At 38.0% G+C, this 115343-nt stretch carries 94 protein-coding genes and 5 pseudogenes (2 of these 99 running past the window's edge); 46 read left to right on the forward strand and 53 right to left on the reverse strand.

What is annotated here, in order from left to right:
* On the forward strand, nt 1–32 hold the final stretch of the coding sequence (locus ACFN7Z_RS08215) for a CopG family ribbon-helix-helix protein (RefSeq protein ID WP_010326746.1). The gene continues 424 nt to the left of window position 1, outside the view; the window shows 32 of its 456 coding nt (coding positions 425–456); its start codon lies beyond the left edge, outside the window; its stop codon occupies nt 30–32.
* 75 nt (nt 33–107) lie between these two features.
* Nucleotides 108–1130, forward strand: coding sequence for an ABC transporter substrate-binding protein (locus ACFN7Z_RS08220; RefSeq protein ID WP_010326745.1), 1023 nt, complete (start codon nt 108–110; stop codon nt 1128–1130).
* Nucleotides 1131–1242: 112 nt separating this feature from the next.
* Here the strand turns inward: ACFN7Z_RS08220 and ACFN7Z_RS08225 are convergent, their stop codons facing one another.
* The 5 genes from ACFN7Z_RS08225 to ACFN7Z_RS08245 all read right to left on the reverse strand — a co-directional run bounded on the left by ACFN7Z_RS08225 (nt 1243) and on the right by ACFN7Z_RS08245 (nt 5394).
* Nucleotides 1243–1572, reverse strand: a complete 330-nt coding sequence (locus ACFN7Z_RS08225) for a multidrug efflux SMR transporter (protein WP_010326744.1) — start codon at nt 1570–1572, stop codon at nt 1243–1245.
* A 17-nt stretch (nt 1573–1589) separates the two neighbouring features.
* The gene (locus tag ACFN7Z_RS08230) at nt 1590–2474 is read right to left on the reverse strand and encodes a hypothetical protein (protein ID WP_010326743.1); all 885 of its coding nucleotides are present in this window, start codon (nt 2472–2474) and stop codon (nt 1590–1592) included.
* On the reverse strand, nt 2471–3481 hold the full coding sequence (locus ACFN7Z_RS08235) for an isopenicillin N synthase family oxygenase (protein WP_010326742.1): 1011 nt from the start codon (nt 3479–3481) through the stop codon (nt 2471–2473). The genes ACFN7Z_RS08230 and ACFN7Z_RS08235 overlap by 4 nt, the downstream gene beginning before the upstream one ends.
* Before the next feature lie 72 nt (nt 3482–3553).
* A complete protein-coding gene (locus ACFN7Z_RS08240) occupies nt 3554–4450 on the reverse strand; it encodes an ABC transporter ATP-binding protein (RefSeq protein ID WP_010326741.1) in 897 nt (298 codons plus the stop codon).
* Nucleotides 4450–5394, reverse strand: a complete 945-nt coding sequence (locus ACFN7Z_RS08245; protein ID WP_010326740.1) for an ABC transporter permease — start codon at nt 5392–5394, stop codon at nt 4450–4452. The genes ACFN7Z_RS08240 and ACFN7Z_RS08245 overlap by 1 nt, the downstream gene beginning before the upstream one ends.
* 185 nt (nt 5395–5579) lie before the next feature.
* On the opposite strand from ACFN7Z_RS08245, the gene ACFN7Z_RS08250 reads away from it, so the two are divergent.
* From ACFN7Z_RS08250 to ACFN7Z_RS08285, 8 genes are all read left to right on the forward strand, one after another.
* Nucleotides 5580–5948 (forward strand): hypothetical protein, encoded by a 369-nt coding sequence (locus ACFN7Z_RS08250; protein ID WP_004693046.1) that lies wholly within the window; start codon nt 5580–5582, stop codon nt 5946–5948.
* A 3-nt stretch (nt 5949–5951) separates the two neighbouring features.
* The gene (locus ACFN7Z_RS08255) at nt 5952–6377 is read left to right on the forward strand and encodes a hypothetical protein (RefSeq protein WP_010326739.1); all 426 of its coding nucleotides are present in this window, start codon (nt 5952–5954) and stop codon (nt 6375–6377) included.
* 127 nt (nt 6378–6504) lie between these two features.
* On the forward strand, nt 6505–6756 hold the full coding sequence (locus ACFN7Z_RS08260) for a hypothetical protein (protein WP_010326738.1): 252 nt from the start codon (nt 6505–6507) through the stop codon (nt 6754–6756).
* Between the two features lie 33 nt (nt 6757–6789).
* Nucleotides 6790–7515 carry a hypothetical protein gene (locus ACFN7Z_RS08265; RefSeq protein ID WP_010326737.1) on the forward strand — a complete coding sequence of 242 codons (726 nt, stop codon included), beginning with the start codon at nt 6790–6792 and terminating at the stop codon, nt 7513–7515.
* Nucleotides 7516–7986: 471 nt separating this feature from the next.
* Nucleotides 7987–8403: a YeeE/YedE family protein gene (locus ACFN7Z_RS08270; protein ID WP_010326736.1), complete on the forward strand. Its 417-nt coding sequence runs from the start codon at nt 7987–7989 to the stop codon at nt 8401–8403.
* 1 nt (nt 8404) lies between these two features.
* A complete protein-coding gene (locus tag ACFN7Z_RS08275) occupies nt 8405–8827 on the forward strand; it encodes a DUF6691 family protein (RefSeq protein WP_010326735.1) in 423 nt (140 codons plus the stop codon).
* Nucleotides 8824–9693, forward strand: coding sequence for an MBL fold metallo-hydrolase (locus tag ACFN7Z_RS08280; RefSeq protein ID WP_029575026.1), 870 nt, complete (start codon nt 8824–8826; stop codon nt 9691–9693). Before ACFN7Z_RS08275 ends, ACFN7Z_RS08280 begins: the two co-directional genes overlap by 4 nt.
* A 234-nt stretch (nt 9694–9927) precedes the next feature.
* Nucleotides 9928–10701 (forward strand): alpha/beta fold hydrolase, encoded by a 774-nt coding sequence (locus tag ACFN7Z_RS08285; RefSeq protein WP_010326733.1) that lies wholly within the window; start codon nt 9928–9930, stop codon nt 10699–10701.
* On the opposite strand, the gene ACFN7Z_RS08290 is transcribed toward ACFN7Z_RS08285, so the two are convergent.
* The 6 genes from ACFN7Z_RS08290 to tssH are packed head-to-tail and all read right to left on the reverse strand — an operon-like array spanning nt 10702 to nt 18296.
* Nucleotides 10702–11670, reverse strand: coding sequence for a M15 family metallopeptidase (locus ACFN7Z_RS08290; protein ID WP_094148609.1), 969 nt, complete (start codon nt 11668–11670; stop codon nt 10702–10704).
* Nucleotides 11667–12266 (reverse strand): hypothetical protein, encoded by a 600-nt coding sequence (locus ACFN7Z_RS08295; RefSeq protein ID WP_130235031.1) that lies wholly within the window; start codon nt 12264–12266, stop codon nt 11667–11669. The genes ACFN7Z_RS08290 and ACFN7Z_RS08295 overlap by 4 nt, the downstream gene beginning before the upstream one ends.
* 11 nt (nt 12267–12277) lie before the next feature.
* A complete protein-coding gene (gene icmH, locus ACFN7Z_RS08300) occupies nt 12278–13075 on the reverse strand; it encodes a type IVB secretion system protein IcmH/DotU (RefSeq protein WP_005399426.1) in 798 nt (265 codons plus the stop codon).
* 11 nt (nt 13076–13086) lie between these two features.
* Nucleotides 13087–14451, reverse strand: a complete 1365-nt coding sequence (gene tssK, locus ACFN7Z_RS08305) for a type VI secretion system baseplate subunit TssK (protein ID WP_094148607.1) — start codon at nt 14449–14451, stop codon at nt 13087–13089.
* Between the two features lie 5 nt (nt 14452–14456).
* Nucleotides 14457–15587, reverse strand: a complete 1131-nt coding sequence (tssA, locus tag ACFN7Z_RS08310; protein ID WP_094148606.1) for a type VI secretion system protein TssA — start codon at nt 15585–15587, stop codon at nt 14457–14459.
* Between the two features lie 21 nt (nt 15588–15608).
* Nucleotides 15609–18296 (reverse strand): type VI secretion system ATPase TssH, encoded by a 2688-nt coding sequence (tssH, locus tag ACFN7Z_RS08315; protein WP_372239164.1) that lies wholly within the window; start codon nt 18294–18296, stop codon nt 15609–15611.
* A 359-nt stretch (nt 18297–18655) separates the two neighbouring features.
* Here tssH and ACFN7Z_RS08320 point away from each other — a divergent pair, with 359 nt between their 5' ends.
* From ACFN7Z_RS08320 to ACFN7Z_RS08395, 16 genes and pseudogenes are all read left to right on the forward strand, one after another.
* Nucleotides 18656–19306 carry a hypothetical protein gene (locus ACFN7Z_RS08320; RefSeq protein ID WP_094148605.1) on the forward strand — a complete coding sequence of 217 codons (651 nt, stop codon included), beginning with the start codon at nt 18656–18658 and terminating at the stop codon, nt 19304–19306.
* A 40-nt stretch (nt 19307–19346) separates the two neighbouring features.
* A complete protein-coding gene (tssB, locus tag ACFN7Z_RS08325) occupies nt 19347–19850 on the forward strand; it encodes a type VI secretion system contractile sheath small subunit (RefSeq protein ID WP_004979583.1) in 504 nt (167 codons plus the stop codon).
* Complete coding sequence (tssC, locus tag ACFN7Z_RS08330; RefSeq protein WP_004693079.1) at nt 19843–21324, forward strand: type VI secretion system contractile sheath large subunit; 1482 nt, start codon at nt 19843–19845, stop codon at nt 21322–21324. Before tssB ends, tssC begins: the two co-directional genes overlap by 8 nt.
* A 46-nt stretch (nt 21325–21370) precedes the next feature.
* A complete protein-coding gene (locus tag ACFN7Z_RS08335; RefSeq protein ID WP_004693082.1) occupies nt 21371–21874 on the forward strand; it encodes a type VI secretion system tube protein Hcp in 504 nt (167 codons plus the stop codon).
* A 66-nt stretch (nt 21875–21940) separates the two neighbouring features.
* Nucleotides 21941–22417: a type VI secretion system baseplate subunit TssE gene (tssE, locus tag ACFN7Z_RS08340; protein ID WP_010326723.1), complete on the forward strand. Its 477-nt coding sequence runs from the start codon at nt 21941–21943 to the stop codon at nt 22415–22417.
* 12 nt (nt 22418–22429) lie between these two features.
* Nucleotides 22430–24238, forward strand: a complete 1809-nt coding sequence (gene tssF, locus ACFN7Z_RS08345; RefSeq protein WP_010326722.1) for a type VI secretion system baseplate subunit TssF — start codon at nt 22430–22432, stop codon at nt 24236–24238.
* A complete protein-coding gene (gene tssG / locus ACFN7Z_RS08350) occupies nt 24202–25200 on the forward strand; it encodes a type VI secretion system baseplate subunit TssG (RefSeq protein ID WP_094148604.1) in 999 nt (332 codons plus the stop codon). Before tssF ends, tssG begins: the two co-directional genes overlap by 37 nt.
* Nucleotides 25193–26620, forward strand: coding sequence for a hypothetical protein (locus tag ACFN7Z_RS08355; protein WP_094148603.1), 1428 nt, complete (start codon nt 25193–25195; stop codon nt 26618–26620). Before tssG ends, ACFN7Z_RS08355 begins: the two co-directional genes overlap by 8 nt.
* A 90-nt stretch (nt 26621–26710) precedes the next feature.
* Nucleotides 26711–30469: a type VI secretion system membrane subunit TssM gene (tssM, locus tag ACFN7Z_RS08360; protein WP_171293180.1), complete on the forward strand. Its 3759-nt coding sequence runs from the start codon at nt 26711–26713 to the stop codon at nt 30467–30469.
* A gap of 36 nt (nt 30470–30505) precedes the next feature.
* Nucleotides 30506–31462: a type VI secretion system-associated protein TagF gene (tagF, locus tag ACFN7Z_RS08365; protein WP_010326718.1), complete on the forward strand. Its 957-nt coding sequence runs from the start codon at nt 30506–30508 to the stop codon at nt 31460–31462.
* Nucleotides 31463–31468: 6 nt separating this feature from the next.
* Nucleotides 31469–32233 carry an OmpA family protein gene (locus ACFN7Z_RS08370; protein ID WP_010326717.1) on the forward strand — a complete coding sequence of 255 codons (765 nt, stop codon included), beginning with the start codon at nt 31469–31471 and terminating at the stop codon, nt 32231–32233.
* A 213-nt stretch (nt 32234–32446) separates the two neighbouring features.
* Nucleotides 32447–33784: a site-specific integrase gene (locus ACFN7Z_RS08375; RefSeq protein WP_395442664.1), complete on the forward strand. Its 1338-nt coding sequence runs from the start codon at nt 32447–32449 to the stop codon at nt 33782–33784.
* Between the two features lie 3 nt (nt 33785–33787).
* On the forward strand, nt 33788–35371 hold the full coding sequence (locus ACFN7Z_RS08380) for a site-specific integrase (RefSeq protein WP_058951981.1): 1584 nt from the start codon (nt 33788–33790) through the stop codon (nt 35369–35371).
* Nucleotides 35361–37694 carry a hypothetical protein gene (locus ACFN7Z_RS08385; protein ID WP_131230373.1) on the forward strand — a complete coding sequence of 778 codons (2334 nt, stop codon included), beginning with the start codon at nt 35361–35363 and terminating at the stop codon, nt 37692–37694. The genes ACFN7Z_RS08380 and ACFN7Z_RS08385 overlap by 11 nt, the downstream gene beginning before the upstream one ends.
* A 1-nt stretch (nt 37695) precedes the next feature.
* Nucleotides 37696–38133 (forward strand): hypothetical protein, encoded by a 438-nt coding sequence (locus tag ACFN7Z_RS08390; protein ID WP_004692100.1) that lies wholly within the window; start codon nt 37696–37698, stop codon nt 38131–38133.
* Nucleotides 38134–38403: 270 nt separating this feature from the next.
* A pseudogene (locus ACFN7Z_RS08395) lies at nt 38404–39336 on the forward strand (IS5 family transposase).
* A gap of 71 nt (nt 39337–39407) precedes the next feature.
* Here ACFN7Z_RS08395 and ACFN7Z_RS08400 read toward each other — a convergent pair.
* Nucleotides 39408–39914, reverse strand: coding sequence for a hypothetical protein (locus ACFN7Z_RS08400; protein ID WP_004692097.1), 507 nt, complete (start codon nt 39912–39914; stop codon nt 39408–39410).
* 247 nt (nt 39915–40161) lie between these two features.
* Between ACFN7Z_RS08400 and ACFN7Z_RS08405 the strand changes: the two genes are divergently transcribed.
* From ACFN7Z_RS08405 to ACFN7Z_RS08425, 5 genes and pseudogenes are all read left to right on the forward strand, one after another.
* The gene (locus ACFN7Z_RS08405) at nt 40162–40482 is read left to right on the forward strand and encodes a helix-turn-helix domain-containing protein (protein ID WP_004692095.1); all 321 of its coding nucleotides are present in this window, start codon (nt 40162–40164) and stop codon (nt 40480–40482) included.
* Nucleotides 40483–40585: 103 nt separating this feature from the next.
* Nucleotides 40586–41140, forward strand: a pseudogene (locus ACFN7Z_RS08410) (SOS response-associated peptidase family protein); the annotation flags it as partial.
* A gap of 111 nt (nt 41141–41251) precedes the next feature.
* Nucleotides 41252–41878, forward strand: coding sequence for a LexA family transcriptional regulator (locus ACFN7Z_RS08415; protein WP_039889600.1), 627 nt, complete (start codon nt 41252–41254; stop codon nt 41876–41878).
* A 14-nt stretch (nt 41879–41892) separates the two neighbouring features.
* Nucleotides 41893–43188, forward strand: coding sequence for a Y-family DNA polymerase (locus ACFN7Z_RS08420; protein WP_058951983.1), 1296 nt, complete (start codon nt 41893–41895; stop codon nt 43186–43188).
* 4 nt (nt 43189–43192) lie between these two features.
* A complete protein-coding gene (locus ACFN7Z_RS08425; protein WP_058951984.1) occupies nt 43193–43411 on the forward strand; it encodes a hypothetical protein in 219 nt (72 codons plus the stop codon).
* A 269-nt stretch (nt 43412–43680) separates the two neighbouring features.
* Here ACFN7Z_RS08425 and ACFN7Z_RS08430 read toward each other — a convergent pair.
* Nucleotides 43681–43822 (reverse strand): annotated as a pseudogene (locus tag ACFN7Z_RS08430) (transposase); the annotation flags it as partial.
* A gap of 270 nt (nt 43823–44092) precedes the next feature.
* Nucleotides 44093–44758, reverse strand: coding sequence for a hypothetical protein (locus tag ACFN7Z_RS08435; RefSeq protein ID WP_005399445.1), 666 nt, complete (start codon nt 44756–44758; stop codon nt 44093–44095).
* Nucleotides 44759–44925: 167 nt separating this feature from the next.
* On the opposite strand from ACFN7Z_RS08435, the gene ACFN7Z_RS08440 reads away from it, so the two are divergent.
* Nucleotides 44926–45204: a type I restriction-modification system subunit M N-terminal domain-containing protein gene (locus ACFN7Z_RS08440; protein ID WP_171333650.1), complete on the forward strand. Its 279-nt coding sequence runs from the start codon at nt 44926–44928 to the stop codon at nt 45202–45204.
* Here ACFN7Z_RS08440 and ACFN7Z_RS08445 read toward each other — a convergent pair.
* Nucleotides 45172–46104 carry an IS5-like element ISAba12 family transposase gene (locus tag ACFN7Z_RS08445; RefSeq protein ID WP_131230371.1) on the reverse strand — a complete coding sequence of 311 codons (933 nt, stop codon included), beginning with the start codon at nt 46102–46104 and terminating at the stop codon, nt 45172–45174. The two genes, ACFN7Z_RS08440 and ACFN7Z_RS08445, sit on opposite strands and share 33 nt — an antisense overlap.
* A 219-nt stretch (nt 46105–46323) precedes the next feature.
* On the opposite strand from ACFN7Z_RS08445, the gene ACFN7Z_RS08450 reads away from it, so the two are divergent.
* Both ACFN7Z_RS08450 and chrA read left to right on the forward strand, forming a co-directional pair.
* Entirely contained in the window at nt 46324–47244 is a 921-nt protein-coding gene (locus ACFN7Z_RS08450; protein WP_005399446.1) for a chromate resistance protein ChrB domain-containing protein, read from the forward strand.
* Between the two features lie 2 nt (nt 47245–47246).
* Complete coding sequence (chrA, locus tag ACFN7Z_RS08455; protein WP_005399447.1) at nt 47247–48605, forward strand: chromate efflux transporter; 1359 nt, start codon at nt 47247–47249, stop codon at nt 48603–48605.
* Between the two features lie 42 nt (nt 48606–48647).
* Here the strand turns inward: chrA and ACFN7Z_RS08460 are convergent, their stop codons facing one another.
* A complete protein-coding gene (locus tag ACFN7Z_RS08460; RefSeq protein WP_058951986.1) occupies nt 48648–50528 on the reverse strand; it encodes a potassium transporter Kup in 1881 nt (626 codons plus the stop codon).
* A gap of 454 nt (nt 50529–50982) precedes the next feature.
* On the reverse strand, nt 50983–51924 hold the full coding sequence (dmeF, locus tag ACFN7Z_RS08465; RefSeq protein WP_039889603.1) for a CDF family Co(II)/Ni(II) efflux transporter DmeF: 942 nt from the start codon (nt 51922–51924) through the stop codon (nt 50983–50985).
* Between the two features lie 57 nt (nt 51925–51981).
* On the opposite strand from dmeF, the gene ACFN7Z_RS08470 reads away from it, so the two are divergent.
* On the forward strand, nt 51982–52248 hold the full coding sequence (locus ACFN7Z_RS08470) for a metal/formaldehyde-sensitive transcriptional repressor (RefSeq protein ID WP_005399450.1): 267 nt from the start codon (nt 51982–51984) through the stop codon (nt 52246–52248).
* Nucleotides 52249–52301: 53 nt separating this feature from the next.
* On the opposite strand, the gene ACFN7Z_RS08475 is transcribed toward ACFN7Z_RS08470, so the two are convergent.
* From ACFN7Z_RS08475 to ACFN7Z_RS08520, 10 genes are all read right to left on the reverse strand, one after another.
* On the reverse strand, nt 52302–52427 hold the full coding sequence (locus tag ACFN7Z_RS08475) for a YHYH domain-containing protein (RefSeq protein ID WP_101598941.1): 126 nt from the start codon (nt 52425–52427) through the stop codon (nt 52302–52304).
* Between the two features lie 78 nt (nt 52428–52505).
* Complete coding sequence (locus ACFN7Z_RS08480; protein ID WP_005399451.1) at nt 52506–52934, reverse strand: YqaA family protein; 429 nt, start codon at nt 52932–52934, stop codon at nt 52506–52508.
* The gene (locus tag ACFN7Z_RS08485; protein ID WP_005399452.1) at nt 52935–54242 is read right to left on the reverse strand and encodes an MFS transporter; all 1308 of its coding nucleotides are present in this window, start codon (nt 54240–54242) and stop codon (nt 52935–52937) included.
* 84 nt (nt 54243–54326) lie between these two features.
* The gene (locus ACFN7Z_RS08490; RefSeq protein ID WP_005399453.1) at nt 54327–54977 is read right to left on the reverse strand and encodes a hypothetical protein; all 651 of its coding nucleotides are present in this window, start codon (nt 54975–54977) and stop codon (nt 54327–54329) included.
* An 11-nt stretch (nt 54978–54988) separates the two neighbouring features.
* The gene (locus ACFN7Z_RS08495) at nt 54989–55702 is read right to left on the reverse strand and encodes a HupE/UreJ family protein (protein WP_039889605.1); all 714 of its coding nucleotides are present in this window, start codon (nt 55700–55702) and stop codon (nt 54989–54991) included.
* A gap of 5 nt (nt 55703–55707) precedes the next feature.
* On the reverse strand, nt 55708–56079 hold the full coding sequence (locus ACFN7Z_RS08500; RefSeq protein WP_005399455.1) for a hypothetical protein: 372 nt from the start codon (nt 56077–56079) through the stop codon (nt 55708–55710).
* An 11-nt stretch (nt 56080–56090) separates the two neighbouring features.
* Nucleotides 56091–59222, reverse strand: a complete 3132-nt coding sequence (locus ACFN7Z_RS08505) for an efflux RND transporter permease subunit (RefSeq protein WP_005399456.1) — start codon at nt 59220–59222, stop codon at nt 56091–56093.
* Between the two features lie 12 nt (nt 59223–59234).
* Nucleotides 59235–60713, reverse strand: coding sequence for an efflux RND transporter periplasmic adaptor subunit (locus tag ACFN7Z_RS08510; RefSeq protein WP_058952519.1), 1479 nt, complete (start codon nt 60711–60713; stop codon nt 59235–59237).
* 12 nt (nt 60714–60725) lie between these two features.
* Nucleotides 60726–61925, reverse strand: a complete 1200-nt coding sequence (locus tag ACFN7Z_RS08515; RefSeq protein ID WP_005399458.1) for a TolC family protein — start codon at nt 61923–61925, stop codon at nt 60726–60728.
* A 47-nt stretch (nt 61926–61972) separates the two neighbouring features.
* Complete coding sequence (locus ACFN7Z_RS08520; protein WP_039889607.1) at nt 61973–62422, reverse strand: hypothetical protein; 450 nt, start codon at nt 62420–62422, stop codon at nt 61973–61975.
* Between the two features lie 329 nt (nt 62423–62751).
* Between ACFN7Z_RS08520 and ACFN7Z_RS08525 the strand changes: the two genes are divergently transcribed.
* A complete protein-coding gene (locus ACFN7Z_RS08525) occupies nt 62752–64275 on the forward strand; it encodes a TerC family protein (RefSeq protein WP_039889608.1) in 1524 nt (507 codons plus the stop codon).
* 336 nt (nt 64276–64611) lie between these two features.
* On the opposite strand, the gene ACFN7Z_RS08530 is transcribed toward ACFN7Z_RS08525, so the two are convergent.
* The 7 genes from ACFN7Z_RS08530 to ACFN7Z_RS08560 all read right to left on the reverse strand — a co-directional run bounded on the left by ACFN7Z_RS08530 (nt 64612) and on the right by ACFN7Z_RS08560 (nt 77310).
* Nucleotides 64612–67278: an excinuclease ABC subunit UvrA gene (locus tag ACFN7Z_RS08530; RefSeq protein WP_004979617.1), complete on the reverse strand. Its 2667-nt coding sequence runs from the start codon at nt 67276–67278 to the stop codon at nt 64612–64614.
* Nucleotides 67279–67320: 42 nt separating this feature from the next.
* Nucleotides 67321–67479, reverse strand: a complete 159-nt coding sequence (locus ACFN7Z_RS08535) for a hypothetical protein (RefSeq protein ID WP_004979619.1) — start codon at nt 67477–67479, stop codon at nt 67321–67323.
* 93 nt (nt 67480–67572) lie between these two features.
* Entirely contained in the window at nt 67573–68550 is a 978-nt protein-coding gene (locus ACFN7Z_RS08540) for an MDR family oxidoreductase (protein ID WP_004647831.1), read from the reverse strand.
* Nucleotides 68551–68633: 83 nt separating this feature from the next.
* A complete protein-coding gene (locus ACFN7Z_RS08545) occupies nt 68634–69278 on the reverse strand; it encodes a TetR/AcrR family transcriptional regulator (protein WP_058951987.1) in 645 nt (214 codons plus the stop codon).
* A gap of 489 nt (nt 69279–69767) precedes the next feature.
* On the reverse strand, nt 69768–71192 hold the full coding sequence (locus ACFN7Z_RS08550; RefSeq protein WP_058951988.1) for a hypothetical protein: 1425 nt from the start codon (nt 71190–71192) through the stop codon (nt 69768–69770).
* Complete coding sequence (locus ACFN7Z_RS08555) at nt 71189–76330, reverse strand: AAA domain-containing protein (protein ID WP_395442665.1); 5142 nt, start codon at nt 76328–76330, stop codon at nt 71189–71191. The genes ACFN7Z_RS08550 and ACFN7Z_RS08555 overlap by 4 nt, the downstream gene beginning before the upstream one ends.
* Nucleotides 76331–77091: 761 nt before the next feature.
* Nucleotides 77092–77310: a hypothetical protein gene (locus ACFN7Z_RS08560; RefSeq protein WP_010326714.1), complete on the reverse strand. Its 219-nt coding sequence runs from the start codon at nt 77308–77310 to the stop codon at nt 77092–77094.
* A gap of 102 nt (nt 77311–77412) precedes the next feature.
* Between ACFN7Z_RS08560 and ACFN7Z_RS08565 the strand changes: the two genes are divergently transcribed.
* Both ACFN7Z_RS08565 and ACFN7Z_RS08570 read left to right on the forward strand, forming a co-directional pair.
* Entirely contained in the window at nt 77413–77604 is a 192-nt protein-coding gene (locus ACFN7Z_RS08565; RefSeq protein WP_004979651.1) for a hypothetical protein, read from the forward strand.
* Between the two features lie 228 nt (nt 77605–77832).
* Nucleotides 77833–78432: pseudogene (locus ACFN7Z_RS08570) on the forward strand (site-specific integrase); the annotation flags it as partial.
* Here the strand turns inward: ACFN7Z_RS08570 and ACFN7Z_RS08575 are convergent.
* Complete coding sequence (locus tag ACFN7Z_RS08575; protein ID WP_129556769.1) at nt 78355–78678, reverse strand: condensation domain-containing protein; 324 nt, start codon at nt 78676–78678, stop codon at nt 78355–78357. The pseudogene ACFN7Z_RS08570 and the gene ACFN7Z_RS08575 sit on opposite strands and share 78 nt — an antisense overlap.
* Before the next feature lie 105 nt (nt 78679–78783).
* The gene (locus ACFN7Z_RS08580) at nt 78784–79290 is read right to left on the reverse strand and encodes a GNAT family N-acetyltransferase (RefSeq protein WP_004692085.1); all 507 of its coding nucleotides are present in this window, start codon (nt 79288–79290) and stop codon (nt 78784–78786) included.
* Between the two features lie 373 nt (nt 79291–79663).
* On the opposite strand from ACFN7Z_RS08580, the pseudogene ACFN7Z_RS08585 reads away from it, so the two are divergent.
* Nucleotides 79664–79819 (forward strand): annotated as a pseudogene (locus tag ACFN7Z_RS08585) (VF530 family DNA-binding protein); the annotation flags it as partial.
* Nucleotides 79820–80150: 331 nt separating this feature from the next.
* On the opposite strand, the gene ACFN7Z_RS08590 reads toward ACFN7Z_RS08585, so the two are convergent.
* The 6 genes from ACFN7Z_RS08590 to ACFN7Z_RS08615 are packed head-to-tail and all read right to left on the reverse strand — an operon-like array spanning nt 80151 to nt 86974.
* Nucleotides 80151–81209, reverse strand: coding sequence for a 2,3-butanediol dehydrogenase (locus tag ACFN7Z_RS08590; RefSeq protein ID WP_010326712.1), 1059 nt, complete (start codon nt 81207–81209; stop codon nt 80151–80153).
* Nucleotides 81210–81230: 21 nt separating this feature from the next.
* Nucleotides 81231–82016 carry an acetoin reductase gene (locus tag ACFN7Z_RS08595; RefSeq protein ID WP_010326711.1) on the reverse strand — a complete coding sequence of 262 codons (786 nt, stop codon included), beginning with the start codon at nt 82014–82016 and terminating at the stop codon, nt 81231–81233.
* Between the two features lie 11 nt (nt 82017–82027).
* The gene (gene lpdA, locus ACFN7Z_RS08600; protein ID WP_010326710.1) at nt 82028–83428 is read right to left on the reverse strand and encodes a dihydrolipoyl dehydrogenase; all 1401 of its coding nucleotides are present in this window, start codon (nt 83426–83428) and stop codon (nt 82028–82030) included.
* 11 nt (nt 83429–83439) lie between these two features.
* On the reverse strand, nt 83440–84975 hold the full coding sequence (locus ACFN7Z_RS08605) for a 2-oxo acid dehydrogenase subunit E2 (RefSeq protein ID WP_029575024.1): 1536 nt from the start codon (nt 84973–84975) through the stop codon (nt 83440–83442).
* A 1-nt stretch (nt 84976) separates the two neighbouring features.
* A complete protein-coding gene (locus ACFN7Z_RS08610) occupies nt 84977–85996 on the reverse strand; it encodes an alpha-ketoacid dehydrogenase subunit beta (protein ID WP_004979604.1) in 1020 nt (339 codons plus the stop codon).
* 15 nt (nt 85997–86011) lie between these two features.
* Nucleotides 86012–86974 (reverse strand): thiamine pyrophosphate-dependent dehydrogenase E1 component subunit alpha, encoded by a 963-nt coding sequence (locus ACFN7Z_RS08615; protein ID WP_010326708.1) that lies wholly within the window; start codon nt 86972–86974, stop codon nt 86012–86014.
* 342 nt (nt 86975–87316) lie between these two features.
* Here ACFN7Z_RS08615 and lipA point away from each other — a divergent pair, with 342 nt between their 5' ends.
* The 4 genes from lipA (at nt 87317) to adeS (ending at nt 92156) form a co-directional block, all read left to right on the forward strand.
* The gene (gene lipA, locus ACFN7Z_RS08620; RefSeq protein ID WP_010326707.1) at nt 87317–88291 is read left to right on the forward strand and encodes a lipoyl synthase; all 975 of its coding nucleotides are present in this window, start codon (nt 87317–87319) and stop codon (nt 88289–88291) included.
* 233 nt (nt 88292–88524) lie between these two features.
* On the forward strand, nt 88525–89616 hold the full coding sequence (locus ACFN7Z_RS08625; protein ID WP_010326706.1) for a transcriptional regulator: 1092 nt from the start codon (nt 88525–88527) through the stop codon (nt 89614–89616).
* Nucleotides 89617–90331: 715 nt separating this feature from the next.
* Complete coding sequence (gene adeR, locus ACFN7Z_RS08630) at nt 90332–91060, forward strand: efflux system response regulator transcription factor AdeR (protein ID WP_010326703.1); 729 nt, start codon at nt 90332–90334, stop codon at nt 91058–91060.
* Nucleotides 91050–92156, forward strand: a complete 1107-nt coding sequence (gene adeS, locus ACFN7Z_RS08635) for a two-component sensor histidine kinase AdeS (RefSeq protein ID WP_010326702.1) — start codon at nt 91050–91052, stop codon at nt 92154–92156. The genes adeR and adeS overlap by 11 nt, the downstream gene beginning before the upstream one ends.
* 40 nt (nt 92157–92196) lie before the next feature.
* On the opposite strand, the gene ACFN7Z_RS08640 is transcribed toward adeS, so the two are convergent.
* The 4 genes from ACFN7Z_RS08640 to ACFN7Z_RS08655 all read right to left on the reverse strand — a co-directional run bounded on the left by ACFN7Z_RS08640 (nt 92197) and on the right by ACFN7Z_RS08655 (nt 98765).
* Nucleotides 92197–92739, reverse strand: coding sequence for a GNAT family N-acetyltransferase (locus ACFN7Z_RS08640; protein WP_010326701.1), 543 nt, complete (start codon nt 92737–92739; stop codon nt 92197–92199).
* 77 nt (nt 92740–92816) lie between these two features.
* Entirely contained in the window at nt 92817–95918 is a 3102-nt protein-coding gene (locus ACFN7Z_RS08645) for a multidrug efflux RND transporter permease subunit (RefSeq protein ID WP_010326700.1), read from the reverse strand.
* Nucleotides 95918–97081, reverse strand: coding sequence for an efflux RND transporter periplasmic adaptor subunit (locus ACFN7Z_RS08650; protein WP_171056720.1), 1164 nt, complete (start codon nt 97079–97081; stop codon nt 95918–95920). Before ACFN7Z_RS08650 ends, ACFN7Z_RS08645 begins: the two co-directional genes overlap by 1 nt.
* A 745-nt stretch (nt 97082–97826) precedes the next feature.
* The gene (locus tag ACFN7Z_RS08655) at nt 97827–98765 is read right to left on the reverse strand and encodes a LysR family transcriptional regulator (protein WP_010326697.1); all 939 of its coding nucleotides are present in this window, start codon (nt 98763–98765) and stop codon (nt 97827–97829) included.
* A 203-nt stretch (nt 98766–98968) separates the two neighbouring features.
* On the opposite strand from ACFN7Z_RS08655, the gene ACFN7Z_RS08660 reads away from it, so the two are divergent.
* Nucleotides 98969–102439, forward strand: coding sequence for an indolepyruvate ferredoxin oxidoreductase family protein (locus tag ACFN7Z_RS08660; protein WP_010326696.1), 3471 nt, complete (start codon nt 98969–98971; stop codon nt 102437–102439).
* A 179-nt stretch (nt 102440–102618) separates the two neighbouring features.
* Here the strand turns inward: ACFN7Z_RS08660 and ACFN7Z_RS08665 are convergent, their stop codons facing one another.
* Nucleotides 102619–103104, reverse strand: a complete 486-nt coding sequence (locus ACFN7Z_RS08665; RefSeq protein WP_010326695.1) for a hypothetical protein — start codon at nt 103102–103104, stop codon at nt 102619–102621.
* 210 nt (nt 103105–103314) lie between these two features.
* Here ACFN7Z_RS08665 and ACFN7Z_RS08670 point away from each other — a divergent pair, with 210 nt between their 5' ends.
* Entirely contained in the window at nt 103315–104013 is a 699-nt protein-coding gene (locus ACFN7Z_RS08670; RefSeq protein WP_010326694.1) for a DUF1826 domain-containing protein, read from the forward strand.
* A gap of 118 nt (nt 104014–104131) precedes the next feature.
* On the opposite strand, the gene ACFN7Z_RS08675 is transcribed toward ACFN7Z_RS08670, so the two are convergent.
* From ACFN7Z_RS08675 to ACFN7Z_RS08685, 3 genes are all read right to left on the reverse strand, one after another.
* The gene (locus ACFN7Z_RS08675; protein WP_010326693.1) at nt 104132–105190 is read right to left on the reverse strand and encodes an asparaginase; all 1059 of its coding nucleotides are present in this window, start codon (nt 105188–105190) and stop codon (nt 104132–104134) included.
* A gap of 334 nt (nt 105191–105524) precedes the next feature.
* On the reverse strand, nt 105525–106232 hold the full coding sequence (locus ACFN7Z_RS08680; protein WP_010326692.1) for an SDR family oxidoreductase: 708 nt from the start codon (nt 106230–106232) through the stop codon (nt 105525–105527).
* Nucleotides 106233–106509: 277 nt separating this feature from the next.
* Nucleotides 106510–108666, reverse strand: coding sequence for a TonB-dependent siderophore receptor (locus ACFN7Z_RS08685; RefSeq protein ID WP_010326691.1), 2157 nt, complete (start codon nt 108664–108666; stop codon nt 106510–106512).
* A gap of 402 nt (nt 108667–109068) precedes the next feature.
* Between ACFN7Z_RS08685 and ACFN7Z_RS08690 the strand changes: the two genes are divergently transcribed.
* Nucleotides 109069–111162, forward strand: a complete 2094-nt coding sequence (locus ACFN7Z_RS08690; RefSeq protein WP_010326690.1) for a TonB-dependent siderophore receptor — start codon at nt 109069–109071, stop codon at nt 111160–111162.
* 114 nt (nt 111163–111276) lie between these two features.
* Here the strand turns inward: ACFN7Z_RS08690 and ACFN7Z_RS08695 are convergent, their stop codons facing one another.
* The 3 genes from ACFN7Z_RS08695 to ACFN7Z_RS08705 form a co-directional block, all read right to left on the reverse strand.
* Nucleotides 111277–111390 carry a hypothetical protein gene (locus ACFN7Z_RS08695; protein ID WP_010326689.1) on the reverse strand — a complete coding sequence of 38 codons (114 nt, stop codon included), beginning with the start codon at nt 111388–111390 and terminating at the stop codon, nt 111277–111279.
* A 205-nt stretch (nt 111391–111595) separates the two neighbouring features.
* A complete protein-coding gene (locus ACFN7Z_RS08700; protein ID WP_029575020.1) occupies nt 111596–114742 on the reverse strand; it encodes an efflux RND transporter permease subunit in 3147 nt (1048 codons plus the stop codon).
* A protein-coding gene (locus tag ACFN7Z_RS08705) for an efflux RND transporter periplasmic adaptor subunit (protein ID WP_010326687.1) crosses the window boundary here: on the reverse strand, nt 114732–115343 show its 3' end. The gene runs 615 nt beyond the window's last position; the window shows 612 of its 1227 coding nt (coding positions 616–1227); its start codon lies off the right edge, out of view; the stop codon is at nt 114732–114734. Before ACFN7Z_RS08705 ends, ACFN7Z_RS08700 begins: the two co-directional genes overlap by 11 nt.

Consider the following 115343-nt stretch of genomic DNA (forward strand, 5'->3'; position numbering starts at 1 on the left):
AAAATGAAAAACAGAGCGCGTTGAAATCGTGACCATGTTCACCGCCCTCAATGACTCACTCTATACATAGCAAGTTTAAACATTTACAGCATCGGGAAAATTGCATCATGATTAAAAAAGCGTTCTTATCAGTCTCTATTGTTTCGACTATTTTATTGGCAGGTTGTGATAACACCGCCAAAATTCCTGAAACAAAAAACAGTGCATCTGAGAGCACAGCCACCAAAAACATCACGATTGGCTACAGTGATTGGCCGGGTTTTGTTGCATGGCAAGTGGCAATTGAAAAAGGTTGGCTCAAAGAAGCAGGGTTGAATGTTGAGTTTAAATGGTTTGATTATTCATCATCGCTTTCTGCTTTTGCAGCCAATCAGCTAGATGCAGTACTGGTGACCAATGGAGATAATCTAGTCACAGCCTCTGGGGGCACTCAAGGTGTCATGATTATGGCGACAGACTATTCCGCAGGTAATGACGTGATTATCGCAAAAGATGGAATTAACAGCATTGCCGATTTAAAAGGCAAAAGTATTGCCACTGAAAAAGGCTTAGTTGACCATTTATTGCTAAGTACAGCACTAACAGATGCAAAAATTAAGACCAGTGACATTAAATTGGTCAATTCTATGACCAATGAACTTCCACAAGTTTTTGCAAGTCCAGACATTGCTGCAATTGCGGTCTGGCAACCTGTAGCCAATCAAGCGTTGAAGTCTGTTGCAGGGTCTAAAATTATTTATAGTTCTAAAGATAAGCCAGGTTTAATTTATGACACGCTGACTGTAAATATGAGCCATCTTTCTGCCAATAAAGAAGATTGGAAAAAGATGATCCAAGTGTGGGATAAAACAGTCAAATATATTAATGACCCTGCAACACATGAAGACGCCGTGAAAATTATGTCTAACCGTGTTGGCGTCGATCCGAAACAATATGAACAATTTATTGGCGGGACGCATTTACTCGATTTGACAGCCAATAAAACCGTCTTTAAAAAAGGTTCAGGTTTTGACTCGATTTATGGCTCAAGCTACCATGTAAACAAATTCAACGTTGAAAATGGTATTTATAAAACAGAAATGGATGTTGATGGTGCAATTTATCCAGCTTTGGTTGAAGAGTTAAAGTAAGATTTCGTAGAAACTAAAAGCCCAAGTTAACTTGGGCTTTTTTTGTATGAGTGTGTTTAAAAAGCAAAGAAAGATCTAATTTTAAATAAAGAGTAGATTTTAAGGCATGTATTTATAAATGCGTACTTTTAGAAAACACATGAATAATCACGATGCCGATAATCATAAAACTTAAACCAACAACCGCCGCAAAGTCGAGCTGCTGTTTAAAGTAAATCCAACCGACTGTAGAAATAAGAATAATGCCCGCACCTGACCACAGTGCGTAAGCTAGCCCCATAGGGATCGATTTAAACGTTAGACCTAAGAAAAACAGTGCAATTGCATAACCGATAATGGTTAAAACGACAGGTAAAGGTGCAGTGAAACCATTGGTTGCTTTTAATGCAGAAGTCGCGAGGACTTCTGCAATCACGGCGATCAATAAATAGAGAAAAGCCATAACTTATTAAAGCTCCCTTACGCAACCACAGTTGCATGATGCATGAGGTGATGTTGTTCTTGTTTCAGCCAATCCTGACTGTCCGCCGTGGTAGATGTTACATTTTGAAAAGCGTATTCAGGTTCATACACATCCACGACAAACACCAACTGATATGCTTCGCCATCGATCAATTTACGCTGTATGAGGGTTTTAGTATCAAAGACTTCAAAACCGTCTAGAATGAGTTGCTGTTGAGTCATTTGGGTGCAGCTTGAATATTGAATGAGTTGATCCTGAGTTGAAACTGATACTTCATAGCTTTCAATTTGATTTAAGTCAGAAGGACTTTGCTCCACATAAGAAAGAACCCCTAACGCGTCTATATTCTGTTGAATATGGGGTAAACGTGACTGTGCATATGCCATATGCTCACCGCAGATGATGAGACCGCCATCGAGTGAAATTTCTTGCTGCGTGGCAACATGTACGGCTTTGACTAAGCGTAGTCCTAAAAATAAACCTATACTGGCTTGTTGACGCCAGTCTTCAACATAGGCATTACTTGGTGAAAACTCCAAAATACAATTGCCAATGCTATGTAGGGTTGCAGGCTCAGGCCACTGGGTATGGTTCTGATAATTGCTACTTAGCACCCATGACAATGATGCAGTTTGTGCATCCCAATGCGTATAACCGACCCATGCTTGACGCTCTACGATAGGTGTATCTGTTACTGATTTGAGACGTAGGTCAATGGTGAAGCTCTTGGACTGAAACCAATACACAATCGTATTTTCATCAGTCAAACCATTGTAAAAGCTAATACTCTTACGCCGAAATGCGCCCATTAAATAGGTTGGTACATTGCCTGAAGCAGCTGTGATAGGTTTTAGTTGACTTAGAGTTTCGAATAAATTCATGGGGTGTACTCCATGTTTGACTCAGTCAGACCAAAAGAATAAAGCGGAACGGCATTCTTTAAGACCAACTCACCACTGGCTACACGTTGTTTTAAATAATGAAAGGTTTGAGCCGTTTGATTAAACAAATGTTCTCCACCTGCCAGTGGCGCATATTTAGGTGGCTCATTTGTATTAATCGGTTGGATGACATAGTCATAGTCACAAGAAAAAAATAAAGGGAAGGAGTAGCGTTCTTGTTGGACTTTTTTGACCCGATGTTTGGTGGCTAAATATTTGCCATTGGACAAGATTTCCATCATGTCACCAATGTTCATCACCAACGTATTTTCAAGCAGAGGAATATCAATCCATTCGCCTTGCTTAGTAAGGACTTGTAAACCGGGGGCTGTGGGGAGTAATAAAGTAAAGCACTCATAGTCGGTATGCGCTCCGATGCCTTCTGCATCTGTCGCTTGAGGGTTATATGGATAGTGAATGAGGCGTAACTGGCTGGGTGCATGTTGAATATGTGCATCAAAAAAGTCTTCTTTTTGCTCTAAAGCCAGCGCAAAACAGCGAAACAGCTGATGACCAATTGCTTTTAAGTGCTGATAGTACTGCGAGACATGACGTTTAAATGCGGGATCATCTGGCCATTGTGTTGGGCCAAGTAAGGGATAATTTAATGCAGACCCTTGATAGTCATAATTCACATCATAAGATTCTTTTAAATCGTAGCTGTTACTCGAAAACTGTTCTTCACCTATAGGCACATAGCCACTATGATTCAGCGATTTGCCAATATAATTTTGCATTTTGAGTGCGTCATCTTGGGCAAAATAGCGCTTCGCGATGTCACATAACTGTGCAAATAATGCAGGTTTAAATTGATCACCTTTGAGGTAGAGAAAACCAACTTCTTTGCAGGCCTGATCAAGCGCTTGAGCAACTTGCATATGGTCATCTAGATTTGGGCTATTTAAAAGGCTGATATCCACCAGTGGAAGGACATATTTATCTTGCATAGTAAAATCCTCGTGTTGGCCGTCCAACAGTGCATAAAACCTAAGGGTCGTCCCTCAGGCTAGATCAATGAATTATTTATGCGTACTAATTTGGGTCATACGTGGAATTTTGGGTAAATCTTCCAGTGCTGGATCGAGTTCTTCTTCTTGTGCATGTACTAGGAAATCGACTCGCTCTCGAAGTAGCTTAAAGGCAGGGCTGGACATCAGTTCAGTGTTTCGTGGACGGGGTAAATCCACTTCAATAATTTCTTTAATTTCCCCAGGATTGGCTTTCAGCGCTACGATACGATCAGCCAGTAAAATAGCCTCATCCATATCATGGGTTACAAAAATGATGGTGATATCAATGTTTTGCCATAGGTCCATTAGGTGTTTTTGCATTTTCTGACGGGTATGCGGGTCAAGCGCACCGAAAGGTTCGTCCATCAGTAAAATTTTCGGTTCATTGACTAAAGCACGGGCAATCGCAACACGTTGCTTCATCCCGCCAGACAGTTGATGCGGATATTGGTTTTCATACTTCTCTAAGCCAATAATATTGATCCATTCTCGTGCAGCCGCTTCGGCTGAGGCATGACTTGCACCTTTCATCAGTGGACCAAACATCACATTTTCTTTAACCGATTTCCAAGGAAATAAGGTATAGCCTTGAAACACCATGCCTCGCTCTGGGCTAGGGCCTGAAATGGGCTGTCCATCTACTAGTAATTCGCCACTGCTATATGGGTCTAGACCCGCAACAACACGACTAAAGGTCGATTTTCCACAACCAGACGGGCCAATCACACAAATAAACTCTCGCTTATGAATTTTCAAATTGAGTTGATTTAAAATCGTGCGTGAGTTTTTACCATGCTGAAAAACTTGACTAAGTTGTTTGGCCTCTAAAATGACAGGACGTTGATAAATGTGATCAAAATACTGACGAGCATTGAATTCTGGCGTTCTTATATCTGTAGTTATCATTATTTTGCTCCCGCTTTCCATTTAAACAGATGTTGTCCGAGTTTCATTAAAATCACATCACAGACCAAGCCAATCACCCCAATAATTAAAATCGCAGCATAGACATTGTCAAAGTTCTGGTAGCGTGCTTGCTGGGTAATAAACCAAGTGATCCCTGTGGTGGTGCCAATCAACTCAGAGACAATCAAGTAGGTCCATGCCCAGCCCAGCAAAACACGTAAATCACGGTAAATATCGGGTAACGCCGCTGGAATGACCACGTGAAACAGACTTTTTACTTTATTCGTCCCTAGGGTATAACCCGCTTCAATCAGCCCGCGGTCCACCATACGCGTAGTATTGGCAATAATCAGAATTTGCTGAAACAGCGTCCCAATCACGATGATGGCAATTTTTGGTGCATCATTAATGCCTAATATTGCAACAGCCAGTGCACCAAAGGCAGGCGCAGGTAAGTAGCGAAAGAACTCAACAAAGGGTTCAGTGAGCTGGGAAATTTTGTTGGAAAAACCACATAAAATCCCCAATGGAATACCAACGAGTGATGCAATAAAGAAAGCACTAAATACAATCTTGATACTGTGCCAAAGACTTTGATGAAACCATGGTGCATCGGCTTGAGTGGGTGGTGTCGTAAATGCCGTCACTAAGGCTGTCGCAACTTGGTGGGGTGCTGGTAAATAAATAGGATTGACCAAATTACCTTGCGGCGGTTCAGTGCCTGTATTGACGGCATTTTGCGCTTCTGCATAGAACACACTTTTGTCTACACGGCTACCGATTTGTAAAAAAGAGACACTGCCAGAGTTGGTGATTTGTACTTGAGGATGCCAAATAAATGGTAAATAACTCACAGCACACCAAATGAGGATTGGTATTAGAAATGATCCAAAGCCCAGCAATATTTTGCTTTGAGGACTGAGTTCTCGTGCGACATAACCCATAGTTGCTTAGCCCCGATATTACTTTTTTTATAAAACGTAATACTGTTAAGCAAAATGAATGCCAAATTTGTAGTGCTATTGAGTGTTCACCTATGTGCTAATTGTTTAAATAAAAACAGCCTTTGACCTAAATATGTTTTAAAATGCGCTATCGATAGATTGACGCTCAAAAGGGGCAGCATCGCATGGCACAAAAGTCACAACAATCTGCATTGAATGAATTAATTGCGGAACAAAAACTACTGTGTGAAGAATTTGACTCGGCTTATGTTGAAGTAAAAGGTGATGATGTCGTTGCTGTTGCTGTGCATACTTTGAATCAAGAACCCATTGTCGGTTTACGTAAAAAGCCAGAAACTGAAGAGAATGTCGCTTGGTTTATTTATGGTGGTGAATTGGGTGAAGGACAAGACTTTTTTACAACCATGACTGTACGTGAGTTACAAGATATCTTGCCTGACGTACTTCCATACTTGGCTTTAAGTGAAGGTTATCGTTTTATGATTGATGGCGATGACTATGAAGACGTATGGAAAGAAGGCGATGAGTCTTAATACATGAAAAAACAAACATGGACGTTGCTTAGCCTTTCATTATTTTTATCATCGTTTCTATCAACCCTGAGTTATGCAGAAATAACGAAGCTGACTCAGGCACAGTATGATCAGAAGATGGCTGAATATACAGCAACTGTGAATTCAACCAAAACCGTTTTAGATGCAAAAGATAATCCAGCGACAGCAACAGAAATGAAAACCGCATTTTGTCAGCGTATGGATGCATATCATCAAATTGCTGCGCTATCTAAAGCCAATATTGAGTTAAGTACCGCTTCAGTGATGCTGATGGTGGCCAACCGTTATCTTGAGCAGCAAGAAAAAAGCCTGACCGATGCAGGGATGAATGAAAGTGCCTTCTGTCCAACGGCTAAAGCTTTACAAGTTGAAGATACGAAACGATTAAAAAGTAAAGTAACCGAATAAGACAGCATGAAATTAGTGTGGATATTAAGATCTAATTTATTGTTTCAGGATGCTGTATAAATAGACAATGTCCTCGATTGTGTTAAGATAAATAAAAATCAACCATCGTTTGAGTAGGAGTTGGTGTATGGCAGCTTATACCGACATTAAAGTAGGCAAATATGAGGATGATATGATTCCTAAACTTGCCATTCATGCTTTTCATGATGCTTTTCAAAAAGCAACCACTCGTTCGTCTGTAGTTTATGCAAAAGCTGAACAATTGGTTGAACGCGATATTCATGGCAATGAAACTGTTTTACAAGACTTAAGTCATGCTTATGTCGATGTAGGCGTTTTACCGAAACTGACACGTAAAAAGAAACACGCAACCGTATAGATTGATATGCCACCTCGACAACCTAGAATAAGAATGTTTGCAGGGCCGAATGGTTCTGGTAAAAGCACTGTTAAAGATTACCTCTTGCCCCAACATATTGGGGCATATTTAAATGCAGATGAACTGGAACAAAACTTAAGACAGAGTCAACGCATTGATTTATTGCATTATCATCCTTCCTTAAAAGCTTTAGAGTTGGTCACTTTTCTAAAAAGTAAGAAGCGTCCTCAAGCGGGACAGTTCGTGGCCTTACTTGCGCATGAACCAATTGTGCTAGATGAATGGAAGATCGAGTTTAAAACCGAAGAAATTGATTCTTATCTCTGTGCACGCATTATTGACTATATCCGGCTTGAGTTTCTGCGCTTAAAAGTCAGTTTTACTTTTGAGACGGTCATGTCACATATCTCTAAAGTTGAGTTTCTCCGAGAAGCGAAACGTCAGGGTTATAAAACCTATCTATATTATGTCTCAACAGTAGATCCACAAATCAATATTGCCCGAGTCAAGTATCGCGTCAGTGTGGGTGGTCATCCTGTTCCTGAGCAGAAAATTATTGAACGTTACTACCGTAGTATGGATCTGCTCATGCAAGCCATAGAGTGCTGTGATCGAGCCTACTTGTTTGATAACTCTTCTGACGGTATACAAGCGTCTTTTCTTGCAGAAATAGAAGCAGCTGAAACCTTAAAAATGAATGCCGCCGTGTCTAAGCTCCCAATATGGTTTGCAGAACGGGTATTATCAGAATTTCAATAAACTGCTCAGAAAAAGAGCAGATTATTTTATCCTTTTTCATGTGTCTGCCCGCATAAAAAAATATTCAAAAGTCGTAAATGTGTTTCATAAACTGAGAATAATACTCATGATGTAGAGATGTGCCCTAATTCTATTCAGTTTCTTTAAATGAAAACTATCATGAAATAAAGCGAGAGAAGTTAAGTATTTCTAATCTAAAAAAGGGCTGAATACAAAATCCCTCGGGGATATATTCAAGCTTTTTACGTTATTGTGAAGAATAACTATGTAAAAAAATGCTTTAAGGTGTTATCTAAAAGACTAAAAGCTTCGAGAACGGACGGGTAGTGCCATTCAAATATCTAAAGCTAGATGAAAGACCCCGTAGACAGTGACCATAGACATGCATAGCATCCATAGATACAAAGGACGCTTGATTATTTTTTAATTAAATATATTATTAAAACATATATTGTTTTAAGGCGCTTACCAATGCATGATTTTGCGTGGTCTTTTATAGGTGGAATATTACTCGGCATCTCCGCCGTTGGATATTTATATACCAATGGACGAATTGCAGGAATCAGTGGTCTGGTCTCTCAAGTTTTAAACTTAAAAGGGATCATAAATACGCCTGCACTGTGGTTTTTATTGGGCCTGTTCATTGTTCCGTTTATATATGCCGCTTTTGTTCAGCCAGAAATCTATATTGAAGCTACACCTTTCATGTTAATTATTGCGGGCGTATTGGTAGGTTTTGGAACTCGCTTAGGCTCTGGTTGTACCAGCGGGCATGGTATTTGTGGTATCAGTCGTTTATCCAAACGTTCAATCATCGCTACAATGAGTTTTATGTTCGCAGGCTTTATTACTGTGTATGTTGTCCGTCATATGTTTGGAGCAATCTAAAATGAAAAATGTTTGGGCATTCATTTGGGGTGGATTATTTTCAATTGGTCTCATGCTTTCAGGAATGTCGAATCCTGCGAAAGTGATTGGCTTTTTAGATATTTTTGGGCACTGGGATGCCAGTCTAGCTTTTGTGATGATGGGGGCGATTGCGATTGCATTTATTCCTTTTCAAAAAGCTGTACGTCAGCCACATCCACAAACCTTTTATGGTGAAGCCATACAACTTCCTAAAAATACGAAAATCGACAGAAAACTGATCTTCGGAAGTCTGCTATTTGGTATAGGCTGGGGAATTGCGGGAATTTGTCCTGCGCCGAGCTTTACTTTGATTGGACTGGGTTATTATCAAGCGATCTATTTTATAATTGCGATGTTCGTTGGTGTACTGCTACATCGTAAAGTAATGGAGAAAATGCCATGATGCAAATTGCTCAAGTAAAAGCATTTTTTGATACAGCGAGCAACACGTTTAGTTATGTGGTGAGTGATCCCGACACTCAGTGTTGCGCCGTGATTGATAGTGTATTGGACTATGATGCAGCATCGGCAACGACCAAAACAGAGCAGGCCGATTTAATCATTGCTTATATTCAGGAAAATAGCCTAAGCGTAGACTGGATTTTAGAAACACATGTGCATGCAGATCATTTAAGTGCTGCACAGTATTTAAAGCAAAAACTAGGTGGAAAAATTGCGATTAGTCATAAGATTGAGATCGTACAACAAACTTTTGGTGAGATTTATCACTTAGATATTAAGAGTTTAAATGCCAAGCAGTCATTTGATTATCTTTTTGCAGATCATGAGATATTTTTGATAGGCAACATAAAAGCATATAATATTCCGACACCAGGGCATACACCTGCGTGTCTCAGTTATGTCATTGGTGATGCTGTTTTTGTCGGGGACACGTTGTTTATGCCTGACTATGGGACGGCACGTTGTGATTTTCCAAAGGGGAGTGCGGCGGCTTTATTTGATTCAGTGAAGACTTTGTACACATTGCCAGATCAAACGCGGATGTTCTTATGCCATGACTACTTACCCGAAAGTCGTGATCAATACCAATATGAGACATCGGTTTATTCGCAAAAGCATAAAAACATTCATATCAATACTACAACGGGAAAAGTTGATTTTGTCGAGATGCGAAACCGCCGTGATGCAACGTTAAGCATGCCAAAATTGATATTACCAGCAATTCAAATCAATATGTTTGCAGGCAAGTTCCCTCAACCAGAAGACAATGGTATTCCTTACTTAAAAATTCCGCTGAATTATTTTTAAAATACAAAATTAGTAAGACTTAAGGCATTCGGCATCTTTTCATTTGCTTAGAATCTGATTCAAGAATCTAATCTGATATTAAACAGACATGTACATCATGCTTTTAAATTTAGCCTAAGCTAAAATCTCCCACTCAAAATAGCCTAAGCAAAATTGAGCTTAATATAAAAAGTCATTTGATTTATTTCCATTAAAAATTCAATATCTATAGTAATCAAATAAAGTAAGTTTCATATGATCCTAAATCATCAATTTCATCAAAATGAGCAGCCGCGTGCAAAAACATTGGTCTTTGTTCATGGTTTATTTGGCAGTTTAAGTAATTTAGGAATGTTGGCTCGGGAGTTTTATTCAAGCCACCATGTATTACAGGTAGATGTACGTAATCATGGCTTATCGTCACATTCCAATGTGATGAATTATGAGGTCATGGCAGCTGATCTAATTGAAACTTTAGATGAACTCAACATCGAACACTTTTCTTTGATCGGGCATTCGATGGGTGGAAAGCTGGTGATGAAAGTGACCGAACTCGCAGGAGATCGACTAGATCAACTGGTGGTGTTGGATATTACGCCTATTGCTTATAAAGAAAATCATCATGAGCAAATTTTTAAAGCGCTCATTGCAGTACAAAAAGCAGATATTGAAACACGTCAACAAGCCATAGAAATCATGCGTGAATATCTCAAAGAAGAAATGGTGATTCAGTTTCTCTTGAAATCTTTTAGCAAAGGGAAGTGGTTGTTTAATGTAGATGCACTGTATCAGAACTATGCCCAAATTCTGTCATGGGAAAATATAGAAACATGGCATAAGTCTGCATTGTTTATACGTGGTGGAAACTCACCTTATGTAGCAAAGCCAGAATATATAGAAGCTATCCAATCGCAGTTTTCTCAAGCCCAGATTCAGACGGTGGCAGATGCTGGACACTGGTTACATGCAGAGAAAACTGCGCAAGTTTTGCAAATCATCACTCAATATTTGAGTCAGCCTTCAACCTGATTAACTCAAATTCGCAGCTGAAAGTTGTCCTTCAGAGGTCAGCTTTTCAGCCATTTCCGCAGTTTTCTTTAAATTCGGCATTCGAAATTCGGTATGGCCATAGTCTTGGATCGACTTCCAACGTCCGCCCCAAGTTAAACCTACAGATTCTGCAACTTCACCATAGAGCTGATAGCCACGCATTGCCCATGGGTCTCGTTCAGAAATAACGACTTTTCCATCCCGCTTAAATGCGACATCCGCCGCCAATCCAAATTGGTGGTAACTCTGATAACCACGCGCCAAAGTCGTATTTTTATTGCTGGCTAAAGAATTCTGACGCTGCGGGCTACGATAGCCTTCCAGTAAAACCAGTTCATATCCATGCTGCTCACGCATTATTTTAAATACCATCAGTAGACGTTGTTTATAGCGTGGGTTCATTTTGTGCCACTTACGGTCAGCCGTTGCTAAATTGTCATGTGAATGAGTTGAATGTACATCCTGAATACTTGGATCGTAACTCAAAGCACTGGCTTGAATAGAATTATTATTAAGATCCGCTTGCTCAAGCATACTTGCTTCAACTATGGCCGCAGCAACTAAGGATTCTTCGATCTCTGGTGGCGGAGACAAAATTTGTCCATCAAGTAGGGCATAAATTTGTGGATCCGATTGTCTTAAATAATCCGCTTCGATTTTAGTGGGTGTGACGGGGCTGGTAAAAGCAAACATTAAGATGCTGGCAAATAGAAGTAGGCCCGCAACCAATATCCACCACTGTTGAATATGCCAATGTGATTGCAATTGCTCAGGCGCAGCAGCATGATTTATATGCTGTGCAAAATGACGAGCGGATTGAAATCTTTGTTTTCCTTGAGGAATTAACCCGACAAAAAAGCCAGCTAATTTTGCTCTAAGTTCATAGGACAGTGCTAAACCGAGCCCTAGTGCCAGGATTAGAAAAATCGAAAAAATAGCATAAATCATAGTCTGATAGTAGCTGGCATTGGGGCTTCGACGGCACGAGTTGTAATCTTGGTTTGTACACTGCCTGTGGGAGATTCTTCGGATTTTTCCACAGGCTGTTCTGATTTAGTCACTTTGCCGTGATTTTTATCTTTCGGTGTAGCCGAACTTTGCGTTGACGAGTTTTGTTTCTTATTTTCTTTTGGTAAGGGCTGCGGACTAGCACTCTTCATCGATGGTGCAGTAACTGTTTCAGCTGGACGAAGAAAAGCTCTGCTTAATTCATCTTCTTTGGGTTGAGGAAAATCAGCAGGCGGCTCAGTTACATTTGAAGGTTGAACACTTTTAGAAGGGATGACTTTAGTCGCTTCAAAAATAGCTTCGGGTTCCCGCGTCGGGGCTTCATTATCGACTGAGGGTTCAGTGACATCGACGCTAGAATTTTGGCTAACGTGTATTGAATCATTTTTTTGTTGTGTAAAAAAGTAAGTAAAACCAAGAGTGGCCATCAATAAGACACCACCCAAAAAACCACCAAATGCATAGAGCATAGGTGAAATATTTTTCTTTTTTGTAGACGTCAAAATTTTGACTGAAGTCCGTTTTTCATGAGCCATGGAGTTAGTTCTTAGGGTAAATGAATAGTAATATGTGCCTGTTCTGTTGGCGTAGAAATGACATTTTCATATGTGGCCAAAGAATTCGTACTTTGCTTTGATAACATATAGCGCAAGCCTGCAAAGGATAAGAGCGCGAATAGGATTAGAAAAAGTAAAATCCAGTAAAAAGGAAGCTCACGGTGAATCATGTGTTTAATTTGATCGGGGAGCGATGCAAAAGGAGAAAAGGCAGCCTTTTTTCCTTTCAAATAGTCAATTTCATCGCCCACACGTGCGACCAAATGGTTTAAATTTTCTATAGATTCAATGCGATATCTACCATGAAAACCCAGGAGCATGCAGTAATGATAAACTTCAAGTGCGGCTAATCGACTATTTCCTTTACGGCGTAACTCTTCTAAAATTTCAAAAAAACGATAACCCGCAAGTTGCGAGCCAAATAAACTAAGCTGTAAGGGACTGATTAACCAACTATTTTGTAGCTCGAAAAATTGTGCATCTTGCTGAGTCACAATGGTTTCATCTAATAATGCACAGTAAGCATATTTAGCATCTTGAATGTCATCTGATGAAAATTGTAATTTTCGAGCTTGGTTTTCAAAACGGTTGAGTAGGACAAGAATTTTTTCACGAAATTCAGTCGAACTACTCGGTATATATTTGTTTTTTAATAAAAATACAATATAAAAACCATCATGGAGTAAGTCAACCAAGTTGGTTGTACTGGTGACTTTGGCGGTCATGGGCTGAGTAATTGAACCAGTTCCAATTTGTCCATCATCAAAAAGTGAAGGGGCATTATTCATGATTCATTTCCTTAGCCATTCATCACAGCAATCAATTCAACAGCAATATCTTGGAAACCCGCTGGAATATAAATACAAATCGACTCGGCATCCAACATGCGTTGGTATAAGTCATTATTCGGTTCAATTTCAAAGTAACTCACACCAGATCGCACTGGAATAGCAGTTGGAACCTGCATTAAATGATGCAAAGGAACTGCAGGGAGTGCAGCGATGACACGTTGTTCCACATCTACGGTATTGCCCACTTTAAAGCGCAATGGAACCAATTGAATCAGTTCGTGGCTTTGCATCATGCTGCTTGAAACAGCCAAGTAAAGTCTTGAATCTCGGGTGATTTTATCTGACTCTAAACTGCCTAACCAATAGGATGGTCGTGTTTCTTTGAGTTGGATACTGATGTAGCGGTTTGAAATAATCGTATCTAATAACTCACGTAGAATGAAATCGAGCTGACTAAAACTTTCTTGTAAATTATGATGTTGGTAGCGAGGTAAATGATCAACCTCATGAGCCGTTGAAAAAGTCAGCAATGAGCCAGTCAAACGTAATAATTCAAAGAATAGCCGCTCTGGATGGATATGCGGGTATTGCAATAAATGATTCAACGTCGCGTGTGCTGTGTTGAGTGCATTAACCAGCCAAAATGACACAATGTCGCCAGAGCGAAATTCAATCAGTTTTTGCTCGTTTTCTCGATTATTACTTTGAATGGTTTTAATTTTCGCTTTGATAACATTTAAACTGCGTTTCAAACTCGAGATAAGATTTTCAGAAGATTCAATATGCAAGATAGGCGGAATAAAATGACGATCAAATTCAAATTGACCTGAGCTTTGACGTTTAATTTTTGCTAAAGCTAAATACAAAAAACCATCCAGCTCTTGATTCGGTTCTACGTTCGCCTCTAACAAGCGAAACTCTGCACGGCGGCGCAATAAGGTGATATCTGCTGCAATTGCATCTGTAAATAAATCGTGGGTTGAGGTCAGATAAGAGTGGTAGCGACCGAACTGCGCACTATTTTCAGCGCTCACATTTTTCTTATTGGCTTGTACAATCGGCAAAGCCAAATAAACCAAGATTTCGCCACGTAAATTCAGTTCATCTAATAACACTGGCTCTGGCAGTAAATCACGTGTCGGCGCTTGATAGATTTCACCATCTTGCCAAATCATACTAATACTTTCGAGTGCCAAGATATGTGTGTGTAACTGTGCCTCATCAAATTGAATATTTTGAATGCCATAGGCAAATGGAATCGTGGAACGAATGGTATGATTCAGACGTTGTTCATGATACGCATCTTGTAATTGAAAATGTTGAGGGCGTAAAAATAGACCTTCACCCCAAAGTATTTTTTCTGCTTTAAACATTTAGATTACCAATCGTTTGATTCATTTGCTTGTTGTACGCCCAGTAGTTCTTGGACGTTATGCAGTGGATTTTCGTTTTTAATGACTTGATTTAACCATTCATGTAGTGGCATCTGACTCCACTTGATGGTTTTTTGTAACATATAACTTACTGGACTATGCGGTTCATTAGCTTGGAAATAGTCAGAAATTTCTTGTAATACCCGCATGGCTTGTTCACGGTTTGCTAAGTGATTTTGCGGTTGAACCTGAAAGCCTTTGGATGGATGGACGATGTTCATGTCAATCTCTTGTTCTTTGTGCTGAGTAAATGAAAGTGTCTGTGTTGTTATCGTTGTGGCAGCAGAAGACTCAGACGTATGTGTCGCCATTACAGGTTGGGTAAAAACATCGGTTTTATAGAGCTTTTTTAAACTGGTGTGGATGTTTTCAAGCTGAGTATCAATAGCAGCAAAGCTTGGTGCATCTAAGCCCATTAAGGTATCTAACACACTTTTCAAAATTGACCATTCAGCCAGAATCGCCGAAAAATGTTGATAGTTCTGATATTGAAATGATTTTGATGTGTTGAACAAGCTCAGCTCAAACTGTTCCAAAATTTGAGAGCTATTGGCATCCTCCGTATAACTTTCTACTTGTTTCAACAAATGATTTTTTTGTCTCAGTAAGGCTTCATAATCGCTGAGTGAAAATGCAGGAACATTCACGATAGCGACTTGTTTAATCAGTGGAATCAAATGATTAATGGAACCTTGCAACAAACCTAGACGTTGATCTAAATCTTCTTCTTCAATTTCAGGATGAAGTTGTGTCCAATACTCATTTAGCGTTCGATGCATAAGCTCTAAGGCTTTTGCGGTGCCTTCGAATCCGTATAAATTTGACCACGCTTCAAGTAACCAGCCCATTAAGCGTAAATCTTTTGATTTTCCCGTGAGCAGCTCGATAGATTTTTGTTCAACGAAATGCCAGTCTGCTTGCTTAGGTTCAGCGACCCAGTCGCCTTGATCGAGTAGTGGATCATCCTGAGTTTTTGCAATTTTGATAGCGTGGAATTCATTGGAAAAAGACAAGTCTTGTCCACATGGTTGATCGCTTGAGATAGGAGACAATAAAGACTCGATTTCTAAGCTCATAATTTTACACTCTATATTCTATTAAACTTGATTCGCTTTATTTTTAGCAGGATGTCGTTTCTTTTTAGCCGTGGTCTTTTCGACAGGGTCTAAAACATACGTAATTTCATCATCTTTGACATCAATCTGAATGACTTTAGGCAAATTGTCTACTGCCAAAGCCATCAATATTTCTGTGGCTAAAGCAGGCAATATACTGGCATTCAAAATGTGATCAACATTTCGTGCACCGCTATCGACTTCCGTGCAGCGACTTAATAACAGTTCTACCAATTCCTCTGAATATTGAACTTTGGTTTGGTACTGCTTCTCAAGGCGAGAGGTTATTTTCTTGATTTTATGATGGATAATTTGAATCAGTAAATCATCATGCAGTGGGAAATAGGGAACGATACGCATGCGCCCTAAAAAAGCAGGTTTAAATTGTTTATATAAACTTGGTTTTAACTGCTCTGCTAAGCTTTCCGCGGTTGGCCATGTATCAATCGGTTGATTCAAACACGCCTGCATAATGGTATTCGAACCTACATTCGAGGTCAAAATAATGGTGGTATTCTTAAAGTCGATGACTCGACCTTCGCCATCTTCAAGCGTACCTTTGTCAAAAACTTGATAAAAGAGTTCTTGAACATCGTTGTGTGCTTTTTCAATTTCATCCAATAAAACCACACTATAAGGATTGCGGCGAACGGCTTCAGTCAGCACACCACCTTGACCATATCCCACATATCCAGGTGGAGCACCTTTTAAAGAAGAAACGGTATGTGCTTCTTGATATTCAGACATATTAATAGTGATTAGGTGGGATTCTCCACCATAAAGCTCATTCGCCAGCGCAAGCGCGGTTTCGGTTTTACCGACACCACTTGGACCCACCAACATGAACACGCCTTGCGGTTTATTGGGATCATCCAATTTTGCTTTAGATGTTTTAATTCCCTGAACCAGTTGATGTAGGGCAGAGTCTTGTCCCATAACACGCTCAGCCAGTTTGCTTTCTAGGCTGAGAATTTGTTTTATTTCATCGTTCACCATATTACCCACAGGAATACCGGTCCAGTCTGAAATAATTTCATTAATGATTTGTGCATTAACACGCTCAAACACTAAGGGATTCTGGCCTTGTACATTGCTTAATTCTTCACGAAGCGCAGCAATCTCTTTTTGATCGTTGTGAACCGTTGTATCTTGTTGGCGTTGTTTTATCTGTTCAACAAGCGCTCTTTCTTTTTGCCATTGCGCTTGAGTGTGTTCAATTTCACACTCAAGCTGCACTAGTTTTTGCTTTAGATCATGTAGGCGCTCATGATGAATCGGCAAATTTTTATGTTCATTTTCTAAAATCTCATATTCAAGTTTGAGATTATGTTGTTGAGCAAGCATCTGATCTAACTTCACAGGTTGTGCGTTTTGAGTGAGTGCTACACGCGCTGCGGCTGTATCGAGTACGCTAATCGCTTTGTCTGGGAGTTGGCGGCCACTAATATAACGATGCGAAGAATGTACGGCTGTGATGATAGCTTCATCATCAATATTTAAATTAAAATGATTGGCCATGACTGGTAACATGGCACGTAACATATCGATGGCGACATCTTCGGTTGGTTCTTCAACTTTAACGACTTGAAAGCGTCGACTGAGCGCTGCATCTTTTTCAAAATATTGTTTATATTCAGCCCATGTGGTTGCTGCAATGGTACGTAACTCACCACGAGCCAGTGCGGGTTTTAATAGATTGGCAGCATCATTTTGGCCTGCTTGACCTCCCGCACCAATCAAAGTATGTGCTTCATCAATAAATAAAATTATAGGATGAGTGGCAGACTGAACCTCTTGAATCACTTGTTTCAAGCGATTTTCAAATTCACCTTTTACACTGGCACCTGCTTGCAATAGTCCCATATCAAGCGTATGCAGTTGAACATTTTTTAAAGCATCAGGCACTTGGTTGTTCACAATTTTTAATGCCAAACCTTCAACGACAGCCGTTTTTCCTACACCCGGTTCACCAGTTAAAATGGGGTTATTTTGGCGTCGACGCATTAGGATATCGAGCATTAAACGTATTTCAAACTCACGACCAATAACGGGGTCGATAAGGCCACTTTGTGCCTTTTGGGTCAGGTTAATTGTATATTGATCAAGTGCTGGCGTTTTGTTTTTAGCCAAATGCTGTGCAGGCTCAGTGCTTTCGCTTGGTGCTGTTTCCTGTAAAACATCTTGTTCGATACTGTTTGAGCATAGGTCTAAAAATTTATGCTTCATTGTATCGATCGGGAACAGTTCAAATTGGCCCGAAGCGCGTAATGCCATTTGATGCAAATCTGGTGCTGTTAAAAGTGCTACCAAAATATGACCTGTTCGAATGACAGGATTTTGTTCGGCTGAAGCAAGTAACCACGCTTGCTCCAATAAACGAATAATGGATTGAGCAAATATCGGGGTGCGAGTATTTCCTTTAGGCAACTGGGAAAGACTGAGTTGTAAATCCTTAACTAAAAAATCATGGGAAATTTTATATTTTTCAACCAATAAGTGGAGATCATTTGGCTCTTGTTGTTCTAATAATTCAAGAAAAAAATGCTCAATTTCGATTTCATAATTTTGTTGATTAATACAACTATTTGCAGACTTCTCTAGAGCAACACGCGCATGATTAGATAGCTTCTTAATTAATATTTTAAGGTTATTCATATGTAACTCAGTCATGCTTTATAGCAAAGTTTTTACAAGACAAATATGCCAATGGCTATCTGTGTTTTTAGTGTAAATATAAAATTATTTATAAATTAGCATTTTACAAGCCATTATAAATGCTATTTGGCGGGTATTTTATATATATGCCATCATAATACACAAATGAAATTTAGATAAAAAAGAAGATATATTACAAAAAGCAAACACAGTTACTTTTGAGTAACATTTTTTACCTTGACTTTAGGTGCCATATTTTTGTTAAATCCAAGCGCATTATATAAGCAGAAAGTATTTACCTAGGGTGTGTATATTTTAAATCGAAGTTACTGATAATAATTTTAATTTTTATTCATAAAGGTTTGAGGCAAGTTTTGAAAAAATATTATTTAATTTTACCTACATTCGTTTTATTAACGGCGACACCATTTGCTTTTGCAGCGGTAGAAGAGGGTATTAGTTTAAAAAATAAGTGTATTAAAAATTACCCATTGGTAAATGGTGAAACTGATCATGATTTACTAAATTTATATGCACAGATTTGCGATAGTAAAAATAAAAAAAATGATGAGCTAAAAAATAAATTATTGGTTCAAGCTGCTAGTCGATATCAAGAACTTGGGAAAAGTTATAAAGCACTTCAACTGGTTGAAGAGTTAAATGCGCGAAATATTAATCATACATCATTAACAGATACTCGGTTTTTAGCTGGCGTTTCGATTGCAAATACGGCGTTAAACCATATGCGTCAAGAAGAAATGCGCTATTTATCTACAGATTTAACCTATCCGCCTGCCAAAGAGCTGTCTAATCTCGTTCGTAATTCTTTGCCTGCGCCAGATACGAGTGATGCAAAGGCTGTGGTGATCAAAGCACCAAAGAAAACCACGCGTAAGACTGCGAGTTCAACCAAACAAACCACAAAGAAAACAACGGCTCAGGTGGCAAAACCCAAAAAAGTTGAGAAAGTACAATCAACAGAAGTGGCGAGCAAACCGAATACAAATCCCTTCAATTCACTTTAAAAACTTTCATTTTTGAAATAATAAAAAACAGGATTTTCATATGGCTAAACGTGAAAGCGTCCAAAAAAAGTTACAGCGTATTCGACCACCTCGGGTACAACTGACTTATGATGTTGAAGTTGGTGATGCTAAAGAAATTAAGGAATTACCATTTGTTGTTGGTGTTTTAGGTGATTTCTCAGCGGCATCTGAAATAGAAAAAACCAAGCTCAAAGACAAAAAATTTATTAATGTTGATTTGGAAAACATTGATGAAGTCATGGAGTCTTTAGCACCACGTGCAGCCTATCAAGTTGAAAATACATTGACTGAAGAAGGTGGACGTATGTCTGTTGATTTGACGTTTAAGTCGATGGAAGATTTTCGTCCTGAAAATGTGGTTCAGCAAGTGGATCCATTGAGAAAATTAGTGGAAGCTCGTGAACGTTTAACTGATTTGCGTAACAAAATTTCGAATAATGAGCGCTTAGAAGATCTACTTGATCAAGTTCTGCAAAATACAGATCAAGTACGCAAAATGAGTGTGGAGGCTGAAAATGAATAATGCCCAATCCGCTGCAGTTGCTCAAGATACTACTGAAGAATTTACGCTTTTAGATTCAATCGTTGAACGTAGTCGAATTGCTCGAAATGAAGAAGAGCATGATCGAGCGAAAAGTTTAATTGGCGAACTTGCTAAAGAAGTGATGGCGGGGACGATTACTGTTTCAGAAAATATGACATTATCGATTGATAAGCGTATTGCTGAAATTGATGCGCTCATTTCGACGCAGCTCAGTAAAATTATCCATGATGAACAATTTCAAAAAATTGAATCGACATGGCGCGGTTTATATTACTTTTGCCAAGAAACGCCATCTAATCCATTGATTAAGATTCGTATGTTGAATACAACGAAGAAAGAATTAATCAAGGATTTTCAAGGCGCAACGGACTTTGATCAAAGTACATTGTTTAAAAAGATCTATGAAGAAGAATATGGGTCATTTGGTGGTGCGCCATATGCCACATTAATTGGCGATTTTGAGTTTGATCGTACACCTTCAGACATGTATTTGCTGGAACAAATTTCACATGTTGCTGCAGCTGCACATGCACCTTTTATTTCTGCAGCAGATGCCAACATCCTCGGATTGGAATCCTTTACGGATATTGACCGTCCGCGTGAAGTATCCAAAATTTTTGAAACCGCTGAATATGTCCAGTGGCGTTCTTTCCGAGAAAGTGATGATGCGCGCTATGTTGCATTAACAATGCCACGTGTATTGGGGCGTCTGCCTTATCACCCTAAGGAAGGTACAGCGACTGAAGGCTTTAACTTTGTGGAAGAAGTCTCTGGGCAAAATCATGATGAATATTTGTGGATGAATGCAGCCTATGCTTTTGGTACGCGTTTGACCAATGCTTTTGATATGCATGGTTGGTGTGCTGCCATTCGTGGTGTTGAAGGTGGTGGTTTGGTAGAGGGATTACCTGTTCATACCTTTAAAACCAGTGATGGTGAAGTGGTCTTTAAATGTCCAACTGAAATTGCCATCACCGACCGTCGTGAAAAAGAACTCAGTGATCTTGGCTTTATTCCTTTAGTACATTGTAAAAACACGGATTATGCAGCATTTTTTGGTGCGCAATCGACGCAGAAACCTAAAAAGTATAATAGCGATTCTGCCAATGCGAACTCTGCTTTATCTAGCCAAATTCAGTACATTATGGCCGTTTCACGTATTGCACATTATTTAAAAGCCATGATGCGCGATAAAGTCGGAAGTTTTGCTTCGGCTGGAAACATTGAAACATTTTTAAATGAGTGGTTGGCTCAATATATTTTGCTTGATGACGGGGCTTCACAAGAGGCGAAAGCGCAATATCCGCTGCGTGAAGCATCTGTCAAAGTTGTAGAGAACCCAGCACAACCGGGGCACTACAAATCTGTGGTTTTCTTAAGACCACATTTCCAGTTGGATGAGTTGTCAGTATCACTGCGACTTGTTACTGAGTTACCTCAGTCCTCAAACTAATTTGAGTGCCAACACATAATAACTTTAGAATAGGAAAAGATTACAAATGAAAGACATATACGTACAGTTCAGAGGTAAATATAAGGTCGATGGCGAGTCACGTGATACAGAGCACCAAGGCTGGTTAGAGGTGAACTCTTGGTCACACAATATTCGTCAGCCAAAGTCTGCAACATCATCAAGTGTTGGTGGTCATACAGCGGAACGTGTTGAACATTCTGATATGCTGTTTGTTAAAGATTTGGATGCAACCAGTCCAAAACTTTGGGAAGCATGTTCAGCGGGTTATACCTTTGATGAAGTACAAATTGATTTTTATCGTGCAAATGGCGATAAGCGCATCAAGTATCTACAAATTAAATTGAAGCATGTTTTGGTTTCAAGTGTTACGCCAACAGTAAGTGAGGAAGGTGTTCCGCTTGAAGGGTTTGGTTTGAAATATGCTGCTGTGGAATGGACGTATAACCAGCAAGATATTAATGGCACACAAAAAGGTGCTGTGACCAAGAAATGGTCTCTATCAAACAATACTGCATCATACGCTGCATAAAAATAACTGAAAAAATAAAGGCTAACCAACGTTGGCCTTTATTTATGCGAGATGATTTTAATCAACATGAATCTAGATCAGCTTTATCCCTATGGGTTTAGAAAAACGCTATTTGACCGATTACTACCGACCACTGAACAGGACCGATTGGGGATGTCTCTTCAGGAGCTACGTGAATCCGTCGCGACCGACTTAGAAGATTTGTTGAACAGTCGTATGGCGAATTTTAATGATTCAATTGATGCTTTTCCGTTGGTGAAAAAGTCCATTGTTCAATTTGGAATCATTGATTTTGTTGGATTATCGACTGCAAATCCGACCGATCGCGATAAAATTTGCCAGTCGATTGCAGCGTCTATTACTGCACATGAGCCGAGACTGAAACAAATCAAAGTCGAAATGTTGCTTGATGGACAGAATATGGGGGCGTTGTGTTTGAGTATTCAAGCCTATTTAAATATTCATCCTTTATATGAACCCGTGATTTTTGATGCTTTGCTCAAACCGACAACACAACAATATGTTATTTCTGCAAGAGCTTAATGGGGCTGATTTGTGATTGAAGAATTATTACCGTACTACGAAAAACAATTACAAGAATTTGGGCAGCAGTCCCGTGAGTTTTCGCAAAAATATCCAAAAATCGCTCAGCGTTTATCCTTAAACCAAGAGCAAGTAGATGATCCACATATAGAACGCTTAATTCAGTCCTTTTCTTTAATTGCAGCAAGAATCGATAAGAAACTGGCGGACAGTTACGACATCTTTACTCGGTCTTTGTTTGAGGTGATGTTCCCTCAATACCTCAAACCATTTCCTGCATGTACTGTGGTCAGTTTTGAAGACCTAAATAAGTGTAAACAATTAACTGAAGCTCATCTTATTCCTAAAAATACTGCAATAAAATCAAGAAGTTTTAAAGGTGTACAGTGTGAATTTAGCACCACACAAGAACTAAAGTTATTACCCATTGAACTTAGTCATCTCAATTTTAAAACCAATCCTAGTGCGCATATGCATTTAAATCAAAATGCAACGCTTAGCTTAGGATTTAATATTTTTAATCAGGCACATCGAATTTTAGAAAAAGAAAATTTGCCTATTTATTTGGATGCGATATCCAATTTTCCACTACAAGTTTTGGATGCTGTGTTCCAGTCGAGTACAGGATTTTCATTAAAGGTTGGTCATCGCGTCATCGACATCACAAATCCGTTTAGTATCATGGGTTTTGCTGAAACTGAAAGTCTGTTGCCCTTGGATCAACATACACATCATGCATACCGGCTGTTGATGGAATATTTCTGTTTTTCTGAAAAATTTAATTTCCTCAATATGAACTTAGGTTTGTTAAAATATTTAGAAAAAGAGCAAAATCAGTTTGAAATTTTGATTCATCTTAAACTGAATTTAAATGATCAGGTCAATATTCGAAATTATTCTGAGTTGAATATCGCGAACTTTAAATTATATGTAGTACCAGTTATCAATTTATTTAAAAAACAGGCTGAACCTCAAAAAATTAATCATCAACAACTCGAATATCCTTTAATTACCGATGCTCATCATCCTGAGTTTTATCAAACTTATTCGATTACTAAAATGCAAATGATTCGTGAAAAGTCAAATAAAGATCAAACTACTTTTGACATTTATCCATTCTTTGCGATGAGTCATTATCAAAAGGATGAGACTCAGTTTTTTTATAGTTTGAATTCGGCACAGCTACAAAATAAATATGTTGAAACAGGTTATAGTATTATTTCAAAACATTTATCACCTGAAACAACCAAATCTGATTTTATCAGTACGCAATTATTATGCTCCAATCGTGATTTACCCCATGAGGCATTGAGCCAAGCCAACAATATATTAAATTTGAATGACAGTAGTCTGGCACGGCGAGCTGTGGTTTTAAAAAGACCGAATAAACCCTATTACTTTGAACAAAATAAAAAAGAGCAATGGCGGATCATTTCGCATTTATCATTAAATACTTTATCTCTCACCAAGGGCGATGCTTTAAGCCATATTCAGGAATTGCTTGAACTGTATAACCTGCCTCAGCTCAAAGAAAACCACCTTATTATTAATGCGATTCAGTCGGTTAGTTTTGAATTAAAGCAAAAGATGGTGGATGCAAAACCATTCCCACTCTTTATACGAGGGTTGAAAGTAAATCTAGGGGTTGATTCGAAAGTGTTTCGAGGACATAGCCTGTATATTTTTAGTCAGTTGTTGTCGCATGTCTTTAATCTAAAAGTCCAGATGAACAGTTTTGTCGATGTTGTTATTTCAGATGCTCAATCTCAACAGGAGTTATACCAATGCGTGCAGAACGTTGGTGGCAAGACACTTCTATAGTTGACGTACTGGTTGAACAACCGAACGCTTTTGAATTTATTCAGGCCACGCGATTATTACGTCATGCGGAAGCTCCCCATGCCCAAAAAGAAGGGGATTGGGCAAAGCAGTTTAAGTTTCATAGTTCACTGAATCTCAATTTCCCGAATGCCGAAATTGAGAGTTTGACCCTTGACGAAGAAAAAATTCACTTAACCAACTTAATGATTGGTTTAACTGGGATTCAGGGCACCTTACCGTATAGCTATACCAATAAAATTAAACAAAGTGCGCGTATACAACGGAATGAAACACTTCATTTTTTAGGTTTATTTAATCACAAGCTCACGGCGCAATATGTGGACGCCTCTTTAGCTTACCATTTACCGATTCGCTATGAGATTGAGCAAGAAAACCATTACCTCGATATTTTGCATGCACTAAATGGTTATGTGAGTGCTCAACATGAGCAACAGGACTTAGATGATTATTTTGCTGAATTCGCTGGATTAATGCAGGGGCAAAATAATACAGCACATGCGCTAAAAACCATGCTGGGCTGTGTGTTTAAGCAACCGTTTAAAATTAAAGAATTTGTGGAAGAGATCTTTCGCTTGTCCCCTGAACAAAGAAGCACACTGGGGGGCAATAATCAATTAGGCATTAATACCTTTTGTGGAGAAAATATCCGTCAAATAGATGGAAAAATTGAAATAGAAGTTGGCCCCGTCTCATACACCGAGTATTTAAAATTTTTACCCGATCAAGCTGAGAGTATAAAACTTAAACGATTACTTGCAAGCTGGCTGAGTCCAACGCTTGGGGTGGATTTAAGAATCATCCTGAGGAAAGAGGATATTCAACCGATTCAGCTGAGTTCAACGATGACCATTGGTTTATCACAAGGCGCTTTTTTAATGCCGATGCCGACCGAACACAATCACGAAACCTGTTATACATTGATGGGGATGGGACATGCTTAAGCTCTTTATTGGTACTTTGAGCAGCTTATTGTTGTTTGTCGCAGGAATCGTCATTTTTTACTGGCGTGATATTCAGTATGACCCAACTGGGGCAGACCTGCTTAATTATTTACTTCTATTTCCATTGATTCTGTGCGTAATTTTATGGTCTCCAGTATTTATTTATCGTGCAATTAAAGCTCACCAAAAGCGTAAAGAGCAACAAAAACAAGCACAAGTAGAGCAGCATCAGGATGATGAGAACCAACAGGCTGGAGCTGTTGAAGTTCAGTGGTTAAACCTGAATATTTATTCCTCGTCTGCATATAGTGCCTTTGGGGAAAATGACGAGATTCTTGACGAGATTAAAAAATTTAAAAGCCCAGAGCTCGATACGCAATTACAAAATGCCTATGGCTTACCGATGCTGTCTTATCGCATACATGCACTAGATCATGTCATTACAAATCAGGACGATGATGAAGTTGTTGATCATCCGCGCCATCTGCGAATCCAAGCCCTGATCGAGCATCAACTAGAGCAACATGCAGAAACATTGTGGCAAATCTCACAGCATTTAAAGCAATCTGCCTTATTTTATGATAGTGAATTGGCCTATGAGTATCGTATGCATCCGGCATGGATTGATCCTAGGAGTGAATATGATAGCAATGAACCAGAGGAACAACCTGATGTGCAGCAGGTTGCTAAATTAAACCGTATCAATATACATATGCTGCTGCCTGAATCGATGTTACATGCTTGGAATGAAGAACAAAGCAGTGGTGTCGTACAGGATTATTTAAGTTCACTGGGCATGATTACGCAGCAAATTCATCTTGAGCACCATTATTTCAGTCAAGAAACAGCCTATAAAGAGTGGATGCTGTTATTGGAGCAAATTTCTCAGCAGTCAGAAGAAATCACGTTCATCCTGAATGTAGATTCAGAAATTGACCAAGAACTGCTTGATGAAAAAACATGGTTAACCGACCATTACTTGCCTGCTGAATATGCCTCTAGTTGGTGCTTAGCATCATCTTCTTTACCATTACTTGATATCAAACCCTTAAAACAACTCAAGATTGCACTAAACGAGGCCAATCTTGCCAATCATTTTGCATCCCCACCGATGAAGCAATTAGAACAATTTAAAGATATTCAGCCTTTTGTGCTGATGCTCGATGATATTACAGACATTCAAACCATGAAAAAACTTAACCAAACTTTCGATCGAAGTGGGATTGAATCGCATCACTTCATTCATACCAAACAAAGCTTTGGACATACGCAGCATTTGGCCAAAGTATTTGGATTTATGTTGAGTATGCATTTGCCTGATGAGTTGATGGCGATGATTTATAGCACTGATCAATTGTCTACACATTGTTTTCTACATGCGTGTGAAGACAGTAATATCCCTATAGAACCAACCATTTAAATTAAAAAAGAATAAGAGAGTATTGTGAATTCTTTATTTTATAACGTCTTAGGTTATGTTTGGCAGTATGTGAGCAACCCGAAAGCCATTATGGCCATATCGGGTTTTGTCGCACTAATGGCCATGTATAACGTCATTCCAGCCAAAATCTTTTGGCCTTTAATGATTTGTTATGTATTCGGGGTGATGCTGTGGGGGATTTATTTACTCATTGTACGTCGTCGACATGCAGCACAAGGTGAAGCTCTTGCCGATGCCATTGCACATGATACCAATGCGGAATATGGCAAACAAAAAAACAAAGATGAACTTCATTTGATTCAGCAACAAATGAAAGAATCTATTCAGTTGATTCGAAAATCAAAACTGGGAGATAAAAAGGGCAATGCTGCACTCTACGAGTTGCCATGGTATATGGTAATTGGTAATCCTGCTGCGGGTAAAAGTTCGGCCATTTATAACTCAGGTTTAAAATTTCCTTTTGAAGAAACCCATCAAAAATCAGTTTCTGCTGGACTCAGCGGAACGCGTCATTGCGACTGGTTTTTTTCAACAGAAGGCGTGTTATTAGATACTGCAGGGCGTTATTCCGTTTATGCGGAAGATCATTTTGAATGGTTAGGTTTTTTAAATATTTTGAAAAAAAACCGCTCCAAAGCACCAATCAATGGTTTGATTGTGATTGTCAGTATTGCTGAGTTGGTGAGTAACAGTCCAGAAAAGTCGATCAAACTGGCAAAGAATTTACGTGCACGAATTCAAGATCTTACTGAGCGTTTAGAGGTTTTTTCGCCTGTTTATTTGGTCTTCTCTAAAATGGATTTGATTGCAGGTTTTACTGAGTTTTTTGAATGCTATGAAGTCGGTGAATTTGATCAGGTTTGGGGGGCAACACTGCCTTATACAACCGATGGGGCCAATAATGCTGTTGAATTGTTTGAAAAACATTATTCAATTTTATATGACGGTTTAAAAGGCGTCAGTACGACACATCTCAGCCGCCGACATTCGCAGAATATTTCTCCAAGTGTCATGACATTTCCTTTAGAGTTTAAGAGCTTAAAGCCTGCGTTAAAGACATTTATCGGCACACTGTTTGAAGATAACCCTTATCAATTTAAACCTGTTTTCCGTGGCTTTTATTTCACCAGTGCGCTGCAAGAAGGCATTATTGAAAGTCCAATGACCGAGCAAATTGCTCAAGACTTTTTATTGCAAAAAGGTTTAGACAATGAAAATGGCATTCCAACGCGCTCAGTTTCTCAAAACCATGGCTATTTTTTAAAAGGTTTATTTTCTGACATTATTCTCAAAGACAAGAACCTCGTTAAACAACATATTAACCCTAGCCGAAAGCGTCAGCGTTATATTGCCTTTGTTGCCGCTTTATTTGGTGTAGCTATTATTCTAAGTCTATGGGTGTGGTCTTATCGGAATAATCAGCAATTGATTGCAGACGTACAAGCCGATTTAGACAAAGTCGTTTTACTTGAAAAGCAATCGGGTCAAGAGTTGTCTACACAACTGAGTGCACTCTTGATTTTACAGGAACGTATGCAGCAGTTGGACCAATTTGAAGAAGATCGTCCTTTAAAGCTGGGTTTTGGTCTATATCAGGGAGATGAGCTGCAGGAGAAGCTAAAAACAGAATATTTAAAGGGTGTTGAGCAAATCGTCTTGATTCCAACACAACAAAATATTGCCCAATATCTACAGCGGGTGAAAAGCAATGAAGAAAAATTGCGCACAAACCATGCAAATGTAGAGCTGACACCTGTTGCGAAAACCCAGCAATATTTAGAGCCTAATGATGCAAATCCACAAGATGCATACAATGCTTTAAAAGCCTATTTAATGATGGGTAATACTCAATATATGGATGCAAGTCATTTAAGTGATCAAGTCACACGTTTCTGGCGTTCATGGTTGGATAATAATCGTGGTCAAATGCCGCGCGGAGAAATGATCCAAAAGGCAGAGCAAATTTTGTCGTATAGCATGACTTTAGTTGGCGATCCTAAATTTCCAGTACTCAGCTCAGACAGCTTGGTGGTGGATCAAACGCGTCAAGTTCTTCTGTCTGTTATTCGTGGAATGCCTGCACGAGACCGAGTTTATAATGAATTAAAAATGCGTGCGGCTGTCCGTTATCCAGCATTAACCATAAAGCAAATGCTTGGCGATGCCAATCAAAATGCAATCTTAGGCAGTTATGCCTTACCGGGTATGTTTACACATGCTGCATGGTCAGAATATGTTGAACAAGCCATCGATGAAGTTGCAAAACGACCTACGGATACCAAAGACTGGGTACTCAACAGCACACAGTCGGATGACTTATCATTTAGTGGTAGCCCAGATCAAATCCGTAAACAGCTCACAGAACTCTATAAAAAAGAATATATTGCGGAATGGCGGAAATTTTTAGGTGCGATACATTATGCCAAAGCTAAGGATTACGGACAACAGGCGAGCTTTGTCCAAGTTTTAGGCGAGCCTGAAAACTCACCCATTCGTAGTGTTTTTGATCGCGTTGCGAAAGAAACCAGTTGGGACAATCCAGTCGTAATGGCGGAGCTGGCAGCGCCACAAACAGGTTTTGTGGCTTGGTTTAAACGCAAAGTATTAAGACGAGATGAAACTCAGATTGATGCTAAAGTCATGAATCAAGCGCAAGGCCCGATTTCTAAAGAATTCCAAATGTTTTATCAGTTGGTGCGTAAACGTGATGATCAACAAAATAAGTCTTTGCTTGATGAATACATGCAATCTTTAGCTCAAGTTCGAAGTAAATTCAATGACTTGAAAAGCTCAGGTGATATTGGGCCATCTGCGATGAGTTTGGTTAAGTCGACCATTAATGAGCAAAATTCTGTCTTTAATACAACGCAGAAGTTGGTCGATGAAAAAATGTCAGTTGGCCTATCTGAGGTTGATCAGAAACTGCTCCAAAAGCTGTTGATGTCGCCACTGACACAATCATTTGAAAGTTTAATTCTCCCAGCGCAAGATGAGATGAATAAGCTATGGGTTATGCAAGTCTACCAACCTTTCAATACGAACCTGAGTAAAAAATATCCATTTAACTCTTCAGCGACACTGCAAGCAACAAGCAATGAAATTAGCCAGATTCTTGGCGAAAATGGCAGTATTGCGCGTTATGTCAAAGAGTATCTTGATCCACTTGTTATTCGTCGTGGTTATACCTTGACTTCTAAGACGTGGAAAGATTTAGGGATCAGCTTGAATCCACAATTTGTAATGAATTTTCAAAGCTATGTTGCGCCAAGTAATGGGATGGCAACAGGAGCGTTAAATCAAGCTTCGTCTGCACCTGCGGCTACGGCGCAATCCAATTTTCAATTTTACCCAATTGAAAATCCTAAGTTTTTATCCTATACCATTGATATTGATGGACAAAGAATGCTTTATGAAAACGGTATTCAACAATGGGTGAATTTTGTATGGCCAAATGCCGGAGCAATTCCAGGTGCACGTATTACAGCCATTGATTTAGATGGGAAAACGCATACGATTTTTGAGGCACCTGGTGAATATGGTATTAATCGTTTAATTGATGGTGCTGAGCGAACGCAACGTGGCGGAAGCTATGAAATGATTTGGAGAAATCAGCAAAATCCAGAGCTTGCAGTAAAAGTCAATTTCCGTTTAATCAGCGGGGACGCCAATGGTGGAGTAGGCGGGCAGCGCAGTTACAATGGCATGCAACTGGTCGATCAAATTGTCACCAATAAATCCGTACGTGTGGTGGCAGCGCAAACCACACCTTCAGCAACAGCTGCAAGTCCTAAAGCTCCAACACCAGGTATACAGGAGCCTCGTTTATGATTTCTAGAAAGTGGCTAGGTTGTAAGGAGTATTGCGATGGATGAACTGCGGACTTTAGCTTTATATTACGGAAAATGTCCTGCACGTGGTGATTTCTTAAAAACACGCGGTCAGTATGCCTTAATTCAACTAATTGATCAGTGGATTACTGAAGCATTAGAACATGCCATGCAATCAGAGGGATTTAGTCAAGCGTATGAAAAGCTACCTTCATTAGACTTTTTTATTGCCAATCCACAAGAAAATAATTTTCTTGTGGCAAATTTGATTGCCAGTCACGATAGTTCTGGCCGTCAATTTCCAATGGTATTGAGTCATTTATTAGAAGTTGAAAATAGTTTTGATAATATTATTTATGCGCCATATCGCTATAAGCAAACTTTAATCGACTTATTTCAAAAGAATCGTGTGGTACGTTCGATACGTGACCCTAATATCGTGCTCGATAAATTATCTAAATTAAATAATGAGATACAAGTTTTTAATCACAGCGAAGTTTCGGCATTTTATGAACACCATACGATACATTCATTTGCTCAATTACTAAGAATGAGCAGTTACGAGCTTGCACAAAGCATGATTGGACTCGGGTTATTGTTACAGCCCGTCATTCAACATGGTACTAGTCGCTTAACTAAAGTGTTGATTTTACCTATTAATAACTCTAGCTACTGCTATGAAATTGCAGCTTTTTGGGTCAATCTAATTAGTTTTTTTATTCAAAATCAAAATGCTGAGCTTCTGATAGGGATTTTGCATAGCGAAAAACCGGTACTGCTTTTTGGCTTTCAAGGGGCAGATATTATGACTTTAAGTGAAATTTTCACGCAAAAGTTAGATTCAGATCACTGGGTTTCATTGGTTCAAGCCAATTGGATTGATGCATATTTAGAGCAAAATGCAGGTTTGGCAACGCTGGAGCAAGCTTTGTGTGAGCGGCAATTGAGCTTAATACAAGCTGTGAAACTTTTTAAAAAAACTTTTATAGATTAATAAAATATGAAAATAAATCATAGATTTAAGTCGAATAAATGGCTGCTGACTTTAACGTTGGTTTTGAGCGTGAATGTCTGGGCTGAACCGATTATTATTGAAGGTGTTGTTCCAAATGATGCCAGTAAGCAAATCATTTTGAACAAGATGTACAGTGTCTATGGCACTGACCAAGTGATTGATAAAATAAAGGTTAAAGCAGTTAATGCTCCGAATGGTTGGAGTGAATCTGTTGCGAATATGGTGGTTCCAGAGTTAAAAAAAGTTCACCAAGGTAAACTTTCTGTACGTGGTACGCAAATGGAACTTAATGGAAAAATATCGAGTTCAAATGAAATTCAGCCAACAACAAACTTATTCCAAAGTTTAGTAACACCACCGTATCGCTTAAATGCGCAGCTTTCTGTCAATCAGGCTGAGCAGCAAATTGTAGATGAAGCACTTAAAAACAGAATTATAGAATTTGAATCTGGCAGTGCAGTTTTGGCTATGAGTGGAACTCAAATCTTAGATGAAATGGCGGTGGCTCTGAATAAGGTTGGTGGAAAAAAGGTTAAAATTATTGGACACACAGATAGTTCAGGTGACGCTGCAAAGAATCTTGCTTTAAGTAAAGAGCGTGCTGTAGCTGTTAAAAACTATTTGATCAATAAAAGTATTGCAGCTGAACGTTTAAGCGTCGAAGGATTAGGCTCGAACAAACCTGTTGCTGATAATGCGACTGCAGATGGTCGTAAGAAAAACCGTCGAATTGAATTTGACGTAATCTAAGTCATTTATAAAAAGCCACAATTGATGATGTGGCTTTTTATAAATGACTTAGATTACGTATAATGTATATTATGTTAAATTGAGTACATGATACGTTAAGTTCATAGATCTCTATGCTTAACCTAAAATCAATCACTTATATAAAATAATATTTCACATTGAGTTCACTTATGTTTATATTTTATTTACTTCATAAAGTTCTTGGTAGTTAGAATGTTTGTCGTAAAAACAATTAAAATTTCAAAAAATTATTCAAATCAAAATCACATAGTTCTACTGTTTGATACTTCAGCTACAGTACCTTGTCTCTATCCTTTACTCTATTCTACAACTGTCCTGCGATTTCAAAGTATTGCCACACAACAATCAGACATGTTGGCACTTAAGTTTTGGTATGAATTTTGGTATCAGAAATATTCAACTTTGTTCTGTGAATCATTTTTTTCCTCCAAATATGAACCTGAGATTTTTTTGAATGAAATCGATAACTTTATTGTTTTCTTAGAAAATAATAAAAAATTAGAAACAAATTTGATTCGACTTCGATCAAATATTGAGACTAACTATATGACCATTACACAGCGTTTGCGGTCAGTGTTTAAGTACTTCGGGTATCTTTTAGATGGATACTGGAACATACGCTATCAAGATATTAAAATCAAAGATCTAACAAATCGTAGGAAAAAGATAGATTTGTTCTTAATGAACAAAAAAAAGATTTTTAGTAAATTTTCTAAACGTAGTTTAACTGTAAAAAGTAATATTAATCATAATTTTAAAAGTTTAACCAATGAAATGGTGGTTATGCTTTATAAAATTATTCGTCCAGATCAGGCGGCTAATATTAATAAAGACAATCCATTCTCAACAAAATCACATCAACTTCGAAACTTTCTGATTGTGCATCTTATGATGAACTACGGTTTGCGGGTGGGTGAATTAATGCTACTCACAAAAAGATCGATAAAAAAATCAATCAATTCTGATTCATATAGTCTCATAGTAACCAATACGGATGATGAACATGATTCCAGACAGAGAAAGCCTAGCATAAAAAATGAGCAATCTTACAGGGTTATAAAACTAGATAGCATGGATTATAAGTTTTTGATGTTGTATATGGAAAAGATAAGGAATCTTAATGATTCAGATATCTTGTTTACATCACTGAAACCGCCCTACTCCCCGCTGAGCTATTCGTCTATTAATGCGATTTTTAAGGTGATAGAGCAAGTTTTTAGGACCTTACATCCTATATATTTTGATGATATAAATATAGAATCGATTCAAAAGTTTACCCCTCATGTATGTCGTCATACATGGGCTTATATCACTTTGGCTTTTGCTATAAAAAAGTATCGAAACGAAAGTGCATCTCCGCTAACTCAAAGCAATGATGAAATTATGCAAAAAGCACAAGAAAATCTACGTGTCTTAGGTGGTTGGAGTGCTAACAGCATAATGCCAAGCTACTATGCAAAACGATTTATTGTCGATAGTGCCAATCTTATAAATTTGCAGCGTATATCGCAAGAATTATGGGAATTATAAAAAATGAAGCAATTTGAACTTTTTGATGATTTTCATGAGCAGCATTTCATATCAATCTTTAATGATCACCAGACGATTGCTCTTCAAGGTATGAGTAAAAAAATACCAAAAATTGTTAGATTTTTAATTACAGATAAATTTGATGATAATTGCATCAATTCAGCAAATACTATTTGGAAATTTTATTATTCAGGCCAGACCGAGAATATTGATTTTTCTAAACTTTCTGAAAATGAAACTACTTTACTTAAATTTTTTCTGATTTCATTTATTCAAAAAAATACGCCATCCCATTTGAGTATAAAGTTTCATACTTTTAATTTTCTAATAAATCATCTAAAAAATAATGAATTAGAATTTAGTTACGCAAACTTAAAAAAATTATTGATAGAAATTGCACCTCTAGAAAATCATCAAAATACTTATGCACATATAAAATTTTTATTGAAACTACTAATTTTAGAAGATTTTCCCAACTTTGATATAGAAGATGATTATGAACTGGAGTTTATTCCTAGACCTAAATCTTTTAATTCAAATTTATTCTATCAAGAATATGAAGATTCTATTGATTACCCACTTATTTCAATGATTCAACAAGGTTTTATCAAATTAAACCAAGTAATTAAAGATGATTTTAAACACATTGATAAACAAACACTACTTTACTCATCAATACTTGGTTTGGTGTATGTAACTGGGCTTAGACCTGTCCAATTAGCTAAGCTAGCTGTTGAAGATATAAAAATAGATACCACACGTACGATAGATCAATTCCATCGTTATAGCATATTAATCCCATATGCTAAACAAGCTAGATATGTACATGAAAAGATAGCAATTAAATTACCAGAAGAAGTTGCTAAAATCATCATTACTTATATCGAAAGATATAACTTAAATCTAAAAGATAAGTTATTTGATTTAGGAGAAAATTCTGCATGCTTTTGCTCAAAAGTGATTAATACACAATTATTTGATTTTGCTCCTAAAGCCTACAGAGAAGCTGTACTTGCAGGTGACATGATAAAACAAAAATATTCTTTTTCTGATTTTAGGCATCATGTCGGCTATAGTTTGGCAATGGCAGGATCTTCTGCTGAGGAAATTGCATATATCTTAGGTCATTCTTCAGTGGTAACAGCTAGGCATTATATTTTCTCTACACCAGAGCTAGCTCAAATTAGAGCTCAAGCACTTGGAAATAATTCCTTGTACAAACAAATGATAGCTATGCTTCTCACTGGAAGGTTGATTTATAAGAAAGATTGGCATGGAAAAAAAGTATTAGGAAATATTGGTAGTAAAATTCATTATGATATAGGTGGGTGTTCATATGAAGACAAATGTCTATTTCAACCTGTTCGCAATTGTTATGGTTGTATGTATTTCCATCCCTTTATAGATGCTAATCACAGGAATGTGCTAGAAAGTATCCAAAATGAAATTAATGATTTGATCAAACTGTCAGATGGTATAGGTATTTCCAGAAATCCACTTATTCGAGTCCATGAGTCCACTAAATTTGAAATTGAATCCGTAATTGCTCGTTGTGAAACACACAAGGGTGATATTTATGAATTTTGAAAAATATAATGCTTTTATTGATGAACAGAAGATTTTCTTTAAAGAAAATATTAAACCAAATTTCAAATGGGAATGGACTGATCCTGAATGGGCTGGAGGGGTTATTGGTTCAGGATGGTTGCTTTCACGTAGTGGAAAAACACGTTTTTCATTTCAGGCAACGAGAAGAATGAAAGGAATAAATGACATTCCTATAAACATAAAGTATCAAGAATTTATTAAAGCTGTAATGGTTCTTAGTTATAGAAAGGCTAATTCAAAAACTTCTCCGCAAAAATTATATGCAGAGGTGCTTATTATTAAGCGTTGGTTTAGTGAATTATTTAGAACGAATCCCGAGAATACTCATCCCTGCTTCTTATCAACATTAACTTTAGAAAATTCTTTTAAAATACTAGCTGAAAACTCAAATAAAGCTAACCTTCCTGACCATGCTGGAACATATCTTAGATTACAGCAAATGCTAAATCATTATGGTTTTACTGAACAACCATTAGAATTTTCTCAAAAATATTTATACATAAATTCTATAAATAGAACACCGAATGCAAAAAAAACAAAAGCTTTGATAGATCAGTTAGAGCTTGATGAAGATGATCTTAATAAAGAAAAGCTGATTTCTATTCAGACATTTATTAATATTGTTTCGCTAATAAGTTTGTGTAAAACGAATGGTGAAAAGATAGTTCTCAATCTGTTGTTATTGCTTATAATCACTGGTTTACGTTCGACAGAAGTTATTCTTCTAAAAACAGATGCTTTAATTAAAAAACCTATACTTGATCCTGTCACCCAAAAACACTTAACTTTAGATGGTATTAAGCAATATACCTTAGGTATTCAATATCACGGTGCCAAAGGTGCTGGTTATAGAATCCACTGGGTTGAGCCATCATCTGTAAAACTAGTTGAGAGTATTTTTAAATCTGTGTTGGAACTTACATCTGAATATCGAAGTCATCTAAATTACATAAGATCGAAAGGCTGTAAAGATTATTTTCCTAAATCCATAGATGATATAATGGAAGATTATCTTGAGATTGATGATTTAATTAATACTATTTTTAGTTTGAAAGAATATAAATCAGGTCGGGCTGGACAAAGAGCGACTGTTACACTTAATCTTAATAAAGTTTCTATTCTAAGATCTGAAAAAAATGGTGTAAATAACAAAAGATATTATTTAAAAAAGGATATTGATGCACACCTAAAATCATTAATCAAATCAAATTTAGAAAATCCAATTGATTATGTGTTTAATTATGAAGGTAAAATTGAAAAGATCGCTTACGAAGATTTGCTTTTTATACATGAATATAGATCTATTAATATGGGGAAAGATTTTATCTTTAAATCACTTGTGGTTCCATTCAGTGTGATAATGATTAATAATTTTTTAGGTGCTAGGTCAGTTAATTCAACTAAGTCAGTGTTCCAAAAATATAATTTATTAGAAACAGAATCAGAACATTCAAGATTAACCAGCCATATTCCACGACATAACATAAATACTTTTCTTGCCCTTAGTGGCTTAGCCGAGCATTTGCAGGCAATGCTAATGGGGCGTGTGGATATTAAACAAAATCAATATTATCACCACTTAGCGTTAAAGCAACGTAAAGTTGCGGCTAGTATGCTAGAAAAATATGATCTGATGTCTCCAAGCGTAGTTAATCAAGCACAGAAAACTGATTCCCCAATAGATGCTATTAAGCAAGATGGTTTAATGTTCTTTTCAGAACAGTTAGATCTAGAAAATAATTTAAAGATGAATTTACAGACTTTTGACTCAAAAATTGAAGTATCTAATTATTTAAAGGACTCATTTTTTGATGAGTATTTTCAAGATATTGCTGAATCATTTAATGAATTGATTAAAGAAGATCAAACATTAGCTAACTCATTAGTTCAACGGCATGCCTGTTTACATCCCTTACCTTTTGGCGGCTGTATGCGTGAGGTTGCTGTGCATGATTGTCCTAAACGTCTTGCCTGTCAATCTGGCGATCAATGTGGAAACTTTGCTCTAACTGGCCGAAAAGGTGAATTAGAAGTTCTGCAACACACTTTGAATAATTTGTTGGTTGAGTTTGAATATATAGAACAAATCGTAGCTCATGATTCTACATATACTGAAATGCTTGCACAGTTCCGTCAAAAAATTCATTATTTAAGGGATTTAAAAGAAAAAGCACTTGATAGGCAAAATAAATTAATACCTATTCCTGTTTTTCCTTATGGAGATACGATCACTAAATTACCAACAACATTAAGTGAACTATTTGCCATAGAGCAACAAAAAATTGAGTCTAAGGAATCCTGAAATGTTACGTGGTAAACAATTAGATGAAGTAATAGAGCAAGAATTGCAAATGATGTTAGTTGAGGGTTTTGAGAAATCGCCTATTTCGCACAAAGCTCTACATAACCGCTTAACTTTTAAGAGGTATATATCTGGCGGATTAAGTACCTTAAGTTCTGTTGAAAGGAAGAAACTCATCAGCTTATATTTATCAGAACAAATTTCGCCATTAAACTTAAAAGCAAAAGAACAGCAACTTTATGTGAATAAAAAGACAAGACAGGCTCTTTCCGATACTAATAAAAATCTACGTACACAAATTGAAGACTTAGAGTCTCAGCTTCATCAGAATACGGAAACACTTATAGATATCATTGAAGAAGTAAAACTAAGGACTAATTTGAAGATTGATCATCTATTGGCCCCCTACCTACTCAAAAAGTATCTATCAAGGGAGTAGTATTTTGGGGTTAACATTTAGCATTTTAGATATTTGATAGAGTTTTCAACAGTAATATTGACTTCTCCACTTTCAATTCGCCATAAATAGCTACGGTCAATTGCAGTTAATAGTGTTAACTGTTCTTGGCTGATGTAAGCTTCCAGTGAAGCCCGCTTGAACTCTAGCAGGCTCTCAGTTATGCGGCTGTGAATCACGCAATTTATAACTTGTAGTGGCTTTGTTGCACAAACCTAGCTTAGAAGGTTTTTTCAGCATTATAATTTCAAAATGAATAAACCTACGCCTAAAACCTATCGTACAACTAACTGGTCTTCCTATAATCGTGCCCTCATTAACCGAGGTAATATTTCCATTTGGTTTGATCCTGCTACGCAATGGTATGCGCCATCAAAAGGCAAACAAGGGCGAAATCAAACCTACTCCGACGCAGCCATTCAATGCTGTTTAATGATCAAATCTTTATTCAGACTTTCTTTACGCATGGTCACAGGTTTTGTTCAAAGTCTAATTAAACTGTGTGGATTAAATTGGACTGCGCCAGATTACAGTACGCTTTGTCGAAGACAAAAACATATTGATATTGCAATTAGCTATCAAAAAAGTAGTGATGGATTACATCTACTCGTAGACTCAACTGGCTTAAAGTTTCTAGGTGAAGGTGAATGGAAACGTAAGAAACATGGACCTGAATATCGTCGCCAATGGCGTAAGCTTCATATTGGGATCGATGCTGAAACCCTTCAAATACGTGCAGTACAACTCACAACAAATAATGTGAGTGATTCGCAAGTACTCGGTGATTTACTTGCTCAAATTCCTTTAGATGAACAAATTGATTCAGTCTATACCGATGGTGCTTATGATACGAAGCACTGTAGACAAGTCATTTTAGATCGAGATGCACATGCAGTCATTCCGCCAAGAAAAAATGCAAAACCATGGAAAGATTAGAAATTGAGATCTTTAGAGAGGAATGAATTGTTAAAAACAGTGAAACGTTTAGGAAGAACGCTTTGGAAAAAATGGTCTGGTTATCACCGTCGAAGTTTGGTTGAAACCAAGATGCATTGCATCAAATTATTAGGCGATAAATTAACGGCAAGGAGTTTTTCTAGTCAGGTAAATGATATCCATGCACGCATAGCTGTATTGAATAAATTTGCAGAATTAGGTCGGCCTCATACCCAAGTTGTCACTTGAGTTCTATTCAAATGAGCAGAGTACTGTCTTTTAAATCTTTGTGCAACAAAGCCACTTGTAGTTCTCCCTCATTAGAATGATTCAAGTTGATCTTTTTCAATATCATTGAAAATATTCACTATAAAACTATTCTTATTTTCTAATTCCTTTAACTCTTTAGATATAACATTCTCATATTTGTCGAAAAAACATTGTAGATCTGGGTTTTTAGTAATGATATTTTCAATGAAAACTTTCTCGATTTTACGTCTTTCGAGTGCATTTTCCAAACTCTTTTGTTCCTCAATTAATGCTTCTTTGACTTTCTTTACTTTTTCAACATTTCGATAGGATTTTAAATAAGAGGATTCGCTGTATCTAAAAATATTACGGTTATCCTCATCTCTCACTGTTAAAAGAAAATTGCATTTTACTAGTATATTTAATCCTCTATAAATACTTTGCTTTTCAGAGAGTTTAACAAATTGTCTATCATTAAAAATAGCCTTTATAAAGTCATTCGCTCGCCATTCGATGATTTCATAATTCAGTAAAATGTGAAAAAAATCACTGTAAAAAGGTAGAGTATATTTTGACATGTATAAGCACAATTAAAGCAAAAGAGAGTTGATGACCTTAGTTTTGAACTGTATATAGATTCATAACTAATTGGTAGAGGATCAAAAATAAGCACTTGAGATCAACGCAGATCTGGCAAGCTTGTTCAAAAGTTACCATCGAGCAATGCAATGTAGACTACTTGATTTCACAATACTAAGGAATCCTTAGTAATAACTCAAGTTGAAACTAAGAAAATCTTAGTTTTAAGGTGGGTGCTTATGTATAATGTCAACACATAATTTAAATGTTTTTGCCTTACGATTACGTATAGCGCGCAAAGCAAAAAAACTTTCACAAGAGCGCTTGGGGATCTTGGCTGGAATTGATGAATCTTCTGCTAGTGCGCGTATGAATCAGTATGAACGTGGAAAACATGTTCCTGATTTTTTAATGGCTTCCAAAATTGCAGAAATTTTAGATTTACCAACAGCATATTTTTATGTAGAAAACGATTTATCGGCAGAAATAATACAAGTTAGTCATGCTTTAAGTAATGAGCAGAAGTTAGAAGTTCTACGATTTATTAAAGACTTACAAAAGTTTTGAATCTTATATCTTTCTTCTTGAATAAGATGAGTATAGTTCATGATGCAACTCTGACTTCGGTCTGGCGGAGGCAAAATGCTAGCTCATCTTGCCTCCTTCCTAATTGCTTAACTTGAACCGTAATACCATCAACTATTGGTACATGATTTTTAGAAAAGCAATCTACGATTATCAGTTTGGATTGCTACCAAGCTGGGCGAAAGAGTTGAAGTTCAGCAGTCATACCTATAACGCTCGTACAGAAACAGTTGGTGATAAACCTAGTTTTCGACATGCATGGAAGTACAGCAAGTTTTGTCTGGTGCCAGTTCAAGAGTTCTATGAACCGAAATACATCAATGGCAAGCCACACTGTTATACCATCAAGTGCAAAGATAATCAGCCTTTTACAGTTGCTGGTATCTATGATGACGCTGTGATAAATGGGAATAAAGTACGCTCATTTTCAATGTTAACCATTAATTCAGACCATCACCCTTTCATGAACCAATTCCACGCACCTAAGAATGAAAAACGATCAATCATCGTCATTCCAGAGCAATATAGAAAAGATTGGCTAACTGCAGATCATGAGCATGCGCATGAATATTTCTTTCACATGTCTGATGAATTCGTCACTTTTCCACGCGATGAGCAGAAACAAAACGACTTATTTTGACGTCTCCTTGTTTATCCACAACTTTTAAATTTGAATTTTAATCTCTGTTAGTAATATCATATTTAGACAAATTCTACTTCCAAACACGCCACTGTAGCGTAGGAGTATCACATGTCTAAGAAGTTGCCCATCTACTTCTCTGATGACGCATGGTCATCTTTGCAAGAGCTCATGGGTCCAGAGGGTAAGCCAAGCCCTACCATCAATACAGTTCTAGAACAAATCGCTGTTCAAAATGAACTTGTTGAGAAATTAGGGTTAACCGCAGTACTACCCAAATCCAAAGTCTCAATTCCAGTCTCTTTAGAGCGCATTCCTGCTGGTCCTGCATTTAGTACCAAGGATGAACAAGATAAAGCACTCGATCTGAATGAGTTCCTTATTCATAACCCTATTTCTACATTTATCGCTTACGTAGACAGTGAATCGATGCTTGATGCAGGTTTTGAGATTAATGATCCGATCATTGTTGATCGCAGTATAGAAGCAAAGCACTACGATATCGTAATTGCATTAATTGATAATAGTTCTTCGACAATTAAGCGGTTAATGATTACAAGCAAGATGTCTAAGTCTGAAATCAAAGAGATTTTCGGAGATGAAGACTACCCTCTTCCAGACCTTTGGTTAAAAGCTGAGAATCCTAGATACAATCACATCATTCCCAACGACAGTCAGACAATATCTATTTGGGGTGTAGTGACTTTTAATTTAAAACGTATTCATCACCGTTCATAAAAAGAAGAATAAAAATGAAAAGTGAAAATGAAATATTCGCGTTAGTTGACGTGAATAATTGCTACGTCTCGTGTGAACGTGTGTTTAACCCTGCCCTAAATGATCGCCCAACCATTGTGCTCAGCAACAACGATGGCTGTGCCGTGGCAAGAAGCCAAGAAGCAAAAGACTTAGGTATAAAGATGGGGGTTCCTGTATTTCAGATTCAGGATTTGATCAAACAACATAACATTCAGGTTCTCTCGAGTAATTTCTCTCTGTATGGTGAAATGTCCAGACGCTTTATGGAGCTTCTCGGGAGTTATGTTGCACCTGGAGAGCAAGAAGTCTATTCAATTGACGAATGCTTCCTAAAGCTCACAGCGTATGAGCACTTATTTGACCTGACAGAATATGCGCAAGATATGAGAATTAAAACATTCCAATGGTTAGGCCTACCCTGCTGTATTGGAATCGGTCGCTCTAAAACTGAAGCCAAGATTGCCAATCATTTAGCCAAGAAGAACAAGTATTTTGGTGGCGTGTGTAATTTAGTTCATATGGACCAGTGCTCTGCTGAGACTTTACTGGCGCAAGTCGATGTATCTGATGTTTGGGGAGTCGGCAGGCAGAACTGCAAGAAACTCAATGCTATGGGCATCCAGTCTGTTCTAGATCTGATTAACGCCAATCCTAAAGAAATTAAAAAGCAATTCAGCATCGTCATGGAAAAGACAGTACTTGAGTTACAGGGTTTGTCTTGTATCGACCTGACTGATGATGCAGTAGCCAAAAAGCAGATTATCAGCAGCCGTTCATATGGCAGCCCTGTGTATGAAGTTGATGATCTAAAGGCTTCGGTGCGACTCTATGTAGCCAGAGCAGTAAAGCGAATGCGTGATGATGGCTCAATATGCAAGATGATTGGGGTTTATATTCAAACCAGTCGATTTGATAAGACTGAGCGTTACACCCCATACACCGTAGTTCAGATGCATGAGTATACAGACGACTGGTTACTTATCACCAAGGCTGCAATGAAAGGTATCGATCAGATATTTAAGAAGGGTTTTAAGTATAAAAAGGCAGGAATCGTACTTTTAGAAATTAAGGATAAATCCAAATTTGTGCCTGATCTATTCACGGACTATTCGCATAAGCAAGAGCGCGAACAACTTTCAGATGTTATTGAAGCCATCAGTGAACGGTTTGGGAAGAATCTCGTTACGCTAGGCATTGCCAACAATCAAGAAGCCTCATGGCACATGAATCAAAACCTTAGATCACCATCGTATTTAACAAAATGGTCTGACTTACCTAGAGTAGGATAAAAACATGCACTTATTTAAATTTACTGACGAACAAATTACTCAACTCCTAATCCCGAAACGATTTGTACCACCTACTCCGCAAGAATATGAAGGCAAGAACATGGTTTATGTTTTTGATAGTGATGATAAGTTTGAACTGACTTATTATGAGCTGGTGGATATCATTAGCAAAGCGAGAATGGCTGGACCGAAGTTGATACCTGTACTTGGTGCTGTGAATTAAGTAATTCCAATGTGCTCATGTGTGAGGCATTTGTTTTTTAATAATTAATATTAGAGGTGGATTTAGAGATCGCTAAATTGAAACGATCTCTATGAATCACACAATTCAAGGATAAACTGATACTTTACTCGGGCAAGCTTGCAAAGTACCTTGCGGCCTTTTTTTAAGATTTCTCGTTCCTCTTCAGTCTGTTTAAGCTGACTTTTAAGGTGAAGGATTTTTTTCTTTGCTTCGATTAGTTCATGTTCATCAGGGGGTGTTGCGTAAAGGCTGTACGACCTTTAGCCATTTATAAATATTGTGCTCAGATACACCTAAACGTTCTGCTACATCAGTGACAGAATATCCACGTTCTGTAATCAATTTAATAGCTTCATCTTTAAATTCTGGGCTGTATCGTTGTCGACTCATAATGTTCTCTCCTATGCAAAAAGAATAGATGATATTTGTCTAGGAGAGTGGTGGCAGTCCAAGAATAGGCGAAATTTGTCTTTCTTTGGGTACCATCGATTAAAACTCTTCGCTCTAGACCATAAAAATAAGGCTATTTGCATTTTAAGGTGGGATTTTTTTAAATCTCGCCTTATTTTTTAACTTACCAAACTCTAATTTTTGCAATCTAAGGTTGAACTACTTGAACTAATCAATTTTAAAATTTGCATTATAAGGTTGAAAGTGAATTTAGCTTTTTAACAATTCTTTAAGTTGACTCAAATATTCATTTGCTTTTTGTTGAGCATTTTCTTCTGATGAATTCAAATCGGATTGTATCTTAATGATGCTTTGCTCAAACTGGTTCAATTCCAAATCACTCAATCGTTGTTCATCTTTGTACATATCTATAGTTGCTCGACACAAATTAATGAAGTGTTCTGTTGTTTTGTGCTGATAATTACAACAAGCATGAATGATATTTTTGAGTCGTCTGTGGCGTAGCTCAATATTGATTGGTTTATAAGTTGGATGGCTTGCGCTAAAAAATAGTGCCTTATCTATGGCATCACCGCTATACCAACCTTTATCCAAATTTTCTTGTGCTGCTTGAATATAAATTTCTGCTACTCGCTTCCTGTCAGCCAAAATGTATTTCTCAATTTCAGCTTGGTCAGTTAAAAGCTCAATTGGTTCAAACTGAACTTTAGTGCCGTATCTGTTTTGGGTAGATTGATCATTTACTCGCAGAAAAATGGTTGCACCTATTTCTATATCTGATAGTACGGTATTTTTGACAAGTTGGGCTTGATAATTTTTTACACTACCGATCAGTTCAGCTTGAATATACTTTGTTCCAATTTTTAAGATACGAAACTGTCCAAATGCTGTCATTTTTTCTTGCTTATTTGGCATCTCACACCAAGCCTAATGATTATCCTGTGATAAATTTTAACATTAAGTCTTTATTATGAAATAAAAAAGTAGTCAGATTTGAATTTTTTAAATATTGCATTTCAAGGTTGGAAAATTTACGTTTATTGCATAATATTTAACTATTGCAAAATAAGGTTGAAAATAAAATGGCATCTGCACCAAACAATACTAAATCGACACTGGCAAGTTTTATTTGGAACAATGCGAATGATCTTTGGGGGGATTTTCCGCATACAGAGTTCGGTAAAATCATTTTGCCCTTTACGGTATTAAGACGTTTGGAATGTGTACTTGGACCAACTAAAGATGCTGTTCTCAATACTTATGCGCAATTTAAAGAGGCTTTGTTGCACAAAGATTTGAAATGCAAAGCGCCCCTAATTGAGCCAAATTTAAGGCGTAACTTGGGTAAGTGGTCGACCTAATTCCGTAAATCTGTTAAGGACTGCTACACGTGCATGGATCTCATTCACTTGGCTATCAAAACTCCTTGCACTGAGTTTATCTCCTAATAATTTGATGCAATGCATCTTAGTTTCAACCAAACTTCGACGATGATAGCCTGACCATTTTTTCCATAGTGTCCTGCCTAAACGTTTAATTGTTCGAAGTAATTCATTTCGCTCTAGCGAGCTACTCTTTGTATCTTTCCATGGTTTCGCATTTTTTCTAGGTGGAATCACCGCATGCCCTTGCCGATCTGCAATGACCTGACGGCATTGCTTGGTGTCATAAGCTCCATCGGTATAAACAGAGTTAATCTGCTCATCTTGTGGAATCTGATTAAGTAAATCACCAAGCACCTGTGAATCACTGACATTATTGGTTGTAGGCTGAACTGCTCGTATTTGTAGGGTTTTAGCATCTATACCAATATGAAGTTTACGCCATTGGCGACGATATTCAGGTCCATGTTTCTTGCGTTTCCATTCGCCCTCACCTAGAAACTTCATGCCTGTAGAGTCCATGAGTAGATGCAGCCCATCGCTACTTTTTTGGTAGCTGATTACAATATCAATATGCTTTTGTCTTCTACAAAGCGTGGTGTAATCTGGAGCTATCCAATTTAATCCACACAGTTTAATTAGACTTTGAACAAAACCTGTGACCATGCGTAAAGAAAGTCTGAATAAAGATTTGATCATTAAACAGCATTGAATGGCTGCGTCGGAGTAGGTTTGATTTCGCCCTTGTTTGCCTTTTGATGGCGCATACCATTGCGTAGCAGGATCAAACCAAATGGCAATATTTCCGCGACTCATGAGTGCTCGGTTATATGCGGGCCAATTGGTTGTGCGGTAGATTTTGTGTGTAGGCTTCTTCATTTGAAAATTATATCGCTGAAAAAGCCTTTACAGATAGGTTTGTGCAACAAAGCCATTCGTTAATTAAACAAAATCAATTTTATGCTCAACATCTATAAATCCTAGAAATCTGGATAAATATTTTCTTAATATTTTTCCTACTATAGGAAATCATTTATTCGTCTTTGAAGTTTAAAAATTTATTAGTAATATATTCTACAAATATGTTGAGTATACTACATGTCTATTTCTTTACTCATAACATCTCTGCCTACACAGAACACAAGCACTCGGATGAGAGTCTGGCGATCTTTGAAAGCAAGTGGTGCCGCGACCCTTAGAGATGGGGTCTACATACTCCCTATTAATCATAGTGAGAAGTTTACCTCTATTGCTAATGATGTTGTTTCTGAACAAGGAACTGCTTATATGTTTTACGCAGAGCCACCTTTAAATCTTGAACTCGCACCTATTTTCAGTCGAAAAGAAGAGTACGAAACCCTCTATAAACAACTCACGGAAATAAGAGATCGTCAAACTAAAGATGATAAGAAAGAACTACTCAAACAGATTCGTAAATTAAGAAAAAGCATCGATGCACTTGTAGACATTGACTATTATCCAGATGAGACTCAAGTACAAGTTCTTAATGAACTTTCCTTATTGGAACTCACTATTGCACGTCTCGGTGAAGTCAATGAACCTAAAGCTATACAAGCTCATATTCAACATCTGGATAAAGGTAATTATCAAAACAGAATTTGGGCAACACGTAAAAGACCTTGGATTGATCGTCTAGCCTCTGCATGGCTAATCAAAACCTTTATAGATACCTCACCAACATTCATTTGGTTAGAAACCCCAACTGATTGCCCCGAAGATGCATTTGGATTCGATTTTGATGATGCAACTTTCAGTCATGTCAATCATTGGGTGACCTTCGAAGTTCTTTTACATAGTTTTGATCTAGAAACACCCGCATTAAAGAAAATCGCTGAAATTGTTCATTACCTTGATGTAGGAGGAATTGAGCCTCCAGAAGCGATCGGTATTGAAAAAGTTATTCAAGGAATTCGAAGTCAGATAAGTGACGATGACCAATTATTTGCATTATCGAATTACATTTTCGATGGCTTATATGCCAACCTATCAAGAGAATAATCATGGAACAAGAACTTGTTATACAACCAGAACAAGAGATACAGTCAGTTTCATTTTGGCAAGCATTCCTATTCTGGCTTAAATTGGGGTTCATTAGTTTTGGGGGGCCCGCAGGTCAAATTGCGGTCATGCACCAAGAACTGGTTGAACAAAAGCGTTGGATTTCAGAGAAGCGATTCTTGCATGCACTGAACTATTGTATGCTCTTACCGGGCCCTGAAGCACAACAATTAGCAACTTATATCGGTTGGTTAATGCATAGAACCGTGGGTGGTTTAGTTGCAGGGATTCTTTTTGTACTACCCTCACTATTTATTTTGATTGGTCTTTCATGGGTTTATGTAAAATTTGGTGATGTACCCATTATTGCAGGGCTCTTTTACGGTATTAAACCTGCTGTTGTTGCCATTGTTTTTCATGCAACACATCGAATCGGCAGTCGATCACTTAAAAATAAATTTTTATGGCTGATTGCAGCCCTTTCATTTATTGCTATATTTTTCTTCAACTTACCCTTTCCTTTAATTGTGCTCTCTGCCGCAATCATTGGTTATCTAACCAGTAAAAAATATCCAAGCCTATTTTCTAGTGGAAACGCACACCAGCAGAGTAAAAAAGATTATGGTCGTGCTTTAATTGATGATGATACTCCTACACCTGAACATGCGATCTTTAGCTGGAAACGATTGGGCAGTATTCTGCTAATTGGTGGTCTACTGTGGTTTATTCCAATCCTGAGCCTAAGCTTAACGCTGGGGTGGGATCATACTTACACCCAAATGGCTTGGTTCTTTACGAAAGCAGCCCTGCTCACCTTTGGTGGTGCCTATGCAGTATTGCCTTATGTTTATCAGGGTGCTGTAAGCTATTACGGTTGGTTAAGTCCGACTCAAATGATAGATGGCTTAGCTCTAGGTGAAAGCACGCCCGGCCCTTTAATTATGGTGGTCGCATTTGTTGGCTTTTTAGGAGCATTCAATCAAGCACTCTTAGGCTCAGATCATTTATTCTTGGCGGGCACCATTGGAGCAAGCATAGTCACTTGGTTTACTTTCCTGTTTTCCTTTGTTTTTATTTTAGCTGGTGCACCAATTATCGAATCAACACATAATGAGCTCAAATTTACAGCTCCGTTAACGGCTATTACAGCCGCAGTTGTTGGTGTGATTCTTAACCTTGCCCTATTTTTTGCTTATCATGTACTTTGGCCAACAGGATTTAACGGCTCTTTCGATATTGTTGCTGCGTTAATTGCACTTGTAGCTTTGGTTGGCTTATTTCATTTCCAGCTCAAAGTGATGTACGTCCTTGCAGCTTCTGCATTAATTGGTTTAATTTGCTTTAACTTTCTTTCTATGTAATTTAAACAGTCGAAGTATAAGCTTCGACTGTTTTTTATATCTTTATATTTCTATTTGACTACCGATCTCTACCACACGATTCGATGGAATCTGGTAAAAATCACTGATAGGACTAGTATTCTTATGCATACTCGAAAATATTTGTTCTCTCCATTTATCTAAGAGCTTATTCTGTTTAGAAATAATTCGTTCACGTGAAACGAAGAAGCTGATTTCCATTAGATTAAACTCAATATGATAAGCATCAAAAACAGCTTCAAGCTCTATAGGTAAATTGGGTTGTTCTTTAAAACCATAATTCAATTTAATCCGAAAGAAGTCTAGCTCTAACTGTTCAACAAGAAACCTATCATCCTTAGAAACATACGGTATATCTTGGACATCAACTGTAACCAATACATTTCGTTCATGCAGAATTTTATTGTGCTTTAAATTATGCAAAAGTGCATGGGGAACAACATTTGGTGTACCCGTGAGGAAGACGGCAGTTCCAGTAACTTTATTAACCGAATCATCTACATGTTGAATGAACATATCTAAAGGTAGTGTATCGCTCTGAAGTTTTGTCTGAAGCTCCCCCCTACCTCTCTTCCAGATCATCATTAATGTGAAAACAATAAGGGCAACCACTACAGGCATCCACCCACCAATAAAGAATTTTAATAGGTTTGAACTTAAGAGTACCAAATCAATTACAACGAATGGAACAATAAATAGAATAAGTTTCCAAGTCTTCCATTTCCAATAACTATAAGCTAAAAAACCAACCAGAAGAGTGTCACAGAACATAGTCACAGTAACAGCTAGACCATAGGCTCCTGCTAAATTGCTACTACTTTTAAACAATAGAACAACTGCAATAATAGAAATAAATAAAAGCCAATTTAAAAAAGGAATATAAATTTGGCCCATTTCTGATTCAGAAGTATGCTGTATCGTTAAACGAGGTAAATACCCTAACTGGATTGCTTGTTTTGCCATTGAAAATACACCACTGATTAATGCTTGTGATGCGATAACCGCGGCAGCAGTAGCAAGTACAATCATTGGATAGAGTAACAATGACGGAACTAATAAATAAAATGGATTAGAAATAGCAGTAGGATCTCGAAGTAATAGAGCACCTTGTCCTGCATAATTCAGAATTAAACAAGGCAGTACGATAAGGAACCAACCGAACCGAATTGGTGCAACACCAAAATGTCCCATGTCAGCATAAAGGGCCTCACCGCCTGTCACGGTCAATACCACAGCCCCCATCACAAAAAAAGAAATTAGCGGGTTAGTGAGGATAAAAGAAATTCCCCAATGCGGGCTCAAAAAGGCCAAAATTGAAGGGCTTTGAATAATACTCATCCCCCCTAATCCACCGATGGCTAAAAACCACAATAAAGTGATAGGACCGAAAAACTTCCCCATTATAGCCGTGCCATGCCTTTGTACTAAAAACAAAGCTGTTAAAATTCCGATACTGATAGGGACAATGTATTTTGCAAGTGTAGGTGTAGCAATAGACAAACCCTCAACCGCAGATAACACTGACATTGCAGGGGTGATGATTCCATCCCCAAAAAATAAAGATGCTCCAATAAATCCTAAAGTAGTAATAATTATTTTTGTTCTATTCGAGAGCCCCTTTTGACGAAGATTCAAAGCTAACAATGCCATGATTCCCCCCTCACCATTATTATCGGCTCGCATGATCACCATGACATATTTAAGCGAGACAATCAGGGTAATAGTCCAAAATATTAAAGAGAGAATTCCCAAAATATTAATTTCATTGATAGGCATACCATGTGTTGCATGGAAGCTTTCTTTTAACGCATAAAGTGGGCTCGTACCAATATCTCCAAAAACCACACCTAATGCAGCTAACGTTAATATGGGGACACCAGCCTTTTCGGCTACCTGATTTTGCATATAGTAAAATCACATGATAAAAATTGTATCGATACTAGCACTACAATAACAACATTTACTCTTTAGACTAAAAAACCATAATTTCCTCACTTATTATTGTTTTTACAATTAATTGTAAAATAAAGGAAAATTCAACTAATTATTACTTCTCTCTTTATATATTCTAGAACATCAGCCATTTGAATTAGCGTAGAAATAACTTCCCTCAAACAAAATATCTAAAAATGATGAACAGAATACCGACTTTCTTATTCGCAGCCCAGTCATTGCATGTTCATCCAAACAGAACCTCGATTGAATTAGCTTTATGACTCTCGTTAATGAAGCTGCGAGATGTAATGCTAACAGTGCTTTCAGGTAATAAGGTATTGAAATAAATTTTGAACAATTCATATAAATAAGTTTCTCGTAATAAAAATTAAGCAGGTTGTTTGACCTGCTTAATTTGAGTAAGTTATATAGCAACTTGAAACTGAGTTATTCGATTTATCTCTACGGAAACATGAACGATTTCTTCGTGTATAGAGAGCCCTTTTCTGACACTATCGGCTGTCAGCTTATTGCTATCAGAATCTAATGAAAGAATACAAGAAAATTTACCTTTTCCTACCTTCCAAACATGAATATCAGTAATAACAGCCTGCGCATCTAATTCTTCAATGACTTCAATAATTTCACCAACTACAGGATGTTCCATTTCAGCATCAAGTAAGGTTTTACCTGTTTCACGAATTAATCCCCAAGACCAGTGTGCGACCAAGATGGCACCTACAATACCCAATACAGCATCCAGAAAGTCCCAACCAAAAAACTTACCGGCAAACAATGCAATAATTGCCAATATAGAAGTCACTGCATCAGCCACAACATGTAAAAAAGCAGCCTTTTGATTTAAGTCATGATTATCATGATTGTGAGCATGGTCATGATGATGGTGATGACTACTGTCATGCAGCAACCATGCACATACGAAATTTACAATCAATCCAATTACAGCAATTGAAATTGCTTCATTGTAGTGAATATTAACTGGATTCATTAAACGCTCAACAGACTGAATCCCCATAAATACAGCAACGACCATCAATAGAATAGCGCTTGAGTAACCGGCTAAAATTTCAATTTTCCAAGTGCCAAAGCAAAAACGCTGATCTTGTGAATATTTCCGAGCCATTCTATACGCAAAATATGCTAAGCCTAACGCCAGCATATGTGAACTCATATGCCACCCATCTGCTAACAAAGCCATTGAATTAAAAAACCATCCCCCAAAAATTTCAAAGACCATCATCACGCCAGTTAAAATGGTTGCTATCAAAATTTTCTTTTGTGCTAAAGGATTCCCCTCATCAAATTGATGGGTATGGTTACTTTTTACATTACTTAAATATTGCATTTGAATGTGCCACAATAGATACTCCTCCACAGTATATATTTTTTATGAGTAAAAGCTATGTCTCACTTAAATCAAAACAAAAAAATCATGAACCGTATAAAACGGATACAAGGTCAAACCAATGCCATAGAGCAGAACTTATTATCTGAAAATATTTCTTGTATCGAAGTTCTACAACAAATTGCCGCCGTAAAAGGAGCAATAACAGGTTTAATGAATGAACTAATTGAGCTTCATCTTAGAGAGCATGTACTTAGTGATTTAGAAAAAATAAATGAAGAAGATTTGAATGACTTCTTAGCCCTAATTAAACGTTATACATAAAAAAGAGCACAGTTTGTTATATCACTTAAAAACTGTGCTCAACTCACTCTTTGTTAATGACAGTGATGATCACCTGTTTTGCTATTGGTATGGCAACCCTGTGAATTTGTACCGCCTGAATGGGCATTTACATTTGTCACTGTAAGTATCAATAAAGAAAAAAATAAAATTTTGCTCATAACACCCTCTTTAAATTAATATTCAAGATATAAAGAAGTTAAACTGTACATTATTTAAACAAAATGTTCAAAATTTACTTAAAAAATACCAAGATAAAGCAAATAAATAAAAATATATCTTAATAATTTTGCACAAATAACAATTGATAAAAATTTAATGAACTTCTCTTTTAATACACCACTGACTAAGGTAATAGGATCGCCAATGATCGGAACCCAACTTAGAAATAATATTGCTGATCCGTATTGCATATATAAATTTTGGGCTCGTAGTAATTTGCTTTCTGAAATAGGAAACCACTTTTTATTCTTTAAAAGTTCCAGTTTCATACCAAACCACCAATTTAGACAAGAACCAAGGACATTTCCCACTGTAGCTACTAGGATGAGTAAAACAATAGAATATTCACCGAGTACCAATAATCCTGCTAGAACAGATTCAGACTGTAAAGGAAGTAGCGTAGCCGCTCCAAAGGCACTCAAAAACAAGAATAGATAAGCAATCATCTATTTAGGCCATTTCTGATGATATTCATCAATCACATATTCATGTTCATGCCTTTTACCATGCTTGTGATTCACTAAGTGCTCATGATCCGCAGGTAAATCATCATGTGAATGAACTAAAATCAAGTCATCCTGTTTTGGCCAAATGAAAAAAGCAAAAGACATTGCGATTAAAGCTATGATTGCCATAGGGACAAAAGTAAATAATGTTCCCACATTAGTACTTAACCATCCTACCAATGGATAAGTAATCAGCCAACAAGCATGAGAAAATGCAAATTGGGCAGCGAACAATGAAGTCCTATTTTCACTCGATGCAGATTTACGAATTAAACGACCTGTAGGCGTTTGTGATACAGAATATCCTGTCCCTAAAATAAACCACAAAACTAAAAGCCCTCTATAAGAAGATATTAAATATCCGCAGAACAGGCCAGCTACCAAAATTGCCGTACCAGTTAACATGACAGAGCGATCATTTAACTTTTCTAAGACTATAGGCAATATGAAGGCTGCCAACATTGAACCCAAACCAAATAAACCAAATGCCCATGTCGTCGCTTTTTCCGTCAAGCCAAAGGTCGTTTGAACAAGAACGACTGTATTTACGATAACGACTGCACTGGCTGATGCAATTGCCAGATTTAGTGCCAAAAGTGCTTTTAGACGCGGTGTATTAAAATAAATTTTTGTCCCTTGCTTTATACGGCTGTAGATACCTTTAAACTCAGGTACTTTAGCAATAGGTAGTTTTGCACTGACAACAAATAGAGCTGAGCCAATAAATCCAATTACTGTTCCTAAAAACAAATTGTGATAGCTAATATAGGTCAGAAGAAATCCAGCCAACATTGGGCTAATGATATTTTCTAAATCATAGGCTAAACGTGAAAGTGACAACGCATTTGTATATTCTTTTTCTTCAGGCAATACGTCAGGAATCATGGCTTGAAATGTTGGTGTAAAGGCAGCAGATGCAGATTGTAAAATAAAAATTAAGACATAAATTTGCCAAATCTGAGTGACAAAAGGCAGACATAATGCTGTTAAAGCACGAATGATATCTAAAACTACTAAAACTTTTTTACGTGGTAGTCGTTCCGCAAATGCTGAAGCAATAGGTGCAACACCAATATATGCAATCATTTTGATTGCCAGCGCTATCCCAAGTACCTGAGCTGCTTCACCCTTGGCAATATCATATGCCTGCAAAGCTAACGCAATCGTAATGAGTCCCGTACCAATCAAAGCAATGACTTGAGCTAAGAACAAATGCCTATATGTTGTATTTTTTAATACTTCTAGCATTTTAGGGACTCCTTTATTTAGAACCTAATTGTTATGCAGAACAGGTTCCAAATGAGGTCTAAACCTCATCTGGAATTTTAAAAATTAAAAGACTTTTTTCATTTCACTAAATTGACCTTCTACATTTAGAGTCACAGTGATTGTATTTTCAGTACGATTGCGCCAGAACCAGCCATGCTTACCATCGAATGCAGCAGTTAATGTTCCCTGTTGAGCGGTTTCATTTTTCCCTTTACCATAGCCATGATAGAAACCTTTTGGTGCATTTACAGCATCACCATGTGTGTCGTAGTTTAAGCCACCACCTGAAGACTTCCAATCAAAGGCTACACTCGCATCTTTAGGCATACTTAGCTTCACTTCCGTTGCCTGATTTGGTTTTAACTCAAGTGAAATTGTTTCTTTGGCAATTGGAGGCATCGGCATTTTTGAAGATGAACCCAATGGTAATGCACTACTTAAATTTTCAGTTTCCTGTTTAACTTGATTTGGAATTGAAGCCACTTGAGCTTCTCCTATCCCATTTTCTGATTCTTCCGCTAAGGATTGTTTGATCTCACCCATTTTGCTTAATCCAAGTACTTTACCAATCCCTGTAGGGTCAATCGCATACTCAGCAGGCATCACACAGGTCACTAAAACAACGATAGCACTTACAGCTGCAATAGCCGTTGATTTAAGTAGTTTTTTTGAAGATGGTAGTTCAACATCTTTTGGAATTTCAGCGTTATACATAATTTAGATCCTTATTGAATAATGAAGCCGGTAAGTTGATAGCCAACAAGTAAAAAACCAAAGAACATTAAAAAGACATTACTTTGATATGCTGTTTTGAAGAAATAAGGCGTTTTTCTCCACATCGTCATCAGCAATAAAATGATAGCTAATGCCATGAATTGCCCTAATTCGACACCAATGTTGAATGAGATCAAATTCGCAAGCAGACCATCATCTGGCACTTCATATTCTTGAATTTTCACAGCTAAACCAAAACCATGAATCAAACCAAAAATCAGTGTGGCAATTTTTGTATTGGGCTGAAAACCGAACCAACGTTGATAAGCACCTAAATTATCTAAAGCTTTATAAACAATAGAAAAACCAATGATTGCATCAATAATGTAGGCATTCATTGAAATGTTGTAATACACACCTATGAGCATGGTAATTGAATGACCAATGGCAAATAAGCTGACATATAAACCAATATCTTTCATACGGTATAAGAAGAAAATAATACCAACGAGAAATAATAAATGGTCATATCCAGTGACCATGTGTTTGGCCCCCAAATAAATGAATGGAATCACATGGACACCATAAATTTCTTGAATATAGCCCTTATCACCTTCTGCTACGCCATGTGCAAAAAGTGCAGGACTAACAAGTAATATACTTAGAGCAATAAAGAGCTTTAAGTAGTTTTTTAACTTCACAAAATGTGAATCAATAATTTGCATATAAATCAAACTCCAAAATAAATAATGAATTGAGAACTCATTGAAGTTTTTGGTGGTTTGAAAATACGGCTTGCCATTAAAAAAATATAATTTTTAGTTCGGTCAAAAATCCGAATACTTAACAGAAGTAAAATGACTGCAATTGCTTTGATAGCTTCATAGCCAACAAAATGTTCATAAAGATTATCTTGATGACTATGTGAATACTGCTGATTTACTTCATGATGGTGAGAGTGAATTGCATCCACATAGTCATGCTCTTGAAGACTTATTTCAGTCACATGCTCATTAAAATGCAGGCATAGTGCAAGACTGATGATGCAGGCTAGCCACACCCTCAAAAATTTAAACTTTTTATCTCGCATCATGCTAGTCATCAAAAGTTCTTCTAGGCTTCTTGCTGTTCAGCAAAATCTTCTGATTTCTTTCGACGTTTTTGGTTAAACCAAATATAAAGTGTCGGCAAGATAATCAAAGTCAGCAACGTAGAGGAAATGATTCCACCAATCACCACGGTTGCAATAGGTCGTTGTACTTCAGAACCAATCCCGACATTAAATGCCATTGGAATGAAACCTAAAGAGGCAACCAATGCTGTGATGAGTACAGGTCTAAGTCGTTCTAGTGCACCATGCTTTACTGCTTCAACAAGCTCTTCTCCTTGGCTTGTTAAGCGCTGAATCGCAGATACAAGGACTAAGCCATTCAATACAGCTACACCTGATAGTGCAATAAAGCCAACCGTAGCAGATATTGAAAATGGTATGTCTCTCAAAGCTAATGCGATTACACCGCCTGTTAAAGCAAAAGGAACGCCTGTAAATACCAACACACTATTTCTAAAATTACCGAGTGCCATATAGATCATGGCAAAAATTAGAATCAAAGCAATTGGAACTACAATTAAGAGCCTATTTGTAGCAGACTCCATTTGCTCAAATGTACCGCCCCAAGTGAGCCAATAGCCTTCAGGTAATTGAAATTCGGAATCTAACTTTGACTGAGCTTCCGCGATGTAACTTCCAATATCTGTACCGCGTACATTCGCTGTGATTACAATTCGACGTTTACCATTCTCACGAGAAATCTGGTTTGGACCTTGAATATTCTTCAACTCAATTAATTCTGACATCAGTACACTTGAGCCATCAGGTAAGTTGAAAGGAATTTGATAGATTTTTTCTAAGTCAGTAACTGAGTTTTGATCCATACGAACCACAATATCGAACTTACGGTCACCCTCAAAAACCTTACCTGCTGTTTGTCCTGTAATAAGGCTTGAAACCTGCTCCTGTACATCTTCAGCGTCTAAACCGTAGTTGGCGATCATGTCTTTTTTGAGTTCAACGGATACCATGGGTAAACCAGACATCTGTTCAACTTTCAAATCAGCCGTGCCATTTACCCCTTCCAACACATCCGAAACACGATTACCTAATTCCAATAGCTGCTCTAAATCATCCCCATAGATTTTGACCGCAACATCAGTACGAACACCTGAAATAAGCTCATTGAAACGCATTTGAATTGGCTGAGTAAACTCGTAGTTATTTCCATACACACCTTTAGAAACACGCTCAATTTCAGCAACGACAGCAGATTTTTCCTTATCAGGATTCGGCCATTCGTTACGCGGTTTTAACATGATGAAGTTATCTGCCACATTAGGTGGAACAGGGTCGGTTGCAATTTCCGCAGTACCTACTTTGGCAAAGATGGTTTGAACTTCAGGAATCTTTTTAATTTCTTTCTCAAGTGCATATTGCATTTCTATTGCTTGAGTCAGAGATGTACCCGGAATACGAAGAGCATGTAGTGCAACATCACCTTCATCCAAGGATGGGATAAATTCAGAGCCTAAACGTGTTGAAAGGCTTGCACTAAATACAAAAAACACCGCAACAAATACAACTAATAAGTAGCGATGATTAAGCGACCAATCTAAAACTGGGTTATAAAGCTTTTTAATAAAATGAATAATTTTAGATTCTTCATCTTTGATTTTACCTGCGGTAACTAGAGCAACCATTGCTGGTACAAATGTTACCGACAGGATCATTGCTGCAACCAATGCCATCACCACTGTTGCAGCCATAGGGGTAAACATTTTGCCTTCAACACCTGTTAAGGTCATTACTGGCAAATACACCAAAATAATAATAAGTTGACCATACAGAATGGCTTTTCTTGATTCTTTAGTCGCTTCAAAAACAGTCGTAAAACGCTCTTGTCTCGTCAGTATTCGTCCCAGCTGTTTTTGCTTCATAGCTAATTTAGCAAGTGAAGCTTCCACAATAACAACCGCACCATCAACAATAATCCCGAAGTCTAAAGCCCCCAAGCTCATCAAGTTTGCACTGATTTTCTGATTCACCATACCTGTAATGGTCATGAGCATAGATAAAGGAATAACCATCGCTGTAATAAGCGCAGCACGGAAATGCCCAAGAAAAACAAACAAAACAACAATGACAAGAATGGCCCCTTCTAGTAAATTCTTTTTCACTGTTTCAATGGTGGCATCAACCAATGTAGTACGGTTATACACAGCTTTCGCTTCAACGCCTTCAGGTAGAGACTTTTGAACTTGCTGTAATTTTTGATCTACTGCATGTGCAACATTTCGAGAGTTTTCACCAATCAACATAAAGGCTGTACCAAGAACAATTTCCTGACCATCCTTGGTTGCTGCTCCTGTACGCAGCTCGTGACCTATTGAAATTTTAGCAACATCTTTAAGTCGTAAAATATAACCACTACTTGTGGTGATCGGAATATTCTGAATTTGCTCAATAGAGCTAATTTGAGAATCAGAACGAATTAAATACTGTTCGCCATTCTTCTCAATATAACCTGAACCTTTATTCATGCTGTTCTTTGAAATGGCATCCAAAACATCTTGTTGATCTAGTCCAATGCTGCGCAAGTAAGCATAGTCAGGCTGTACAACAAACTGCTTTAAATATCCACCAATTGTATTGATTTCATTTACACCTTCAACATTCCGCAACTGGGGCTTAATGACCCAATCTTGTAATGTCCGGAGATCAGTCGGTGAAAGTGGGTTCTGATTATTTTTCGCATTTTCCACCGTGTACATAAAGATTTCGCCAAGACCTGTAGAAACAGGTCCCATTGAAGTCGATATTCCACTCGGAAGGTTTGGAGTAACACCTTGAAGTTTCTCATTGACAATTTGACGAGCAAAATAAATGTCCGTGCCTTCCTTGAAAATAGCTGTGACCTGAGACAAACCATATCTTGATACAGAACGTGTGTAGTCTAGATTTGGAATCCCTGCCAAAGCCGTTTCAATTGGGTAAGTGACCTGTGACTCCATCTCCAGTGGAGATAGACCCTGTGCTTCACTGTTAATTTGAACTTGTACGTTAGTAATGTCGGGTACAGCATCGATGGGCAGTTTAAAATAGTTATAAACGCCAAATGCTCCGACAAATAAGAAGATGATGAGTACCAGCCAACGATTCTTAATCGAGAGTTTTACAATTTGATCAAACATAATCGCTACCCCTTAGTGATCATGAGTAGCGCCAGATTTACCTAGCTCTGCTTTCAGTAAATATGAGTTACCTGCTGCATAAACTTGTCCTGCTTTCAGGCCAGATTTAACCTCAACGTAACCATTAAATTTATCGCCTAACTCTAGAGGACGTGCTTCAAAGTCATTACCCACTCGAATAAATACGACATCCCAATCACGGAAGGTCTGTAAGGCATCTTCACGGACAACCATCTGCTTCATCGTTTGCTTTTCAAATATTTGAGCCGTAATTAACTGCCCTGAGCGCCATTTGAATTGGTTCGAGATTTCAATAAAGACTTGTGCAGTTCGTGTTTTCGGATCAATCACATCACTGATGTATTTGATACGCCCTAAAGCTTCCTCTGTGCCTGTTTGAGTTTGAGGCTTAACAGTTACTTTATTGTCTGGATTGATCTCATTTAGTTTGTCAGCAGGAACATTGACTATGGCTAACAACTGTGAGGTATTGGCTATTTTGAATAGCGGTGATGCAGGAGTAACATTGGAACCAACAGCACCAAGTACCTGTAGAATCGTACCCGACATTGCCGCTCTGACTTCAATCGTACCATTACCAGAACCACCATATGAACGGATTAAGCTGTTCAGCTCATTGGCACGAATTTGCGCATCTTCAAACTCGCGTTGAGCGTTAATATAATCAATTTCAGGTGAAACTCTTTTTTGGAATAATGTACGTTCTTGTTCCATCTTTTTGCGAGAAAATTGCAATGTATCCATCGCTATAGAACGCTCAGCATTTAAACGGATGAGGTCTTGGCTTTGTACTGTCGCTAAAAGATCACCTTGACTCACTTTGTCACCAATCGTGCTATACGTTTTAACTAAAGTCCCACTCGCTTTTGGTGTGATAAAACTTTCAAAATTATCAGGGAACTTAAGCTCACCTTTGAGTTCCAGTGCATTTTCAAACATCATTGGTTCAACTTTAAGAAGTTCCAAACCACTGCTTTTGATACTGCTATCAAGCATGGTGACACGGCCTTCTTTGGTATCCCACTTCCAACTATGTTTTTTACCTTGATAATCAACATTAATGACCATCAAGAATGAATGTGGTTCATAAACAATTTCATTACCAATTAGGTAATCACTTTCAGGCTTAAAAGTAATAGTTTGTTCTGCATCTAAACGCTTAATAAAGATATTGGCATTAATTTCATTTGGTTTTAATGGTTTATCTTTGAAATAGCCATACACTCGTAAGTGTGGCTCAACTCCTTCTTCAAAGATTTTTACTTCGGCTGAAAAATCGCCATCACGATATAAACGCCCCCCATGTGGACCTTTCTCATCACCAGCGACTGCAACTTTCTCTTCAGTCGCTTCCCCATGTGCTGATGAAGTTTGTGATTTATTGCTTGTTTTATACCAAGCCAATGCACACAGTACGATCAGTAAAGCTATTGCACCTGTAGCCACAATTTTATTTGTTGGTTTGTTCATCATCATTCACCCTTATTCTTGATTTAAATTGGTTACATAATTTCGTTCAACTTCTGCAATTTGATTTTGCAAAGCCAACCACAAATCAAAACGGGCAAGATGTTTATCCAACCATATCTGTTTAATGCTGTTAAATTCCAACAATGAAATTTTCCCTGCTTGATAAGCCATTTCAGCGATACGTAAACTTTCTTTGGTCGCAGGTAAAACGGTTTGATCAAATTGTTTAATTGAATCAATCAAGTTAGAGATTTCTATAGCTTTATTTTCTAGATCAATTTTAGAATTACGCGTGATCAATTCAGAAAGTGCTTCAGCATTTGTTTGTTCTGCTTGGGCAAGTGCAATGTTTCCCTTATTACGGTTGAAAACCGATAATGGAATAGAGGTTGATACCAAAAATACTTTATCACTGGTTTCTTGATAGTTACGTACACCCACCCCAAATGTGATGTCTGGTACAGCCTCTTTTTTCGCGAGATCAAATTGCGTTTGGGCTAATTGCTTTTTAATCGATGCTTCTTGCTCAGATAAACTGACTCTATCTGAAAAATTAATACTCAAAGGAACTTCAATTGCAGCTTCAGGAAGTGCAGTGACAAATTTTCCACAGAGATTTTTTTGGAATTGAACTTTTTTAAGTTCATTTTGGTGACGTAATTTAGCCTCAGAGGATAAAGCTGAACTCAGTTGCACATCTGATGGAATCACCCGTCCAAATTTTAATTTCTCATTTAATACATTCGCTTGGCGTGCATTCAATTTACTTTCAGTGGAATAAATCTCTGCACGTTTTGACGCTATATACCAATTTGACATACATAAACGTAAATCGGCTTTTAGTTCAGCTTGGCGTTTAACAATTTCAAATTGATTACTATTGCCCTGAAAACCCGCCAATTGTTTACGTAAAGCAAGTTTATTATTGAGAGGAATGTCCTGCGATAGACCAATCATTGTTGTTGGTCCATCTAGTTGTTTCAAATCCGAATTACCAAGATTATCTAATTCAACATTAAACGTTGGATTAGACAATCTACCTGCATATTTTTGATTAATTTCATATGCTTGCTGAGACTTTTGTAAACTCTTCAAAATTGAATCGTTTAAAATTACCTGTTGTTGTAGCTGTGCGTAATTAGATTCTGCAAATAATTGAGTCGCTGTTGCTACTAAACCACAGGCAAGGAATATCTGATATTTTTTAGACATGACTTTACCTATACAAAAAAATGGAAATTATTTTTTGTATAGGTGAATCAATTTCTTAGAACAATTAGATCTTTTGTAAATGTATAGGAATTAAATAAATAGAATATTCTTTTCCTAAAATCGTATACACGAATTGGCCTTTCAAATAGCCCCAGAAAAAGTAATATAAGAGGAAAAATAAAACTTAAAATAAATATGGGATCAATCGTAAAGTGATTCTCGGCTTGATCTGGTTTTATTGAATGATGAAACTGTGGTTCATCATAGCTTTTCCAATTATGATTTTTAGTATCGTCTATAGACGATTTTTGGTCATCTTCATGATGAACCAAAGACCATTGACTTGAATCTTCAGCTTCAACAAAAATATTCAATTCATGATGATGATCAATATTTTTAGCAAAAACTGGCGCCCACGTATAAATCCCCGTCGTTGTTATAGCAAACAAAAACAGGACAAATACGAGAATAAGTTTTGATAACTTATTGGCTAGCATATGATCGAATCACTTAATGATTAGCGAAAGAATACTGAATCGAGTTTCAAATGTAAATCTTTGACTGATTAATTTCAGTAAAACAACAATTGATTATACAAAGTGAAAGCATTTTTTACTTTGCCTAATAGCTTGACCTGCTTCTTACTCAGAACACATTTTTACTTCTATACACATTTTAGATTACTTATAAAAATTTAAACTCTAAACTTAAAGATCATGCATAATAATTTTAGATAAATTGAACAGGTTAATTTTATGGACCCTTCGCCGAGTATCAACTCAAGAAAAAGCAAAATTCCTAATAGACTCATTAGAGGTACAAACTGATGGAGTTTTTGTTAGACCCTGGAATTTGGATTGGCTTATTAACGCTGATCGTTCTAGAAATTGTTCTTGGTATTGATAATCTGGTCTTTATTGCTATTTTGGCCGATAAGCTTCCTCCAGAGCAACGTGATAAAGCCCGTGTAATAGGACTTTCCCTTGCACTCTTAATGCGATTAGGCTTGTTATTTGCAATTTCTTGGTTAGTCACTTTAACAAAACCTCTGATTACAATCTTTGATTGGACATTCTCCGGACGTGATTTAATTCTTTTACTTGGTGGTTTATTCCTGCTTTATAAAGCAGTCAGTGAGCTGCATGAAAGGATGGAAGGCCATACTGAAGTTCAAGTGACTACGAATGTTGTGTATGCAAGCTTCACAGCAGTTGTTGCACAAATCGTAGTATTGGATGCGGTTTTCTCTCTTGATTCTGTTATTACTGCGATTGGGATGGTTGATAATATTTATGTGATGATGGTAGCTATGATTGTAGCTATGGTTGTTATGTTAGTTGCTTCTAAACCTTTGACTCGTTTTGTAAATCGTCATCCAACAGTAATCATCCTTTGTTTAAGTTTCTTACTCTTAATTGGTATCAGTTTGATAGCAGAAGGCTTTGGTTTCCATATTCCTAAGGGCTATATTTATGCAGGTATTGGTGTCGCGATCTTAATTGAAGCGTTTAATCAGTTCTCTCAGCGTAATGCTAGAAAGCACGAATCCAAAATTCCATTACGCCATCGTACTGCAGACTCAATTTTAAGAATGATGGGTGGAAAAATGGAAACTATCTCAGATAGTGCCCATCATGCTGAAGCCCAAGAAGCATTTGCGGATGAAGAGCGTTACATGATTGGTGGTGTATTAACACTGGCTGAACGATCTGTAGCAACGATTATGACTCCTCGCAGTCAAATCTCTTGGATAAATATTAATGAAACACCTGAGAAGATTCGTGAGCAGATACTGTCTGTTCCACACAGTTTGTTCCCAGTGTGTCGAGGTAGCTTAGATAAGGTCTTGAGTGTAGTTCGTGCTAAAGAAATATTAGAAGTACTAGATGATGAAGAACAACTTAAAACGCTTCTTAAACGCTATCGTCCAATTTTCATTTTTGAAAAAATGAAAGTTATTAATGCAATTAATACTCTAAGAACATCTAAAGGCTCATTAGTCTTAGTTAATGATGAGTTTGGGAACATACAAGGCTTAATTTCCCCTTTGGATGTGTTTGAAGCAATTGCAGGTGAGTTCCCTGATGCTGATGAACAACTTGATTTAATCGAACTGGACGATAACAGATGGAAAGCATCTGGCATGCTTGATTTGTATCAACTTGAGCTTGTATCCGGATTAGATCTAGTTGAAGAAGATGCTAGCTATATCAGTGTTGCAGGACTGATTCTTGATAAATGTAATGGTGTGGTAGAAGTTGGTTCAACTCTAGATTATCAAGGAGCACACTTTGAAGTCACAGAGCTAGAAGCCAATCATATTAAAACAGTCATAATCACTATCAAGTGATCAAAGTAAAAAGCCCTCATAGATTTATGGGGGCTTTTACATTAAAGCTATTCGTTGGTTAATAACGTGATTTCAGCAGGTGTATAACCACGCTCATAAAGGATGCTGCAAATGGCTGCTCTAAGATTTTGGCAGCTAGATTTTTGAATTTTTTTGAGTAAGTCCAAATCACTATAACTACTTAAGTTATATTTCATCTCAAGAACTTTTGAATTTGGTGTTGAATAAAAGGAATGTAAGAACTTACGTATTCGGGGGCGCATATAGAGCACAAAAAAATATCTGATTGATTTTACAGGATTTTAATTTAAGTCTTTATTCTACTCACTCGCAATATCAACGTTTAGTATCACGACTCACTAACTCATTAACTAAATATGGAGCAGTACGGCTATCTTGATTTTCTGTTATTTGTTTTGGTGTTCCTGCCACAACAATATTCCCACCAGCATTTCCAGCACCTGGTCCCACATCAATCACCCAATCTGCTTGTGCAACGGCACGCATATCATGCTCAATCATAACCACGGTATTACCCGCATCGACTAATCGCTGCAATTGAACTAACAATCGATCTACATCTGATGGATGCAAACCTGTAGTTGGCTCATCAAGTATATACAGTGTATTTCCACGCTGATTGCGTTGCAGCTCGGTCGCCAATTTAATACGTTGCGCTTCTCCACCAGATAGTTCAGTCGCTGGTTGCCCTAAACGTAAATAACCAAGGCCAATTTCCTTTAATAATTGTAGTGAACGAGCAATCGAGACCTCTCCATCAAAAAAATCACGTGCTTCATTGACGGTCATTCCTAATACTTCAGCAATATTACGTCCATTCCAGCGAATTTTCAGAGTGTCATCATTATATCGAGCACCATGACATGTCGGACAAGGGGCATATACACTTGGCATAAACAATAATTCTACACTGACAAAGCCTTCACCTTCACAAGTTTCACATCGCCCTTTAGCCACATTAAACGAAAAACGTCCAGCATCATAATGAGCTTGGCGAGCTTCAGGAGTCCCAGCAAATAACTTTCTAACATGATCAAATAAACCCGTATAAGTTGCCAGATTAGAACGTGGAGTACGGCCAATTGGTTTTTGATCAACCTGTACCAGACGCTGTATAGCCTCCACATCACCAGCCAGAGAACCCTGTGTAACCTCGGTAACCAACATTCCTTCATTTAAAGGATTATTTTCATTATTGTTTTCAGTTTCAGATTCATTGCCTAAATATGAAAGTACTAACTCGGGTAAAGCTTGAGAAACGAGACTAGATTTACCTGAACCTGAAATACCTGTAACTGCTGTAAGTACACCAAGAGGTATACGAGCATCAATATTATGCAGGTTATGTCGGTAAATATTGTTAAGTTCAAGCCAACCAGAGGGTGTACGTCCATAACTTTGAGTAACTGGGATTTTATTAAATAAATAACTTGCAGTACGTGAAGCTGAAATCTCACTTAAACCCTGAGGTACTCCACTATATAAAATATTACCACCTTGCTCTCCTGCATCTGGTCCAACATCCACTAACCATTGAGCACGACGCATGAGCTCTAAATCATGCTCTACAACAAATACGGAGTTTCCAGCGTCTCTTAATTTATCGAGAGAATCATATAATGACTGACTATCTGAAGGATGTAATCCAGCAGACGGTTCATCCAGTACATAAACTACACCAAATAGCATAGAACTTAATTGTGTTGCTAAACGCAAACGTTGTAACTCTCCCGCTGAAAGAGTCGGTGTGGCTCTATCTAATGTTAGATAACCAAGACCTAACTGGCGTAATTGATTTAAACGCCCCACCACACCATTTGCTAAACGCTGGGCAGCAATTTTCTTTTCATCTGAAAGTGCTGACGTACGTCTTACATCTGGAGATACAGAATGCACAGCTCTACCTGTTGTTGCTCGTTCAGATCTATCAAGTTGGGTTACTTTATTATTAGTCTTTTCTCCAGCATCATGAGCGTCGAAATTGCCAAGAACAATGGGCTCAAGCAGGCAAGTTAACTTATCCAAAGAAAGTTGCATAAACTCACCAATATCTACTCCAGCAAAGGTAATAGATAAGGCTTCTGGTTTAAGGCGTTTACCATGACAGGAAGGGCATATTTTTCCTTCCATAAAACGTGAAACACGTTTTTTCATCAACGTACTTTGGGTATTAGCAAAAGTATGAAGGACATAGCGACGAGCACCAGTGAAAGTGCCCATATAGCTGGGTTCTAGTTTACGTTTAAGTGCAGATTGAGTCTCAGCGGGGCTTAAACCAGCATAGACAGGAACTGTTGGGGTTTCTTCAGTAAATAAAATCCAGTCTCTATCCGATTGCGGTAAATCTTTCCATGGTCGATCAACATCATACCCTAGGGTTACTAGGATATCGCGTAAGTTTTGCCCGTGCCAAGCAGGTGGCCATGATGCGATAGCTCTCTCACGAATACTGAGTGTTGGGTCAGGAACCATTGTCGATTCTGTAACTTCATAAATGTGACCTAAACCATGACAGGTAGGACAAGCACCTTGAGGAGTGTTCGGTGAAAAGTCCTCGGCATATAACATTGGCTGATCGGCAGGATATGCACCAGCACGCGAATAAATCATTCGCACGAGACTTGATAAAGTTGTTACACTTCCAACAGAAGAACGGGTATTACTTGCACCACGTTGTTGTTGCAATGCTACTGCTGGTGGTAGACCATCAATAGCATCAACATCTGGTACTCCGGCCTGATCTATTAAGCGTCTTGCATAAGGTGCAACAGATTCGAAATATCTTCTTTGTGCTTCAGCAAAAATAGTTCCAAAAGCAAGTGATGATTTTCCTGAACCCGATACACCTGAGAAAACAACAAGTGCATTTCTTGGGATAGAAACATCTACATCCTTAAGGTTATGCTCACGTGCACCTCGAACTTCAATACAATTATTAGATAAAGTAATGTTATTGTGTTCACCAAAAGAATGTATTTTCATGTTTCTACGAGCCTGTAAATTATTTTGTGTGAGTCTCATTTTTTATAAATGATCTTTTAATCGATCATCGAACTGAATCGTAAAACAATTCATTGCTAAACTAATACATTTAAATATGGCTGTCATTTGGTTTAAATCTTCAGGAGTTTTTAAACCTTTAGCTAATTCAGCTGTCATACTTTTGATTGTAGCTTCATCCATGTGAAGTACCTCTTTTTATTATCCTCAGTAGGATAAATGAAAATTAAGTACTTACACAAAATTTAGAACAGTCCCACAACTCATTTTGTTGAACTATATCTGTACAACAACTCTACCTCGAATTTTTCCATCTAAAATTTCATTTGAAATATTTAAAGCATCTGTTAACTGAATTTCAGTAGTTACTGTTTCTAATTTTGTTTGATCTAATTCTGTAGCCAAACGTTCCCATGCTTCTTTTCTTAATTCGATTGGTGCCATCACGCTATCAATTCCATATAAGGTAATCCCTCTTAGAATAAATGGAGCAACTGTTGCTGGAAAATCCATTCCGCCTGCCAAACCACACGCAGCAACTGCACCACGATATTTTGTACTAGCACATGCATTGGCTAAAGTATGGCTTCCAACAGTATCAATTACGCCAGCCCAAACTTCTTTGTTTAATGGCTTTCCTGGGGAAGATAATTCAATACGATCAATAATTTCACTCGCTCCTAGATAGGTTAAATATTCTGACTCTTGAGGTCGACCAGTTGAAGCTGTAATCTCATAACCAAGATGATTCAAAATAATAATGGCAATACTACCTACTCCACCATTTGCACCTGTCACTAAAATTTTTCCATCACTTGGTTTAATACCATGCTTTTGTAAAGCCATGACACACAACATTGCGGTATAACCTGCTGTACCAATAACCATCGTATCTTTAAAAGAAAAAGCAGAAGGTTTTTGTATGAGCCAATCACCAGAAACAGTGACTTGCTCGGCTAGCCCTCCAAAATACTTTTCACCCACTCCCCAACCATTCAGTAGAACTTCATCTCTTTCTTTCCATGCTGGATGTTTTGATTCAATCACAACACCCGAAAAATCGATGCCTGGGGTCAAAGGAAAACTACGCACCACTGGTGAACGCCCAGTAATGGCTAAAGCATCTTTATAATTGAGTGTTGAATATTTGACTTCGACTCTAACCTCTCCTTCTTGTAAAGGCTTTGATGCAATCTCAGTAATTTGTGATGTGTAACCTGCTTCATCTTTAGTAATTACAATACCTTTGTACATAGAACTTCCTCTCTATTTAATTAGACTGCTTATCTAGAATTAATTAAAAAAATAAATACAGACGTCTGCATTTATTTTTTTAATTAACTTTTTACGTGATTTTGTTGTTTTACAGCTAAAGTAAACAAGCGATAAAATGCATCTAAGGGACTTGTTGATTTGACCAAACGTGCTCTTAGAACTGCACCTTCCCACCCAATCCAAAACTGATAAGCAGCTTCATCGCAATCAGCTAGGCTATATTGTGAATTTGCCTGATGTAGGCAATCAGAAACTAATTTCTCCCATACCTTAAAGATACTTTCGATTCGGGCAATGATTTCTTGTGGCAAATACGACACTTCTTGTCCTAAGTTACCTAAAATACAACCTCGTTTAAAATCATATTTTTGCATTTTTTCACCCGCATCTTTTACAAAATTTTGCAGCTTTTCTAGTGGGGAAAGATCAGTTTGACTTAAAAACTTATTCAATCGCTTCACAAAATAAAGCTCATAAACATCTAAGACTTCTAAAATAAAAGCCTCTTTATTTACAAAATAATGGTAGAAAGACCCTTTAGGAACTTGGACAGATTTCATGAGATCGTCCAAGCTCATAGCATTCATTCCACGTTCGGTCAGTAACTCGATACCTCGGCGGATTAAAACTTCTTTAGTGTCTGCATAGTTACAACCGTGTTTGGTTGGTCGACCACGTGGTCTTTTGGGTAAAGAAGAATAATTCATATAATGAAAATAGACTATGTGACTAGAAATATCAACAATAAGATTATTTGATTGAAAATTTTATCTAAACGGCATCTATTTCTTTGCTGGGAGAACTTAGCCTTTTATATAAATGTACTTAAAAATTCTACGAGTTCATGAACTCATTTTTAATAAATTCCTATTACTTTTATTCAAAATATTGAAATTAATAAATATATTGTAAAAATAATTTATAAACTAGATTTTAGGTAAACATAAGTTAAATAGATAATAAGTGACAATAAATTCATTAATACTGATATAGAGTAATGATTACCCTCTAGAACTGTCAAGACTTTTATTACTGAAACTGTCATTGGCATTGTTTTCAACACATATCTTAGTATAGTTATGAGTTTCCCACACCAGTTGCTCGCTTTCTATGTACTTAGTACTAGGTAAATGATATTTAGATTATTACTATATAAATGCCACACATTTGTGGCATTTATGAATTATGAGAAACTATTAACGCCTTGTAATTTTTTGGAGATGCCCGCAATTATTAGGTTCATCATACGAAGCATAACCATTTAGATATTGGTCAACAATTTTACCTATGTGATTGACAACATTAAGATCCTTTGTGAAAAAACCGATAGGCATACTTACAGGCAATCTCTCTGAATCACTCACATGGTAACTAATAGCAACGAGTTCATTTTTAATGAGTAATATTTCAACATTACCATCACAAAATCCTTCTCGTAAACCATTCAATATATTCGCATAGGGTTTAAAATGATTTAACCACTTTTTAGCAGTATTTTTATCATATTGATTCCTGATAGGTAAGAATACTTTTGCTAGTGTCCCCTTATTATCCTTAAATGCCTCTTGCAAGGTTTCAAACGCAATCCCTATTTTTGAGGTCATACCCCAAAATGGATTTGATGGTGCAATCCAAATGATTTTCGTTGAATTATTTTCCTGATTAGATCCTTTCACTCGTTTCGAAATAGTATGGATTTCTTTCTCTAATACTTTCCAATTTTCTTGCTGGTAAATTGGACCAACTAATAAATTGTAATTTACCCCATCAAATATCTCACCATTGATACCATCTTGTACATCAGTTAAATTTGTTATATGTCCCTGCTCGTTTAAGAATTGTGAAGTGTAGCAATCTTCAAATATTCCCTGAGCTTTTACAATTTCCTTTACATTGCTGACACGCTTCATTTGATCTATTTGTTCAGCGAGTAGTGAATGCATCTGATCTGAATGACTCAAATCTGAAAATTTATCTAGTAATAAGGGATCACCTTTATGATCCAATTTAAAATCTACTTTTATCCTTAATGGGCCTTTATAAGTCGGAATTACTGAATTAATCATGTATAAATGAGGTCGATGATTATCCTTGAGTACTGAATTTGGAAGGAAATTGTTTTCCGCAATCTGAAAAAACTCATCTTGAAATTTTGTTCTCACATGATCAGCTGCGTATGCTTCATGTTCTGGAGGTGCATTTATTTTTAAACCGCAAGCCCAATTTCTTATCCCGACATTTTTTTCATTTTTGAAAAAACAAAATGTAGCTAACTCAAATCTTATTTTAGCCGTACTTTCTTCAATCGAAGTCAAACTCACATCTGATGCAACATCAGTAAACAATTTCTTTGCTGAATCTGTCAAACCCAAACGACCATCAGCATTTAATTTAATAAAGTCTTGTTCAATCAAATCATCTATCGCTTCAGTTGCTTCAATCTCAGTTAATCCAAAATACACAGAGATTTGCATTTTAGTCATTGGTGCAATATTAAGCAGGCGGAGTATATATTCTCGAATAAAGGATAAACCTTTCCCTGAAACATAGGAGAAATTCACAATGAATTCTTGTGATGGTATTAAAAAATCAATTTCATGATACTTCAATTGTGCGTTCATACCATTTCTCCTTTCAAAGTTTTAGAAAAGACAAATCTGTAGCCTTCATCAATACCTTTTTCTTCCATATGCTTCACCACTTTTCCAAATGGCAGATCTCTATTCCTTCCAGTCCAAACATTCTTATTACCAACTACAATCAATCTATCCATCGCACGCGACAATGCAACATTAATTCGATTTGGCATAATCATGAAGCCAGGAGTATTAGATTTGTCAGAACGTGTGATTGAAACGATGATGATTCGATTTTCTTTGCCTTGATAACTATCCACAGTATCAATGTTGACTAGATCTTTGAAACCTTCTGGCCATGCATTCTGATTGAACAATTGCTGTAAATATCGCTTTTGTTCTGCATACATACAAATAACACCTATAGCTGCATCAGTTTTTCTAACGCTGTTAAGATAATTAATCAAAGCGTCATCTTCAGCAATCCGCTTTAAAATAGTCATAATCGCTTTTGCTTCTTCTTTATTACGAATCTTCCCTCTATTCTGTTTAACTTCTGAATGGAAGGCATCATGCCCCATATCAGATGTATCCACCCATGTTACAGTTGAACGTAATACATCAGCAGTTTGCTCATAATGCTGGGAAATAGTTCGTCCCGAAGATTCTAATTTACCTTTATAAAAAATTTCAGAAACTAGATTTCCGATAGGCGTTGCCATTCGGTATTGTGTCCAAAGAGATTCACTAGCTTGTTGGCCATAGCTTGAGTTAAATGCTCTGTCGAAATCACTTTTGAGCAAATTATCAATTTCGTCATAATTACCATATGCAAGTGAAATACCTAGTTTTCTCGCGATCACATTTTTTTGCTCAGGAGAATAATTAGGTGGGAGTTGATGGTGATCACCTACCAATAACACTCTCTTGCCTGATTGCATTGCTATAGCTAACTCACCCGATTGAGAACGAGCCGCCTCATCAATAATGACCCAGTCATATGTGTTTTCACGGATATTCAAATGACCTTGACCAATACCAACACATGTACCAATCACAAGCTGACGAGAACGTGCATAAAATTCATCATAATTTACATAGTCTCCAGAGAGCGTATCAATCATCTCTTTAGTGACTTTAGCTAATGCCAGAACACTTCGGGTTTCCTGAATATTCAATCCAAATCTAGTACTTAATGCTTTTATAATGCGATTTTTTAGTTCAAAATCTATTATGGTATTAGATGAAATTTCTACATTAAACTCATTGACACTTTGGTTGCGAATTGATGCTTCAAGTTCTTGGATTTGAGTAGCTAAGTCAAAATCAATGGTTTTATTCAGTGTGTTTGAATTTTCAACTTCATTAATATTCTTAGAGATCTTTTTCAGACGAATTAAATCATCGATTTGCTTAAATAGCTGAAGTTCAAGCTCGACCACTTTGACCATCACTTCGGATTGTAAACCTAATGCTGTAGCCAAAGAAGAAATACGAGTTTTCATCTCTGCTAAAAAGAGTTCGCGTTTTTGGGCGGTGATTGCCTTTGAAAACACATCTTTTAAACCATCTGAAACTGTGTTTTCACGATTACTAAATCGAACAACTTCAAGTGGTGTTTCCAAACGAGCACAGTGTTTACGAATACGCTCTGCAGCATTATTTACCGCCTCATGTGACTGACTCACCAAAAGAATATTTTTTACATTTTGCTTTTCAATCAAATAGTGTACAAATGCTGCAATAAATTCAGTTTTACCTGTGCCTGGTGGACCTTGTAACAATGAAAGTGGACCACTATTGATCAATCTTTGAAAAGCTTTTTTTTGCTGAAGGTTTAGACTAATTTGATTGCCATGATCATCTTTTCGGTTATAACGATCGAAATCTTCATCTTTAACTTTTATGTCATAATAATTCGCTGTTAGCTTACATTCTGGATCAAACAATTCAGCCAAATCTGAAATAATGCTCTGTTTATTTAGAATACGTTCAATTGCGTATTTACGTTTTCTTAATGATGCATTACTTTGCATCGAGCGAAAATAAATCACACTCCCTTCTTCTGGAGGATAGCGAGTATTTCTGACCTTAGTAATATGTACTTCATGAAGATTCGATGCCTTTAAATCCACCTCACCCAATTTAAACTCTTTCGTAAATTCTTTTGCTAATTCATCATTGTATTCAATATCTTCTATTTTTTTACCCTCAGCCTTCAAAGCCTTGTGGTCTATTTTGTTAATAAATGCAAACACCTTATCTGTATCTGAATCATCAAAACTTTCTAAAGGATCCTTTACTGCATCGTAAGGACATATAAATGTATTGTCTTTCACAAATGCTGTGTCTTTAAGCTCAATTGATGGTGAGGCATCAATTTCTGCATCTAAAATCGCAGTCCATAATTTATGGGTATCCAGTTTTTTTGACGCCTGTTTTAAAGGAATATCCTGTCGCTGATTTTCAGGGGCATCGCTCGAAATAACAATTGGTTGTATAGATAGCTCAGGAATAACATTTGATTCAAATACCTGAAAAGTATCATTTTTTTCAAATAATGATATTTCATTCTTTTTCTGATCTGCTTGTAGTTGTTTAGCTATATGTTCTTTAAGCGCAGAGTCTACAATGTCGATAAAGTCGGTTTGTGTATTAAGAAAATTGACAAGCTCAGTATAGTTACGTTGATCAGATGCCTTGATCTGTATCTCAACATTTAAGCTTGCTTGGCTATTCTCTTTTTCTTTTGCTGATAGATAATCTTTTTTACGAGGGGCCATACCACCAAAGATTGATCTGTTACCGCGACTTGAATCATATTGCAATGAATATGTGCCACCAATTCCATTAAACGTTAAGCTCGCTATATGCTCATGTCCCTCAGTACGAGCTGATATCCCAACATACATCTGCATATTTTCAGGATAAATCGTAAAACTTTCGCTCACACGATTATCATATACAGTAATAATTTTCTTGGATTTATGACCTAACCTATCAAAAGCTTGCTTAAATCTCGCAATTCCTTTGAAGCCAAATTCTTCATCTTTCAATTCATTCTGAATTGCTTCAGCCAATATTGGATAATTTTCTGATCCCTCACCAAAAGTAAAGCATAGAATCTCGCTCGCCAATTTCATCACTGCATAATTATCACGCTGATAAGCATCAACATCGTATTGCTCTGGTGCATATTGAGTATTTCTAGATTCTTCTCCAGATAAATTAAAATCTGGTATATCAATGAGGTAGATTTGCCCACTATTTTTATCTAATAAAATGTTCTCATCGTGCAAATCACCATGTGATACGTGAGCTTCGTGTAGATCATCAATCGCTGAAATGAGTTTCCCAATATCCGCTAACCGTTCTTCATTGCTTATGTCACAATTCACATCCACATATTGCTGATATTTCTGACGCCAAGATTGGCTATCAGCAAGATACTCTGTCACAAGAAATAGACTCGAAGATTTTTGTGCAATTCCAAAGTCTTCTATTCGTGGAATATACGGAGAATTGATAGCTTTTAGCTTGTCAATTTTCTTGATGAATTTATGTATTTGAAAACCTTCTAAATCGGAGGCGTTAATTCCACCAGTGTTGAGCCAGGCCTTAACAAGCAATCCGTTAGAGCAGTACACTTCCTTTTCATCAGTTTCAACAAAGAAATCTATGTCATCGTCAGGTTTAAATTGACGAGAATGATTAATACTATTGCGATATGGCTCTATTAAATTTGCATCGAAAGTGATTATTTCAGCACGCTTAGGCTCTGCCGCATGAAATGCTGTAGTAAATTCCGAGGCATCTTTAAAGCTCTTGTTATAAATTGCGTCATAAAGTACCGGAGCATAGAACGCAGCACTATTCTTTAAGTTATTTTGTAATGACTGTAGACTGCCTTCTGAAATACGCTCCTTATGTAACAGATGCCAAAGCATAATTGCCAAAGCATAAACATCAGACTCAAAGGGTGTGTTGAATTTTGGATTCTTACTTTCAGTTCCGACTGCTTCTATTGCACCGACAGCCAGTTGCTCACGATAATCGCCTACTGTTCCTGCAGGTTTAAAATACGCACATGCCAAATTAGAGATTACAACTGATTTCGATTGAGAGAGCCACAGACTATGAGAATTAATATCACGGTGTGCAACTGTTACCTTATGTAATGATTCAAATTGCGACATTATGATCTTAGCAATTTCAAGTAAATCTATTTCGCTATATAAACTTGCATATTTACCAATAAATTCGTTAAAACGAAAATGATTAGTCGGGAACTCAAACAATTCTGCACTTGTCGTAGTAACCTCATCTTGGTCAAACGGGGTCAATGACCTCAAACAATGGTTCCAAAGTTCTTGGTTATGAGTTTTTAAATATTGCAGAACATTGCGCTCTCTTGAAACTATTTGTCCTCGTCCATCTGGAGTTAATCCTTTCACCCCTGATACTTTACTAAAGTCCCACCAGCGAAGGAGTGCTTCATTTTTAAATTGCCCTTTGGTGACTGCATAATATTCTTTATAAATGCCGTTTGGATGATCAAAAATCGTATCTGCAGCTGTATAACCACCAACATTCAATGACCTAGCATTAGTTTGATTTCCCAAAAATAATTCATCAAATATATCGAAATCTTTATTTACCGTACGTTGCATCGGGTGGGTTATCGGAAATTTATCGTTGAACTCAGATGTATTGGCAAGTTTTAAGAAGTCATCCAGTGAAATTGTAAATTCTTTATCAACACCCTGTAGCTGACTAAAGTCTGCATTACCAGTCATCACAACAAGATATTTAATGAATGGTACTCGCCCTTTGTTAGTAAATTTATTCTTATATTTTTCTAATTTGTTCTGTAATGTAAATACCTTGTTCTTTGTCACTGATACAGGAGAAGTCCCCATATCGCGATCACCTTTATACCAACGACCATTAACAGAAGTAACAGGTTGATGATTCCAATCTTTAAGCTCCACAATGATCGCATTGCAATGCGTCACAATAACAAGATCGAATTCACCTTCTTTACCTTTTGAATTAGTAAAGCGAAATCCCGCATAACCTTTCCATGGAAACATCTTGCCTTGTTTAGTAAAAGCAGCTCTAATTTTTTCGATAGCGATGATTTCTTGCGATTGAAGACCGCCTTCCCAAATTTTTATGTCCAAAATACCCTCTTAAAATCTCAAAGTTGAAATTTATTAAATACTTACAATGAAGTCACTATAAATTGCTAAAAGAAATTTTTCTATCAGTATTTAGAATTAAATATTCAGCTATTTTTCGTGGATGTTAAGAAATCAAGTACGGACAGTAACCACTAAAAAAGAAGAGTCTTTAGAACTTTTTATAGACTTTAATTTTAGAAAATATTGTATTACAGGACAGGTTCATGAACCAATAAAATCGATATATAAGTATATAATTACATAAGATATTAATTTTATTGAATTTTAAAAATTTAATTAATTATGAAGTAGACTTTAGGTAAACATAAGTTAAATAGAATATCCAAGACTGTAGCCTACGCAACCTCAGTTGGTGCTACAGCTCGACATTGTGAATCTCAGTAAAATTATATTCACAATGCCGAGTACGCTAATGAACATAATATACGTTATGCCGAAATCTACGCGCGCAGCCTATCGATGTGATGATCTAACTTAATAAAAAACTGTTTGAGCTGATCTATTTCTTTATCGTTATCTAATTCTGAATTTTGCAGTTGTTCTAGCACAGTCTCCAGTAGATCGCGCATGTACACATAGTCAGCCTTGGTTAAAACGCCCTTTGATCTGTCATAGCTTCCAGTTTTGTACAAATGTGGGTTTACACGCATAAATCTTTACCGGCATCTTATTAATGGGGGTATCTAAAAATCCCATTCCCCACGTACAAACTTGCGGTATTGATTGTTTTTTGTTCAACATTATTCAATCCCCATATCACGCATGATGTCGTTTTCTTGTTTTAGTGAATCGCAGTACTCAGCAACTTTTGCAGAACGATAGCCCCACTCTGTCATGACCATTTCAATGTGAAAAAGAACCATCTCTGATTCGTAAGCAGGATTTCCCCCGACAATTAATTGACATGCACGGTCGAAAATAATCTTAGATACGTCTTCAAAAGCTTGTTCTTTAGTCATTTGTAATTTGTCACAAGTTACATTTGACTGAAAAATAATATGTCAGATGTTACAAAACAACATGTAATACGATATAAATTACAAATCACATGGAGCAACTAAATGTCCACTACAGTTAGAATTCGAGATGAAGAGGAAGAAATGCTTCAGGAACTTACTTTAAATATGATGATTGAAACGAAGTCACGCATAAAAGAATCTGATGTTCTTCATACACTTATAAGAAAACATCTAAAAGATATAAAAACTTCCGATGTAATGAAATATCGTGAAGAAGTACTAAAAAAAGACTGATAATCTATGTCGATCCAGACTATTAGATTTATAAATAAAAAAGGGCGAATTTATCGCCCTTCTCTTTTGCGCTTGATGTCGCATAACGTAATTTTATGTTAAATCCGATACACCTAACCATAACTTCATATCCTTCTTACTTAAACCAAAATTCAATAACTTAAGTGATTTCTATTTCACTTATAAAATATGATATGTTTACCTTGAGAATACTTCATAAACTTTACTATGTTTGCTTTAAAAACAATTCATTTAGAAAAGAAAGTCTCAAACGAAAATCAAATTATTCTTTTATTTGATCTAAATTCATCTTGTCCATGTTTGTACCCTATGCTGTACACAATGAAATTCCTTAGATTTCAAAGCATATCCACACAGCATGCAGATTTAATCGCAATAAAATTTTGGTATGAATTTTGGCATGAAAAGTTTTCAACATCCTTTTGTGAGTCGTTCTACTCGACATCCTACAATTTTGAGATCATTCAAGGTGAAATTGATAATTTCATTGTCTATTTAGAAAATAATAAAAAAGTTGATAGCAATCTTATTCGGCTAAGAAATACAGACCATACCAATTACACAACAATTGGTCATAGAATTAGATCCTTTCTAAAGTTTTACAACTTTTTGATTGATGAATACTTAAGCATCCAATCACAACCACAACTCACGTTAAAAGAAATTCAAAAAATTAAAGAAAACTTGAATAAATATATGACAATAAAGAAAAAAATTATAAATAACTTTTCAAAAGCCAATAAAACAATTAAAAGTGAGATAAATCATAATTTTAAGAGCATGAATCAGGAAATGATTAAAGGATTGTGCTGCAATGGTTTGTACTAAAAACTGGTCAGATATATTAAATGTGGTACGAAATATCTCATGACGACGCACAATTTCATTCAAGGCAGCTAGCATCTCTGGTATTTGAACTTGCCCAATTAGTCGAGTCATCGCAGATATATTATTAAATTCATTAACACATTTGACCTCCTCCTTGGACAGAAATTGCTCTTGTTCAAATGAAAGAGGAAAAAAATTAGTTGAATTTTTAATTAATGACTTCATTAATTATACTTCCAAAATTAATTTAATAGTACTCAACATATTCACCTACTAAATAGTAGAATATAATCTTGCACATTTTGATTTTTGACCAGTTCCTAATGCAAATTAAAATAATGCGGAACATTCCATTTTTTGATTTTTTTCACCAGAACTAAGTGGTAAAACCTCCCACTCAGATATAAAAACAAAACCATGTCTAGAATAAACATCAACAGCTCTAGAGTTTCCAGGTGATACACTTAATACAATCCTATTGTGCCCTTTAGAAATCGCTAGCTCCTTAATAGTAGAGATCAAAATATCTGCAATTCCCTTTCCACGAAATTTAGGATTTACCCACATCGCCACTAAGTTAAAATCATGAGCTGAATTTTGTATCCCGCCAACAATTCCAATAGCTTGGGTATCTTTGATTGCTAAAATATATTGATATTTAGTTTTATGCGCAGCCCTATCACGCCATTCAGATTCACTATATTTCTCAACAATGGCATAAGTGGCAGAAAAAACATCGGGACTATCTAGAAGTGACTCCAAACGAACTGTTTTAAGAATTTCCCAGTCTTCTTCTATAGTAAGACGTACCTCTATTTCATCCAAACCTTGACTCATTTAACACCTCTAAAGAATTCTTCTAAAAGTAGTAGATAATTAATTTAACTAACAACTCGATACTTTAAACATTTCGATATAACCAATATATTATTCAGCCATATTAGGTCTTTATTTCAATAAAATTAAACAATTTAAACCACCAACTTATCCGAACCCATAATTACAACCAAACCACCCTCAAGTTAATAATTTACACTTTCAAATAATTAGCACTATAAAAAACAAAAAAAATTAAGATAGTAAAATATATTTAACACGTTAAAATTCAAAAAACTCAACTTTATAAAAATACATACCCCTCACATCAAACCATTTTACACTAGTGGTTTTTTAAAATTAAAACATTTGAAATCATAACAACCTCTTCATTGAAGGCTTAAGTCGTAAAATTGAAATTAGATGTTTTTGCATAGATCCAAGTGTTAAGTCATCATTGCGATTTTTACGTACCACACCATGGGCACGTGAAAAAGTAGAAAGCTTATATTTGTATGTCTTATGCCAAAAAGCCAAACAGAAATCGTAGCTTTCAAAACCCCAACCTCAGTCTAATATTTTATACCAAACAGTAAACTAAACCTATTGAATAGCCAATGATTTTGTAGACATCTTTTAATTGGTGGTGGGCTGCCACCACTCTCCTAGCAAAATTTAGTCTATATCCCTATGGTTTATTTAAAAAACTTATTTTCTATCTTTACTAGGCTGTATGATCAAAATCATACTGGCACTCAACACTTTAAATTTGAGAATGAATCTGTAAGTACAGAGTCACTCCCTATCGCTAAAGATATTAGAAATAGCTACATAAAGTTTATTTCTAGCTTATTCAAATTTGTCGTTAAAATTAGGTTTTACTACGGATGAACAATAATTTTTACTGCAGACTCATTATTATGAATCAGCGTTTCAAAGCCTTTAGAAACAAGATCATCTAATGCAATACGTTGGGTAATAAAAGGTTCTAGATTAATCTTACCTTGCTCGACTAAGCGGATGGTTTCCTGATGGTCATTGACATAAGCAATCGTGCCACGAATATCTAGCTCTTTCATAACCACACTATGCACATTAATTGTGGCAGGATGGCTCCAAATCGAAACGATAACGACCACACCAGTTGGTTTCATCGCCGCCACCAGTGTATCCATGACTTTATTAACACTACTACATTCAAAAGCGACATCAACACCACGGTCTTCCGTAATTTTCATCACTTCAGCGACCACATCAACCTTAGATGGATCTAGCACATAATCTGCAACACCCGCTTCTATCGCTTTTTCTTTACGCTTTGCACTCAATTCAGTAATGATGACCGTGAGACCTTTAGCCTTTAAAATGGCTGATAAAAGTAAGCCTATAGGGCCTGCTCCACCAACCAGTGCTATATCGCCAGCTTTTGCACCACTTCTGACATAGGCATGATGACCGACAGATAAAGGTTCTATCAATGCGGCCTGATCTAAGGGAATATCATTTGAAATAGGATGTACCCAACGTCGTTGAACTGCAATTTTTTCAGAAAGACCGCCGCCACGTCCGCCTAAACCAATAAAGTTCATATTTTTTGATAAATGATACTTATCATTCAGGCCAGTCGGGACATCATCCGCAATAATATAGGGTTCAACTACGACATGTTGTCCAATTTGGATATCGTCTACACCCTCACCAACTGCATAAACTACGCCTGAAAATTCATGTCCCATTGTTACAGGTGCAGATTCTCCCGAAATTGGATGTGGATGACCACAAGGTGGAATAAAAATAGGGCCTTCCATGAATTCATGTAAATCTGTACCGCAAATACCGCACCATGCAACTTGAATTCCAACTGTGCCTGGAAGTACTTTCGGTTCAGGGATATCTTCAATTCGAATATCCCCTCGATCATAAAAACGAGCTGCTTTCATTGTGTATTCCTTATGTTGATATTAACGGTAAACCATTCCACCATCTGTCAAAATAGACTGACCTGTAATATAGTTTGCATCCTCGCTGGCTAAAAATGCAACTAATGCAGCCACGTCATCTGGTGTTTCAGCACGTCCTAAAGCAATACCATCTACATATTTTTTATACGTTTGACCAATTGGTGCACCTGTAATTTCAGAGAACCGCTGATCTATTTCGACCCACATGTCTGTACCAACAACACCCGGACAATAACTATTTACAGTAATTTCAACACTGGCATATTCTTTAGCCGCAGCTTGCGTCAATGCACGAACTGCAAATTTAGTTGCCGAATAAACACCGAGTAAAGCAAAGCCTTCATGACCTGCTATTGAGCATGCATTAATAATTTTTCCAGCCTGTTGGCGTTGTTTAAATTTATTTGCTGCGGCTTGAATCCCCCAAAGTACACCACCGACATTGATGTTCATAATTTGGTTAAATTCACTCGGCGTTACTTCTGCCAAAGCTTTGACTTGTGCAATACCTGCATTATTAATCATGATATCAAAGCCATTAAGTGTCGATTCTGCATGATTAATAGCGTCACTGATTTGTATTGGATCTGAAATATCCGCAATAAATGTGGTGGCTTTTACGCCAAAGGCTTCAACCTCTTGTTGAACAGTATTTAACTTTTCTTGGTGAAGATCGACCAATCCAATATGAACACCTTCTTGTGCTAAACGTAAGGCAATACCGCGTCCAATACCTTGTGCCGCACCCGTAATTAATGCAACTTTATTGTTTAAACCTCTAGGCATGTTGCGACTCCTTAAATATGGATTGCACGTTGCATCGCCGACAAGACCGACTCATGCATCGCCTCAGACAAAGTAGGATGAGGGAAAATGACCTGCGCTAAGCTTTCATCTGTAGCTTCTAGGTATTTCGCGATGGCAAACCCTTGAATGTGTTCGGTGACTTCATGTCCAACCATGTGAGCACCCAACAATTCACCTGTTTCCTGACTAAAAATGGTTTTAACAAATCCTGCGCTATCGCCCAAAGCCAATGCTTTACCATTCGCTTGTAAAGGAAACTTACCCACATTGATATTCAAGCCCGCAGCTTTCGCTTTCTGTTCTGTCAAACCAATACTGGCCACTTGCGGATGGGTAAAGATACAGCCCGGAATTTGTGTACGATCTAAAGCATGTACATGACTTAGGCCTGCAATTTTCTCCACACAAAGAATGGCTTCATGACTGGCTTTGTGTGCCAAACACGGTGCGCCTGCGACATCACCAATTGCATAAATGCCCACTACATTGGTTTTACACCATGAGTCGACTTTAATAAAACCATTCTCAAATTCGATTCCCAAAGCTTCTAGGCCAAGATTTTCAGCATTCGGTTTCACGCCAATAGCTGAAAGCACCTTTTCAACAGTAATTATTTGCACACCTGTGGCAGTTTCAATATGACAATGTACTTGAGCCTGATCAGTTTCTATTTTTTTTACAGTCGCTTCGGTTAAAACCTGCATACCCTGCTGTTCAAATTGCTTTTGTACATACTTCGCAACTTCAATGTCTTCGCTAGGGAGAATCTGCTTGGCAATATCAACCAAGGTGACTTGGCAGCCTAAGTCTTGGTATAGGCTTGCAAATTCACTGCCTATAGCACCCGAACCAATGACCAGTAAAGATTTTGGTAATTGTTCTGGAACTAAAGCCTCTTTATAACTCCAGACCTGATGGCCATCTACAGGAATATGAGGCAAATTGGCCGCACGTGCGCCTGTTGCGACAATAATATGCGGTGCAGAAATCTGCTGTTTTTGACCATTCGCATCTGTAAGCTCTAATTGCTCTTTGGCAATAAACTGGGCTGCTGAGTTAAAAACAGTGATTTGATTTTTTTTCAATAGTTGACCGATACCTTGCACGAGTTGCTCAGAAACCTGTCTGCTATGATGGACCAGTTTTTGAATGTCAAAATCAATCGCGTTAAGCGTAAAGCCAAACTGCCCAGAATGTTTGAACTGCTGCGCAAGCGCAGCCCCGCTCAATAATGCCTTGGTTGGAATACATCCCCAATTAAGACACACTCCGCCTAAGTGTTGTTTTTCAACGATTGCCGTTTTTAATCCCAGTTGCGCTGCGCGAATCGCAGCGACATATCCTCCAGGACCAGCACCAATAACCACAAGATCAAATTGTGTATCTGACATGGCTATTCCTCCTACACCAAAATTAATGCAGGATTTTCGACAAACTGCTTAAATGCCGATAAGAATTGAGCACCCAACGCACCATCAATGACACGATGATCACAAGACAATGTTGCGGTCACCATTTCACGAACAACAATCTCATCATTTTCAACGACAGCACGTTTCTCTGCTGCACCTAAGGCTAGAATTGCACCTTGAGGCGGGTTAATAATTGCATCAAACTGTGGAATACCAAGCATGCCCAAATTGGAAATACTGAAACTGCCCCCTTGAAACTCATTAGGTGCCAATTTTCCAGTTTTGGCACGTGTCGCCAGATCACGCATATCATTGGAAATTTGCGCCAAAGATTTACGGTTCGCTGCTTTAATAATTGGCGTGATCAGTCCATTTTCGATGGCTACAGCAACCGAAATATCAGCCTGTTCAAACTGTAAAATCTGCTGATTCTCTTCATCAAACTGAACATTAACTTGTGGAACTTTAATCAGTGCAGCAGCAGCAGCTTTAATCAGCATATCGTTAATGGACAGTTTGACTTGCGGTACAGTACTGTTAATTTGCTGACGCAAAACCTGAACCGACTCAACATTTAAGTCTATCGTTAAGCGAAAATGTGGTGCATTGCGTTTTGCCGCTTGTAGCCGTGCAGCGATTGCTTTACGCATACCATTCATAGCTACGGTGGTGAATTTTGCAGACTCTGTTGGATGCGCATACTCAGTATGTTGAGCTTGTACAGGATTTTCCCGTTGATATACAGCTTCAACATCTTCCTTACAGACTCGTCCACGTGAACCTGATGCGCGACAATCATGCAAATTAATGCCCCATTGTTTTGCCAAACGGCGGGCAACAGGTGTCGCTAGAACATAACTGTCATCTGCTTTAGATTTCGCGGCTTTCGTGCTGGCTTGATGACGTACATCTGGCCAAGAACCACCAGCAGCTTGAACTGCGGCCTGAATATCTTGAACACTGATACGGCCTTCACGTCCAGAACCCGTAATCTGAGCCAAGTTTACATTATGCTTTTCAGCCAATTTCAAGGCATGTGGCGTTGCAAAAATATCATCGCTTTGTTGGTAGCCTTGTAACTCATCAGGAATAGAATATCCGCCCTGAGTCACCGCTTTTGATCCATTATCAACACTGTTCTGTTTAGGAGCAGCTTGTACTTTGGTTTCAACTTGAGCCACATCGACTTTTTCAGGAACCGCTGCTACCGCTTTATTTTCAGTTACAGCAGGTGTTCCACCTAAAGACTGTGCAAATGCTTCAACTTCTGCATCGGAAACTTGAGCGTCTGCACAAATTGCAATGATTCCACCTACGACCAGTGTGTCACCATCGTTAGCAATAATTTTTCGTAGCAGGCCATCAAAAGGTGCCTCCAATACATTGACGATTTTTGTGGTTTCAATTTCACAAATTTCCTGTCCTTTACTAAATTGGGTACCTTCCTGAATCAGCCATTGGGCAATCGTACCCTCTTCCATGGACAAACCCCATTTTGGGATTTCTAAAGTTTTAATTTCGCTCATCCTAAGCCTCCAACGTCTTGCGTACAGCCTGTTCGATGCGTTCTACACTAGGTAGCCATTCTTTTTCTAGTACTGGTGAAAATGGTACGGGTGAGTGTGGTGGAGTGACTAATTCGATTGGTGCTTTAAGATAATGAAAGCCTTTCTGGGCAATAAGCGCAGCCACATCATGTCCGAAACCACAACGTGCTGCTGATTCATCTACAATCACCACACGACCTGTTGAAGCTACTGACTCTAAAATGCCATCTTCGTCTAATGGTGAAATGGTTCTAGGGTCAACCACTTCAACCGAAATGCCTTCTTTTGCGAGCTTATCAGCGACTTCATTGGCACGATGCACCATCAAACTTAAGGCAATAATGGTGATATCTGTGCCTTCACGGGTGTAATTTGCGACACCAAAAGGAATGGTGTAGGCCTCATCTGGTACTTCGCCCTTAATGTCATATAACAACTTGTGTTCACAAAAGACTACTGGGTCATCATCTCGAATGGCTTGAATCAACAACCCTTTCACATCATAGGCGCTCGAAGGCACCACCACTTTTAAACCAGGCACTGAGGCAAATACGTTATATGGCGACTGAGAATGCTGTGCTGCTGCAGAAAAACCTGCACCAATCATGCCACGTACAACGAGTGGCGCTTTGGCTTTGCCACCAAACATATAGCGGAATTTAGCCGCTTGGTTATACAGCATGTCATAACACACGCCGTAAAAATCCATGAACATTAAATCTGCCACAGGTCTTAAACCCGTTGCAGCAGCACCTGCCGCCATACCAATAATCGCAGATTCTGTAATTGGAGTATCAATGACTCGCTCAGAACCAAATTCAGTCCATAAGCCTTTGGTCACGCCAAGCACACCGCCAAAACCTTCCAGTTTATTGTCATCGGTATTTTTGCCACCATGCCCACCACGAACATCTTCACCAACCACAATGACACTTGGGTCTCGGCGCATTTCTAATTCAATTGCTTCTTTAATTGCGTTTCGATAACTTTTATTTGGCATTTTTCTACTATTCCTTTAGTAAGAGACATAAACATCAGTAAGTAACTGAGAGACTTCTGGGTACTTAGCTGCACGTGCTTTTGCAACGGCATCGTCTACATTGGCTTTAGACTGGGCATCAATCGCATCTAGCTTGGCTTCGTCAATTTTGCCTTTGATTTTTTCACGGAATATTTTCAATGGGTCTTTATGTTCTTTGACATAATCCAGTTCTTCTTTGGAACGGATAAGCCCCGGATCACCTTCAAAATGTCCATAAAAACGGTTTGTTACCGTTTCAATCACACTCGGACCTTCACCACAGCGGGCACGTTCAATGGCTTTTTGTGCAACTTCATACACAGCAAAAAAGTCTGTTCCATCTACTTTTTCAGCGGGTAAGCCAAAACCTGCTGCTCGGCCTGCAATGTCTTTACTGCCTACGGCATAGTCGTGTGCAGTGCCTTCACCAAAACCGTTGTTTTCAAAAACAAAAATGACAGGGAGCTTTAACACGACAGCCATATTAATGGCTTCAAAAGTTAAGCCCTGATTTGATCCGCCATCACCGGTAAAAGATAGACCAATCCCACCATTTTTCAGTGTTTTAGCACTTAAAGCTGCCCCAATAGCCAAAGGTGGACCACCACCCACAATACCGTTTGCACCGAGCATGCCTTTATCTAAGTCCGCAATGTGCATTGAGCCGCCTTTACCACGACACAAACCATCATCTTTGCCAAAAATTTCTAACATCATGGCATGAATGTCACAGCCCTTGGCAATACAATGTCCATGACCACGATGCGTTGATGTAATGAAGTCCTTGTCTGTTAAATTTTCACAGATCCCTACGGCAACAGCTTCCTCGCCGCTATATAAATGGATGAAACCGGGAATATCACCTGTATTATTTTCATCGTGAAGTCGATCCTCAAATTCACGAATGTCGCGCATTCTTTTGTATGCTGCTAGCAATTGCTCTTCCGTTAATTGCATATCTTTGTTCCTTATTAACTACGCTTAAAAGAAAATCCAAAAATTAATGGTTGAATTTTTAAACCGTATATTTATATAAATATATTTTTATTTAATTTCATATTAGACTAAAAAAAAATAATGCATAAAAAGATGAGAAAAATATTAAAAACAGAAGGTTGAGAACTTAAAGAATTTTTAAAAATTTTACAGTAGTTCAATCACATATGAAAACAAACCTTTAACCAACCTTTATTTTATATGATAAGTTTTTTGCACTGTTTTAATTTTATTAAAGCACCTAAAAGAGCTTATTTAATATCGGGATCTATATTAATTATTTTAAACGATGGAGTGTTTGTAATGGATTTAAATAACACAGTATTAACTGGAAAGAAGCTACGTGGCGCTGAAAAAATGGCGCGTATTCCAATTAAAGTTGTTCCAACGGAAACGACACCGAAAAAGCCAGAATGGATTCGGACTAAAATTAGTCAACCTGAGGAAGTTCAAATCATTAAGGATTTATTACGACAACAGAAACTACATACGGTTTGTGAAGAAGCGGCCTGCCCCAATTTGCCACAATGCTTTAGCGGAGGGACTGCAACGTTTATGATCATGGGAGATATTTGTACTCGACGCTGTCCATTCTGTGATGTCGCACATGGTCGTCCTAATATCCTAGATCCTAATGAGCCAAAGCATCTGGCTGAAACAGTCAAGAATCTAAACTTAAAGTATGTCGTGATTACTTCTGTTGATCGAGACGACTTAAAAGATGGTGGTGCACAGCATTTTGCAGATTGCATTCGAGAAATTCGTCAAACCAGTCCAGACACTTTGATTGAAGTTTTAGTTCCTGATTTTCGTGGTCGCGCAGATATTGCACTTAAGATTCTGAGCAAAAACCCACCTGATGTCTTTAATCACAATATTGAAACCGTGCCACGCCTGTATAAAGCCATGCGACCAGGCGCTGACTATCAGCATTCATTGGATTTACTTAAGAAATTTAAACACTACTGCCCTGATATCCCAACGAAATGTGGTTTGATGGTCGGTTTAGGAGAAGTCGAGGCTGAGGTTATTGTCTTATTAAATGATTTGAAAGATTATCAAGTAGACTATGTCACAATCGGTCAATACTTACAGCCATCTAAATCTCATGCGCCAATTCATCGTTTTGTTACGTTGCAAGAGTTTAAGCATTATCAAACACATGGAGAGCGCTTAGCGTTTAAAAATATTTGGAGTGCGCCATTAGTACGATCAAGTTATTTTGCAGACCGTCAGTATCATGGTGAAGCTGTGCCTAACCCTTACATGAGCGAATGACTTTTCATCCTATTTACGTTTATTAACATTTCAGATGGAAATAGTCATTTTCAGCTCATAAGAACACTTTTAAAGTAGCTCAAGGACTGGTAAAGCCAAAAGATCTAATTTAACCAAGCAAAGAAAAAAGCATTTAAAATCGAAGCAAGAAGAAATGACGTAAATGACCATAAATTTTGAAGCTCATTTCTAAAGTTTAAAAATATTACAGTCTCATCATAAAGGAATATGATATGAACCTGTTCAATACCGCATCTGCAAAACAGCTGCAAACGACGCATTTAATTAATCAAACTACTGTACATGCTGCCCCTGTTTTAGCATTGCCTCAAGAAGATCAAACGTCTTTATTCCGCCGCTCTATTCAGCATAATTATGCTGACTTACTCAAAATAGCGGATGATTCAGATATGGCGATTGGTCTTACAGATCATCACGGGACTCTCTTATGGACATGGAGTAGTTCAGCCATGCTTTCTTCTGCTGAACAGGTACATTTTATTGAGGGCGGACATTGGTCTACACAGGCAGTTGGAACCAATGCGATTGGTATGACCTTGAACAGCCAAATTTCAAGTTGCGTCTATTCTCATGAAAACCAAATGGACAGTGTTCGTGATTGGGTTTGTTATGCCGCACCGATCTGGGATCCAGCATCAGGTCAATTTCATGGCATTATTAACCTTTCCACAAAATATAAAAAACATACGCCTTTAGGGCTGCTTGCAGTTGAACGCTGTGCAGATTTAATACAACGCGCCATAAAACTTGAACAGCAAAATTTTTTATACATTAAGGCACTAGGCTCGCCTTGGGTTCAATTTAATGGGCATACATTGAACTTGAGTCACCGTCAAATTGAAATACTATGCATTTTAGCTTTGTATCCCCATGGCATTTGTTTAGAAGAGTTACACTATGCCCTTTATGGTGAGCGTAGTGTCAGCCTAAAAACCCTAAAGGCTGAGCTTTCACAACTTCGTAGCTTATTACCCCATTCAATTGAGGCTCGCATTTATAGGCTTAGCTGTGAAGTTCAATGTGATTTTTTACGTGCTGAACAATCATTAAATGCAAATCTTATATCCAGTACATTCTCGCTATATAAAGGTAGCTTTTTATCTAAATCAGAAAGCCCATTACTCAGCACATGGAGACATTGTTTTGATGCCCGTTTAAGCCAGTTGATCTATCAAATAAAGGATATCGATCAATTATTACGAATTATTGGGCAAACACATGATCGAATTGATGCAATACAACGCTTATTAGAACTCTTACCACAAGATAGCGCCCACCGTAATTATTTTTCTAACCTAATTTAAATATTATTTTTGGCTTCAACTCTAAAGTTTTATTGTGTAGAAGATTGAAAAGGAAGTATGACTTTCATACTTCCTTTAATAAAATTTAAAATTGAGAACTAACTACAGTGAAGTCTAGTAATTCACTTACCTAGCTTTGACACCCAGTTTGTCGCTGGATGGTGTACCCATGCCATTACTACAGCTTTAATAGTTAAAGCCACCAAATCTTCTAAGTCTAAGTTATGTAAGTGTGACTTACCATAAGCGCACGTCTATGCCGTGATGGTGACGATAAATATTTAAGAATGCTGACAAGCTTCATCCACCGTTGGTGATATAGAGGATCGGCATCCCCTTTCTTAAAGGGGTTTCAATGAGGTGTGAATAGCCCCCACTCTTCTAGACAAATTTAGTCTATTCTTAAGACCTTTTTAGTAGGAAAATATCTATTCATAGCTAGGTTCATGAACCAAATATTTTACAAGTTGTAACTTTAGTACTCTAAGTAATTAAATTTGTTGTTTATTAAACATAAATTTAATTGTGAACTATATTATAGGTGAACATAAGTTAAATGAATAATAATTAATATTTTGTTCATTAATACTGATATACAACGAATTTTATTATATGTCACCCCTCAATTACAAATATAAATGACTGCTCGTCTAATCATCTCCATTACACAATTAAATGTTAAAATGCATAGCTAGCTTCATCTAAGATAAAATATATGTATCCAAATCTACAGCACAGCTTCGAAAACAGCGTCATTCTTGTTGTTGAAGATGATTATGATATTGGTGACATTCTTGAAAAATACATAAAAAATGAAAACATGCAAGTCATTCGTGCATTGGATGGACAGCAAGCTTTAGAGTGCCTGAAAAACTACTCTATCGACCTGATTCTCCTTGATATTAAATTACCCAAACTAAATGGCTGGGAAATTCTACAAATCATTCGTCAAACAAGTCATATACCTGTAATTATGTTGACTGCATTAGATGATCAAGTGAATAAGATTATAGGGCTAAAAATGGGTGCTGATGACTTTATTATTAAACCATTTAATCCGAATGAAGTGATTGCGCGAATACAAGCTGTACTTAGACGAAGTACAAGTCAAAATACTGAAATTAATCATGTTATTCGTTATAAAAATATTGAAATTAACCCTGAATATCATCAAGTTTACATTTCAAATGGTCAAAGAAATCAGCTACTCAACCTTACTTTAACTGAGTATAAAATACTGGTTTTGATGGTGAAAACACCAAATAAAGTCTTTACGCGTAATGAATTGATCCAAAACTGTATGCCTGAAAGTGATGCTTTGGATCGCACTGTAGATAGCCATATCAGCAAGTTACGCAAAAAACTTGAGGAAAATTATGTAAATGGCTTGTTAATAAATGTCCGTGGCGTGGGTTATCGCTTAGATCAAAACTATGAAATTTAATTTTTTAAAAAACTCAGTTGGAATTAACTTTCAGTTTATCATCATGATGAGCCTACTCAATTTAGGCGTTACGCTGTTATCTTTCATGATTGGCTATTTTGTTTATAGCTGGGCAATCGAAATCGGCTTTTTAGATTTCCAAAGTGTTAATTCAAATGAATTTTTCATCACATCCGTAGACTTTATATGGCTATTTTTAGTTTTATTAACAGGCTTTTTTCTTTCTACTCTCCTCGCCTTTAAATATGGAAAACGCTATACACAGCCAATCAGTGATTTAGCCGATGTTATTCAGCAAATTCAACAAGGAAATTTAGCACTCAGAATTAAACAGCCACATCATGATATTCCACATGAAATAAAATCACTCATAGAGAACTTCAATGCCATGGCAAACCAGCTTGAAGTATCGGTTAAGAATTCAACCGTTTGGAATGCTGCGATTGCGCATGAACTAAGAACACCTGTGACAATATTACAAGGCCGTTTGCAAGGTATTGTCGATGGCGTATTTATTGCCGATCAAGCTTTACATCAAAGTTTATTGAACCAAGTCGAAGGCTTATCTTACCTTGTGGAAGATTTACGGACACTAACACTGATTGAAAATAAACAATTACGTTTAGAACTAGAAAAGACCAATTTAAAAGACAGTATTGAAAAATGTCTGCAGATGTTTCATGAACGGTTTCAATTTAAAGGTTTAACGACTGTTTTAAATTTGACGGATGAATTGGTTTGCGTTGATGTAAGAAGGATGGAACAAGTCTTTATTGCATTATTCTCTAATTTTCTAAGATATTCGAATGCTGGACAAATCAATATAACAACAGTGACCACAACAGAGCATTGGGTATTAACATTTGAAGATGAAGGCCCAGGTATTAATGAATCGCATCTTGAACACTTGTTTAAACCCTTCTATCGTTTGGAAGACTCTAGATCCCGTTTAGATGGTGGTACAGGATTAGGCTTGGCAGTGATTGATGCAATTATTGAAGCACACCAAGGTCATATTTATTATTCTAAATCCAAAAGCTTAGGCGGCAGCTGTTTTACAATACAGTTAAAGGCCCAAGCTAATTTGAGTATTTAAGTTAAAAATACTCAAATTAGCATCATAATTCTTTTAAAAATCAAACTTTATTAACACCCCACTCTTTCTTTAGGATTGCATATTGCATGGTATTTTCATATTTTGGTGAACCATCTGGATTTTTAATAAATGAGATAAATTCTATAAAATGTCCCTCTTTACGAAAACCTAAACGCTCGCAAAGTTTTTGTGAAGCGGTATTGTAATCTTCGACATAGGCATAGATTTGTCTCGTATCTAATTGATTAAATAAGTAATTTATAAATGTATAAGCACTTTCGTTGGCATAACCTTTGCCATGAAATTTTTCATTAAAATTCCAGCCAATTGAATATGTATCTGGTTCTTCTTTGATAAAGAAAATCTCACCAATGAGTTGATCAGAATCTTTCAGGCATACTGCAATACAGTCATTGTCATTTTGCCTTTTGTGAATTTTAGCCAGTGCATTTTCAATCGTTGTTGTCGTATCGGAGGCAAAACAATTGGTGATTGGCTTTGATAAATATTCTAATAATCCTGACGCATCTCGTTCTTCAAATGTTCTCAAGATTAAACGAGGGGTTTCGATTCGAATTGTCATATTCAATCTCGCATGATTCATCATTAAATTTGGGGATGAGCTGAAATATATTATGTTCAGCTCACCGATTTAGTGAGTTAATGCGCAGCTTTGCGTTTCGAGAATTTCTCTACCATGCTCATGACTACAATAAAGAAAATCGGTACAAAAATAACAGCCAAAACAGTTGCACTGATCATGCCACCAAACACACCTGTACCAATCGCTTTTTGAGTTTCAGAGCTTGCGCCACTGGCAATAACTAAAGGAATAACGCCACAAGTAAATGCTAGAGACGTCATTAAGATTGGGCGTAGGCGCAATTTTGCAGCAGCAACAGTTGCTTCAACCAACCCCATACCTTCTTCTCTCAGCGCTTTAGCAAATTCAACAATGAGAATGGCATTCTTAGCGGATAGACCAATAATCGTGATCATGCCAACTTTAAAGAAAATATCATTTGGCATACCTCGAATCATGACTGCAACAAAGGCGCCAATTAATCCTAAAGGTACAACCAACATCACAGAGAGTGGAATTGACCAGCTTTCATAAAGCGCTGCCAAGACAAGAAAGACGACTAACATCGACAACAGTAATAAAAACAAGGTTTGTGATTCAGACTGTTTTTCTTCTAGAGAAATCCCCGTCCACTCATAGCCCACGCCTTTCGGAAGTTGTTTAATCAGATTTTCCATTTCGCTCATGGCTTGTCCTGAAGACATACCTGCTGCTGGACTGCCAGTAATACTCAATGATGGGCGACCATTGTAACGATTGTATTGTTGTGGTGAATGTTGCCAAATTGGGCTGATAATTTCAGACATGGAAACCAATTTACCACTTTGGCTATTCACCTTAATCTGAAGAATATCCTCAATATTCATACGTGATTTGGCATCAAGTTGCACAATGACTTGTTGCATACGATCTTGATTTGGGAAATCATTGACATACATCGAACCCATCGAGGTCGAAATAATATCGGTCACATCACTGAAATTAACACCCAAAGCCTGCAATTTATCGCGATCAATTTTAAGCTCTACAGAACTGCCGTCAGGCAAACCTTCAGGATAGACCTCCGCCACGATTTTACTTTGTGATGCTAATGCTAAAAGCTGATCTTGCGCCTCTCTTAAAGCAGGCATACCAATGTTGCCATGATCTAATAATCGCAATGAAAAACCAGATGAATTCCCCAGTTCATCAATGGCTGGTGGTAACACAGACATGGTCTGGCCTTCTGAACTTTCAGCCATCGCCATATTGGCATTATTCACAACTTCTTGTGCCGTAATAGTACGCTCTTCAAATAGCAATAGATTGGTAAAATACATCGCTGTATTTTGACCAGAACCACTAAAGCCAAAGCCCAATACAGCCATGTTGTCTTTAATACCCGTCTCTTGGTCTAAGTGACTTTGAAATTCAGCAACGACTTTACGGGTACGTTCTTGTGTTGCATCCGCAGGCAGCTGAATCGAGGTCATAAACCACCCCTGATCTTCTTCAGGCATAAATGCAGTCGGTACTTGTTTAAAGCTAAAAATCAGCACAATAACAATGCCTAAGAAACACAACATTGCGATGGTTTTATGTTTAATTACTTTAAATAAACTGCGCTCATAGCGATTGTTCAGCTTCTCAAAACTACGATCAAACCAAGCAAAAACACCTTTTTTCTGATGATCTTGATCAATCGGCTTTAACATCGTTGCACATAAAGCTGGGGTTAATGTCAGTGCAAGGAATGCTGAGAATAAAATTGAAACCGACATGGTAATGGTGAACTGACGATAGATAATCCCCACCGAGCCTGCTGCCAAAGCCATCGGTAAAAATACAGCGGCTAACACTAAGGTAATACCAATAATCGGATTGGTAATTTCCTTCATGGCTTTAGATGTGGCTTCAACTGGAGATAAGCCTTCTGTCGCCATAATGCGTTCAACATTCTCAATGACCACAATCGCATCATCGACAATAATCCCGATCGCAAGCACCATACCGAACATGGTCAACACATTAATCGAAAAACCAGCAAGCAGCATGACTGAGAATGTGCCAAGCAATGCGATCGGTGCAACAATAGCTGGAATCAAGGTATAACGAACATTGTGTAAGAAGATAAACATGACAATAAAAACTAATGCCATAGCTTCAAGCAATGTCATGATTACTTTTTCAATCGAGACTTTTACAAAAGGTGCAGTGTCGTAAGGTATAGAGTATTTCATACCATCAGGCAATGCTGGGCTTAACTGTTCAATTTTCGCTTTGACGCCCTCTGCAGTCTTAACAGCATTGGCACCAGGGCTCATTTGTATCGCCACAGCTGTAGAGGCTTTACCATTTTCTAAAATCGCAAAGTTATACATCTGCGCACCAATTTCGACACGAGCGACATCCGACAGTCGAACATTGGCGCCATTTTGCTGAGCACGTAGACTAATATTTTTGAATTGCTCTACAGTTTCTAATTGACCTTGAGCCGTTAAAGGAATAGTAATTTGTTGCCCCGTCAAAGTAGGAACATCACCAATACGACCTGGTGATATCGGCAAGTTTTGGTTTTGGATGGCTGTATTCACATCTTGAATACTCAATCCATAAGAGATCAAATGGTCTGGATCGACCCAAATCCGCATAGCTTTCTCAGCACCAAAATTTTGGACTTTACCAATACCTTCAACCCGCTTTAATTCTTCAATCACATAGCGTGTCATGTAGTCACTGACATCAATTTCACTATATTTGCCATTCGGTGAACTTAAGCCCACCATCATTAAAAAACCAGATGATGCGGCGTCGACCATCAGTCCTTGTTGTCGCACTGTTTGAGGTAAGCGTGACTCAATGGCTTTAATTTTGTTTTGCACATCAACTTGTGCCAGTTCTACATCTGTACCTGGTTTAAATGTTGCGGTGATTGTTGCTGTTCCAGAACTATCTGAACTTGAACTGTAATACAGTAAGTTTTTGACACCTGACATTTCCCGCTCAATCAAAGTCACAACACTATCATTCAATGTTTTTGGCGTAGCACCCGGATAGGTCGCAGTAATATTAATCTGTGGTGGCGCAACACTCGGAAATCGCGCAATAGGTAACTTGGGGATGCTGAGCACACCTAACAATATAATAAATAAGGCGATTACCCATGCAAAAATAGGACGCCTAATGAAAAATTGAGACATTATTGCTGTCCTCCATTTTCCTGAGTATTTGTAGGTTGCCACTGCTTAATTTTTAGTTTTTGCTCAGGCTGTATACGATCAGCGCCTTCAACAATGACTTTTTCGCCTGCTTGTAGCCCTTGTGTTACTACATAGCTATTTTGATAACGTTGACCAAGCTGAACAGGCTTGCTTTGCGCTAAACCTTTTTGATTAACAATCGTAACATTGGCTTTACCGCTAATATCATGTTGAATCGCTTGTTCAGGTACTAGGAGTGCATTTTCAACTTGAGCTCGGCTCATATTGACTCGAACATACATACCTGGCAAAAGTTTTTGATTTTCATTATTGGCTAAAATTCGAATCGTGACATCACCAGTGTCAGGATCAACTTTAGTACCCGAAAATAGGATTTCACCTGTAACATGATAAGGTTTACCCTGACTATTCAGGATTTCAACCGTATGTTTGGTGTTTGACACGTCACCTTGCTGTAAAGCTTCCTGTAGTTTTTCATAATCACTAATTGATTGCTTCACATCGACGTAGACTTTATTAATCTGTTGTATCACAGCCATAGCATTTGTATCACCTTGACCAACCAGAGCCCCTTCAGTCACCAAAATTTCACCAATCGTTCCAGATATAGGGGCTGTAACAGTCGCATATTTAAGATTAAGCTGCTGTCTGCTTAACATAGCTTGCATTTGCGCCACGTCCGCTTTTGCTTTTTGATAATCTGCTTCCGTATTGTTGTATTCCTGCTGACTAACCGCATTTACTTTTACTAATTCAGTGTAGCGTTTTAACAGCACCTGCAAACGTGTCACCTCAGCCTGTGCACGGTTTAAAGTCGCTTGATTGCTTTTTACATCTGCCTGAAAAATTTCAGAATTTAATTTAAAAAGTGGTTGACCAGCTTGTACATAAGAGCCTTGTTTAAAAAGCACTTTATCAACAATTCCACCCACTTGCGGACGAATCTCAGCAATACGATAAGCTGCAACACGACCGGGAAGATTTTCAATTACATTTAAGGATTGCGGTAATACAGTGATGGTACTGACAACTGCCGGCGGCATTTCTGTTGGGGACTGATCAGCATCTTTGGATTGTGTACAGCCGATTAAAAATACAGTTGTAATAAGTATTGAACTTATTAAATGATGACGTGTTTGCATGCTTTTTCAGAGGGAGTTTTTAGATGCTAATATTTTGAAATAGCAGTGTTTATGAATTGCTGATGTTGTGTGGAGATTGTGTGGAGAGATTAAAATATTTATTGTTTAATGACACGCTTAAACAGCGTGGCTTGTAAATGGGTATAAATAATTTTGTAGTTCTACATTTTTTGATCGTATCTTAGTTTTTACTCATAGTTCATGAACTTTAAAATTCTAAACTAAGACTAATATCTACATAAGCAATTGAAAATAAAATACATAGTTTCTTTATAAATTTATGAAGTGAACTTTAGGTGAACATAAGTTAAATAGCATATCTAAGACTGTAGCCTACGCAACCTCAGTTGGTGCTACAGCTCGACATCGTGAATCCCAGTAAAATTATATTCACGATGCCGAGTACGCTAATGAACATAATATACGTTATGCCGAAATCTACGCGCGCAGCCTATCAATGTGATGATCTAACTTGATAAAAAACCGTTTGAGCTGATCTATTTCTCGATCGTTGTCTAATTCTGAATTTTGTAATTGTTCTAGTGCTGTCTCTAGCAGATCGCACATATATGAATAATCTTCTCTGGTTAGAACGCCTATTTTTCTGTCGTAATTAACTGTTTTGAACAAATGTGCATTTCGAATCATAAGTCTTTATCTGCATCTTATTTATGGACTGTGGTTCATGGTAAATCTACTTTTTTTATTTCATGTTTTCCTTAATGATCTGAATCGTGAATTGGAATTATAAAAAATAGTCTGTATCACTTTGAATTTTAGGAGAAATATGCTGCTCAACCCATGTTAACCATGCCCTTGTTTTAGCATCTATAAAATGACGCGATGGCAGTAATGTATAAACACCAATATCAGGTGATCTCCAATCTGCTAAAACACGGCGCAATCGCCCAGTACGTATAGCCTCAATCACAGCAAAAGTTGGAAGTAATGCGATACCCATATCTTGTTGCACCATGTCTAATAATAGTTCTGGTGTGTCAGCAATCAACTGCCCTGTAATATCGATTTGATACGAACAACTATCTTCACTTACAAGATGCCATTGCGGTGTAATCGATGGGTTCACTAATCTTAAACATGCATGTTTTTGTAGATCATCTAGTGATTTGGGTTCGCCATATTTTTCTAAATAAGCTGGTGATGCGCAAAGTAATGAAAATATTGTTCCAATTCTGCGAGCAACAAATCTGGAGTCAGCCAAAGATTCGGTGAGATATAAACTGACATCAATTCCTTTGGCTAAAAGGTCTGGCACATTCTGGGAAGTACGGTACTCAACCGTAAGCTCGGGATAGGTTTGACAAAACTCGGCCAGCATCGGAGACACATAATGATGACCAAAACTGGCCATACTCAAAACACGTAACTTGCCCTGCGGTTTGCTTGCCATTCCCATGGCTTGAGCTTCTGCTTCTTCCACCATTGCAAGCACTTGACGGCATTGCTCTGCATAAGCTGCACCAATATCGGTCAACGCATGCTGTCTGGTCGATCGTTGTAGTAATTTTGTACCTAAACGCCCTTCTAACTCGCTAATGAGTCGAGACACTTGCGCTGTTGTCAGTTCCATCTGCTCTGCGGCAGCGGTAAAGCTTCCACTATCAATGACTTTTAGGAAAGCATGCATTGCATGGAGTAATCCACCCTCAAGATTTTTGCGCATAACGTAAATATGTTTTTCTTAATTACGCATTGTTGCACCAGTCTGGATCACCCACAATGACATTAATGTACATACATTGAACAGTTTCATTGTCTTAAGTTGAACTGATCAATCTTTTTCCAAGTATGTCATTTACTCCAAATATTCAACGGGATGTTGAGAAAAGAAAGTAGCTCGATCTACAAAATTCAAAGGAGATATAAATGAATATAGCGACAAAATTTACCCCAAATAAAATTCCAACCAAGGATGTGTCACTTGAAGATAAATATCTCAGTGATGACGGTACTGCTTATATGACAGGTATTCAGGCTATGGTGCGTTTACCACTCGCGCAAACACGGCGGGATACTTTAAACGGTTATCATACTGCTGGTTTTATTTCAGGTTATCGTGGTTCCCCTGTCGGAAATTACGATAATTTTCTCTGGCAAGTTGAAGGCATACTCAAAGACCATCATGTTGTTTTTCAACCCGGTGTAAATGAAGATCTCGCTGCTACTGCAATTTGGGGTACCCAACAAGCCAATCTCGCAGGGCAAGGTAAATATGATGGTGTAACGTCTTGGTGGTATGGCAAAGGCCCTGGGGTAGATCGTTCTGGAGATGTTCTGCGTCATGCCAATCTTGCAGGAACATCAGAACGAGGTGGTGTGGTTGCCTTCTTTGGTGATGACCACTCTTGTAAATCGTCAAGTATTCCACACCAGTCAGAATACGTGATGATTGGTTGTGGCATTCCAATTTTTTACCCGACTTCAATACAGCAAATTCTTGATTTAGGTGCTCATGCGGTTGCCATGTCACGCTTTGCGGGTGTATGGACATCAATGAAGTTGGTCAGTGAAATCGTCGAAACCTCTGCTTCTGTTCATGTGGATTTAGATCGAGTTACTCCTGTTTTACCCCAAAATATTCAAATGCCTGAAGATGGTGTCAATATACGTTGGCCTGATCACGGCATTCAACAAGAAGAACGTCTTTATAAATATCGCTTACCCGCTGTATTGGCTTATGCACGTGAAAATCAACTAAATCAGGTGACATGGCATTGTCCTGATGCGCGTATTGGCATTGCAGCAAGTGGTAAAGGTTATTTAGATACGATTGAAGCGTTACGTATTCTCGGAATTGAAGGTGAAACGGCCCAACAGCTCGGATTGAGAGTGTATCAAGTTGCTTTAATTTGGCCTTTAGAACCGCAAGGTCTGCGTGAATTTGCCGAAGGTTTAGAAGAACTGATTGTTGTAGAAGAAAAACGCCCGATTCTTGAAGCACAAATTAAAGATGAACTCTATGCGCTTCCAGATGGCAAACGCCCGCGTATCATCGGTAAAGCGAGTGATGGAAAAGGTGAATGGAGTACATCGATTGATGAAGCGCCTTTGATTGGTCACTATGAATTCCAACCTGAACCGATTGCAAAAATGTTGGCTGCTCGATTCTTAAAATTAGATCTTCCAGAAAGCTTAAAAACGCAAATTCAAAATAGACTTGAGCTGTTACAAAAAGCAGAGCACGAGTCACGGCGTGTTTTAGATATTGCAGAACGTAAACCTTTCTTCTGTAGTGGCTGCCCTCACAACTCATCAACTAAGTTACCCGAAGGCAGTCGTGCACTGGGCGGGATCGGTTGTCATTATATTGCCGTGTTACAAGATCATGACACAGAAACGTTCACGCAAATGGGTGGTGAAGGTGTGAGTTGGGCTGGTGCTTCTCATTTCACCAATGAAAAGCATATTTTTGCCAATCTTGGCGATGGAACCTATTTCCATTCAGGTTATCTTGCTATACGCCAAGCGATCGCTGCAAAACTCAATATAACCTACAAAATTCTCTATAACGACGCAGTTGCAATGACAGGTGGACAACATGTCGATGGTCATCTCAGCGTGGCACAATTAACACGACAACTCGATGCTGAAGGAATCACAAAACAAGTCATTGTTACGGATGAACCTGAGCTGATTCATGCTGAAGAAGGTATTGCTGCTCATGTCGAGATTTACCACAGAAATGAATTAGATGATGTCCAACGCAAATTACGTGAGATTTCTGGGGTTACGGCGTTAATTTATGTTCAAACCTGTGCCAGTGAAAAACGTCGTCGTCGTAAACGCAATGCTTATCCTGATATTGCAGAACGCGTTTTTATCAATACTGAAATTTGTGAAGGTTGCGGTGACTGTTCTAAACAATCGAACTGTTTGTCGATCGAACCTGTTGAAACGGTATTAGGAACCAAACGTCAAATTAATCAAAGTAGTTGTAACAAAGACTTCTCTTGTGTCGAAGGCTTCTGTCCAAGTTTTGTGACAGTCCATACTCGTGATATGAAACGTCCAGAAATATTCAAAGGTATCGAAGCTGGCTGGCCAGAAAATCCTATCCTTCCTGAACTAGATCAACAACCTATCCGGATCATGGTCGGCGGTGTTGGCGGTACAGGTGTAGTTACAGCGGGTGCTTTACTTGGAATGGCTGCTCATTTGGAGGGTAAAGCTACACGTATCATGGATATGGCTGGGCTTGCTCAAAAAGGTGGTACGGTTTATTCCTACATACAACTCGCTACAGACGATGATCAAATCTCCGCAACCAAAATCCCTGCGGGTCAATGTGATCTTTTAATTGGTGCAGATGCGATTGTTGCAGGCAGTAATGCGGCACTTTCTCGTCTAAAATCTGACGCTGTTATCATCGTCAATGAAGATGGTTCCCCTACTTCTGATTTCCTTCAATCTCGTGATTGGTATGCGCCAATTACAGATTTGATTCACCGACTTCGTGGTCGAACGACTCAAGGAAAACTCACATCTTTACCTGTAACACGTATTGCCACACAGGTTTTAGGTGATGCAATCTTTGCAAATCAGATCTTACTTGGCATGGCTTGGCAAGCAGGTCAGATACCGCTTAAACGCGAAAGTATTGAAAAGGCAATTCACCTCAACGGTACGGCTACTGAAAAAAACCTTGAAGCTTTCCGTATCGGTTGTCATTTGATGAGTGAGCCTGACTTAGCCAAACGCATTATTGCAACCATACCAACAACGCGTAAACCAACCACGTTGGCCGAACTTGTTGAAGATCGTACAGCGCGTCTGGTCGAGTATTGGAATCAAGATTATGCAACGCAGTATCGAAATCTTGCTGAACAAGCTACCAAAGTATTACCCGAAGAACTCGCTGGAACCATTGCGACACAGCTGTATAGAGTCATGGCGTATAAAGATGAATACGAAGTTGCGCGCTTACTCACAGGAAAAAGCTTTAAACAAACGATTGAAACGCAGTTTGGCAAAGGTCTACGTTTAACCTATCACTTAGCACCACCAGCTTTGGGTGCTCATGGTGTCATACGCAAACGTGCTTTCGGATATTGGATACGCATTCCGATGATGATTCTTGCTCGCCTACAGTGGCTCAGAGAAACTTTTCTTGATCCATTCACTTTACAGCAAGAACGTCAAAAAGAACACGCTTGGCGTGATCGTTATATCGTATTTGTCAAAGCCATCAGTTCTACACCTGAAAGTTATGACTTATCTGTTGCTGAGCAAATCGCTCAATTACCAGCGGATGTACGAGGTTTTGGTCATGTCAAAATGCAAGCGATGGATGTAGCGATACGACGTTGGGATGAGCTTTCTTTGAGTCTTCGTAAATAACATAAATAAAGGAAATAGATTTATATAAGTAGCTGATACAGGATCTTAGGTTGTATCAGCTACTTATCATTTGGCGATGTTTCAAAATGTATGTTGATCGTTTTAACACCGCAAAATTTTGACTAAAAAGTCTTAGATTTGAGCCTACAGTACATCATTAGATAACGTAGACTTTTTTATTACGCATTTTCGTGAACTAATCTGCTTATTGCTCCAGCGAACAGTACACATACCATCATTGTGTAGACATCTAACAATTCTAATATTGTTGAAGGGATTTCTTGCTTATTTTTTTCGAAAGCACCATAAAGATAATATTTCAAAGGTTCAAGATCATCGATCGATATCTTAAAATTTACGCGGTGGCTAATTTTATTTCTTATCTTATTCATAGCCTTAATTGAGGGTATAAGTTCCTTATAAGGCTCAGAAATTTGAAAATTAGATAATAAATTTATTTTTTGAGCAAAGGTCAACTTACAGTCATCCCAACTTAAAGTCTTATATTCAGCTTTTAAATACTCATCAAGATAGTGTTCTATTATTAAATGGCATGACAAAAAATACCCTAATTCCTCATAGTTAATATTATCTAATCGTTGCCATGTTATAGATCCTTCCGAAATATTCCCGACTAAAGGTGGAAGCCCTTTCTCGTTTCTCATTAATTAACCTTATTTGATTTAAGCCGTATAACTTCATTTTATGTTAAATCGAAATATCGTAATCTGAACTGTGCAGCTACGCAAGTCTCGGTGGCAAGGGCTTCTATTACAGATGATATTCTTCTTCAAGAAATTACCCAGCTATTTTTAAATGCAATATACCTAAAGCTAGATGTTATGATTACATCCTGTTTATGATCTAATTCTCATATGAAAAATCCATTTTCTGACAACGCCCAAATTAGTGTAGTTTCTAACTTCTCTAAACTTGTAAATTCGAATTTTCAAGGAGAAATGAATGCTATCTGCTGGCGTAGAGATTTGGTTGGCGATTTTAAAGAAATTGTGGCTAAACTTGAGTTAAAAGAGAATATTACAGAAGTTTCCGTTGAAGATCTTTTAGCTTTACAACTTTCAGAAAAAGGGAATCTCGCAAGGGAAATCATTTTAAAAGATATACAGCTATTAACCGATTTTGGCGCATCCCCTGCACTTAACTTATTGAAATGTTATGAACGTGATGACGAGCTAGATTTTATTTCAACAGATGTATATTCGTTTCATATTGATCGTTCACCCATAGAAACAGATACTTTCTTATGTACCTACCACGGTGCTGTAAGTGATATCGTGCCCAATGCTCAAGTTGAGAAAAAAGTTCTCATTCCCGAAATCAGAGAAAAGCTTAAAAAGCGGCATGATGGCCCAGAAACAGAGTTTGAAACTTTCCTAGAAGAGTACTTTTTCGACCTGCATTATCAACCTAAACCGAATGCAAAACCTGTGAATTTAGGCTTAGGACATCTTTGGCGCTTGGCGGTAGATCATCCGACGCAACAGGTCTTGCCTTGTGTGCATAGAGCGCCTGTCGAAAAAGATGGTGAGTATAGGTTGCTATTGATTTGTTAAATATTTATTCGATATAGAGTCGATGAATTTAATCTATTTATAGACGGTAAAAAAGCACCTTAAATTTTTAAGGTGCTTAACTCAAAAGCATTACTATGCAAGTTCACAGTTATTGATTTTAGTAATCCCAAAAAATGCGTTGGATTTCCTTGGCATCTTTTGTTTTTGTTAAAGCAAGTGCAGCAAGTAATTTAGCTTTTTGCGGGTTAAGATCATGTGCGACCACCCAACCATATTTGTCATCTGGTTGTTCTGCATTTCTAAGAATAAAACCTTGAGGTACGCGAGATGAACGAATAATTTGCACACCTTGTTTTTGTAAGTCAGTTAATGTTGGAACAATATAATTGGCTACCGATCCATTCCCTGTACCTGCATGAATAATAGCTTTTGCCCCTGCTTTAGCATAAGCCGTGTATGCATCCGGCAACATATTGCCTGAACCATAAACAATTTGTACCAGCGGTAAGCTATCACCTTTAATATTTTCAATATTAAATTCTGAGCTCTTATTATGACGTTTTGCTGTATTTCTGAACCAGTAAGGTTTTCCTTCGACTAAGGTCCCGAGTGCACCCCATTGGCTCATAAATGCATTGGTATGGATATTAATTGTTTTTGAAACATCTCGTGCTGCAAAAATGTCGTCATTCATGAGCACAAAAGTTCCTTTACCTTTTGCACTATCGTCGGCAGCAAGTGCAACCGCACTATAAAGGTTCAACGGGCCATCAGCAGAAAGTGCAGTACTTGGACGCATTGACCCGACCAATACAATCGGCTTATCTGAATGAATCACTAAATTTAAAAAGAAAGCTGTTTCTTCTAGTGTGTCTGTTCCATGTGTAATCACGACACCATTCACATCAGACTTTTTAAGTAAGTCATTGACTTGACGTGCAAGGGATAATAATTCTTTATCCGTAATACTTTCTGATGCAACTTGCATGGCCTGCACACCAGTCACATTGGCAAGGTTTTGAATCTGGGGAACCGCATTTAATAATGCATCCACAGGAACTTTTGCCGCAGTATAGGTTGCACTATTGGTAGAGCTTGCTCCAGCACCTGCAATCGTTCCACCAGTAGCGACAACAACGACATTATTTTTGGCAAATGCTGCACATGGGAGTAATAGGCTTAAACTTAATGTCAAAGCTGAAATCGTTTTTTTCATAGGTCATCCTTTTTGAGTCATTTTATTCTTAGCATTTTTCATACCATAGTAAAATTACTGGAAAAAGATAGGATTGTATAGGTGTAGAAATTGTATTTTTTGTCCATCACATTTCTTAAATACGATTAATCATGGTGCATCTCTTGTAGTTTTGAGATGAGTCCTATTTACCCAATACAGAACAGTTGCAAGAAAATATTCAAAATACGGTACGACTATTTTTAAATGGTTATCGCACTTTTTAGCAAGTTGTTATTTTATTTAGGATGAAAGCAATATGCAGTCCCTCCAAGAATGAAAAACTGCACCGTATTATTTAGGCGGTGGCTATTTATTACCACGTTATTTCATGACCTTGAAAGTCGACAAACTGTTGTTCATTTTTACCAATAAAATCTTCAACCACACGTACAATGCCCGTTGTGCTTTCTTTTACGTTGATGGGTGCATGGCTTCCGCCCATTTCAGTTTGCACCCAGCCTGGATGTAAGTTCAGCACGCCTATTTGGGCAGGAATTGCCTCATTTATCGCAAAGCCCCGTGTGATACTATTGAGAGCAGCCTTGCTTGCGCGATACAGCTCCATACTTCCATCATCGTTTAAAGCAACGCTTCCCATGCGAGAACTCATAAATGCAATGACACTCTTTTCTTTCATCAAAGGAAGAAGTGTTCTCGCAATCGTCACGGGTGCAATGCTATTTACCCAAAACAGATTGGCAATCTCATTGGGCGTGCACTGCTCAACGCGTTGATGTTTTGGCCCAAGAATGCCCGCGGAAACCAACAGTAGGTCGATGGATTTTTCATGATATTTACTGAGTAAACGGTCTGCCGTTTGTACATAGCTTAAATCTAATTCGGTTAATTCAAGTCGGTCGGGATACTCAGAAAGCAGTTGATTTAAGCCTGTAGAGACTTGGTCTATGTCTCGGATGGTCGCGATAACCTGCCAGTGCTGATTAAGCAGCTCACGAACCAGACCTAGGCCAATCCCTCTAGAAGCTCCAACCACGATTGCCCGTTTATTCTTATCAGACATAAAATGTTCCTCTATCACGATAATTCAAGGTGTTAAAAACGCTTGAGCTCAAACCTTCAAAGTTTGCTTTGGGATATTGATTCACAAGCTTAAGAATTCGCTTTGATCATAGTGCAGTAAGAATTTTTTATACAAACCTATTTCTGTAGACTTATTCAACCTTCATCATTCATTCAATGAATAAGCCCACAACTAACACATGAGTCTTACCAGCAATAGGTTTTCCTACGACCCAAAATTGGAGAATTTAGAAAACCTAAAACCTAGCGATTTCTGTCTAGAAGTTCACAGTCCATGAAAATTGTGCTGTACGTGGTGTACCCAGAAATAAATAGTCATCCCCGAAAAAGCTTCCTGCATCTCGCCAATATTTTTTATTGAACAGGTTGTCCACATTCAGGCGAAGCATATTGTCATAACCATAAGCACGGAAGTTATAAGCTGCACCCGCATCGAATACGGTATAGCCTGAAACTTTAACCGTACCCGTTTTGTTGGCGTATTTACTGCTGCTGTATTGCATACCTGCGAGTAAACGTAAACCTTCTACTTGAGGCATTTGATAAGACACATGACTGGCAAAACGAACTGTCGGTACGTTTTGAGTTTGATGCCCTTTATAAGCATCGACCTGTATATCTTCCAAACGTGAACGGGTCAGTGCCAAAGTCGATGTCATATCCAGATTTTCAGCAACACGACCTTGCAAGCCCAATTCCAAACCTAGATTATGCTGTTCACCATCGGTGACATAGTAATTGTCTAAGTTGGTATATTGATGGTCTTGTGTTAAGTCAAACAAAGCGGCAGTAAATAGTAGCTCTTGCCATTGCTGTTTAAGACCTAATTCATATTGAGTTGAACGTCTTGGTGCTAAAGTTTCAAAGGCATTTCCTACGATACCTTTATCCTCATTACCATAGGCAGACCACGGCGCTTGACTGCCGTCACTTATCCCTTTGGCATAAGAAGCATACAGATGAGTGTTCTGCCAAGGCTGATACATCAACGCGAGCTGTGGCAAGAAGCGATTGAAGTCGGTGTCACGAATACTGTTGCCATCCGCAGCATAGGCACTTTCATTTAAATGCAAAAGCTTACCGCCCAGCAAAACTGACCATGCATCATTAAATTCGATTTGATCCAACAGGTTGAGGGCTGTTTGTTGACTATCTAACGATTTGTAATGATTACCTAAGGCTTTGTCCGTAGGCGTATATGTAATAGGATCATTATAAATATTTCCTGAACCTATCCATTCATTGATTGCATCATACTGAGTATGGCGTTTGTAGGCATGTGACAACTCTAAACTCAGGTTATGTTGCCATGCTCCAGTGTTGAATTTTCCGTTTAAGCCCGTTTTAAATTGATTGGTTAGATAACTATCATCTGGGCTGCGGAAATCATAAATATCGTAGTTACCATCAGTGTCAAAGGTGTAGGCAAAGGCTGAGTAATCATCTACGACCACACGACTTTGTGAAACAGACAGATTGCCGTTCCATTTATCATTGATTTGATAACTATATTTCAGACTCGTATTTAGACTTTCATTGGTGATTGGTTTGCTCCAGCTTTGATAACCCAGCAAACGATCCCATTCCACTCCTGTCGGTACAGTTTCACCACCAAGTAGCTGATAACCTGGTACTGAACGTTGTTTTTGACGCTGTGATTCAAGATCAAATTCAAGTTTTGAACGATCTGAAATTTTCCAGTCTAAAGCCAAGGAGCCAAACAAACGTTTTCCATCGGCATGTTCAACATACGGGTGAATGTCTTCATAAGCTGCATTCACGCGATAACCAAATTGTTGATTGTCTCCAAGCCATCCACCAAGGTCGGTTGCCACACGGCTACCGCCATGACTGTCTGCTTCGATGGTTAAAGATTGGACATCTTTGGGGCGTTTACTCACATAGTTCACTACACCGCCTGGCGTGGACATACCACTTTGAATCGCACTCATGCCTTTTAGGATTTCAACTTGTTCTTTATTTTCAAGCGCCACGTTTTGCTCACCGCGTAGCAAATTACCGTTCAGTAAATAACTTGATCCCGCATTTAAGCTAAATCCACGCATCACAAAGTTTGCATAGTAACCAATAGGTGCATAGCCATCCCCAACAGACGCATCGTTCTTTACCACATCGCTCAGTGTTTTCGCATGTTGATCTGCGATCAGTTCAGCAGTAACGGTGTGAATAGATGCAGGAATTGCTGCAAGGTTTTGCTGACTAAAGCCAGACAAATTAACTTTGGGTTGATAATAAGCCAGTTGTTCAGTCTGAGCAGTAGTTGTAATGGTTGCGAGTTGCTCTACATCACTCTCTTCTGCCGCATGTACCCATACCGAGTTCAGCCCTAGACATGAAAATGAACCAACCGCCAATAATGCTTTTTGTAAACGAGAAAATGGATACGTTTTCACTGTCGTTGCTAACCCCAAAAGATAAATTTACAGCCTGAATTTTGCGGCATGAGTATTCACAATTTTCTTAAAATGAACAAGCACATTATTCAACATATCTCAGCTTTTTTTTAAAATTATCTGGCAATAGCTTTGAGTGTGTAGATTTTGAAATTGAGTTTAACTATCTGATTTTAAATTATAACGTTGATCTGCGTTCAATATCTTCAGCCGTATTTGATACAGCATATGGTAGATGGGAATTTATCTGAATTGAAACAGTGTATTGTGGATTGGAACCTAAAAGCTTAGGTTGATTTATTTCATTTTTTTAAGATATTTTTTAATTTTAGAGTGATTTTTTAACTATAAATCCATTAAAATGTTATAACATAACAATACAAGTCTAAACTACTCTCCTTCATGATGAATAAATTCTCTCTTTTTTCCTCAAGCATATATTTAAGCCTGCTGAGTTCTTTCACTTGGGCCGAAACTTCAACAGAAGTACTCCAGACCATCCAATTACAAGCCGAAACTGAGGGTGAAAACCTTCAACAAAGCACAGCAATGACTAAGTTTTCACATGACATTTTAGACGTGCCATTTAGTCGAAGTGTGTTATCCAAAGCTTTAATTCAACAACAAGATGTGCAACGTATTGACGATGCATTAACACAAGTGAGCGGGGTCTATAATCAAACCAATTATGGTGGCGGCTTTTGGGATAACTTTTCATTTAGAGGTTTTAGTACAGACCCCAATATTGGGGCACAAATCATCAGAAATGGTCTAAGTGTCAACCGTGGACTCAGCGCTCCGCGAGATATGGTGAATATTGAATCCCTCGACTTTTTAAAAGGCCCAATGGCTGCGCTCTATGGCCGCGGGGAAGCTGGCGGTCTACTGAATATCAACACTAAAAAGCCTGAATGGGAAAGTTCTTCAGAAGTGAATTTACGTGCCAATAGTTTAGAAAAATACCGTGCTAGTTTTGAACATACTGCCCCAATCAGTGATCGTGTGGCTTATCGTATTGCGGTCGCACATGAAGATAATCAAAGTTTTCGTGATCATGTGCAGAGTGAGCGTTGGTTTTTCTCCCCCCAACTCACATGGAAAATTTCAGATTCAACCCAATTAGATTTTGACAGCGAATTTACCCGACAAGATGGAACCTTCGACCGTGGTGTAAGTAGTTATCAAAAACAATTCGTGATGGACCCTAAAACATTTACAGGCGAACCTGATGATGGTGATCATATTCAAAAAGATCATTTCTATCAGCTTCGACTTGCACATCAGTTTAATGATGACTGGAAAATGAATAATGCTCTTAGTGTGAAAGATACTCAGCTCAAAGGCTTTTCCAGTGAACCTCGTCGTATTCAAAGTGATGGACGTACATTAGAGCGCCAGCGTCGCTACCGTGACAATAAAAGTGATGACATTCTCTTTCAAACTGAACTACTGGGGACGATCCAACAAGACTGGGCCCGTCATGAAGTACTTTTGAGCACTGAACTTGGGCAGATGAAGTACCGTCAATTACAACTGCGTCGAAACCACAGCAGTAGCGTGCCAAATAGCATTGATATCTATACTCCTATTTATGGACAATACTTACCCGAGCTTCCACTTTTCATTAATACCGAAGAACAGCAACGCTATTTTGCACTGAATATACAAGATCAAATTTTCCTTAATGATCAATGGAGTGTGCTATTTGGAGCACGCTTTGATCACGTCACCCAAGACTTTCAAAATAAACTTGCAGGTACATCCAGTAAAAAGGATTTACAACAAACCAGTCCACGTTTGGGTTTAAACTACCGACTGAATGATCGTTGGTCATGGTATGCCAACTATGGAGAATCCTTTGCACTCAACAGTGGCATGGACCGAAACGGCGATGTGTTTAACCCTGAAAAAGGCAAAAGCTATGAGATTGGTGGGAAATATCGGATTACCCCACAGAGTTTGCTGAGCTTAGCCCTCTTTAAAATGGATAAAGAGAATGTCTTAACCACAGATCCAGCAGATAGTAACTATCAAATTACCGCTGGAGAAGTCTCAAGTAAGGGACTAGAGTTCGATCTAGAGACACAGCTCAATGATCAATTTTCTATACGTGCCAACTATAGCTACACAGACGCTCAAGTGGAAAAAGACCAAAGTCTTGCTAAGGGTTCACGACTTAGCAATGTTCCGAAGCACAGCGGCTCTATCAGTAGCAACTATGAATGGACCCTTGCCAATGCGGACAAAGTTGGACTCGGTGCAACAGCAATCTATGTGGGCAAACGTAGTGGACACAGTACAGATAACGGCTTCAGCTTTCCTGAGTACACTTTGTTGAATCTAAACGCTTATTATGCGCCAACAGATCAGCTACGCTACCAGTTCAATGTGCACAATCTCTTAGACGAAACGTACTATGTTGCAAGCTATAGTGATATGTGGATTCAACCCGGAGATCCTTTAAATGCATCTGTCTCGGTGCAATGGAAGTTTTAAAGTTTAAAAAACCAGACTTATCTCGTAGGAGTTGAGTCTGGTGTTAGAAAAATAAGATTCTGATTAGTTTCTGAAGTATTAGCTGCCTTAGTTTTCTTTAGCGTTACTATGTACTTACTTCAAAAAGTATTCCCAAATGATAAATCCAAGAAAAAATCCAAGAAACGAATATAAAGTAATGATAAAGAATACAAACCAAGCTCTATTTTTCTTCAGTAAAAAGTTCATTTTCAATACCTCAACGCTCTATCTATATTCATTATTCTAAGGTTTCCTATACGAAAGGACAGATACAGTTCTTTGTGAAAAAAATATAACAGACTATAACAGATTTGCCATTTTTAACTCTCCAAAGCGATCAGACTGATATCAAGTAGTATAAAAAAGTATGAGGAGACTATTTTGCCTCCCCATGCTTCAACTGATTAAGGGATTAAACTTTCGTTTCTTTTTTTGCATTCATCCAACGATACAACACTGGCAATAGCACCAAGGTCAATAACGTCGAAGAAATAATTCCACCAATCACCACGGTCGCCAGTGGACGTTGAACCTCTGCTCCTGTGCCTGTGGCAAGCGCCATCGGCACAAAACCTAAGGACGCCACACAAGCGGTCATTAAAACAGGCCTTAATCGCAAAATCGCTCCCTGCCAAACGGCTTCATGTAAGCGGTATTGCCCTCTTAACTCTTTAATGAAGGTCAGCATGACCAAACCATTTAAAACGGCAACGCCAGACAAGGCAATGAAACCAATGCCCGCCGACATTGACAAAGGAATGTCTCTTAACCACAAGAAAAGCACACCACCAGTTAGGGCAAATGGAACACCCGTGAACACCAGCAAGCTTTCTTTGATGTTATGGAAAACAGCCATCAGCAAAATAAAGATCGTCAATAATGCCAGTGGAATCACAATCTGCATTCGAGCCTGTGCCGAGGCCAAATTTTCAAACTGACCACCATATTCAATCCAGTAGCCACTTGGAAGTGGGTATTGTTTAAGCTGACTTTGTACTTCTGTGACAAAAGAACCTAAATCGCGCCCTTCCACATTCGCTGTGACAATCACACGACGTTTGCCATTTTCACGGCTGACTTGGTTGATGCCATCCATCATTTTTACAGTGGCAATATCGGTGAGTAAAATACTGCCACCATTCGGAAGCTGTATTGGCAGTTGCGCGATCCCACTGACACTACGGTCTTGTTCACTAAGTCGAATCACAAAGTCAAAACGGCGGTCACCCTGTAAAATTTCACCAACATTTTGTCCGCCAATGCTTGCTGATACATAGTCTTGTATGGTTTTGACACTTAGGCCGTATTGCGCCGCCAAGCTTTTATCAATTTCAACATTGAGCAAAGGTAAACCCGACGTTTGTTCAACTTTAACGGCGGTACTGCCTGAAACCTGTTGAATCAATTTACTGATTTTTTCAGCTTCCGTATTTAATACTTGCATGTCATCGCCAAAGATTTTGACACCGACATCGCTACGTACACCCGATATTAACTCATTGAAACGCAGTTCAATTGGCTGAGAAAACTCACTGTTGTTACCGGGCAATGTTGCTAAATAGGCCTGCATACGGCTACGCAGTTCATCGAGTGTTTCTTTTGGATTTGGCCATGCATCACGGGGTTTCAGCATGACGTAACCATCTGAAATATTCGGTGGCATCACATCGGTCGCCACTTCAGCCGTGCCTGTTCGCGCAAAAATAGCCTGTATTTCAGGGAATTTCTTCAGAAGTAGCTTTTCCGTATTTTCCTGAATACGAAGTGATTCTTCTAAGCCTGTGCTTGGAGAGCGCAGTTGCTGTACAGCAAAGTCACCTTCACTCAGTTGCGGTGCAAACTCACTGCCGATACGTGTTGCAAGTAATCCCGTCAACACCAATAAGCACAGTGCGAAGGTCAAAACCACCGCTTTATACTGATAGGTACAGTCCAATACTCGCTGATATCGCTCTTTTAGCCACAGCATCCAACGGCTTTCAGTTTCTTTAATGTCACCTTTGACAAAAAGTGCGACAGCCGCAGGTACAAAGCTGATCGACAAAATAATGGCTGCAACGAGTGCAAGTACAACAGTCAAAGCCATTGGGTGGAACATTTTTGCCTCTACACCAGTCAGTGCAAAAATCGGTAAATACACCACTAAAATAATCAGCTGACCAAAAATGAGTGGACGGCGGGCTTGACGCGCTGCCAAAAACACTTCTTTAAAACGTTCCGACTGAGTCAACGGTCGTTTGAGTAACTGCTGGGCATGGGCTAAACGGCGAATACAGTTTTCAACAATTACCACTGCACCGTCGACAATAATCCCGAAATCCAATGCCCCTAAACTCATCAGGTTGGCACTGATGTTCTGCTGTGCCATACCCGTTAAAGTAAACAGCATAGACAGTGGAATCACACAGGCTGTAATTAACGCCGCACGAATATTACCTAAGAATAAAAAGAGGATCACAATCACCAAGATTGCGCCTTCAACCAAGTTCTTTTGCACCGTTTTAATGGCTTTTTCCACCAAAGTCGTGCGGTCATAAACCGTTTCTATTGTGACACCTTGCGGTAAACTGCTTTGCACCTCCTGAATTTTGGCATCTACAGCTTTAGACACCGTTCGACTATTTTCCCCCATCATCATCATAGCGATGCCGAGTACAGTTTCTTCGCCGTTATAGGTTGCTCCTCCTGTTCGGAGGTCATGATCAATTGAAACCTGCGCAATATCCGCGACACGAATGGGGTTCCCATTTGGGCTGGCAACCGTTGTATTTTCAATGTCTGCAAGACTGTTGAGTGTCCCCGGAACACGGACTGTGAGCTGCTGACCATTTTCCTCAATATAACCAGCGCCACGGTTTTCATTATTTTCCTGTAAAGCAGTTTGTAGTTGGCTTAAGGAAATATTCAACTGTTGCATACGGTTTAAGTCGGGAGCAACCACATAGGTTTTATTAAACCCGCCAATACTGTTGACCTCGGCAACCCCCGCAACACGTTGCAATTGTGGACGAACGATCCAATCTTGGATCTCCCGCAAGTCCATCGCGCTATAAGCCGTACCATCCACTTTTTTGGCATTCGGTTCAGCTTTAATGACCCATTGATAAATTTCACCTAAACCCGTCGAAACTGGTGACATGGTTGGGGAAACATCGCTAGGTAAGTCCGCTTTGACCTCTTGCACCCGTTGATTAATCTGCTGACGTGCCCAATAGATGTCTGTGCCATCCTCAAATACAATGGTGACTTGGGACAAACCATAGCGTGAAATAGATCGAGTCAGCTGTAAATCTGGAATACCCGCCATTGCAGTTTCAATTGGATAGGTAATCCGCTGCTCAACCTCCAATGCGGTAAAACCATTGGCTTGGGTATTAATTTGTACTTGCGTATTGGTAATATCGGGCACTGCATCAATCGGCAGTTTTTGATAGCTATAAACCCCGACCGCAATCCATGTACAGACAAAGAGCATGACCCAAATTGCATTTTGAATAGAGAACTGAATAATTCGTTCAAACAAACCCTCAGGCTTGGGTAAATCATGATTAGTGTGCATGATCAGCCTCGCCTTTTTCTAATTCAGACTTAAGAACAAAGCTGCCTTGACTGACATAGCGTTGTCCTGCTGTTAGGCCTGAAATCACTTCCACCCATTGAACATCATTTGAAGCTTGCCCAAGTTGAACGGGCTGCGCTTTCAAATGCACTTGTCCTTTTTGTTCAGCGTCGACCACAAATACCGAAGTTTGACCTTCAATGTTTTGAATAGCACTTTTATGGACGCGAAGTGCTGTTTTTGAACTGGTATTGTCTAAAAAGATATTCACTAAAACATTTGGACGTAGTTCAGCCGCTTGGCTTTTTAATTTAGCACGTACCACCAAGCGTCCTGTTTGTGCATCGGCTTGAGAGGTTAAGCTTTGGATAATGGCTTCATATTTTTGTTCAGAAGCATTCGGCTTAAATGTCAGACTCTGATTGGCTTGTAACTGACCTGAGTACTGAGCAGGCAGATTAAACTCAAGCCATAACTCTTTAAATTGTTCAATCACAAAAAGCTGATCGGCCAATTGTACGTTTTCACCCACTACGATATCTTTTTGGCTAATCACACCTGAAATGGGTGCTTTAATGGCAAAACGACCATTTACTCCACC

The organism is Acinetobacter sp. P1332 (assembly GCF_044057475.1).
Taxonomy (GTDB): domain Bacteria; phylum Pseudomonadota; class Gammaproteobacteria; order Pseudomonadales; family Moraxellaceae; genus Acinetobacter; species Acinetobacter johnsonii.

Excerpts from the sequence above, each read along its gene's own strand:
- ACFN7Z_RS08220 (WP_010326745.1), top strand. The coding sequence starts at position 108 with ATGATTAAAAAAGCGTTCTTATCAGTCTCTATTGTTTCGACTATTTTA.
- ACFN7Z_RS08225 (WP_010326744.1), bottom strand. The coding sequence starts at position 1,572 with ATGGCTTTTCTCTATTTATTGATCGCCGTGATTGCAGAAGTCCTCGCG.
- ACFN7Z_RS08230 (WP_010326743.1), bottom strand. The coding sequence starts at position 2,474 with ATGAATTTATTCGAAACTCTAAGTCAACTAAAACCTATCACAGCTGCT.
- ACFN7Z_RS08235 (WP_010326742.1), bottom strand. The coding sequence starts at position 3,481 with ATGCAAGATAAATATGTCCTTCCACTGGTGGATATCAGCCTTTTAAAT.
- ACFN7Z_RS08240 (WP_010326741.1), bottom strand. The coding sequence starts at position 4,450 with ATGATAACTACAGATATAAGAACGCCAGAATTCAATGCTCGTCAGTAT.
- ACFN7Z_RS08245 (WP_010326740.1), bottom strand. The coding sequence starts at position 5,394 with ATGGGTTATGTCGCACGAGAACTCAGTCCTCAAAGCAAAATATTGCTG.
- ACFN7Z_RS08250 (WP_004693046.1), top strand. The coding sequence starts at position 5,580 with ATGGCACAAAAGTCACAACAATCTGCATTGAATGAATTAATTGCGGAA.
- ACFN7Z_RS08255 (WP_010326739.1), top strand. The coding sequence starts at position 5,952 with ATGAAAAAACAAACATGGACGTTGCTTAGCCTTTCATTATTTTTATCA.
- ACFN7Z_RS08260 (WP_010326738.1), top strand. The coding sequence starts at position 6,505 with ATGGCAGCTTATACCGACATTAAAGTAGGCAAATATGAGGATGATATG.
- ACFN7Z_RS08265 (WP_010326737.1), top strand. The coding sequence starts at position 6,790 with ATGTTTGCAGGGCCGAATGGTTCTGGTAAAAGCACTGTTAAAGATTAC.
- ACFN7Z_RS08270 (WP_010326736.1), top strand. The coding sequence starts at position 7,987 with ATGCATGATTTTGCGTGGTCTTTTATAGGTGGAATATTACTCGGCATC.
- ACFN7Z_RS08275 (WP_010326735.1), top strand. The coding sequence starts at position 8,405 with ATGAAAAATGTTTGGGCATTCATTTGGGGTGGATTATTTTCAATTGGT.
- ACFN7Z_RS08280 (WP_029575026.1), top strand. The coding sequence starts at position 8,824 with ATGATGCAAATTGCTCAAGTAAAAGCATTTTTTGATACAGCGAGCAAC.
- ACFN7Z_RS08285 (WP_010326733.1), top strand. The coding sequence starts at position 9,928 with ATGATCCTAAATCATCAATTTCATCAAAATGAGCAGCCGCGTGCAAAA.
- ACFN7Z_RS08290 (WP_094148609.1), bottom strand. The coding sequence starts at position 11,670 with ATGATTTATGCTATTTTTTCGATTTTTCTAATCCTGGCACTAGGGCTC.
- ACFN7Z_RS08295 (WP_130235031.1), bottom strand. The coding sequence starts at position 12,266 with ATGGCTCATGAAAAACGGACTTCAGTCAAAATTTTGACGTCTACAAAA.
- icmH (WP_005399426.1), bottom strand. The coding sequence starts at position 13,075 with ATGAATAATGCCCCTTCACTTTTTGATGATGGACAAATTGGAACTGGT.
- tssK (WP_094148607.1), bottom strand. The coding sequence starts at position 14,451 with ATGTTTAAAGCAGAAAAAATACTTTGGGGTGAAGGTCTATTTTTACGC.
- tssA (WP_094148606.1), bottom strand. The coding sequence starts at position 15,587 with ATGAGCTTAGAAATCGAGTCTTTATTGTCTCCTATCTCAAGCGATCAA.
- tssH (WP_372239164.1), bottom strand. The coding sequence starts at position 18,296 with ATGACTGAGTTACATATGAATAACCTTAAAATATTAATTAAGAAGCTA.
- tssB (WP_004979583.1), top strand. The coding sequence starts at position 19,347 with ATGGCTAAACGTGAAAGCGTCCAAAAAAAGTTACAGCGTATTCGACCA.
- tssC (WP_004693079.1), top strand. The coding sequence starts at position 19,843 with ATGAATAATGCCCAATCCGCTGCAGTTGCTCAAGATACTACTGAAGAA.
- ACFN7Z_RS08335 (WP_004693082.1), top strand. The coding sequence starts at position 21,371 with ATGAAAGACATATACGTACAGTTCAGAGGTAAATATAAGGTCGATGGC.
- tssE (WP_010326723.1), top strand. The coding sequence starts at position 21,941 with ATGAATCTAGATCAGCTTTATCCCTATGGGTTTAGAAAAACGCTATTT.
- tssG (WP_094148604.1), top strand. The coding sequence starts at position 24,202 with ATGCGTGCAGAACGTTGGTGGCAAGACACTTCTATAGTTGACGTACTG.
- ACFN7Z_RS08355 (WP_094148603.1), top strand. The coding sequence starts at position 25,193 with ATGCTTAAGCTCTTTATTGGTACTTTGAGCAGCTTATTGTTGTTTGTC.
- tssM (WP_171293180.1), top strand. The coding sequence starts at position 26,711 with ATGGCCATATCGGGTTTTGTCGCACTAATGGCCATGTATAACGTCATT.
- tagF (WP_010326718.1), top strand. The coding sequence starts at position 30,506 with ATGGATGAACTGCGGACTTTAGCTTTATATTACGGAAAATGTCCTGCA.
- ACFN7Z_RS08370 (WP_010326717.1), top strand. The coding sequence starts at position 31,469 with ATGAAAATAAATCATAGATTTAAGTCGAATAAATGGCTGCTGACTTTA.
- ACFN7Z_RS08375 (WP_395442664.1), top strand. The coding sequence starts at position 32,447 with ATGTTTGTCGTAAAAACAATTAAAATTTCAAAAAATTATTCAAATCAA.
- ACFN7Z_RS08380 (WP_058951981.1), top strand. The coding sequence starts at position 33,788 with ATGAAGCAATTTGAACTTTTTGATGATTTTCATGAGCAGCATTTCATA.
- ACFN7Z_RS08385 (WP_131230373.1), top strand. The coding sequence starts at position 35,361 with ATGAATTTTGAAAAATATAATGCTTTTATTGATGAACAGAAGATTTTC.
- ACFN7Z_RS08390 (WP_004692100.1), top strand. The coding sequence starts at position 37,696 with ATGTTACGTGGTAAACAATTAGATGAAGTAATAGAGCAAGAATTGCAA.
- ACFN7Z_RS08400 (WP_004692097.1), bottom strand. The coding sequence starts at position 39,914 with ATGTCAAAATATACTCTACCTTTTTACAGTGATTTTTTTCACATTTTA.
- ACFN7Z_RS08405 (WP_004692095.1), top strand. The coding sequence starts at position 40,162 with ATGTCAACACATAATTTAAATGTTTTTGCCTTACGATTACGTATAGCG.
- ACFN7Z_RS08415 (WP_039889600.1), top strand. The coding sequence starts at position 41,252 with ATGTCTAAGAAGTTGCCCATCTACTTCTCTGATGACGCATGGTCATCT.
- ACFN7Z_RS08420 (WP_058951983.1), top strand. The coding sequence starts at position 41,893 with ATGAAAAGTGAAAATGAAATATTCGCGTTAGTTGACGTGAATAATTGC.
- ACFN7Z_RS08425 (WP_058951984.1), top strand. The coding sequence starts at position 43,193 with ATGCACTTATTTAAATTTACTGACGAACAAATTACTCAACTCCTAATC.
- ACFN7Z_RS08435 (WP_005399445.1), bottom strand. The coding sequence starts at position 44,758 with ATGCCAAATAAGCAAGAAAAAATGACAGCATTTGGACAGTTTCGTATC.
- ACFN7Z_RS08440 (WP_171333650.1), top strand. The coding sequence starts at position 44,926 with ATGGCATCTGCACCAAACAATACTAAATCGACACTGGCAAGTTTTATT.
- ACFN7Z_RS08445 (WP_131230371.1), bottom strand. The coding sequence starts at position 46,104 with ATGAAGAAGCCTACACACAAAATCTACCGCACAACCAATTGGCCCGCA.
- ACFN7Z_RS08450 (WP_005399446.1), top strand. The coding sequence starts at position 46,324 with ATGTCTATTTCTTTACTCATAACATCTCTGCCTACACAGAACACAAGC.
- chrA (WP_005399447.1), top strand. The coding sequence starts at position 47,247 with ATGGAACAAGAACTTGTTATACAACCAGAACAAGAGATACAGTCAGTT.
- ACFN7Z_RS08460 (WP_058951986.1), bottom strand. The coding sequence starts at position 50,528 with ATGCAAAATCAGGTAGCCGAAAAGGCTGGTGTCCCCATATTAACGTTA.
- dmeF (WP_039889603.1), bottom strand. The coding sequence starts at position 51,924 with ATGCAATATTTAAGTAATGTAAAAAGTAACCATACCCATCAATTTGAT.
- ACFN7Z_RS08470 (WP_005399450.1), top strand. The coding sequence starts at position 51,982 with ATGTCTCACTTAAATCAAAACAAAAAAATCATGAACCGTATAAAACGG.
- ACFN7Z_RS08475 (WP_101598941.1), bottom strand. The coding sequence starts at position 52,427 with ATGAGCAAAATTTTATTTTTTTCTTTATTGATACTTACAGTGACAAAT.
- ACFN7Z_RS08480 (WP_005399451.1), bottom strand. The coding sequence starts at position 52,934 with ATGATTGCTTATCTATTCTTGTTTTTGAGTGCCTTTGGAGCGGCTACG.
- ACFN7Z_RS08485 (WP_005399452.1), bottom strand. The coding sequence starts at position 54,242 with ATGCTAGAAGTATTAAAAAATACAACATATAGGCATTTGTTCTTAGCT.
- ACFN7Z_RS08490 (WP_005399453.1), bottom strand. The coding sequence starts at position 54,977 with ATGTATAACGCTGAAATTCCAAAAGATGTTGAACTACCATCTTCAAAA.
- ACFN7Z_RS08495 (WP_039889605.1), bottom strand. The coding sequence starts at position 55,702 with ATGCAAATTATTGATTCACATTTTGTGAAGTTAAAAAACTACTTAAAG.
- ACFN7Z_RS08500 (WP_005399455.1), bottom strand. The coding sequence starts at position 56,079 with ATGACTAGCATGATGCGAGATAAAAAGTTTAAATTTTTGAGGGTGTGG.
- ACFN7Z_RS08505 (WP_005399456.1), bottom strand. The coding sequence starts at position 59,222 with ATGTTTGATCAAATTGTAAAACTCTCGATTAAGAATCGTTGGCTGGTA.
- ACFN7Z_RS08510 (WP_058952519.1), bottom strand. The coding sequence starts at position 60,713 with ATGAACAAACCAACAAATAAAATTGTGGCTACAGGTGCAATAGCTTTA.
- ACFN7Z_RS08515 (WP_005399458.1), bottom strand. The coding sequence starts at position 61,925 with ATGTCTAAAAAATATCAGATATTCCTTGCCTGTGGTTTAGTAGCAACA.
- ACFN7Z_RS08520 (WP_039889607.1), bottom strand. The coding sequence starts at position 62,422 with ATGCTAGCCAATAAGTTATCAAAACTTATTCTCGTATTTGTCCTGTTT.
- ACFN7Z_RS08525 (WP_039889608.1), top strand. The coding sequence starts at position 62,752 with ATGGAGTTTTTGTTAGACCCTGGAATTTGGATTGGCTTATTAACGCTG.
- ACFN7Z_RS08530 (WP_004979617.1), bottom strand. The coding sequence starts at position 67,278 with ATGAAAATACATTCTTTTGGTGAACACAATAACATTACTTTATCTAAT.
- ACFN7Z_RS08535 (WP_004979619.1), bottom strand. The coding sequence starts at position 67,479 with ATGGATGAAGCTACAATCAAAAGTATGACAGCTGAATTAGCTAAAGGT.
- ACFN7Z_RS08540 (WP_004647831.1), bottom strand. The coding sequence starts at position 68,550 with ATGTACAAAGGTATTGTAATTACTAAAGATGAAGCAGGTTACACATCA.
- ACFN7Z_RS08545 (WP_058951987.1), bottom strand. The coding sequence starts at position 69,278 with ATGAATTATTCTTCTTTACCCAAAAGACCACGTGGTCGACCAACCAAA.
- ACFN7Z_RS08550 (WP_058951988.1), bottom strand. The coding sequence starts at position 71,192 with ATGAACGCACAATTGAAGTATCATGAAATTGATTTTTTAATACCATCA.
- ACFN7Z_RS08560 (WP_010326714.1), bottom strand. The coding sequence starts at position 77,310 with ATGACTAAAGAACAAGCTTTTGAAGACGTATCTAAGATTATTTTCGAC.
- ACFN7Z_RS08565 (WP_004979651.1), top strand. The coding sequence starts at position 77,413 with ATGTCCACTACAGTTAGAATTCGAGATGAAGAGGAAGAAATGCTTCAG.
- ACFN7Z_RS08575 (WP_129556769.1), bottom strand. The coding sequence starts at position 78,678 with ATGAAGTCATTAATTAAAAATTCAACTAATTTTTTTCCTCTTTCATTT.
- ACFN7Z_RS08580 (WP_004692085.1), bottom strand. The coding sequence starts at position 79,290 with ATGAGTCAAGGTTTGGATGAAATAGAGGTACGTCTTACTATAGAAGAA.
- ACFN7Z_RS08590 (WP_010326712.1), bottom strand. The coding sequence starts at position 81,209 with ATGAAAGCAGCTCGTTTTTATGATCGAGGGGATATTCGAATTGAAGAT.
- ACFN7Z_RS08595 (WP_010326711.1), bottom strand. The coding sequence starts at position 82,016 with ATGCCTAGAGGTTTAAACAATAAAGTTGCATTAATTACGGGTGCGGCA.
- lpdA (WP_010326710.1), bottom strand. The coding sequence starts at position 83,428 with ATGTCAGATACACAATTTGATCTTGTGGTTATTGGTGCTGGTCCTGGA.
- ACFN7Z_RS08605 (WP_029575024.1), bottom strand. The coding sequence starts at position 84,975 with ATGAGCGAAATTAAAACTTTAGAAATCCCAAAATGGGGTTTGTCCATG.
- ACFN7Z_RS08610 (WP_004979604.1), bottom strand. The coding sequence starts at position 85,996 with ATGCCAAATAAAAGTTATCGAAACGCAATTAAAGAAGCAATTGAATTA.
- ACFN7Z_RS08615 (WP_010326708.1), bottom strand. The coding sequence starts at position 86,974 with ATGCAATTAACGGAAGAGCAATTGCTAGCAGCATACAAAAGAATGCGC.
- lipA (WP_010326707.1), top strand. The coding sequence starts at position 87,317 with ATGGATTTAAATAACACAGTATTAACTGGAAAGAAGCTACGTGGCGCT.
- ACFN7Z_RS08625 (WP_010326706.1), top strand. The coding sequence starts at position 88,525 with ATGAACCTGTTCAATACCGCATCTGCAAAACAGCTGCAAACGACGCAT.
- adeR (WP_010326703.1), top strand. The coding sequence starts at position 90,332 with ATGTATCCAAATCTACAGCACAGCTTCGAAAACAGCGTCATTCTTGTT.
- adeS (WP_010326702.1), top strand. The coding sequence starts at position 91,050 with ATGAAATTTAATTTTTTAAAAAACTCAGTTGGAATTAACTTTCAGTTT.
- ACFN7Z_RS08640 (WP_010326701.1), bottom strand. The coding sequence starts at position 92,739 with ATGACAATTCGAATCGAAACCCCTCGTTTAATCTTGAGAACATTTGAA.
- ACFN7Z_RS08645 (WP_010326700.1), bottom strand. The coding sequence starts at position 95,918 with ATGTCTCAATTTTTCATTAGGCGTCCTATTTTTGCATGGGTAATCGCC.
- ACFN7Z_RS08650 (WP_171056720.1), bottom strand. The coding sequence starts at position 97,081 with ATGCAAACACGTCATCATTTAATAAGTTCAATACTTATTACAACTGTA.
- ACFN7Z_RS08655 (WP_010326697.1), bottom strand. The coding sequence starts at position 98,765 with ATGCGCAAAAATCTTGAGGGTGGATTACTCCATGCAATGCATGCTTTC.
- ACFN7Z_RS08660 (WP_010326696.1), top strand. The coding sequence starts at position 98,969 with ATGAATATAGCGACAAAATTTACCCCAAATAAAATTCCAACCAAGGAT.
- ACFN7Z_RS08665 (WP_010326695.1), bottom strand. The coding sequence starts at position 103,104 with ATGAGAAACGAGAAAGGGCTTCCACCTTTAGTCGGGAATATTTCGGAA.
- ACFN7Z_RS08670 (WP_010326694.1), top strand. The coding sequence starts at position 103,315 with ATGAAAAATCCATTTTCTGACAACGCCCAAATTAGTGTAGTTTCTAAC.
- ACFN7Z_RS08675 (WP_010326693.1), bottom strand. The coding sequence starts at position 105,190 with ATGAAAAAAACGATTTCAGCTTTGACATTAAGTTTAAGCCTATTACTC.
- ACFN7Z_RS08680 (WP_010326692.1), bottom strand. The coding sequence starts at position 106,232 with ATGTCTGATAAGAATAAACGGGCAATCGTGGTTGGAGCTTCTAGAGGG.
- ACFN7Z_RS08690 (WP_010326690.1), top strand. The coding sequence starts at position 109,069 with ATGATGAATAAATTCTCTCTTTTTTCCTCAAGCATATATTTAAGCCTG.
- ACFN7Z_RS08695 (WP_010326689.1), bottom strand. The coding sequence starts at position 111,390 with ATGAACTTTTTACTGAAGAAAAATAGAGCTTGGTTTGTATTCTTTATC.
- ACFN7Z_RS08700 (WP_029575020.1), bottom strand. The coding sequence starts at position 114,742 with ATGCACACTAATCATGATTTACCCAAGCCTGAGGGTTTGTTTGAACGA.